The sequence below is a fragment of the Glycomyces xiaoerkulensis genome, assembly GCF_002798405.1.
GTDB lineage: Bacteria > Actinomycetota > Actinomycetes > Mycobacteriales > Micromonosporaceae > Glycomyces > Glycomyces xiaoerkulensis.
In genome coordinates this window covers 56324-169795 of record NZ_PGGV01000038.1, presented here as the reverse complement: position 1 = coordinate 169795, position 113472 = coordinate 56324, and the positions used below count along the sequence as shown (strand labels likewise).

Below are 113472 nucleotides of genomic sequence, written 5' to 3'. Positions count from 1 at the left end.
GGTCGCCATCATCAGCTCGGACCAGCCGAAGCGCTCGCGGATCCGGTCGGCGTCCCAGCCGACGGCCTTGAGCAGGACGGTGACGGCCTGCCGGCGCTTGCGGTCGACGCGGACGCCCACGGTCTCGCGCTTGTCGACGTCGAACTCGAGCCAGGCGCCCCGGCCGGGGATCACCTTGGCGCTGGTGAGGTCGCGGTCGGAGGTCTTGTCGGGCTGCTTGTCGAAGTAGACCCCGGGCGAGCGGACCAACTGGCTGACGACGACGCGCTCGGTCCCGTTGATGATGAAGGTGCCCTTGGGGGTCATCATCGGGAAGTCGCCCATGAAGACCGTCTGGCTCTTGATCTCGCCGGTGGTGTGGTTGATGAACTCCGCGGTGACGAACAGCGGAGCGCAGTAGGTGAGGTCCTTCTCGCGGCACTCTTCGATCGGGGCCTTGACCTCGTCGAAGCGCGGGTTGGAGAAGGACAGGCTCATGGTGCCCGAGAAGTCTTCGATCGGGCTGATCTCTTCGAGGATCTCGTCCAGACCGCACTTGGCGTCCTCACCGACACGGGCCCGGTGGGCGTCGTTGCCGATGAGCCAGTCGAAGGAATTCGTCTGGAGCGCCAGTAGGTTCGGGACTTCGAGTTTTTCTTCGATCCTGCCGAACGAAATGCGGCTGGGTGCGTGCTTGCTCTTGCTGGAGCTGGTCTTGCCAGTGCGGGAAGCTGCCAAGATTCGTCCTTCCGAGGACCTGAGTTTGCTGCGGCCGGCGCATGCCAAGGTCACGACAACGAAGCGGGATCGGCGCGAACAGCCGGGGCGGGCATCGGTCGCACGGTCACGTGCGGCGCGCGAGCGCTCAAGCGTCGATACCTGGATTCCCCACCGTCCACGACCCTCACCGCGTCAAAAAAGAGCGTGAAGGAGGCAGCGCAAATTAATAGCCTAGTGTAAGCTTCGGCAACTGTCAACTCCCCGCCGAGTCGGCGGGGTCAGTAGTGACGGCGATCTCCTGGGCTGCCGAAGCTCCTCCCAACTCTGGGTCGATCCTGCCTGGCCGTGGGGCCTCATTCGGTCGGCGCCGGGCGGGTCCCGCGCGGTGGTGCTTCTGGAGGGGCACCCGGAATTGCACGTTACCCGCGCCACGTTGCGGCGCCTGAGCCACCAGTTTGCAGGATCGAGTCACACTTCGTCAAGTCAAGCGTCGAATGCGTTGCGGTGCGTTCGTTCGCAGGACCGGACGAAGCACGACGCTGAAAGTCCCAGCGCTTGCGGGATCGGACTGGCGCCGAACGCATCCGGCTCCGTCCGCCCCGCACCGACCGGCGGACCGGACGGCGGGGCCGCGCCGTCGCCCTCAATCCGGCGCGGACCCCGTGCGCTGGGTCGTTCGGGGAGTATCCGCGCCGGTGCCGCCCAAACATCGTCGGCGTCCGGACGGCGGAGCGGCGGTCCGAGCCGTCCCCTCCGCGGCTCGGACCGCCGTCGTCCGATCGTGCTCGGCGCCGTTGCGTCGCCGCGGTCTCGGCACCGGCGCCGCGCTCCGGGCGGGCTCGGGACCCGCGTTCGGTCTCACGGGCCGACCGGTTCGCACCGCTCGGGGCGACGGCTTCACCGGTAGAACGAGTCCGGGCCCGGAAGGTGACGCGGACTCGGCCGACTTTTTCGCCGCCGGTCGCAGAGGAGCGCAGCGGCGCATGAGAAAGCGCCCGGGCCGCGCCCCATCAACGCGGCCCGGGCGTGTACCCCGAATCAGGTCGGTGTTCAGGCTTCGAGCATGTCCTGGGCCCGGTCTACGGCCTCGCGCGTCTCGATCAGCCGGGCCTCGTCGGCGGCCGGCTCGGCGTCCCCGCCGAGCACTCCGCGTCCGGCGGCCAGGGCGGGCGCCGCGGACGCGCCGATCGCCCGCACGGCCGGTGACGCCTTCGGCATCGTCGTCTCCTTGCGTCCGAGGGTGCTCTCCCGATATGACGCGGCGGGAGGTCGGATTCGTTGCCTCGGGCCGGACGCAAAGAAGGGCCGCACCGCCTGGCGGCGGTGCGGCCCCGGCCGTACGGGCCCGGGAGCCCGTTCCGGTGTCGCTGAACGCGTCTCGCCTACTTCAAGGAGACCTCGGCGCCGGCGCCCTCGAGGGCCTCCTTGGCCTTCTCGGCGTCCTCCTTGCCGGCGCCCTCCAGGACGGCCTTCGGGGCGCCCTCGACGAGCTCCTTGGCCTCCTTGAGGCCCAGGGAGGTGATGCCGCGGACTTCCTTGATGACCTTGATCTTGGAGTCGCCGGCGGAGTCGAGGACGACGTCGAAGGAGTCCTGCTCGGCCTCGGGCTCCTCGCCGCCGGCGGCGGCGCCACCGCCCGCGGCGACGGCCACGGGAGCGGCGGCGGTGACGTCGAACTCTTCCTCGAACGCCTTCACGAACTCCGAGATCTCCAGGAGGGTCATCTCCTTGAAGGTCTCGAGCAGCTCATCAGTGGACAGCTTGGCCATGGTGTTTCCTTTCTAAGTCTGCGGGCCGGGGGGCTATTCCCCGTCGGCCGATTTCTTGTCCTGCAGGGCCGCGGCCAGTCGCGCCATCTTGGTGACGGGCGCGTCGAGAACGGCGGCGGTCTGCTGCGCGTTGGCCTTGAGCGCGGCGGCGAGCTTCGACAGGAGCACCTCGCGGGATTCGAGCTCGGCGAGCCGGTTGATCTGATCGACGCTGAGGGTCTCGCCCTCCATCACGCCGCCCTTGATCACCAGGGCCTGGTGCTCCTTGGAGAACTCGCGCAGCCCCTTGGCGGCTTCCACCGGATCGCCGTCGATGAAGGTGATCGCGGTGGGACCGACGAACAGGTCGTCCAGTTCGGTCAGCCCCGCCCGGTTGGCGGCGCGCTTGGCGAGGGTGTTCTTGGCGACGCGGTAACGCGCCCCCTCGCCGAGGGAACGCCGGAGCTGCTGCAGTTCGTCCACGCTCAGCCCGCGGTACTCGGTGAGCACGGCGGCCGACGACTTGGAGAAACTGTCGCTCAGCTCGGCAATGGCGGCCTGCTTGTCCGCCGGGTATTCTTCCCTTTCAGCCATGTTTCCCTCCTTTCTCGGCTGATCAATCCTCAACCGTCACGGAGGCGACAAAAAAGGCGCCCTCGCGGACGCCTCGTGCGATTGACCCGTGGTCAACCAAAGGAATGGCCGACACCATGGTCGTTTCGAGTCGCCCTACGTTGGTCCCGGATGGTTTACAACCGCGCGAGGCGGTGACCGACGGTCTTCGGGTTGTGGAAAACGAATCCAGCCTAGCAGGCCGGATACGAAGAGCCCCGGCGCAGCGCACTGCACCGGGGCCAGGTCACATCCGCTCGCTAGGCGAGCTTGACCGCCTTCGGGTCCACCGGGATGCCCGGGCCCATGGTGGTGGTCAGCGTGGCCCTCCGCAGGTACACGCCCTTGGAGCTGGACGGCTTGAGCCGCTGCACCTCCTCGATGGCGGCGCGGTAGTTCTCGGTCAACTGGTCGACCGAGAAGCTGGTCTTGCCGATCAGCATGTGCAGGTTGGCGTGCTTGTCGACGCGGAAGGAGATCTTCCCGGCCTTGATGTCGGTCACGGCCTTGGCGACGTCGGGGGTCACCGTGCCGGTCTTCGGGTTCGGCATCAGACCGCGCGGGCCCAGGATCCGCGCGATCCGGCCGATCTTGGCCATCTGGTCGGGAGTGGCGACGGCGGCGTCGAACTCGAGCCAGCCCTCGGAGATCCGCTTGACGAGTTCGTCGCTGCCGACCTCGTCGGCGCCCGCGGTCATGGCGGCCTCGGCCTTGTCGCCCTCGGCGAAGGCGATGACGCGGACGGTCTTGCCGGTGCCGTTGGGGAGGGAGACCGTGCCGCGGACGAGCTGATCGGCCTGCCGCGGGTCGACTCCCAGGCGGAAGGCGACCTCGACGGTGGCGTCGAACTTCGCCGGGGAGGTCTCCTTGGCCAGCTCGGCGGCCTCGGCCGGCGAGTACAGACGGGTCCTGTCGACCTTCTTGGCGAGGTCGGTGTACTTCTTACTGCGCTTCATGTTCCATCCTTCGGATGTCGTGGTGAGGACGGCGCTCGCCCTGCCACAGTTCGGGTCTATTCGACGGTGATGCCCATGGAGCGGGCGGTGCCGGCGACGATCTTGGCCGCGGACTCGAGGTCGTTGGCGTTGAGGTCGGGCATCTTCTTCCCGGCGATCTCCCGGACCTGGTCCTGGGTCACCTTGCCGACCTTGCTGCGGTGCGGCTCGCCCGAGCCCTTGCCGGCGCCTGCGGCCTTGAGCAGCAGCTTCGCGGCCGGCGGGGTCTTGAGGTCGAACGTGAACGAACGGTCCTCGTACACCGTGATCTCGGCGGGGATGATCTCGCCGCGCTGGTTCTCGGTGGCCGCGTTGTAGGCCTTGCAGAACTCCATGATGTTGACGCCGTGCTGACCGAGGGCGGGACCCACCGGCGGAGCCGGAGTGGCCTGGCCACCCTCGAGTTCCAGCTTGAACGTCACAACGGCCTTCTTCTTGGGAGCCATCGTGTCCTTCTCTTTCCTGGGCTGTCCGGGGCCGATCGCCCCGTTCTCTACTCGGCGCGCCCGCCCTTGGCGAAGGCCGGGAGCAGGCACGCAACTTCTCCAGGGTACTCGCCCCGGAGTCCCGCCTCATCGGCGGAGTAAGTGAGCCGGATCAAGCCGCCGGCCGCATCGGCGCGGCGGGCGGTGCCCGGCTACAGCTTGGAGACCTGGTTGAAGTTGAGCTCCACCGGGGTCTCGCGCCCGAAGATCGAGACCAGGACCTTGAGCTTCTGCTGCTCGGCGTTGATCTCGGAGATCGTGGCCGGCATCGAGGCGAAGGCGCCGTCGACGACTGTGACCGACTCTCCGACGGTGAAGTCGACCTTGATCTCGGGCTCGGCCGAAGCGGCCTCCTCGGCGCTCTCGACCTCGGGCTTCTGCTCGGGCGGCAGCAGCCACTGGATGACCTCGTCGAGCGGCAGCGGGCTGGGCCGGTCGGTGCGGTCGACCACGCCCACGAAGCCGGTCACGCCCGGAGTGTTGCGCACCACCGAGTACGACTCGGGCGTCATCTCCATGCGGACCAGCACATAGCTCGGGAAGACCTTCGCCTCCACCTTCGACCGCTTGCCGTTCTTGATCTCGACTTCGGTGTGGGTGGGGACCTCGATCTGGTAGATGTAGTCCTCCATGTCGAAGGACTGGATCCGGTTCTCGAGGTTCGAGCGGACCCGGTTCTCGAAGCCGGCGTAGGAGTGCAGCACGTACCACTCGCCGGGCGCGAAGCGCAGCTTCGCACGGAGCGCCTCGGCGGGGTCGACTTCGGGCTCGGCGCTCTCGGCCTCTGCGGTCTCGGTCTCGTCGGTCTCGGCCTCGAGGTCGCCCTTCTCCTCGGCGTCCGTGTCCGTCGCCGCGGCGGCCTGCGCCTCGGCGTCGTTCTTCAAGGCTTCGTCGAACTCAGACACGCTTAGCTCTCATTCCGGCTCGTCCCCGCGCGACGGGGAACCACGTTGCTTTGCTTTCTCGAATCGCGGCGAACACCGCTCTTAACAGGCACGCGCCGACAGAGCCGGCGCGCGCTATACCCCTAGGGTAACCGCCGCGTCGCGGTTCCGGCCTCAGGCACCTGGGAACAGGCGCAGGTCACGTCCGGAAGGTCAGGAGTCGGCGCCGAAGGCGCGGCGGACCAGGTCGCCGAAGAGCAGGTCGAGGCCTCCGATGTAGGCCATGATGATGGCGACGAAGATGAGCACCACGATGCTGTAGACGATGAGCTGGCGGCGGGTCGGGTAGACGACCTTGCGGAGCTGCTCGATGACCTCCCGGATGAAGCGGCCGAGCAGCTTGAAGGGGTTGCGGTCGGCACTGCCGTCGCCGCGCTTGGGCGTGGGACGACCTTTGCCCGCGGTCGTGTCGGAGCGGCTGGTGTCGTCGGCCACGTCGGCTTCCTCCAGGTTTCGGTCGGTGCGTCGGCCCCGCATGTGCGGATCGCTCAGGACCGCAGCATACCGCACCGGAACGGACACGCCTCCGCGCAGGTTACGATCCCGGCCGCCCGGTCCGCTGCGCGCGGGATTCGCCGCGGTCGGAATCGGGGGCTGCGGACATCCGCTCGCGGTAGTCGTCCCACCGCTCGCGGATCTCGCTGAAGGCCTCGGACGCGAACTCGAAGAACATCGCGCTCTGGAACATCCGGTCGCGCCCGGCCCCCGGCGGGAGCACCTCGAGGCCCGAGAGCGCCAGGTCCCGGTAGCGCTTGAGCAGGGGCACGCGGTCGAGCATGATGCGGCCCCAGATGTCGTCGTCGAGGATCTCGTATACGTCGGCGCGGGTGTCGGGGCGGCGGCTCTTGATGATGAGCCCGCCGGTCACGAGGTCCCGGACGGCGTTCGAGACCGCGGCCAGGCTCACACCCATGCCCTCGGACAGCTCGGCGGCGGTGTAGCTGGAGGCGTCGTCGATGAGGATGTAGGAGAACACGCGCGCGGTCATCCGCTGCATCCCGGCCTCGATCAGCATGGTGGCGAAGCGCTCCACGTAGTTCATCACTTCGGTGCGGTCGACGTCGTCGCTCATCACGGCCTCCTCGTAGTTCGCTCCCGTCCCAGCAACGATCATACATTTTACAAATTTTTGAAATGTATGGTAATCTCAAAAACTATGACCGCTGTCATTCACACCGAGAGGCTCGTCAAGCGCTTCGGTCACGTCACCGCGCTCGACGGGCTCGACCTCGAGGTGTCCGAGGGCCAGACGCACGGCTTCCTCGGACCCAACGGGGCCGGCAAGTCCACCACCATCCGCATCCTGCTCGGGATGCTCCGCGCCGATGGCGGCGGCGCCGCTCTCTTCGGGTCCGACCCGTGGAGCGACGCCGCCGAACTGCACCGGCGACTGGCCTACGTACCGGGCGACGTCGCCCTCTGGCCCGGCCTGTCCGGCGGCGAGACGATCGACGTCCTCGGCCGCCTCCGCGGCGGGATCGACAAGCGAAAGCGCGATGAGCTGCTGGAGCGATTCGATCTCGACCCCCGCAAGAAGGGCCGCTCCTACTCCAAGGGCAACCGCCAGAAGGTCGCCCTCGTGGCCGCCTTCGCCTCCGACGTCGACCTGCTCCTGCTCGACGAGCCCACCTCCGGGCTCGACCCGCTCATGGCGGCCGTGTTCAACGAGGTAGTCCGCGAGGTCGCCGCCGAGGGCAAGACGGTGCTGCTGTCCAGCCACGTCATGAGCGAGGTCGAGGCCCTCTGCGACAAGGTCAGCATCATCCGCAAGGGCGTCGTGGTCGAGTCGGGAACGCTCGCCGACATGCGGCACCTCTCCCGTTCGGAAGTCCGCGCGACCCTCAAGAACCCGGTCCGGGGCCTCGGCGACCACGAAGGGGTCCACAACCTCAAGACCGACGGCCTGGACGTGCGCTTCCACGTCGACGGCACCGCGCTCGACGACGTGCTCACCCAGCTCGCTGTCGTCGGAATCACCAGCCTGACCTGCGAGCCGCCGTCGCTGGAGGAGATGTTCCTCCGCTACTACGGCGACGAACTGGCCGCCAAGGGCGTCGAGAACGGCGACGGTGACTGACATGGCCACCACCGCCGCCGCGCCCTCGGCGCTCCGGGAAGGCCGGCTCGGCACGCTCGCCGGAACCGGCAAACTGCTCCGATTCCAGCTCCGCCGCGCCCGCGTCTACCTGCTCGGCTGGTTCGCCGGCCTGGTCGGCTTCAACTGGTTGGTCGCCGCGGGTTTCCCGGAGCTGTACCCGACCGGAGCCGAACGGGCCGAGTTCGCAACCACCATCGATACTCCGGCGATGCGGTCGATGACCGGACCCGGCGAGTACCTCGACGTCTACGCCTCCAGCATCGGTGCGATGTTCGCCCACCAGATGGTCCTGTGGGTCGGTGCCGTCGTCGCCGTCATGTTCATCCTGCTGATCACGCGCCTGACCCGGGCGGACGAGGAGACCTCCAGGCTGGAGGTCATCCGCTCCGAGCCCATCGGTCGCCGCGCCGACCTGGCCGCCGCGATACTGCTGGCGATCGTCGCGGCGGTGGCCCTCGGGCTGCTGATGGCGCTGTCGGTCCGGGGCATGGAGGGCGCCGGCCTGGAAGGCTCGCTGCTGTACGGCCTGAACTACACGGCCATCGGCATCGTCTTCGCGGCCGTGACGGCCGCGGCCGCGCAACTGGGCAGCTACGCCTCGACCGCCAACGGCATGGGCTTCGGCGTGCTCGGGTTCGCCGTGCTGACAAGTGCCCTCGGCAACGCCCAGGAGAACGCCACGGTCTGGTTCTCGCCGATCGGCTGGGCCCAGGTGACCTTCGTGTTCACGCCCGAGCATCGCTGGTGGCCGTTGCTCTTCGCCGCCGCCGTCGCGGCAGTGCTGTTCTGGTGGGCCTTCGCGCTGGTCGCCCGGCGTGACTTCGGGCAGGGCCTCATGCCGGCCCGTGCGGGCCGCCCCGAGGCCAAGCCGGGTCTGCACTCGATCAGCGGCCTCACCTTCCGCCTGACCAGGGGACTCACCTGGGCCGCCGTGGTCACCATGGCACTGCTGGGAGCCGCCTACGGGTCGGTGATCGGCAGTGCCGCGGATATGCTCTCGGGCCTGTCTGAGGCGCAACAGGAGATCATCAACCAGGGCGGGGCGGACTACGCGGAGAACTTCGCCTCGACGATCTCCAAGATCGACGCCTTCTTCGCCACGATCTTCGGGCTGCTCGTCATCGGGCGGGCCCGGAAGGAGGAAACCGGGGGGCGCGGCGAGCTGCTCGCCGCCGCGCCCATCCGCCGGTCCGGATGGCCCGGCTCATACCTGCCCGCGGCGCTGTTCACCAGCGGTCTGGCCACGATCGTCGGCGGGATCTTCCTGGCGCTGACGGGCGCCGCGTCGATGAACGACGGTTCCTACTTCGGCAAGATCCTGCTGGCTTCGATGCTCTATCTCCCCGCCGTCTGGGTGATGGTGGCGCTCGCCTACGCCACGCTCGCCTGGCTGCCACGTGCGGGCTGGCTGCGCTGGCTGCCGTGGGTGTACGTCTTCATCGTGGGCTACTACGGGCGGGTGCTGGAACTGCCGGACGGCGCCGTGAACCTCTCGCCGTTCGAACACGTCTCGGCCTACCCGGCCCAGGACGTCGAAGTGCTGCCGGTGATCGTGCTGTTCGCGATCGCAGCGGCCTTCACGGCTCTGGGATACACGGGAGTGCGGCGCCGGGATCTCCAGTTCAGCTAGCCGGCGGACCATCGTTCCGCGAGGCCGGCGGCGGCGTTCGCCTCGCCGCCGCCGGCCCGGTCCGGGTCGGACTGTCGGACCCGCCTGCTTCGCTGTGGTTCCATGGGGACCGTGTCCGAGCTCAGGTATGAACTGACCGACCCGCCCGCTGCGCCGTTCGACTTCGAACTCGATGCGGCGCAGTGCGCGATCGTCGATCACGCCTCGGGCCCGCTCCTGGTCCGGGGCGGACCGGGCACCGGCAAGACCGAGGCGCTCATCCGGGCCGCGGCGGCCAAGGTCGAGGCGGGGGCCGACCCGGCGTCGATCCTGATGCTGGGCCTGCGCCGCCAGGACACCGCCTACCTCCGGGGGCGCCTCAACTCCCTGACCTCCCGGTTCTCGTCCACCGAGGCCGGTCTCTTCACCTTCCCCGCGTTCGCCTTCGCGGTCCTGCGGGCCGCCGCGGTCGCCGAGGGCCGCGGCGAGCCCCGCCTGCTGACCGCGCCCGAGGCGGACACGCTCATCCGCTCGATGCTCGGCACCGAGGACTTCGGCTGGCCCGAGGGGCTGACCGAGGCCCTCCGCACCTACGCCTTCACCCAGCAGCTCCGCGACCTGGTCCTCCGCTCGGGCGAGCGCGGGCTCGACGGCCGCAAGCTCGCCTCCCTGGGGCGCGAGCACGACCGGCCCGAATGGGTGGCCGCCGCCGCCTTCTACGACCGCTACGTGACCACTCTCGCGGTCCAGTCGACCTCCAGCGCCCTGTACGACTCGGCCGAGATCGTGCGCGCGGCGGCCGGGGAGCTGCGCCGCCGGCCCGACCTGGCCGGGCGTCCGTCCTGGGTGTTCGTCGACGACCTCCAGGACGCCACTCCCGCGCACGTCGAGCTGCTCGAACTGATCGCGGGCGGCGGGGCGAACCTGGTGGCGGCCGCCTGCCCCGACGAGGCCGTGTTCGGCTATCAGGGCGGGGATCCGGAGATCGTCCGGCACTTCCCCGACCGGTTCCCCACGATCACCGGCGACGAGGCGCCGACGGTGCGGCTGTCCGACACGCATTCGGTGGCGCTCGCGCCGCTGGAGGCCACGGTGGCGCTGTCGCGGCGGCTGCGGGGTCCGGACCGGGACCGCAGGCGCGGCACCGACTCCGAATCGGCTGGTTCGGCCGCGGTGTGCTTCGTGCCGTCGCCGACCCGCGAGGCCACGTTCATCGCCGACACCGCCCGCCGGGCGCATCTGCTCGACGGTGTCGCCTACGGCGACATGGCCGTGATGGTCAAGTCGGCCTCGTCGATCCCGCAGTTGCGCCGGGCGATGCAGCACGCGGGCGTGCCCACCAGGCAGGCCGCCGACGACCTGCCGCTGCCGGCGCATCCGACGGTGCGGGACCTGCTCCGCATCATCCTCATCGGACGCGACACGGACCGGCTCGACGAGTCGGCCGCCGCCGGGCTGCTCCATTCGGCGTTCGGCGGCGCCGATCCGTTCGCCGAGCGGCGGCTGCGCCAGGAGCTGCGGCGCATCGCCGTCGCCGCAGACGACTTCTCCCCCGCCTCCGACCTGCTGGTCGAGGCCCTCGGCGATCCCGGCGAGGTCGCCGCGCTGCCGGACGAGCCGTGGGCCGAGCCGGCCCGGCGGCTGTCGGCCCTGTTCGAGACCGCGCGCGGCTCGGGCGGGGTCACCGAGGTGCTGTGGGCGGTGTGGGAGGCCTCGGGGATGGGCGAGAGGCTGCGCCGCCGGGCCCTGTCGTCCGACCGGCGCGCCCAGCGGGCCGACGCCGAGCTCGACGCGGTCATCGCCCTGTTCGACCTCGCCTCCGACTACGAGCGCAAGCAGCCCGGCGCGGGCGTGGACGTCTTCTGCGAGCACGTGCTGCACCAGGAGCTGCCGGGCGACTCGCTCTCGGTCGGCGCCGACCTGGGCGATGCGGTCACGCTCACCACCGCCCACGCCGCCCACGGGCGGCAGTGGGACTTCGTGGTCGTGGCCGGGGCGCAGGAGGGTACGTGGCCGAACCTGCGGCCGCGCGGGTCGGTCGTGGGCGCCGAGGCCCTGGTCGACGTCCTCGACGGCCGGGCCGACGTCGACGCCGTCGCGCAGTTGCTCGACGAGGAGCGCCGACTGTTCTATGTGGCCTGCACGAGGGCGCGGGAGCGGCTGCTGGTGACCTCGGTCGATTCCGACGACCTGCAGCCCAGCCGGTTCTGCACGGAGCTGGGCCTCGAACCGGTTCCCCCGCCGCGCGGGGTCCGGCCGCTGAGCCTGGCATCCCTGGTCGCGCGTCTGCGGGAGGTCGTCGTCGACCAGGACGGCCCCGACCGCGAGGCGGCGGCCGCGGAGTTGCGGCGTCTCGCCGAGGCGGGGGTGCCGGGCGCGAACCCGGCGAGTTGGTGGGGCCTGGCCGAGCTGTCCGACGAGCGCGCCCTGGCCATGGCGGGCGAGACGATCCGGATCTCGCCGTCGCAGGTGGAGAAGACCCGGCAGTGCGGGCTGCGCTGGGTTCTGGAGTCGCACGGCGGCGACGACGGCGACCTGCTGCCGCGCCACATGGGGACGCTCCTGCACTCCGCGGCCGAGGCGGTGGTCGCCGCCCCGGAGGCCGACCCGGCCGAGGTGATGGACCGGGTCGTGACCGAGCACTTCGACCGGCTGCCGTTCGAGGCGCCGTGGCAGGCCGCCCAGGAGCGCCGCCGCGTCTCCGGGGCCGTGGACCGGTTCGCGAACTGGCTGCGCGCCAACAAGCGGGAGCTGCTCGGCGCCGAGCGGTCGTTCCGCGTCAAGCTCGAGCTCGGCCCCCCGGGGGTCGAGGTGGTGATGTCCGGCCAGGTCGACCGGCTCGAACGCGACGAGACCGGCCGGGTCTACGTCGTCGACCTCAAGACCGGCAAGCACACCCCGACCCGACGGGAGGTCGAGGAGAACCCGCAGATGGGCGCCTACCAGCTCGCCGTCGCCGAGGGCGCGTTCGAGGAGGGCTCGGAATCGGGCGGAGCCGAACTGGTCTACCCGAGCGTGGAGAACAAGCGGTCGGTCAAGTCGCTGCGGCAGGGCCCGCTGGGCGAGGCCGAGAACCCGGACTGGGCGCGGGAGGCGGTCGACGACACCGCCAGGCAGATGAGCGGGCCGAGCTTCGAGGCCCGGCACTCCTCGCAGTGCGCCACCTGCTCGGTCAAGAACTGCTGCCCCATCGCCGAACAGGGACGGCAGGTCACCGATGAGTAAGGACCACCCGTACAGCGCCGTGGGGCTGGCGAACCGGCTCGGCGAGCCGACCCCCACCCCGCAGCAGGAGGCGGTGATCGAGGCCGGCGGCGACCCGCTGCTGGTCGTGGCCGGCGCGGGCTCGGGCAAGACCACGACGATGGCCGACCGGGTGGTATGGCTGATCGCGAACCGGGTGGTGCGCCCCGAGCACATCCTGGGACTGACCTTCACCCGCAAGGCCGCCGCCGAACTGTCCTCGCGCATCCGCCAGAAGCTCCGCAGACTCGCCGAGGGCCTCCCCGAACTGTCCGAACTGCACGGCGAGCCGACCGTGTCGACCTACAACGCCTACGCGGCGAGCCTGGTCTCCGAGCACGGGATCCGGATCGGCGTGGAGCCGAACACGCGGGTGGTGACCGAGACCGGGCGCTGGCAACTGGCGCGGGACCTGGTAACGGCCTGGGACGGTGAGATGACCGAATTCGACGTCGGCATCGACAGAGTCACCGAACTGGTGCTACGCCTCTCCGGCGAGCTGTCCGAGCACCTGCGCGGCGGCGACGACCTGCGCAGGTTCGACCGGCGGCTCGCCGACGACCTCGAACAGCGCCGGGCCGCCCGCGACAACGAGGAGTTCCGGGCGCTGGTCTCGTTGCTGCGCAAGCACGACCAGCTCCTGCCGCTGGCGGAGTCCTGGCGGCGGCGCAAGCGCGAGCGGGGCGTCATGGACTTCGCCGACCAGCTCTCCCTGGCGGCCGAACTGGTCGCGCTCTCGCCCGAGATCGCCGCGACCGAGCGCGACCGCTGGCGGGCGGTGCTCCTCGACGAGTACCAGGACACCTCGCATTCGCAGGTGACGCTGCTGCGCGACCTGTTCGGAGGCGGCCACCCGGTGACGGCCGTGGGCGACCCGAACCAGTCGATCTACTCCTGGCGCGGGGCCTCGGCCGGGACCCTCCAGCGGTTCCGCACCGACTTCCCCGACCGCGCGGGCACCGAGGCCGTGCAGGTCGAACTGACCAAGTCGTGGCGCAACCGCTCGGCGATCCTCGAGGTCGCCAACACCGTCTCGGCGCCGCTGCGGGCCGGCACCGTGTCACCGCTGGTCGCCGGGATCGAGGGCGCCGGCCGGGTCGACGCGGCGATGCACCTGACCGCCGACGAGGAGGCCGCCTGGCTGGCTTCGCGGCTGGCCGAGGACTGGGATCCGGACGGGACCGAGACGGCCGCGGTCCTGGTGCGCAAGCGCCGCCAGCTCCCCGCGCTGCATCGGGCGCTGACGGCGGCCGGGCTGCCGGTGCAGGTGGTCGGCTCGCTGGGGCTGCTGTACTACCCGGAGGTGGCCGAGGTCGTGGCGATGCTGCGGGCCGCGGCGGACCCGTCCGACGGCCCGGCGCTGCTGCGGCTGCTGACCGGCGCCCGCTGGCGGATCGGGCCGCGCGACCTCGGCGCACTGTGGGGCCGGGCCCGGGAGCTGGCCCCGGACGTGCGGGGCTTCGAACCGGACGCGGGTGTGGAGGCCGAGGCGTCCCTGGCGGACGCGCTGGCCGACCCGGGCGGGGCGGAGCGCTACTCGGCGCTGGGCCGCCTGCGGTTCGGGCAGATCCACGAGGAGCTGACCTGGATCCGCGGCCGGCTGGGGCAGAGCCTGCCGGACGTGGTCGGCGACGTGGTCGCCAAGACGGGCCTGGACGTCGAGGTCATGCTGCACCGGGGCGACCTGTCGAACCTGGACGAGTTCACCGACATCGCGGCGTCCTACGAGAACGACACGAGCGCTGCGAGCGTCCCGGGGTTCCTGTCCTATCTGGAGTCGGCCACCGAACGCGAGCGCGGGCTGGTCGTCGAGGGGGCGAGCACCGCCGGCGGGGTCGTCCAACTGATGACCGTGCACGCCGCGAAGGGCCTGGAGTGGGACGTGGTCGCGGTGCCGGGCCTGTGCGAGGGCGTCCTCCCCGGCGGCGGTTCGGGTCCCACTTGGACGACCGACCCGTCCCGCCTGCCGTATCCGCTGCGGGGCGACGCGGACAACCTGCCGGTGCTGCGCCTGGCCGACGCCCGCGATCCCAAGGAGGTCAAGGAAGCGCTGAAGGCGTTCAAGGCCGCCGACCGGGAGGCGCGGCTGAACGAGGAGCGGCGGCTGGCGTACGTGGCGCTCACCAGAGCCAGGCGGCACCTGGTGGCGAGCGGGTACTGGTGGGACGCCGAGAGCGGTAAGCCGCACCGACCGGCCCCGTATCTGGAGGAGGCCCGGGCCGCGGGGGCGGCGGTGGCGGTCTGGGCCGAGCCGGGGGGATCGAACCCGCTGGAGGAGGAGGGCCTGACCGCGCAGTGGCCGCGTCAGGCGCCGCTGGGCTCGCGCCAGGAGGCGTTCGCGGCGGCGGCCGAACTGGTCTTGGCCTCCGGCGAGCCGAGTGGGACTCCGCAGGCCCGCGAGTGGGCCGAGGAGGCCGAGTTGCTGCTGGCCGAGCGCGACGAACGCGAGTCGGGCGTGATCCGGCTGCCGCGGCCGCAGCGCCTGTCGACCTCGCAATTGATGGCGATGCGCGCCGACGAGGCGGAGTTCGCCTCGGCCAGGCGCAGGCCGATGCCGCGGCCGCCGGGGCTCGGCACCCGGCGGGGCACGGAGTTCCACGCGTGGGTGGAGGAGTTCTACGGCGGCGGGGCGCTGTTCGACCCCGATGACCTGCCGGGCGCCGCCGACGAGGCGGTGAGCGACCGTGACCTGGAACGTCTCAGGGAGACGTTCCGGAACTCCGAGTGGGCCCGCCGGAGCGCGGTGGCTCAGGAGGTGCCGTTCGTGCTCGACTACGAGGGCACGGTGGTGCGCGGCCGCATCGACGCGGTGTTCGCCCGCGGCGACGGCGGATGGGACATCGTGGACTGGAAGACCGGGCGCCCGCCGGAGGGGGAGGCGGCCGACCGGGCGGCGCTCCAGCTCGAGGTGTACCGGAAGGCGTGGGCGAGACTCAAGGGCGTCCCGGAGGACCGGGTCCACACCGCGTTCTACTACGTGTCCGAGGACCGTACGTGGCGGCCGGACCCTTCTTAGCCGACGGTTCTCCCGCAAGGCACCGGCGGTTTGCGCGGCGGTGCTAGAGTCGCCGCGTCCCCGAGCGGTCGGCGGACCCGACGGCGATGCGCTCCGATTCGAGGGACTGCAACGATTCCCCTTACCGATCGATAGGAACCCATGAGCATTCACAGCAAGCTCGGCACCCGGCTCACCGCCGTGGTGGGCGGCGGCTTCGCCCTGACTCTCGCCCTCGCCGCCTGCGGCGGAGGCACCGACACGCCGGAGGGCGCGGTCGAGAACTTCTTCGACAACGGCGTGGAGGACTTCGCGACCTCCTTCTCCGAGGGCGACTTCGACGAGCTCACCTCGATCACCGAGGAGTACTTCTGCGAGCAGGATGTCTCGGACATTCAGGAGATGGCCGACATGGCCGCCGAAATGTCCGACGAAGAGCGCGAGATGGCGCTGGACAGTGCGGCCGACGAGTTCGAGATCCCCGAGGACTGGTCGTACGAGATCGGTGAGGTGACCGAGGACGGCGACTCCGCGACCGTCGAACTCGAGGTGACCGAGAACGGCGAGACCACCGATTCGACCGTCGACCTCGTCAAGGAAGAAGACGAGTGGAAGATCTGCGGCGGCCTCGGCGTGTAGGCCGCTCGGAACGGTTGCGGGTCCGGACGCCTCCGGCGTCCGGACCCGTTTTCGCGTTGCGAACCGATCGACCGTGACCGATCATGAAGGCCATGGTGATACTGGCCGTTGAGCTTGCCGACGACGTCGCCGAATGGTCGGCGGCGCAGGCCGCCGTACGCGGCTGATCTCGACAGGATCTCGTTCGGGAGTGCCTGCGCGATGCCTACGAGCGCTCGCGGGAGGTCGACACCGTCGCACGGCGAATCTGTGCGGAAAACGAGGAACCGCTCAGGCGCCTGGCCGAATGAGGTGGCCGGATAGAGGTCTCGGACCGTTGACTTCCTCCCCGGCCTGAAGGCCGAGGATTCCTACCACCCGCGAGGCTGCGGGTCTCGGTGGGTTCCCGCTTCGACCCGCTGCGCCCGGCCTCCCGGGTCTTACCAGCGGTCCACGGGCGTTTTACCTGTCCGCCTGCCCGGCGGCCAGGATGTTGTTCGCGGCGTTGATGTCGCGGTCATGGCACGCCCCGCAGGCGGTGCAGGTCCATTCGCGGACGCTGAGCGGCTTGGGTCCGTCCTTCGCCCCGCAGGCCGAGCACGTCTGACTCGATGGCAGCCACCGGTCGACCTTCGCGAAGGCGCGTCCGTACCGGGCGGCCTTGTACTCGAGCATATGCACGAACGCCGACCATCCGGCATCGTGCACGCTCTTGGCCAGCCGGGTCCGGGCCAGACCGCGCACCGCGAGGTCTTCGACGTACACCGCTTGGCTGTCGCGGATGAGCTGCGTCGAGACCTGGTGGTGCCAGTCGCGCCGGGTATCGGCGACCTTGGCGTGCTGCCGGGCCAGCGCCGCGCGGGCCTTGGCCCGATTCTTCGAGCCTTGCTGCTTGCGGGAGAGCGCCCGCTGGAGGCGTTTGAGTCGGCGTTCGGCGCGGCGCAGGAACCGCGGGTTGTCGATCCGCTTGCCCGAGCTGGTGACCGCGAACGCGGTCAGGCCCAGGTCGATACCGATCGGTTCACCGGCCTGCTGGTCGGTATCGGGCGGCGGCTCGGGGCCGGTCTGGACCACGAACGACAGGAAGTACCGCCCGGCCGCGTCCTTGATCACGGTCACGCTGGAGGGCGCGGCCGGGAGCTCGCGGGACCAGGCCACCTTGACCTCGCCGATCTTGGCCAGGTACACCCGGCCGCCCTGGCGGACGGCGAAGGCGTTGGTGTTGAGCCGGATCGACTGGCGGGCGTCCTTGCGGGACTTGCACCGCGGCGGCCCTACCTTGGGGCCCTTGCGTTTGCCATTGACCGAGCCGAAGAAGGCCTGGTAGGCGGCCTCCAGGTCCCGCAGGGACTGCTGAAGCACCACCGCGCTGACTTCGGCCAGCCAGGCCCGCTCCGGCGTCTGCTTGGCGGCGGTGAGGTAGGTCCTCGACAACTCCGCCGAGGACACGTACGCCTCCCCGGCCGCGTGCGCTTCCTTGCGGGCGCGCAGGCAGTCGTTCCACACTACGCGGGCGCACCCGAACGCACGGGCCAGCGCCGACCGCTGGCCCCCATCCGGGTAGGCTCGATAGTTGTAGCGCAACTGCATCAGCCACACCCTGCCACCGGCCAGCGGCCGAGGGCGGCAGGCACGGCCACCGCAGGCCTGTGATCCCGGCGATACCGACACCCCCCGGTCATCGAGACCGGGCACCGGCACGGAGGCCTTCGATCAGGCCCTACCCGACGACAGCGAACGCGCCATGCGCGGGTCGGCGAGGACCACGAGGCCGAGTCGGCCGAGTCCAACGGCGAGCGCGACCACGTCCACCTGCCGGTCGGCCACCCGCCGAAAGTGCCGGTCTCCACGCCGACGGGCTCGCTCAAGGGCGTCTCGGCGCGCCGACTCCGGTATGAGTTCACCGGCCGGGTCAACCGGGCGATCATGCACGGGCACTTCTGGTCCCCGTCGTACTTCGCCGCCTCCCGCGGTGGCGCGCCCCTATCGATCATCGGCCAGTACCTCGAGCAGCGGCAACGCCCCGCACAGCGGTAGAGCGCTTCATCCCCGCCCTGAAGGACAGGGCTTCCACACCAAAGCACGGTAAGCAGCGGGGCTACCGCTTGGCACGGTACACATCGCTGCGGTGACCGATGGCTATCACCAGGACGACCAGTCGATCATCCTCGATCTCGTAGACGACCCGCCGGTCGCCGACGCGGATGCGCCATCGGTTCTCACGAGCCTTCAGCTTCTTGGCTCCCGCCGGACGCGGATCCTCCTCGAGCCTGCCGATAGCGAGCATGACTCGTTTCTGCACCGGCTTGTCGAGCTTGCGAAGCTGCTTCTCAGCGTCGTCACTGACGACGATCCGATACCGCTCCTCGGTCACGCGACTTCTCCGCCGTCCTCGACGGCGAGTTCGGCGACCAGTTCGGCAAACGGCCGATGAGGCGTCGAGCTCTGTTTGGCCTCGTCCGCCAGACGATTCAGGTACTCGTCTTCGGCGGCCTCCAGCATCTCGGCCTCATCGAACGGGACGATCGCGGCGACCCGTTTCCCGGCCCGGGTGATGTAGGTGCGCGAGCCGGAATAAGCGGTCTCGTTCAGCACTTCAGCGAGATGAGCGCGAAACTCGCTCACCGACATCTCCCCGGTTGCCTCATCCATGATCAGATTGTACATCCCGTACATCTAGCACGCCACCGATCTGAAGACATGGCGACACGCCGAAGCCACCGGAGGTTCCGGCTCCCCTGCCGGGGAGCCGGTCACCCTCAGCGTTTCCGAACCGCGGCCTTGACCGTCTGGGCCTCGCCGGCCTCGCCGGCGGTGGCCTCGTCGGGGAGCTCGCCGAAGGCCAGCTCCACCGCCAGGGTCTCGCCCTCGACGAACGCCCGGTGGGCCTCCACGGCCGCCCGGACCTCCTCGGCCACGTCGAGAGTCACCGCCACCCGGTCGGAGACGTCCAGACCGGCGTCCTTGCGGGCCTGCTGGATCACCCGGACCACGTCGCGGGCCGTGCCCTCGGCGGCCAGCTCCGGCGTGACCTCGGTGTCCAGGACCAGGACCCCCGCGTTCCCAGGGAGGGCCTGCGTGCGCTCGGCCTCGACCGGCACGAGCGTCAGCTCGTACTCGCCGTCCTCCAGCTCCACGCCGCCGGCGGTGACCCTGCCGTCCTCGGACGACCAGTCGCCGCCCTTGACCGCCTTGATAACCCGCTGGACGTCCTTGCCCAGGCGCGGGCCGAGCACGCGCGGGACCAGCTTCAGATCCAGCTTGCAGTAGGCGTCGAGGTTCGAGTCGAACTCGACGGACTTCACGTTCAGCTCGTCCCGGAGCAGGTCGGCGAACGGCTCGAGCCGTTCGGCGTGCGCGGTGGCGACGGTCAGCCCGGCCAGCGGCAGCCGCACCCGCAGCTTGCGGGCCTTGCGCATGAACAGGCCCGTCGAGGCGACCTCGCGGACGGTGTCCATCGCCTCGACCAGCGCGTGGTCGTCGGGCAGGTCGGCGACGTCCGGCCAGTCGGCCAGGTGCACCGAGCGGCCGCCGGTAAGGCCCCGCCAGATGTCCTCGGTGACCATCGGCAGCAGCGGCGCGGCCACCTCGCAGGCGGTCTTCAGCGCCGTCGCGAGCGTCGCGAATCCGGCCTCGTCGCCCTCCCAGAAGCGGTCGCGGGAGCGCCGCACGTACCAATTGGTGAGGCTCTCCAGGTAGGAGCGGAACGCGGCGGTCGCGGCGGTCAGGTCGTAGTCGTCCATCGCCTCGGTCGCGGTCTCGACCAGCTCGCGGGTCTTGGCCAGCAGGTACCGGTCGAGCCGGTGGCCGCTGGCCAGCGCCGTCGCTCGGGCGGCCTCCGGGGCGGCCTCGTAGCCCGAGGCCCCGGCGTAGAGCGTGTAGAAGTACCACACGTTCCACAGCGGCAGCACCACCTGGCGGACCGCGTCGCGGAAGCCGGTGTCCGACACGGGCATGTCGCCGCCGCGCAGCACCGGGGAGGCGACCAGGAACCACCGCATGGCGTCGGAGCCGAACTGCTCGAACGACTTCCGGATGTCCGGGTAGTTGTTCAGCGACTTCGACATCTTGGCGCCGTCGGAGCCCAGCAGGGTCCCGTGCACCAGGGCGGTGCGGAACGCGGGCCGGTCGAACAGGGCCGTGGCGAGCACGTGCAGGGTGTAGAACCAGCCGCGAGTCTGCGCGGTGTACTCGACGATGAAGTCGCCCGGGTAGTGGTGCTCGAACCAGTCGGTGTTCTCGAACGGGTAGTGCACCTGGGCGAACGGCATCGAGCCCGATTCGAACCAGCAGTCGAGGACCTCGGGGACGCGGCGCATGGTGGACTTCCCGGTCGGGTCGTCCGGGTTGGGCCGGGTGAGCTCGTCGATGCCGGGCCGGTGCAGGTCGGTGACTCGGGCGCCGAAGTCGCGTTCGAGCTCGGCGAGGGAGCCGTACACGTCGACGCGGGGGTGGTCGGGGTCGTCGGAGACCCACACCGGGATCGGGGCGCCCCAGAAGCGGTTGCGGCTGATGTTCCAGTCGCGCGCGCCCTCCAGCCATTTGCCGAACTGGCCGTCTCTGACGTGCGAGGGGGTCCAGTCGATCCGGTCGTTGAGCTCGACCATGCGGTCGCGGAACTGCGTGACCTTGACGAACCACGCCGACACCGCCCGCTGGATCAGCGGCGATCCGCAGCGCCAGCAGTGCGGGTAGTTGTGGTTGTAGGTGTCGTGGCGCAGCAGCCGCTCGGTGGACTTGAGGTCCTTGATGATCTGCCGGTTCGCGTCGAACACGAGCATCCCCGCGTACGGGGGGACCTCCTCGGTGAAGCGGCCGGAGGAGTCGACCGGCACGACCGGTTCGATCCCGGCCGCGTCGGTGACGACCTTGTCCTCCTCACCGAAGGCGGGTGCGATGTGGACGACGCCGGTGCCGTCGTCGGTGGTGACGTAGTCGGCCGACAGCACCTGGTGGGCGTTGGTGCGGCCGGCGAAGAAGTCGAACGGCGGCCGGTAGGACAGCCCGATCAGTTCGGCGCCCCGGTGGCGGGAGACGACCGCGGGCTCGCCGCCGAGTTCGCGCTCGTAGGCGGCGACGCGGGATTCGGCGAGCAGGTAGCGGCGGCCCTCGACCTCGACCACGGCGTAGTCGACCTCGGGGTGGACGGCGGCGGCCAGGTTCGACGGCAGCGTCCAGGGGGTGGTGGTCCACACCAGCAGCTTCGATCCGGCCAGTGGCGTGTCGCCGGTGATCTCGAGGCCGACGGTGACGGCCGGGTCCTGGCGGGCCCGGTAGGTGTCGTCCATCTTGGTCTCAGTGGCCGCCAGCGGCGTCTCGCAGCGCCAGCAGTACCAGAGTACCCGGTAGCCCTCGTAGACCAGGCCCTTGTCGTAGAGGGTCTTGAAGGCCCACATGACGCTCTCCATGTAGTCCGTGTCGAGCGTCTTGTAGTCGTTGTGGAAGTCGACCCAGCGGGCCTGGCGGGTGACGTACTCCTCCCATTCGCCGGTGAACTGGAGGACCGAGGCCCTGGCGGCGGCGTTGAAGGCGCCGACGCCGTACTCCTCGATGTCGGCCTTGGACTTCAGGCCGAGCTCCTGCTCGGTGGTGACCTCGGCGGGCATCCCGTGGGTGTCCCAGCCGAAGCGGCGCTCCACGCGCCGTCCGCGCATGGTCTGGTAGCGGGGGACGATGTCCTTGACGTAGCCGGTGAGGAGGTGCCCGTAGTGGGGCAGGCCGTTGGCGAACGGCGGGCCGTCGTAGAAGACGAACTCGTTGGAGCCGTTCTCGCCGGCGGGGCGGGAGTCGATCGAGGCGTCGAAGGTGTCGTCCTTCGCCCAGAAGTCGAGCACGCGGCGCTCGACCTCGGGCAGATTCGGGCTCGCCGGTACGCCCCGTTCGGGGTCGTCGAGTGGATAGGCCATGGGCTCGGTGTCTCCGTCTCCTCATCACACCTTGCGGACTACTGGTGTGCGAGGACGAACCCTGCCGGGTCCGCGGTACCACCTCGCTTGGCGCGCCGAGGGCGCGCCCGCTCGATTCGGCGGCGATGACGGGCCGCTCCCGTCCGGTTCTACTGGGGCCTGGCGGCCGGTTCTTCCGGAAGCTCGCCGGTGATGGCCGGGTCTGCGCTGTTGGCCTCGAGTGTAGCGCTACCGGCCGCGGCGTCCGTACTGGATTTCCTCCCGCCCTTCGGACGTGTAAGATCGTCGGCGTGAGACTTTCCGCGCGCACCTGGTGGTGGCGTCGCTGAGGCGGCGCCACTGCTCCTGCGTGCAGCAAGCAAGCGACCGCCTCGATGGCGGTCGCTTCGTCGTATCCGGGGTCGGCCGCCGCGGGGCCCGAACGAGATCGAGGCCGAATGAGCACGTTTGAGACGCCCTGCGGGGTGACGATCCGCCGTACCGTCGACGACCTGGCCGACGGGGATCTGACCGAGGTCGTGGAGCGGGTGGAGACCCGCCGCGGCGGGGTCCTGTCCTCGGGCATGGAGTACCCGGGACGCTATTCGCGTTTCCACCTGGCCTACGCCGACCCGCCGGTCGAGGTCGTCGCCCGCGGCCGCACCGTCGAGGTGCGCTCGCTCAACGAGCGCGGCACGCTGCTGGTCGAGGCGCTCGGCCCGGCGCTGCGCGAGTCCGGGGCCGGGACCGTGACCGCCGACGGCGACCGCGTGCGGATCCGGGTGCCCGAGCCGTCCGGCCGGGTGCCGGAGGAGGAGCGGTCCAAGCAGCCCACCGCGTTCACCGCGCTGCGGGCGCTGGTCGGGGCGCTGTCCTGCGACGACCCGTACCTGGGATTCTGGGGCGCGTTCGGGTACGACCTGGCCTACCAGTTCGAGCCGATCGCGCTCGCCAAGGAGCGCCCGGCGGAGCAGCGGGACCTGGTGCTGCATCTGGCCGACGAGGTGTACGTGGTCGACCGCAAGCGCGAGACCGCGCAGGTCTACCGCTACGAGTTCGGATTCGGCGGCAGGACCACCGACGATCTGGGCCGGGAGACCGAGAAGCGGGACTACGTGGCGGCCGCCGAGGTGCCGGAGGGGCCGGTGCCCGGGGTCTACGCCGACACGGTGCGCCGGGCGAAGCACGAGTTCAAGGCCGGGAACCTGTTCGAGGTCGTGCCCGGCCACGAGATGTACGCGCGGTGCGATTCGCCGACGGCGTTCTACGAGCGGCTGCGCGAGGCCAACCCCGCGCCGTACGAGTTCATCTTCAACCTCGGCGACGGCGAATACCTGGTGGGCGCCTCGCCGGAGATGTTCGTGCGGGTCCGCGGCGACCGGGTGGAGACCTGTCCGATCTCGGGCACGATCGCGCGCGGTGACGACCCGCTGCACGACGCCTCCCAGATCGCGGAGCTGATCGGCTCCCCGAAGGAGGAGTCGGAGCTGACCATGTGCACCGACGTCGACCGCAACGACAAGGCGCGGGTGTGCGAGCCGGGGTCGGTGAAGGTGCTGGGGCGCCGGCAGATCGAGCTGTATTCGCGGCTGATCCACACCGTCGACCACGTCGAGGGGCGGCTGCGCGAGGAGATGGACGCGCTCGACGCGTTCCTGACGCACATGTGGTCGGTGACGGTGACCGGGGCGCCGAAGACGTGGGCGATGCGGTTCATCGAGGAGCAGGAGACGACGCCGCGGCGCTGGTACGGCGGGGCGGTCGGGTTCATCGGTCTCGACGGCTCCATGAACACCGGGCTGACGCTGCGGACGGCGCAGGTCCGCGACGGCGTGGCGTGCGTGCGGGCCGGGGCGACGCTGCTGTACGACTCGGAGCCGGACGCCGAGGAGGCCGAGACGCACCTGAAGGCGCGGGCGCTGCTGGAGACGGCGTCGGGCGGCATCGGGGCCGCGGCGGCGACGCCCGCGCCGATCGAGGTCGCCGGCGGGCGGGCCGGGACGGGCCGGAAGGTGCTGCTGGTCGACCACGAGGACTCCTTCGTGAACACCCTCGGCGACTACTTCCGGCAGCACGGCTGCGAGGTCACGACCCTGCGGTTCGGTTTCGATCCGGCCGCGACGCTCGACGAGCTGGACCCGGATCTGGTGGTCCTCTCCCCCGGGCCCGGGCGGCCGGAGGACTTCGGCACGGCGGGGCTGCTGGAGGCGATCGCCGAGCGCGGCCTGCCGGCCTTCGGCGTCTGCCTCGGGATGCAGGCGATGGTCGAGCACGCCGGCGGCGAGCTGTCGCTGCTGGCCGAGCCGAGCCACGGCAAGCCGGGGAGCGTGAAGGTCCTCGGCGGCGGTCTGTTCGACGGGCTCCCCGACGAGGTGACCGCCGCGCGCTACCACTCGCTGTACGCCACCGCCGACCAGGTCAAGGGCGATTTCACCCCCACGTCCGCGATCGACGACGTGGTGATGTCGATCGAGGCGCCGCGGCGGCGCTGGTTCGGGGTGCAGTTCCACCCCGAGTCGATCCTGACCGCCGCCGGGGCCCACGGCCACCGCATCATCGGCAACCTGCTGCGTCTGGCGTCCTGAACCGGACCGGTTCAGGGTGACCGAGGTGCTCCGACGGGTGGCTGGAGCGCACGATCGCTTTCCGGCGCTGGCGCGCCGACATACTTCCACGGTAGTGTGGAAGTATGTCGGCACAACCCGTAGAGCTCCCGTTCTCCGAGCTCCTGCATCATCCGGCGGCGACCGCAGCCCGCCTTGACACGCTGCGCACCATCACACTTCGCCGGAGAGGCGGTGATGACCTGTCATTGTCCCGGGCCGATCAGGCCGAACAGGATGCGACGGTCATCGACTTCACCTCCCGACTGCTGGCCGGTCTGGCCCGGCTAGGAGAAGTGCAAGCGCTCAAGCAGGTGCTTCCGGAGGCACTACCGTGGTCTGCGTTCCTCCCCGACGAGGACCGTGATCAGTTGCTCGACGAGATCATCGAGGTGGCCCAAGGATCGGCCTCGCTCCGGAACCTGACCCCGATGGCGGTCCTGCTGGAGCAGTGGCGCCATTCGGCCGAGATCTACGCGGACTCCGACCTGTACGCGCGTGTCGCAGCCGAGCCCGAAGGAGACCTGGGTCCGATTCCGGCCCCTGATTCGGCCGCATGAGTCCCAAACGAGGCGACCGCGTTGCGCCGCCGCCGACCGATCGAGAATTCGACCTGCGGTTCGCCGACTCGGCCGCCGTCAAAGGCTGGGAGGAGCTGGAACGTCAGGCCCCCGGAAACCTGCGCCGGGCTTGGGAAGAACTGCGCACCGATCACCGCTCACGCACCAATCCGACACGGCAGCACCGGCTCAAGGGCTCGCTGGGGCTGGGAACCTGGAAGGGCGGTGAATGCGAGCGCTGGCAGTACGAAGTTACCGGCGGCGGTCGGCTCTGGTACCTCATCGACGACGAGTCCTGGACCGTTTGGCTGACCTACGCCGGAACCGGGCACCCGAAAGCAACCGACTGACAGGCGGGAACCGCGGTTTCCCGCTCGGCGTGTCGGTGGGCCGTGGTTGGGTGTGGATCATGGCGAAAACGATCTACTACACCGCGACCAGCATCGACGGTTTCATCGCCGACTCGGACGGCTCCCTGGACTGGCTCTTCGGCGTCGAGGGCGGCCACCCTGACGACCCCGCGGCCGAAGAGGGCCCGCTGGAGGAGTTCGACCGCTTCATGGAGGGCGTCGGCGCCGTCTGCATGGGTGCGACCACCTACGAGTGGATCCTCGACTACGAGAAGCTGCTCGACCGGCCCGAGAAGTGGCCGTACCCGCAGCCCACGTGGGTGTTCACCCACCGCGACCTCCCGGCGGTGCCCGGCGCGGACCTCAGGTTCGCCTCCGGCGACGTCGCCGCCGTCCACGCCGAGATGGCCGAGGCCGCGGGCGAGAAGAACCGGTGGATCCTCGGCGGCGGCGACCTGGTGGGCCAGTTCCACGACGCCGGGCACCTCGACGAGATCCACATGAGCCTCGCCCCGGTCTACCTCGGCGGCGGCGCGCCGCTGCTGCCGCGGCGGATCCTGTCCGACCGGCTCGACCTGGTCGAGGCCAGGGCCGCCGGGGGGTTCGCGGTGCTCAAGTACCGGGTCAAGCCCGCCTGACGCGGCGGCGGCCGGCCGCGCACGGTTAGCATCGGTCTCATGAGCACCCCTTCGGGATCGCGGACCGACCGCCTCCAGTGGGACCGGCCGCCGACCGAGCCGGTCCCGGCCGAGCCTCCGCCGGATGCCGGCGGGCGCGGCGGCCTGGTGGCCATCGTGGTCGTGGCCGCGCTGGCGCTGGTCGCAGCCGGGTTGGCGGCGCTGTTCACCGGCGGCGGCGATTCGGGCGGCGAGGCCGCCGACGACTGCCGGGGCGCCGAGTGCGGAGCAGGCCCCAGCCAGGGCCTCGAACCGCAGGAGATGGAGATCCCCGACGACCGCCTGGGGGTGCGCTCGCTCGGGGCGCTCACACCGGTCCCCCCGGACGGTTGGACCCAGTACCGCGGACCCGGCGCCGACGAGCTGCTGGCCGAGGACGCCCACGCGCTGTCGGTGTCGCACACCGACACCTGGATCTCGTACATGATGGTCGGTCGGCTGGGCGAGTTCGCGCTCGAGGCCGATCCCGAGGACCTGCACGGCACCGCCACCGAGATCGTCGACACCTGGGTGTTCGACTACCCGTACAGCAGCGCCACCGGCGTAGCCAGGTCCGAGCCGGAGCTCACCGACACCGTCGTCGACTCCCACCCGGCGGTGCTGCTCGAAACCCGGGTCACCTGGGACTCGCTCGAGAACTCCCCCGACACCTACGAGGACGTGGCACTGCTGCTGGTCGACCCCGGCCAGGACGGGATCTTCCTCGGGGTCGCGGCGGTGCCCGAGTCGGGCACGCAGCGCTTCGAGCCGGCGGTCGAGGCACTGCTGGCCACGACCTTCCGGCACAACACGTTCCTGCCCTAGCGGCCGGGCGGTGCCCTCAGGAGACCCGCGCCCCCGGCGGCACATCGGCGTCCGGGGACAGGAGCACGACCTCGTCGGTGCCCGGCACGGGGACGCCGAGCACCAGCACCTCCGACATGAAGTCGGCGATCTGCCGGGGCGGGAAGTTCGTCACGGCCACGACCGTGCGGCCGACCAGCTCCTCGGCGGTGTACCGCGCGGTGACCTGGGCGCTGGATTTGCGCTCCCCCTGCTCGCCGAAATCGATCCACAGCTTGAAGGCGGGCTTGCGGGCCCCCGCGAAGACCTCGGCACGCGTGATGCGTCCGGCGCGGATGTCGGCGCGGAAGAAGTCGTCGACGCCGATCTGCGCGCCGGCGGGTTGCGGTGTGGATGCCATGCCGGACAAGGTACCGCCGCCCGGCCGCGGACCGCACGCGCATTTCGGCGCCGACCGCGGTGAGCGCGTGGGTCAGGCGCCGAACCAGAGGTCGATCTCGCGCTTGGCCGACTCCTCGGAGTCCGAGGCGTGGACGAGGTTCCGCTGGACCGACGCCGAGTAGTCACCGCGGATCGTGCCGGGAGCGGCCTTGCGGCCGTCGGTCGCGCCCGCCAGGTCGCGCACCACCGGGATCGCCTCGTCTCCGGCGACTATCAGGGCGACCAGGGTTCCGGAGGTCATGAATTCCTTGAGCCCGGGGTAGAACGGCTTCTCCACGTGCTCGCTGTAGTGGGCGTCGGCGAGGTCGGAGCCCATGGTGCGCAGTTCCATTCGCTCGATGCGCAGGCCCTTGCGCTCCAACCGGGCGAGGACCTCGCCGATGAGTCCGCGCTCGACGGCGTCGGGTTTGATCAACACGAGCGTGTGCTGTTCGGCCACGGTCGCTCCTTCGGATTACTGTCGGATTTCAGCGCGATGTGCGGCACCGCAGGCGGGGCCGCGGGTGCCATCCTAAGCGATGTTGTACCCCTCGCCCGAGGCACGTAGCATTCTCGTAGAAACCCGGTTTCCCAGGTGTGGATGAGGTGTCGCAGATGCCCCCGAGACAACCCCCGCGGCCGGCGCCCAAAGCGGCGGCGAAGGCTCCGAAGTCGGGCGGCAAGGGCGGCGCCGCCTCCAAAGGCGGGTCCAAGGGAGGCGCCCGGAAGGCGGCCCCGCCGCCGAAGGGCGCCAAGGGGAAGCAGTCGGCCGCCAAGGCGAACCAGGAGCAGCAGCGACAGCAGCGCATCCTGCTCGACCAGCAGCGCCGGCAGCGGGAGGCCCGCTGGTGGGCCGCCAACCGGGTGGCGATGAATCAGCTCCACTCCAACCAGCATCACGCCGCCGGCGGCGACGCGATCGGCACGATCCTCAACGGCGACCGGCGGCTGCGCTGGCGCACCTCGCACGCGGTCGGCGCGATCACTTTACTGATCCTCACGGCTTTCTTCACCTCGATGGCGCTCGGCGCTCAGCACGTCGGCATCGGCGTCCTGGCGTTCCTGTGCCTGGCGGGATTCATCGCGTTCGTCACCGTCGAATACTCGGCGCGCCGCTTCCCCGAGCCGGTGCCCGCGCCGCCGCTGATCGGCGAGCACCGCCTGGAGGACCTGATCGTCGAGGACGACCCGCCGCGGCCCGGGACCGGCGCGGAGGCGCCGCCGGAGACGGGGGCGCTGGACGACCTGTTCGAACCCGCCGACCCCGAGCCGCCGCCGGCCGCAGCGCCGCCCCGGCCCGAGCCGCCCCGGCAGGAACCCCCGAGACACGATCCCCCTGCCGCGCAAGCGGCCCCGCCGAACGAACCCGCAGAGCCCGAGCAGCCGCGGCCCGAGCCGCCTGCGGCCGAGGCCGCCGCGGCGCCGACCATTGTGGCCGAAGCACCTGAGCGTCCCGAGGCCGAGCCGGACGCCGAGGCGCCCGAGGCCCGCATTCCGGCCCCGCCCCGGCCCCGCCGGGCGCCCGAGCACCCGGCCGTCCCCGACGACCTTTCCGAGCTGCTGCTGTCCGAGACCGGGCTGGGCCACGCCGAGGTCACCGACGTGGCCGCGACCCTCATCGTCGCCGACCTCCAGCGGTCGGTGGCGTTCTACACCGACGCGCTCGGGCTGACCATCGCCGACCGCACCGACGAGGCCGCCGTCCTCGACGCCGGATTCGGCAAGGTCCTGCTGTGGGAGCGGCCCGACGCCCCGCCCGGCGAGACCGGCGTCATGCACCTGACCTTCGAGGTCGGCGACATCGACACGGCGTTCGCGAAGATGAACTCCGCGGGCGTGGAATTCATGCACCTGCCGCGCACCGCGCTGCTGGGTCGGAACTACGAGCTGCGCGCGGCGGCCTTCCAGGACCCCGACGGGCACGGCCTGGCCATCACCGAGCACCGCGAGAGGGAATGATGCTGGTCCTCGGCGAGATCCACACCGCGCTGCTGCCCCATTCGCGCCCGCTCACGTCCGAGGAGGCGGGAGCGGCCCTGGCGCTGGCGGTGGGCGAGGGCGTCACGCAGTGGTCGCGGCCGGTGCCGCACACCGCCTCGCCGACGTTGCTGCACGGCGTGGACTGCAAGCTGCCCCTGGGCCCGAAGCCGGGCAAGCGGCACACCGACGCCGACGGCGACAACGGTGCGGTGCGGGCGGTGGGCACGGTCTGCTCCCGCGCGGCCCTCACCGGGGGGCATCTGTTGCAGGGCTCGTCGTGGGCCGCGGTGGAGGCTCAGGACCGCCCGCGCCGGATGCCGTGGTCCTACTACCTGGCCCGGCCCGGCTCCGTGTTCCCGATCGGGAAGCTCGAGGCCCACCGCCTGGCCGAGGGATTCCTGCGGGCCGACACCCGCCGCGACCGGACGGCGTTCCTCGACACCGCCGCGGTCGCCCGGCATTCCATCCGCGACGTGCTCTCGGGGCGCCGTTTCGACATGCGCCCGCCGATCAAGACCGGTTCGACCCGGCTGCGCTGGGCCGCGATCGCCGATCCCGGTTCACGCAACGCCGTGGCGTTCCGGCTGGTCGGCACCGACCGGCGGCGGCTGAGCCTCGTCACCGGCGCGGTCGACCCCGAGCGGATCGCGGCGGCCTGCGAGGACCTGGCCGTACACGATTGGCTGCTCACGGCGGTGGCGGCCCGGATCGCCCTGGCCAAGATCGGCGAGGACTCCCGGCACACGCTGCGGATCCTGCGCCCGGTGGTGGACCATCTGCTGCACCTGTGGGCGCCGGGCGCGCGCTTCGCGCGGGACCTGCAGTTCGTGTGGGACTCCCTGGAGCACCGGCCCGGCCTCACCCGGCAGTGGACCACCATGGTCGAGCGGGTGCGATCGCAGGTCGACTACGGGGCGGCCGACCTGGCCGGCAGGATCTTCGAGCTGCTGGAGCAGCACCCGCAGTTGCTGCAGCGCGAGGACCACGGATACTGAGCGCCCCTACATCGGTCCTTGGAAGATGTAGGTCAGCCGGTCGACGAGCTCGTCCGGCAGGGTGACCCCTTCGCGCTGAGCGGCCTGCGCGATCGCCTCGACCGCGCCCGAATCGGGGCGGACCGACGAGCAGATGACCCGCACGGCGTGCTCGACCTCGATGAAGTCGTTCGCCAGCACCGAGACGGTGCGGTAGGCCGGGAACGGGAACGCGTCGGGGTTGAGCTGGAGGATCGGCGGCATGTCCCGCCACTGCTCGGGGAAGTTCGCTCCGGACGCGCCGCCCGGCTCGTGGCTGCGCACGGCCGGGACGACCTGCTCGGCCGGGCGCGGGACGCCGACGCGGCGGCCCCGGTCGCGCAGCACGCCGAGGCGAAGCAACTGCCAGACCGCCGCCAGCATCGGGCACGACCAGCGGCGGCCCTGCTCGGTGTCGTTCCACAGCTCGACGTCCAGGAAGACCGAGTGCTCCCGGGCCGAGTTCTGGCTCGGCGGGCTCCAAGCTCCGGGGCTGCCCATGGCCATGCCGCTCGGTGCGGGCGAGGGCACGCCGTTGCACAGCCAGCCCGACTCCGACACCGGCGGGCGCGAGCCGGTGGCGCCGGGGGGCGGTTCGACCACGATCCGGCCGGCGACCAGGCCGGCCAGGTCGAGGTCGCCCGCCGTGGCGCACGCGGACTCGCGCGCGAGGTAATCGATCCGCAGCCCGGCCTCGGCGGCGGCCTCGCCCATCGCGGTGATGAGCTTCTCCGGAGACGGCAGATCGTCGTGGAAGTAGTCGTCGACCAGGTAGCAGGTGCTCACGCGGGGCGTGCGCCCGGCGAGACGCCGGGACAGGGCCTCGGTGGTGCCGTGGACCCACGCGGCGGCGTCGGCCATCTCGGCGGCCAGCGCTTCGGGGCGGGCCGCCAGGTCGTCGGCGTGGAGGTGGCCGACCTCGACCGACAGGTGGGACATGCCGAACCGCTCGGTGCGCTGCCTGGCGCTGGACTCGCTGTAGCTCATGGCCGCCCTCTCATCCGCTCCCGTCGAAGCCGGGCATGAAGGACTCCTCGGAGGACTTCTTGGCCAGGTCGTTGAACGCGTCGACCGTGCGCTGGTCGGCGATGTCGAGGGTGGTGGTATCGGCGTCGGTGATGATCTGCTCGCGCCATTGCAGGACCGGGTCGAGCGGGATGGAGCCGAGCAGGTTCATGCGGCCGATCCGCAGGCCGGCGGCCATCTGGTGCAGGTCGGCGTCGATGCGGCGCAGCCAGCGGACCTGCGTGGACTTGAGGCCGGCCAGCTCCGGTCCGTCGGGATTGACCACCGCGGTCCGCACGAACCGGATCGACGCCATCAGCCGGGCGTGGTTGTGGTGCCGGGCCCGGCCGGTCTCGAGCAGTCCGCGTTCGCCGTGGACGAGGCTGTGGGCGGCGACGACGTGCTGCTTGGTCCAGCGGTGGAACACGATCCACCGCCACGGGACGGCCGACAGCTCGGGTCGGCCGGTGGCGGCCATCACGATCTCCGTGGCGTGGGAGCGTCCGGCGCTGAGGTCGACGATGACCAGGTCGAACTGGGAGGTGAGTTGGACGAACAGCTCGACGCAGCGGGCGACGGCGCCGCCGTCGCCGGGGAACTCGCCGCCGTCGGAGTCGTCGGGGTAGAGCACCAGATCGCCGGCGCCGTCGGGGCGGACGCCGAGCCGCTCGTGGTCGGAATCGGCCCAAGCCGAGTAGTCCTCTGGTTCGGAGGCATGGCCCTGGAGGTAGTCGTGAACGCCGCTGCCCCCGGTGCCGTGGGCGATCTCGTCGATGTTGAAGATGGCGCCGGCGGTGGGCGAACCGAGGTCGAAATCGACGTAGCAGACGTTGCCGCCCTGGAGGGCCCGGCGGTAGGCGAGATTGCAGGAGGTGACCGAGCGGCCGGTGCCGCCCTTGTCGGAGGTGGCGAACAGCAGCACGGGTCAGACCCCCGTCTCGGCGTCGCGGCCGGCCGAGACCAGCCGGTCGAGTTCGAGCAGGGCCCGGACCCCGAGCGAGTAGGCCGTGCCGGGGCGCTCGGCGACGATGTCCTTGGCGTGGCGGATGGTGATGCCCACCGCTTGGATCTCCTGGGAGAGCGACGGTCCGGCCGCGCCGGAGCCGCGGAACAGCTCCTGGTCGTAGATGTGCTCGGCCTCCAGGAGCAGTTCGTGGGCGAGCCGCTCCAACTCCCTGGAGCGGGCCGGGTCGGAGGCGGCGAACCGGGCGCCCAGCACCATCGCCTCCACCACGCGGATGGTGAAGAACCACGACGGATCGTTGAAGAAGTGCTCGATCTCCCCGTAGACCTGGTGCGGCTGGTCCCAGAGGTTGGCGGCGCCGCCGTCACGGAGTCTCCGGCGGGCCAAGTGGTCCCAGACCTGGTCGGCGACGTCGAGCAGTTCGGCTCGAGACCCGATCGTGGACAGCAGGCTGGCGGCGTGGATCAGGCGCTTGAGCAGCAGCGGGGCGAAGTCGACCATGTTCCAGCGCATCGGCGGGCCGCCGATCTTCTCGATGCCGGTCAACTCGGACGGCACGCCGGGGAAATGCATCTCGATGGCCGTCTCGCCCGCCAGCGCGCGGCGGGTGATGCGGCCGCGGTTGGCCAGTTCGATCAGGACCCGGCCGAGTCGGATGAGGTCGTCGTCGCCTCGGGCGGTGCCGAAGGCGTCGGTGGCGACCGCGCAGACCAGGAGGCTGTAGTAGTCGTATTCCAGGCCGTCGGTGGTGCGCCAGGGGACGTCCTCCAGCGGCCACTTGGAGCCGCCCCCGAAGGAGGCGACCGAGGCCCAGTAGCGGCGGGTGACGTCCAGGCGCAGTTGGAGGGCCTGGGCGAGTTGCTGTTCCTCGTCGTTGAGGAGGTTCCGGCGGATCACGCGGGGAGAGAACAGGCCCGCGACCGCTTCGATGGCGACGACGGTGAAGTAGAGGTAGGGGGCGTCCTGGGCGCGGCCGGGGCGCTGGACGTCCTGGTCGGAGACGAACCCGATCTCGGGGGCCTTCTCGACGACCGACCAGGACCATCCGATCTCGAACAGCTTCGTGGGTGCTTCGACGCCGGCGGTGCCGCCGGATCCGAGGGTGATGTCGCGCAGGGTGCCGATGATCTCGGAGGCGTTGTCGCGGAAGCGCCGGATGATCTTGCGGGGGGCCTGGCCGTCGACGTTGATCAGGTCGATCAGGCGGCGCCCCTCCTCGTCGGTCTCGTCGTAGGCGGCGACGGAGAAGGAGCGCAGCAGGCCGATGAGGGCGCCCAAGAGTCGCTTGTGGACCATTGCCTCGACTTCCTGCCGCTCCTCGATGAGGGGGCGGCGGCCGAGCCGTTCGGCGGTGGGGGCGAAGTCGGCCAGGAAGATCAGCGAGGCGATGGACAGCGGGATGGCCAGCGCGAAGCCCTCGGTGACGTCGACGGCGCGCTGCTCGGGGTCCGCCTCGCGGGAGCGGTCGACGCGGTGCATGTTCGACCCGCCGCTGTAGACGGGGACGCCGTCGTCGTCGGAGTGGCGGATCATGTAGTCCTTGATGATCCGCATGACCCGGATGGGGATCTCGACCGGGTCGCCGAGCGTTCCGAGGGCGTCGAGGACGGCCTCACCGGTGGCGTCGGGGTCGGCGTAGCTCAGTTCGGGCAGTTCCTGCGGCGGGTACAGCAGGCAGAGGAGTTGCTGGGCGTCGCCGACCGCGTCGGATTCGATGCGGCCGCCCCAGTGCCAGCGGCGGTGTCTGCGGCCGTCCTCTTCGACCACTTCGCGGAGGCAGTAGGCCATCGAGGCCTTCCAGATGTCGAGCAGTTGCTGTCGAGGCTGCATCTTCACAGGGACCACCGCCGGGGAGTTCCGTGCCGTCGGGACTTGTCCACTATTACACCAGGAAGTCAAGATCACAAGCCGCCCAAGGCATGTGGCAGAACGTGTTTTGTCGGCTACTTGACAGTCCGGCGGATCGCGGCGGCCGGAGTCCCGCTCCCGTTCAAGCCCGGAGCTCGTAGACCTTCACGGGGACCTCGAGGTCCGGCACGGTCGTCTCCCGTTCCAGGCTCATGCCGAGCTTCTCGGTCACGCGCACCGACGCGGTGTTGTCCCGGTGGACGCAGGAGACGAGCCGCTCCATGCCGAGCTCCTCGAAGGCGAACCGGATCACCGCGGCCGCCGCCTCCGGCGCATAGCCGCGCCCCCACCGGTTCCGCCCGATGCGCCAACCGACCTCGACCGCCGGCAGGATCTCCGGCAGGAAGCCGGGCACCGCCAGGATGGCGAGACCGATCGGCTCGCCGGTACCGGCGAGCCCGACGACGAAGGGCCCCCACCCTTGCTCGTCCCAGTGCCGCGTCATCTTCTCCACGGCCGTCCGGGTTTCGGCGAGCGTCCGCGGACTCCCGTTTCCGATGTACCGCATCACCTCGGTGTCGGCGTTGATCTCCACGAGCGGCTCGACGTCGGCGGTCGTGACCGGCCGCAGCACGAGGCGCTCGGTGCGCAGCACGGTCATCGCTTCGGGGGCCGGGCGAGTTGGTGCTTGACGTACCAGCAGTAGGCCCACACCAGGGCGAAGACCAGTCCGGCGGCTCCCAGGGACCAGTGGAAGGCCCAGCAGGCGATGAGGGCCGCTTGGACGGCGCCTCCGGCCGGCCAGATCCACGGGCGCCCGGCCGTGGCGGCCAGGAGGAGGCAGGCGGCGACGAGCACCAGGATCGCGGTGGTCGCGAGGGTCGCGTCGTCCAGGAGCATGCGCATCGGCACGATCGCCATGAGCAGCGCGAGCGCTTCGAAGACCATCGCGATCGCGGCCAGGCTCCGGGCGGCGCGGGCCGGGTTCCGCAGTCCGGAGCGGGATTCGGCGGGATCAGACACTGCGCTTCACCAGGAGCCTGCGGGCGTCGGCGACGGTGAACACCGATCCGGTGACCAGCACGCCCCCGCCGCTCTCGTAGACGTCCTCGGCCTCTTCGGCCAGTTCGATGCCGCGGGCGATCGCGTCGGCGAGGTGGGGCAGGACCGTCACCCGCTCCTCGCCGAGGGTCTCGCGGGCGATCTTGCCGAGCGTGGCCGCCGGCATGGCCCGGTCCGAGCTCGACTTCGTCACCACGACCTCGTCGACGACCGGGTCGAGCAGCTCGAGCATGTGGTCGACCTCCTTGTCGCCGAGCATGCCGATCACCGCCACGAGCTTGCGGAAGTTGAACTCCTCGTCCACGGCCGCCGTCATGGACTCCATGGCGGCCGGGTTGTGGGCGGCGTCGAGGATGACCGTCGGGGCGGTCCGGACCACTTCGAGCCGGCCCGGGGAGGTGAAGTCGGCGAACGCCTCGCCGACCACCTGCGAGTCGAGGGCCTTGGGTTCGCCGGCGCCGAGCAGGACCTCGGCGGCGGCGAGGGCCAGCGCGGCGTTGTGCGCCTGGTAGACGCCGTGGAGCGGCAGGAACAGGTCCTCGTAGCGGGCCGCCTTGGTGTCGATCGTGAGCAGTTGTCCGCCGACGGCGACTTCGCGGGCGGTCACTTCGAAGCCGCGGCCTTCGGCCACGAGGCTCGCTCCGACGGCCTTCGCGCGGCGCAGCAGCGGCGCCATCGCCGAGCGCTCCTGCTCGGCGGTCACCAGGGTGGCGCCGTCGTGGACGATGCCGGCCTTCATCGCGGCGATCTCCTCCAGGGTGTCGCCCAGCCATTTGGTGTGGTCGACCGCGATCGGGCTGACCACGGCGACCTCGGCGCCCAGGATGTTGGTGGAGTCGGTCTCGCCGCCGAGGCCGACTTCGATGACGCCGACGTCGATCGGGGTGTCGGCGAACGCGGCCATGGCGAGCGCGACGGTCATCTCGAAGTAGGTCAGCGGCTCCTCGGACCGGGCGTCGACGAGGTCGGCCAGCGGCGCGATCTCGTAGTAGGCGGCGGCGAGACGGTCGGCGGCGATCGGTTCGCCGTCGACGCAGATCCGCTCGGTCACGTCGTTCAGATGCGGCGAGGTGAACATGCCGGTGCGGAGGTCGTGGCCCCGGATCAGCCGCTCGATCATCCTCGTGGTCGAGGTCTTGCCGTTGGTGCCGGTGATGTGGATCGAGCGGAACGACCGCTGCGGGTCGCCCATCAGGTCCAGCAGCGCTTTGATGCGGTCGAGCGTGAAGTCCCAGCGGGAGAATCCGCGGGCCTCCAGCGCGGCCTCGACCTGCGCGAGTTCGGTGTTCAAGTTGTCGTCCCCCTTGCGGCGCACGGCCTCCCCGTCGGTGAGGCCGTGCGCGCCGTCGCTGTCAGCCTTCCAGGCGCTCGAGCTGCGCGTTGATGCGGGCGATGTCGGCCTCGGCCGCGGCCCGGCGGGTGCGGATCTTCTCGACCACCTCGTCGGGCGCCTTGGCGAGGAACGCCTCGTTGCCGAGCTTCTTGCCGGTGGTCTCGAGCTCCTTCTCGGCGGTGCCAAGCGCCTTGTGCAGGCGCGCCCGCTCGGCGGCCACGTCGATCGTCCCCGAGGTGTCGAGCGCGACCGTGACCCGGTCGGACACGGCCAGTTCGGCGGTGGGCGCGAAATCGTCGCCGGGCTCGTCGAGCCTGGCGAAGGCGCGCACGAGCGGTTCCTGGTCGGCCAGTCGGGCGTCGGCGAGTCCGGCGATGCGGGCGGCCACCGACTGGTTGGGTTTGACGCCCTGGTCGGAGCGGAATCGGCGCACCTCCACCACCAGGTGCTGGAGGTCGGCCACGAGCCGCTCGGCCTCCTCGTCGACCGCGCCGGCGGTGGGCCAGGCGGCCACCGTCAAGGACGGGGCCGGGCGGTCGGCCGGTGCCTGCTCGCGGGCCTCGCCGCCGGTCAGTTCCAGCCACAGCTCCTCGGTCACGAACGGGATGACCGGGTGCAGCAGCCGCAGCAGGTGGTCGAAGACGTGCCCGAGGACGCGGCGGGTGCCGTCGGCGGCGGGCCCTCCTTCGGCGAGGACCGGTTTGGTCAGTTCCAGGTACCAGTCGAAGAGGTCGTCCCACGCGAAGTGGTAGAGGGCGTCGATGGCCTTGGCGAACTCGTAGTCCTCGAGGTAGGCGTCGACGGTGGAGACGGTCTGGGCCAGCCGCGAGAGGATCCACCGGTCGATCAGCGTCGGCTCCGCGGGGAGGTCGCCCGCGACGGTGGCGCCGCTCATGAGCGCGAACCTGGTGCCGTTCCACAGCTTGTTGCAGAAGTTCCGGCTGATCTCGGCCAGCTCGATCGAGGCGGTGTTGTCGCTGCCGGGCTGGGCGTCCCGGGCGAGCATGAACCGCAGCGCGTCGGCCCCGTAGGTGTCGACCACCTCGAGCGGGTCGATGCCGTTGCCGGCCGACTTCGACATCTTCCTGCCGTCCTTGTCGCGGATGAGGCCGTGCAGGTAGACCTCTTTGAACGGGGCCTCGCCCATCGCGTAGGTCCCGAACATCATCATGCGCACCACCCAGAAGAAGATGATGTCCTGGCCGGTGATGAGCGACGCGGTCGGATAGAACTTCTCCAGGGCGGGCGTCCGGGCGGGCCAGCCGAGCGTCGAGAACGGCCACAGCGCCGAGGAGAACCACGTGTCGAGCACGTCGGGGTCCTGGACGTAGCCCTCGGGCGGGGTCTCGCCCGGTCCCACGCACACCTGGTCGCCGTCGGGGCCGTACCAGATCGGGATGCGGTGGCCCCACCACAACTGGCGCGAGATGCACCAGTCGAGCAGGTTGTCCACCCAGGAGAAGTAGCGCTTCTCCATCTCGGGCGGATGGATCCTGGTCCGCCCGTCCCGGACGGCGTCGGCCGAGAGCTTCGCGAGGTGCTCGACCTTGACGAACCACTGCTTCGACAGGCGGGGCTCCACCACGGTGTCGCAGCGGTCGCAGTGCCCGACCGCGTGCATGTACGGCCGCCGCTCGGAGACGATCCGGCCCTCGGACCGGAGCGCGGCGGCGATGGCGCTCCTCGCTTCGAAGCGGTCGAGCCCCTCGAACGGCCCGTGCGCGGTGATCACGCCGCGCTCGTCCATGATCAGCGGAGCGTCCAGCTCATGACGCTGCCCGATCGCGAAGTCGTTCGGGTCGTGCGCCGGGGTCACCTTGACCGCGCCGCTCCCGAACTCGGGGTCGACGTGCTCGTCGGCGACGACCGGGATGTGCCGCCCGGTGAACGGCAGCTCCACGGCCTTGCCGATCAGGTGCGCGTAGCGCTCGTCGTCGGGGTGCACGGCCACGGCGGTGTCGCCGAGCATCGTCTCCAACCGGGTCGTGGCGACCACGATGGAGTCCTCGCCCTCGCCGTACCGCATCGAGACCAGTTCGCCGGCGTCGTCCTGGTGCTCCACCTCGATCTCCGACAGCGCGGTCATGCACCTGGGGCACCAGTTGATGATGCGCTCGGCCCGGTAGATCATGCCGTCGTCGTAGAGGCGCTTGAAGATCGTCTGCACGGCCTCGGACAGGCCGTCGTCGAGGGTGAACCGCTCCCGGTCCCAGTCGACGCCGTCGCCGATCTTCTTCATCTGCGCGACGATGCGCTCGTGGTAGGTGGCCTTCCAATCCCACACCCGGTCCACGAACGGCTCGCGGCCCAGGTCGTGGCGGGACAGCCCGTCATGGTCGGCGAGCTGGCGCTCGACCACGTTCTGGGTGGAGATGCCGGCGTGGTCGGTGCCCGGCAGGAACAGGGCCTCCTTGCCGCGCATGCGCTCGCGGCGCACCATCGCATCGATGAGCGTGTGGTTGAGCGCGTGCCCCAAGTGGAGCTGGCCGGTCACGTTCGGCGGCGGGATCACGATGCAGTAGGGGTCGCGATCGGAGTCGTCGGCGGCGGCGAAGCGGCCGTCGGCTACCCACTCGGCGTAGCGGCGCGCCTCTACCTCGGCGGGCGCGTACGTCTTCGACAGGCGGGTCTCTCGGATCGGTGGCTGCTTCGCTGCTTCTTTCACGCCCTCCAGTGTAAGGAGGCCCCCGACCGGGAGTCGAAGTGGTTTAGGCGCCGTTCTCCAGGACGGTGCGGGCGGCCTCGGCCACATCGATCTCACCGGCTGCGACGTGCTCGGCCAGCTCGTCGGTGACCTCGTAGCGGCGCCGCAGCTCGGTCTCGACCACGGCGCGGATCTCGGCGGCGGCCCGGTCGCGGCGCCGGGCGGCCAGCCGGTCCGATCCCGCGAGCCATTCGCGGTGCTTGGCGATCCCGGCCACCAGCTCGTCGAGGCCCTCGCCTTGGTGGGCGACGGTCTTGACGATCGGCTGCCGCCATTCGCCGGGGCCGCGCCGGACCAGCGACATCATGGCCCGGATGTCGCGCACGGCGGCGTCGGCGCCGGGCCGGTCGGCCTTGTTGACCACGTAGAGGTCGGCGATCTCGACCACGCCGGCCTTGACCGCCTGGATGGCGTCGCCCATGCCGGGGGCGAGCAGCAGCAGCGTGGTGTCGGCGAGGCCGGCGATCTCGACCTCGGCCTGGCCGACGCCGACGGTCTCGACGATGACCGCGTCGAAGCCGAGCCCTTCGAGCAGCCGCACGGCGGCGCCGGTGCCGGCGGCGAGCCCGCCCAGGTGGCCGCGGGTGGCCACCGACCGGATGTAGACGTCCCGGTCGAGGGCGTGGTCGGCCATGCGGACGCGGTCGCCGAGCAGCGCACCGCCGCTGAAGGGACTCGAGGGGTCGACCGCGAGCACCGCGACCCGCCGCCCCTGCGCCCGCCAGGCGCCGATCAGCGCCGATACCAGGGTGGACTTGCCGACCCCGGGTGAGCCGGTGACGCCGACGATCACGGCGTCGCCGCCCTTGGTCGCGGCGGCGATCTCGGGGCCCTCGGGCGCGCGGTTCTCGACGGCGGTGAGGAGCCGGGCCACGGCCCGGCGGTCGCCCGCGCGGGCCGAGGCCACGGTGCCGGATACCTCCATCAGGCTCCCTTGAGGATCATCGCGTCGCCCTGGCCGCCGCCGCCGCACAGCCCGGCCGCACCGAGCTGTCCGGGGCCGAGCTGCCGGGCGAGGGACAGGGCGAGGCGGGCGCCGGAGGCGCCGATCGGGTGGCCCAGCGCGATCGCCCCGCCGTCGGGGTTGACCCGCTCCAAGTCGAGACCCAGCGTCGCCGCGGAGGACAGCACGACCGCGGCGAAGGCCTCGTTGATCTCGACCACCTCGAGGTCGGACACGGACGCTCCGGCCCTGTGCAGGGCCTGCGAGATGGCCCCGGCGGGCTGGTCGAGCAGGGAGTTGTCCGGTCCGGCGACGGTGCCCCAGCTCAGGATCTCGGCGTGGTAGGGCCAGCCGTTGGCCTCGGCGGTCGACCTTCGGGCCAGGACCAGCGCGGCGGCCCCGTCGGAGATCTGGGAGGCCGTCCCGGCGGTGATGGTGCCGTTCTCGGTGAACGCCGGCCGCAGTTGCCCGAGCGTCTCGGGAGTGGTCTCGGAGCGGACGCCCTCGTCGGCGTCGACCAGGCCGCGCCGGGTCTCCACGGAGGTGATCTCCTCGGCCAGCCGCTCGGCGGCCTTGGCCGCGCGCTGGTGGCTGGCGGCGGCGAACTCGTCCTGTTCGCCGCGCGTGAGGTGCTTGGCGTTGAGGTGGCGCTCGGTGGACTCGCCCATGGAGATGCCGTCGTAGGCGTCGGTGAGGCCGTCGTGGGCGAGGTGGTCGAGCAGCACGGTATCGCCGTACTTGAAGCCGCGGCGCGAGCCCGGCAGGAGGTGCGGGGCGCGGCTCATCGATTCCATGCCGCCGGCGACGACGACTTCGGCGGCGTCGCCGAGCAGCAGCCGGTCGGCCAGGCCGACCGCGGTCATGCCCGACAGGCACACCTTGTTGACCGACATCGAGGGCACCCGCATCGGCAGGCCGGCGGCCACGGCGGCCTGCCGGGCGGGGTTCTGGCCGCAGCCGGCGGACAGGACCTGGCCGAGCAGGACCTGGTCGACCCGGTCGGGGGCGAGGCCGGCGCGTTCGAGGGCGGCCCGGATGGCCGTGCCCGCCAGGTCGGTGGCGGGGACTTCGGCGAGCGAGCCGTTGAATCGCCCGACGGGTGTGCGGGCGGCGGAGAGGATGACGGTGCTGTCCTGCATCATTGACCTCCATTGGTCTGTCGATACCATCGATACTATGACGCTCGCGGATGGAATCGGATTGCGGCGCATCGACCACGTCGGCGTGGCGGTGCCCGACATCGACGAGGGCCTGGACTGGTACGTGGGCGCACTCGGGGGCGAGGCCGTGCACCGGGAGGTGAACGAGACCCAGGGCGTGGTCGAGGTGATGGTCTCCTGGCCCGGCGGCGGGCCGCAGGTGCAGCTTCTGGCGCCGCTGGACGGAGCGTCGCCGATAGCGAAGTTCCTCGAGAAGAAGGGGCCGGGCCTCCAGCAGTTGGCGTTCACCGTCGACGACGTCGAGGCCGCGGGCGCGGCGCTGCGGGATCGGGGCGCGCAGTTGCTGTACGACTCCGCCCGGCCCGGGACGGCCGGCAGCCGGATCAACTTCGTCCATCCGCGGGACGCCGGCGGGGTGCTGGTCGAACTGGTGGAGCCGGCCGCCGCTTAGCGGGCGCCGTCCGGTTCGGGCCCCACTCCGGAGTGCGACGATCCGGCCGCCGGCGGTGACGCGAGTCAACCTGCGGCGGCTTTTGCGGCGATTCGCACGATTCGGGAATGCGGCGGCAGATGATGAGCCCTCCGCAAACACCGACCTTGCTGTCGACACGCCGGGGTGTATCTGCAACTATTAGGCCATGTCGCAGCAGCCCTCCAACAGTACCTTTTTCGACAACGACCAATCGGTGCCGGAATTCCCCGTGCAGTTGCGGGGGTACGACAGGCACCAGGTGGATGACTTCATCCAGAAGAACCTGGCGAAGCTGACGCAGGTTGAGCAGCAGCGCACCGAGGCCGAGCAGCGGATGACCGACGCTCAGCGCCGGCTGCGCCAGGCCGAGCAGCGCATCCAGGGCCTCGAGCAGCGCATGGGCGAACAGACCAAGCAGCTCGAGGAGAACTCCCGTCCCACGCTGTCCGGGCTCGGAACCCGCGTCGAGCAGATCCTCCGGCTCGCCGAAGAGCAGGCCAACGAGCATCGCGCCGAAGCCAAGCGCGAGACCGAGGGCATCCTGTCGGCCGCCCGCCTCGAATCCCGCGAAATCACCGACGCCGCCCGCGCCGAGGCCCAGAACCTCAAGCAGAACGCCGAGCGCGAGGCGACCAACCTCCGCACGCAGGTGGAGCGCGAGGTCGCCGAGATGCGCACCAACGCCCGCCGCGAATGCGAGACCCTCCGCTCGGACGCCGAGCGCGAGACCAAGCAGTTGCGCACCGCCACCGGCCACGAGGTCGCCGAGCTGAAGGCCTCGGTCGAGCGGGAGGTCGCCACCATGCGAGCCACCGCCGACCGCGAGATCACCCAGCTCCGCGCCAAGGCCGCCCGCGAAGCCGAGGAGAAGCGCGCCGAGGCCGCGAAGCTGTTCGCCGAGGCCAAGGAGAAGCGGGACAAGGACCTCCAGGCCCTCGACCTCGAGCTCGCCGAACGCAAGGAGAAGGCCGAGCGCGAGGAGTCCGAGCGCCACGCCCGCGCGGTCTCGGAGACCCAGAAACTCGTCTCCGACGCCGAGGCCCGCGCTCAGGACGCCGAGGAGCGCGCCAAGTCCGCCGAGACCCGCGCCGAGGAGAAGCGCTCCGAGGCCGACAACTACGCCGAGGAGACCACCTCCAAGGCCAAGAAGGACGCCTCGAAGCTGGTCTCGGACGCCAAGGGCGAGTCCGAACGGCTGCTCTCGGACGCCAAATCGGACGCCGAGCGCGTCACCAAGGAGGCCGAGGACAAGGTCGCCGAGCTCACCGCCAAGCGCGACGAGGTCCAGGCGACACTGCGCAACATGACCCAGACCCTGTCGGGCATGATGGGCAATTTCCCCGGAGCCGACCTCGGCGATCAGGAAGAGGACAAGTAGTTCCGGCGATTCCGCGTTACCGTCGAAGTAGCGCAGTCGCACTGCAGTGCGTGCGGCGTAGGTCGACGGTGGAGGAACCACGGCTTCGGCCGCGTCCCGCCGCCCCGGTCTCCGATCCGGGGCGGCGGGACGCGGCACATGTGAGGATGAGGGTATGGCGCGTGACAAGAGACTGGGCGACGACAGCGACCTGCTGAGCGGCTTCGCCGAAGCCCAGGAGTTGGACAGCGGCTTCGAGACCGCGCTGCGCGGCTATGACAAGAAGCAGGTCGACCGGGAGATCGCCCGGCTCCAGTTGGAGCGGGACACTTACGCCGCCGAGAAGGCCGAGGCGATGGCGCAGGCCGAGCGCCTGGTCGTCCAGGTCCAGCAACTGCAGGCGCAGATCCAGGACATGCGGCGCCGCTCGGCGGCCGGCGACAAGGCGTCCTACCGGCACCTGGGCGTCAAGATCGAGCACATGCTGACGCTGGCCGAGGAGCAGGCCGCGGAGATCAAGTCGGGCGCCCGCGGCGAGACCGAGGAGCTGCACCGCCACGCCGAGAACAAGCTGCGGCAGGCCGAGGCGCAGATCGAGGAGGCCCGCAAGGACTTCGAGACCACGCTGAAGGCGCGGCGGGCCGCGGCCGAGAAGGCCGAGGCCGACCGGCGGGCGATCATCGACGCCGAGATGAACAAGCGGGCACGAGAGGCCCAAGCGCTGGTGGACCAGGCCAACGAGCGGGCCGCGGCCCTGGTGGCCGAGGCCGAGCAGGACGCCGAGAACAAGCGGGCCGCCGCCGACGAGCAGACCCGGCAACTGGTCGCTCACGTGGAGCGCCTGCGGACGGAGGCCCAGCAGCTCAAGGACGACGCCGCGGTCGAGGCCGAGCGGGAGATCGCCGAGGCGACCGAGAAGGCCGAACGGATCGCCGCCGAGGCCGAGGCCGAAGCCGAGCGCAGGCGAACCGAGCTCGAAGACGAGCTGCACGAGATGCGCACCGAGACGGTGGAGAACCTGGAGCGGTTCAAGCAGGAGACCGAGACGTTCGCCCAGACCGTCCGCACCGAGGCCGAGAACGAGGCCACGCGGGTCAGGGCGGAGGCCGCCGACCAGGCGACCCTCACTCGCACCGAGGCGGGCGACGAGGCCAAGCGGGTGCGTCAGGAGGCGCAGCGGCGGGTCGAGGAGGCCGCCGCCGAGGCCGAGACGGTGACCGCCGAAGCGGCCGAACGCGCCGAGAAGCTCACCTCCGAGGCCGACGAGCGGGCCCGGAAGGTCACCGAGGAGGCCGAGGCCGCCGCACGGCGGCTCTCGGAGGAGACCGAGCGGCAGGTCAAGCGGATCCGCGAGGAGGCGGCGGAGAAGAGCCGCGCCGAGCGCGAGCAGGCCGGCGCCGAGGCGCGCCGGCTCTCCGAGGAGACGCAGACCGAGGTGGAGCGGCTCCGCAAGGAGGCCGCGGCCGAGGCCGAGCAGATCACCACCGAGGCGACCGAAAAGGCCGATCGGCTGCGCACCGAGGCCGAGGAGGACCGCGAACGGGCCGAATCCGAGGCCGCCAAGGCCCACGAGGAGCTCGAGCGGATCGAGACCGAGCGCGAGCGGCTCATGGCCGAGGCCGAGGCCGAGGCCCGGAAGGTCCTGGAGCGGGCGAACAGCGAGGCCGAGGAGATCAAGTCCGAGCAGGAGAAGGTCGTCTCCGAGGCCGAGAAGCGCGTCGCCACCGCGAAGCGGCGGGCCGAGGAGCTCTCCAAGGAGGCGAAGGAGCGTGCCAGCCGGGACGCCGAGGGCATCCTGGCGACCGCACACAAGCAGGCCGAGAAGCTCAAGGCCCAGGCCAGGTCGGGCTCCGACGACGAGCCCGAGGAGAAGCCGAAGGCCGAGCAGTCGAAGAGCGAGCAGTCGAAGAGCGAGAAGGTCACCTCCTCGAAGTCCTGACCCGAAGGCACGCGAAAGGGCCCGCACCGTGATCGGTGCGGGCCCTTCGTGGCGCTCGGCCGGCTACTTGGCGGCGCCGACCGGGTCGGGGCGCTTCGGCTGGTCGCCGCTGGGGCCGGAGTCGTCCGGGCCCTTGCCGCGGCGCTTGGCCTCGCCGGAGCCGCCGGGGGTGGTGCCCACGATCGGCCCGGAGGAGCGCTTCTTGTTCCACACGTCGAAGAACACCGCCGCGAGCACGACCAGGCCGAGGATGACGCTCTGGAGGTCCTGGCCGACCGACAGGATCGACATGCCCTGGTTCATGACGCCCATGACCAGACCGCCGATGACCGCGCCGACGATCGTGCCGACGCCGCCGCTCATGGAGGCGCCGCCGATGAACGCCGAGGCGATGGCGTGCAGCTCGAACATCTCGCCGGCGTCGGGCGTGGCCGACTGGAGGCGGGCGGTGAAGACCACGCCGGCCAGGCCGGCCAGCGCGCCCATGTTGACGAAGACCCAGAAGCTGGTCTGCTTGGTCTTGACGCCCGAGAGCGAGGCCGCCTTCTCGTTGCCGCCGCCGGCGTAGATGTGGCGTCCGAAGACGGTCCGGTTGGCGACGAAGGTGTAGGCCATGACCAGCGCCACCAGGATGATGCCGATGACCGGCAGGCCCCGGTAGGCGGCCAGGACCATCGCGCCGCCGAAGGTGGCGGCGGCCAGCAGGACGGTCTTGACCGCCCAGGCGACCGGCGAGCCGGTGTCGATCCGGTTGCGGATGGCGTTGCGGCGGCCCGCGGACTGCATCCAGATGATGAACCCGGCCCCGACGGCGCCGATCAGGAGCGTCGGCAGGTGGTAGCCGGCCACCTGCGAGTCCTGGATCCAGTAGCCGGATCCGAGCATCCGGAATTCCTCGGAGCGGATGGAGATGGTCTGGGCCTCCAGGGCCCAGAGGGTCAGGCCGCGGAAGAGCAGCATGCCGGCGAGGGTCACGATGAACGCCGGTATTCGGACGTAGGCGATCCAGAACCCCTGCCATACGCCGATGAGGGCGCCGGTGCCGATGGCGGCGAGCACGGCGAGGTACCACGGCAGGCCCCAGTCGGACAGGGCGATGGCCGATACGGCGCCGGTGAAGGCCAGGACCGAGCCGACCGACAGGTCGATGTGGCCGTTGACGATGACCAGCATGACCCCGATCGCGAGGATCAGGATGAACGAGTTCTGGACGATCGCGTTGGTGATGTTGCGCGGGGTCAGGAAGTTCTGGTCGAGCTTCATGACCTCCAAGACCTGGAAGAGCAGCATGATGAACACCAGGGCGATGATCATGCCGTACTGGCGCAGGTTCGCCCCGCGCACGGCGTCGACGACGCCTCTGAGCATGCTCACAGTTCCACTCCTCCCTTGGCGGTCTCGAGTGTCATCAAGCGCATCAGTTCCTCCTGGGTGGCGGTCTCGCGGTCGACTTGGCCGGTGATGTGGCCGGCGCTCATGGCGTAGATCCGGTCGCACATGCCGAGCAGTTCGGGCAGCTCGGAGGAGATCATGAGGACCCCCTTGCCCTGGTCGACCAGTTCGTGGATCAGCTCGTAGATCTCGTATTTCGCGCCGACGTCGATGCCTCGGGTCGGCTCGTCGAGGATCAGCAGCTCGGGCTCGGTGAAGACCCACTTGCCGAGCACGACCTTCTGCTGGTTGCCTCCCGAGAGGTTGCCGGCGGGCTGGAACACCGAGGGGGTCTTGACCCCGAAGCTGGACCGGAGCCGCTCGGAGACCGAGGTGACCTGGTGCTGGTCGACCACGCCGGCCTTGGAGACCTGGCGGATGCCGGCGAGCGTGAAGTTCTGGCGCAGGTCGTAGTCGAGGTGGAGGCCGTACTGCTTCCGGTCCTCGGTGGCGTAGGCGAGGCCGGCGTCGATGGCGTCGGCGACGCTGTGGAGGCGCAGCTTCTTGCCGTCGAGGTGGATCTCGCCCTGGATGTGGCTGCCCCAGGCGCGGCCGAACACGCTCATGGCGAATTCGGTGCGCCCGGCGCCCATGAGCCCGGCCAGGCCCACGACCTCGCCGCGGGCGACCGACAGTTCGGCGCCGTGGACGACGATGCGTTCGCGGTGCTCCGGGTGGTGGACCGTCCAGTCCTTGACCTGGAAGAAGACCTCGCCGACCTCGGGCCGGTGCGGCGGGAAGCGGTGCTCGAGGTCGCGGCCGACCATGGACTTGATGAGCCGGTCCTCGTCGACCTCGTCGGTCTCGTTGTCGAGGGTCTCGATGGTCTTGCCGTCGCGCAGGACGGTGATCGACTCGGCCACCGAGAGCACCTCGCCGAGCTTGTGCGAGATGAGGATGCAGGTGACGCCCTCGTCCCGCAGCGCCCGGAGCAGGTTCAGCAGGTTCCGGGAGTCGGACTCGTTGAGGGCGGCGGTGGGCTCGTCGAGGATGAGGACTTTGACCTGCTTGGACAGGGCCTTGGCGATCTCGACGAGCTGCTGCTTGCCGACGCCGATGTTCTCGACCAGTTCGCGCGGGCTGTCGGAGAGCCCGACCTTGGCCATGAGCTCGACCGCGACGGAGTTGGTGCGGTTCCAGGAGATGACGCCGCGCTGGGCTTGTTCGTTGCCGAGGAAGATGTTCTCGGCGATGGACAGTTCGGGCACGAGGGCGAGTTCTTGGTGGATGATCGCGACGCCGGCGTTCTCGGAGTCCTGGATGCCGCGGAAGCGGGCGGGACGGCCCTCGAGTTCGATGTCGCCTTCGAATTCCCCGTGCGGGTAGACCCCGGAGAGGATCTTCATCAGCGTCGACTTGCCGGCTCCGTTCTCACCCACGAGCGCGTGGATGGTGGCCCGCTCGACCCGCATGTCGACGTCGTCGAGCGCGAGCACGCCCGGGAATCGCTTGGTGATCCCCCGCATCCGGAGGATGTCTTCAGACATGACTTGGTCCTATTTGCAATGAGGCTGCTCAGAAGAGAGGTTTCGGGGGCGCCCCGCCTGAGCGGGGCGCCCCTTCGAGGGGCTCGCGCCGGTCGCGGCGGTGGCTACTCGAGCTCGGAGGCGTCGATGTAGCCGGAGTCGACCAGCATTTCCTCGTAGTTCTCGACGGTCACAATGTGCGGGGTCAGCAGGTTGGACGGGACGACCTTCACACCGTTGTCGTAGGTCTCGGTGTCGGTGACCTCGGGCTCTTCGCCGTTGAGGACGTCGACGACCATCTCCACGGTGACCGAGGCCAGGTCGCGGGTGTCCTTGAAGATCGTGGCCGTCTGGCGGCCCTCGATGATCATCTGGACCGAGGCGACCTCGGCGTCCTGGCCGGAGACGACCGGCAGGTCGTCGGAGTCGTAGCCGTTGCTCTCCAGCGAGGCGATGATGCCGCGGCTGATGCCGTCGTAGGGCGACAGCACGGCGTCGACCTGCTCATCGGAGTAGTGCGTGCTCAGCAGGTTGTCCATGCGGCTCTGCGCGAGCTCGCCGTCCCAACGCTCGGTGGCGACGGTCTCGATGTCGGTCTCGCCGGACGTGACCACGAGCGTGCCGTCGTCGATCAGCGGCTGGAGGACCGACATGGCGCCGTCGAAGAAGAAGAAGGCGTTGTTGTCGTCGAGCGAGCCGGCGAACAGCTCGATGTTGAACGGGCCGTCTTCGTTCTCGACGTCCAGGCCGTCGAGGACCGACTGGGCCTGGAGCACGCCGACCTGGAAGTTGTCGAAGGTCGCGTAGTAGTCCACGTCCTCGGTCTCGCGGATCAGGCGGTCGTAGGCGATGACCGTGACGTCCTCGGCCTTCGCCTGGGCCAGCACGCCGTTGAGGGATTGGTTGTCGATAGCGGCGATGACCAGGACGTCTGCGCCCTGGGTGACCATGTTCTCGATCTGGTCGACCTGCGTACCGACGTCGTCACCGGCGAACTGGAGGTCGGTCTCGAAGCCGGCCTCCTCGAACTCGTCGACCAGGTTGTTGCCGTCGTCGATCCAGCGCTCCGAGGTCTGGGTGGGCATGGCGATGCCGACGCGGCCGCCGCCGTCGCCGCCTTCACCGTCGCCGCCGGAGTCGCCGTCGCCGGAGGCACAGGCGGTGGCACTGAGGGACAGCACCGCAGCACCGGCGAGGCCGACGAAGAGACGCCGTGGAATGACGTTCATGTAAATAGCACTCCTTCGTACCGGGCAATGTGATCGTTACCAGACCACGATTTCCCTGGGATCAAGACGTCATCGATGCTTCAACGTTTTTCCACAAGCGTCAACACCGGCCGGGTCTCGTGTCCGAATCGTTGCACTCGTCATTCGTTGAAAACCGACACTTGAATCCCCGCGGACACATCCGGCACCATACTCGCACGGCTTCTCACATGCGGTGGCAACGGCACCACCGGTTCGTGCCACATACCCACGGCCGACTACCGCTCGCCCGTTCAGATGGGATAGCCTCACATTTGGTGGCAAAGCACGCTACCCAGTCAGACAACCGCGCGAGGGAGGTGACCATGAAGAGCACGACGACCGTCGGCGCCGCCACCGTGGACCGTTTACTGCATCGCGACCCGGTTTGCAGCGTCTTCAGCGGGACCGTCTCCTCGGACCCCACCACCCTGCTGTGCGTGACCGTCGCCCACGAGCGCGTCGACGGATCCCGCCGCGAAGTCTTCCTCGAATGGGCCTCCAAGCTCACCGGCCTGGCCGCGCACCCCCATCTGTCCCCGTGCGGCGCGGTCGGACTCACCGAGAACGGACGACCTTACCTCGCCGTGGGCGCGACCCGTCGCACCCTCGCCGACCTGCTGGAGCAGGAGGGCGCGATGCCGCCCGGACAGGTCCGCGCGCTCGGGGTCTCCCTCAGCGACGCCGTCACCGTCTACCACCGGGCCGGCCTCATCCACGGCGCCATCCAGCCCGGGCACATCCTGGTCGGAACCGGCCGGATCCTCCAGCTCACCTCGTACGACGTGACCGCGCCGGTCCTGGCCGCGCCGCTGCCGCCCAGCCCGTACACCGCGCCCGAGCACCTCGACGCCGCGGTCGCCGGCGAGGTCGCCGCCAGCCCGGCCGGCGACGTGTACGCGCTGGCCACCGTCCTGTACGCCGCGCTCGGCGGCCGGCTGCCGTGGGTCCGCTCCGGCCGGGAGGACATCGCCGATCCGCTCCTGCGGGCCGCGCCCGTGCCGCACATCCCCGGGGTCGACACCGAGCTCACCGACGTCATCGGGGCCGCCCTGAGCCCCGATCCGCGGCGGCGCCCCACCGCCGACGGCCTGCGCGAGCAGCTCACCCGGCTCGACCTGGCCGGGCTGCGCGCCCCCGGCTACAAGTACTCCGGCGTCGCCACCGGGCTGCTGCGGCGGCGGGAGCTGCGACCGGTCACCGTCTCGATGTCGACCGAACTGGCCCCCTACCGGCCCCAGCGGTCCCGGCGGGGGCTGCGCCCGCGGCTGCGCAAGATCGCCACCGCTTCGGCGGGGGTGGCGCTGACGGGGGCGCTGCTGGGCGGGGCCGCGCTCGCGACCTACGCCGCCACCAATCCGGCCGCCGCCTCGGTCTGTTCCGACCCCGACACCCTGGACGGGCGCATCGACGAGCAGCTCGCCGAGGGCAGGGTGCTCGACAGTTGGTGCGCCGACGACGACTTCGTGGCCGCCACCGTCGACCGTCCGGGCGGTTCGGGCGGCGACGGCTCGGCGACGCAGCGGCTCGCCTGGCGCATCGAGGGCGACGAACTGGTGCAGGTCACCGACTGCGACGATGCGGCGCTGCCCGACAGCATCAGCGCCTTCCTCGACTGCGCCTAGCCTTCCTCCGGCTTCGGCAGGAACCCGCCGAAGGCGGCCACGGTCTTGTCGGCGTAGGCGGAGGTGTCGCCGCGTTCCATCGGGCCGTCCCACTCGCGCGGGAGCGGGGCGCGGTCGGGCAGGATGCGGCCGACGATCCGGTCGAGTGCCTCCTCGGCCTTGCCGACCCACAGGTGCCCGCAGCCGCCGATCTCGGCGACCTCGGCCTGCCCGACCGCGGCGAACCGCTCCCGGGCCTCGGGGTACCGGAGGTAGTCGTCGGTCTCGGGGATCAGGGCCAGGAGCGGACGGCCGTCGGCGTCCCAGCGCGCCAGGTCGCCGGCGGCGGCGTAGCGCAGCGGCGGCGACATGAGGATCGCGCCCTCCACGCCCGGTTCGAGCCCGTACTTCAAGGTGAGGTCGGTGCCGAAGGACCACCCGACCAGCCACGGGCGCGGCAACTCGGCGAACTCGGTGTACTCCACGGCGGCGGCGAGGTCGAAGCGCTCGCCCACGCCGTCGTCGAACCCGCCCTCGCTCCGGCCCTGCTGGGACTCGGTGCCGCGGGTGTTGAAGCGCAGCACCGCCATCTGGGCCAGCGCGGGCAGGCGCCAGGCGGCCTTCCGGAAGACGTGGGAGTCCATCATGCCGCCGTGGGTGGGCAGCGGATGGACGCAGATGATGGTCGCCCGCGGTTCGGTGTGCTCGGGGAGCGCCAGTTCGGCCACGAGGTTCAACCCGTCGGCGGTCTGGAGGGTGATCGGCTCCCGGCGGGCGGGGAGCATGCTAGCTGATCTGATTACGGCCACGGCGTGAATTATGGCTCAGCGAGCCGTCTAGCGGTAGTGCCCCGGCCTGCGCCGGTCCCGGGCGTTCCAGCAGCCGGTGTGCCAGTGGCGCCGGTCGTCGCCGCCGCCGTCGTCGGGCCAGGCCACCACGTGCGGGGTGCCGGGCCGGATCACGTGGTCGCAGCCGGGGCAGCGGTAGGTCTTCTCGGCTCCGGAGGCGGTGATGCGGCGGACCTGGTAGCGGCCGTCGGGGCCGTCGACCAGGTGCCGTTCCATCGGGGTGGAGCGCCGGCGGTCCGGTTCGCGCAGGCGGCGGTTCTTGCGGGGCATCGGTCCGGTTCCTAGGCTCGGTCGGGACCGGGGCCGCCCTCGCTCGGGCCCTCGGCGGGCTCCGCGTCGGCGTTGAGCGCGGCTTCGCGGTCGAGGCGCCGATTGAGCCGGCGGACGTGCTTGTTCATGCCGCGGACGAGCATGATCGTCACGACCACCAGCAGCAGGGTGATGAACAGCCCGAGCGGGCCGGCCATCGCCTGGTCGCGGTCCGGTCCGAATTCTTGTGCCAGGAACTCCACGCCTACCACGGTAACCGGGCGCCTCCGGCCTCCTGCAGGGCCGGGAGCCTCCAGTCGACGGGCTCACCCCCCTGCTCGACCAGGAGCCGGTTGGCGCGGCTGAAGGGCCGGGAGCCGAAGAAGCCGCGGCTCGCGCTCATCGGCGAGGGATGGGGCGACTCGATGCGGGGGACGGAACCGAGGAGCGGCGCCAGCTTGCGGGCGTCGGCGCCCCACAGGATCGCCACGCAGGGGCCGCCGCGTTCGGCGAGGGCCTTGACGGCCTGATCGGTCACGGTCTCCCAGCCCTTGCCGCGGTGCGAGGCGGGCTTGCCGGGCCGGACGCTCAGGGACCGGTTGAGCAGCAGCACGCCCCGCTCGGCCCACGGGGTGAGGTCGCCGTCGGCCGGCAGCGGGAGGTCGAGGTCGTCGCGGTACTCGTTGAAGATGTTGACCAGGCTCTTGGGCAGGGGCCGCACGTGCGGCGCGACCGCGAAGGAGAGCCCGACGGCGTGGCCGGGCGTGGGATAGGGGTCCTGGCCGACGATGATGACCTTGACCTCGTCGAACGGCTGCTGGAAGGCGCGCAGGATGTGTTCGGCGGCGGGCAGGTACCTGCGGCCGTCGGCGACCTCCTGTCGCAGGAACTCCCCCATCCTCGCCACCTCGTCCGCGACGGGGGCGAGGGCCTTGGCCCAGCCGGGTTCGACCAGTTCCTCGAGATTTTTCTGCATGGGTCAGATGCTAGAGCCGGCCACCGTCAAAAAGTAGTCGGCGTCGCGCAGGGCCGCAACGATTTCGGCGGCGTGTTCGGGGCCCCGGGTCTCGATCGAGAGGTCCACTGAGACTTCCCCGACCGACAGGCGCGGGTCGGAGCGCTGGTGGTAGACGTCGACGATGTTGCCGCCGCGGGTGCCCACGAGCTGGAGTACCGAGGCGAGCGTGCCGGGCCGGTCGCGGCAGCGGAGGTTGCAGCGCAGGAACCGGCCGGAGGCGGCCAGGCCGTGCTCGATCAGCCGCATCAGCAGCAGCGGGTCGATGTTGCCGCCCGAGAGCACCGCGACCGCGGGGGCGTCGAAGGCGATCGAGCAGTTGAGGAGGGCGGCGTAGGCGACCCCGCCGGCCGGTTCGACTACGAGTTTGTTGCGCTCCAGCAGGGAGAGCAGGGCGCGGCTGATGTCCTCTTCGGTCACGGTGGCGATCTCGTCGACCAGGTCGGCGACGTGGGCGAAGGGGACCTCGCCGGGCTTGCCGACCGCGATGCCGTCGGCGATGGTCTGCATCTTGTCCAGTCGCACCGGCCTGCCTGCCGCGAGCGAGTCGGGGTAGGCGGCGGCGCCCTCGGCCTGGACGCCGATGATCCGGACGTCGGGCCGGAGTTGCTTCGCGGCGGCGGCGACGCCGGCGGCCAGTCCCCCGCCCCCGACCGAGGCGACGATCGTGCCGGTCTCGGGCACCTGCTCGAGGATCTCCAGGGCGATCGTGCCCTGCCCGGCGACGATGTCGCGGTGGTCGAACGGGTGGATCAGGGTCGCACCGGTCTCCTCGGCGAAGCGGTGGGCGTCCCGGAGGGCCTCGTCGACGGTGTGGCCGCCGAGTACGACCTCGGCGCCGTAGCCCTTGGTGGCGGCGACCTTGGGCAGCGGGGCGCCGGCGGGCATGAAGACGGTGGCGCGGGCGCCGAGCGTGGAGGCGGCCAGGGCGACGCCTTGGGCGTGGTTGCCGGCGCTGGCGGCCACGACACCGCGCTCGCGCTGACGGGGGCTGAGGCGCGAGACCCGCATGTAGGCCCCGCGGATCTTGAACGAGCCCGCTCTCTGGAGGTTCTCGCACTTGAGGTGGACGCCCGCCAGCACCGGGTCGCGGGCGGGCTCCATGGGGGTGCGCCTGACTACGCCTTCGAGGGCGGCCGCGGCGGCGCGGATGTCGTCGAGTGAAACGAGCTCGGTCACGCCTCGATCGTAGGTCGCGGGCGACCCGGGCGGCCCGCGGCGCGGCGGCGGTTTCGGCATCGGGCTGCAATGGTCGCTGTTTTGATTGGGTTGCAGTGACATTGGGTGATTCGGTTATAGTCGACCACTTGGGCGCGCGTTTTCGTGGCCGATCGGGCGGCGAGTCGGGCCGATGGGAAACGAATTTCTCGCGCGGCCCTGCTCAAGGTGTGCATCGATCCTTGAAACCGGTTACGATACTCAGAATGACCGCCCGGTTACCACCGGGCGACCGCCCCGGAACGGTAACGCGGAAGGAGACACCTTCCGTGGCTCTCGGTTCACCCGCAGCGATAAGGGTGGCCCCTGACACTTACTGCGGTAGCAAGGCTTAAGCTACGCCTAGTAAACCTCGTCGATGAATCCGTTTCACTTGGCGAACACAAACCACCGGTCCCCTTTGAACCCCTGGAGTAAACGGTGACTGCTGTCACGCTGAAGAACGTCTCGAAGGTGTTCCCCGGCGATACCCTGGCCGTGGACTCTTTGAATCTGGAAGTCAACCACGGGGAGTTCCTGGTGCTTCTCGGTCCCTCGGGGTGCGGCAAGTCGACCGTGCTGCGAATGGTGGCCGGACTGGAGGCGCCGAGCGACGGTGACATCCTCCTCGACGGCGCGTACGCCAATGATCTGCCCCCGCGCGAGCGCAATGCAGCGATGATCTTCCAGACATTTGCGCTTTATCCCCATATGTCCGTGGGCGAAAACATCGGATTCCCTTTGAAACTCGGCAAAAGGAACGGTTCCCGACCCGTCACCGAAGCGGTCGGTGATATGGCGGGGGCATTGGGCATCAGCGATCTGCTCGAACGCAAACCCGGACAACTCTCCGGCGGTCAGCAGCAGCGCGTGGCAATGGGCCGGGCCCTGGTGCGGCGCCCGAAGCTGTTCCTCATGGACGAGCCGCTGTCGAACCTCGATATTGGACTCAGGGCCGAGCTGCGCACCGAGATCTCCTCCCTCGTGCGCCGCCACGACTCCACCACCCTCTACGTCACCCACGACCAGACCGAGGCCCTCACGATGGCCGACCGCGTGGCCGTCCTGCGCAAGGGCGTGCTCCAGGACGTGGGGACCCCCGACGAGGTCTACGAGCGGCCGGCGACCATGTACGTCGCCGCGTTCCTCGGCACCCCCCGCATGAACCTGCTCGAGGCCCGCGTCAACGTCTACCTCGACCGTTACGTCGCACTCGAATTCGGCGACCAGGAGCTGCGGCTGCCCTGGCACGATCTGCGCGGGCGGGCGGTCGCCCGCTACCACGGCGAGAACATCGTGGTGGGCTGCCGCGCCGAGGCCCTCGCGCCGGTCGCCGAGGGCCAGCCCGGCCAGTCGCTGCAGGGCCGGGTGCGGTTCTACGAGCACCACGGCCACGAGACCCTCGTGTTCCTCGACGTCGGCGCGACCGCGATCGTGCCCGACGGGATCGGCGACAAGCCCGACCTGGCCAAGAACGGCTCCAAGCCGCGCCGGCGGCTGACCGGCCTGTTCTCCGGCTTCGGCGCCCCCTCCAGCGAGCCCCGCCAAGAGGACACCGGCCCCATCCGCAAGCCTGCCGACCTGGTCTTCCGGCTGCCCCCGCACATCCCCATCTCGGCCGGCCAGCCGATCACCGCGGCGGTCCACATGGACGCGCTGCACTACTTCGACAAGTTCGGCAAGCGCATCGACGTCGGCTGGACCCAGCGGGCTTGAGAAAAGCGGCCGAGGGGCCTGCTGAGGGCACCTCGACCGCTTCGGGGATCGGCCGGCCGGCGCCCGCACTCCGGGCGCCGGAACCGGTCTAGGCTGCGAAGGATTCGGTGCCGATGATCTTCACCGACAGCTCCATCCCGCCCGGCGCCTGGTAGGAGACCGTGTCGCCCTCCTTGTGGCCCAGGATGGCCTCGCCCAGGGCCGAATCGGGGCTGTAGACGGTCAGGTCCGTCGTCGCGCCGATCTCGCGCGAGCCCAGGAGGAACTTCTCGGCGTCGTCGGGGTCGCCGTCGAAGGCGACGGTGACCACGGTGCCGATCTGGATCACGTCGCTGGCACCGGCCTCGCCCACCTTCGCGTTGCGCAGCAGGTCCTCGAGCTGGCGGATGCGCCCCTCCTGCTTGCCCTGCTCCTCCTTGGCGGCGTGGTAGCCGCCGTTCTCACGGAGGTCGCCCTCCTCCCGGCGGGCGTTGATCTCGGCGGCCATGACGGGGCGGTTCGCGATGAGCTCGTCCATCTCGCCCTTGAGCCGATCGTAGGCCTCCTGGGTCAGCCAGGTGCTCTGGTTGCTGTCAGTAGCCATATGTCCAAATCCTCCGAATGTTGCGATCCGTGCTCTGAAGCGATGCTGCGTAGCAGCCTGTGAGTAGCGAAAAGCCCGCCGACCGGGAACGGTGCGGCGGGCCGAAGCCAGATGATCAGTCCGCCTGCCGGCACCGCGGGACTTCGCCGGTGTTGGGATCCCCCGTCACCGCCAGGGTGTAGGCGGTCTCGACCCGGGTCCGTTCGTCGGCCGGGATCGGCACCTCCGCGCTGCCGATCTCGGCCCCGCTGAAGTCGCGGGATCTGACCAGGCAGACCGCGCCCTCACCGGCCGGCTTATAGACTTCGAAGCTGATCGTCACCTGCCCCGGGACCGAGGTGTCGTAGGCGAGCAGCCGCGGCGAGTAGTCGCCCCCGTAGAGATCGCCCAGGCGCAGGGCGGCGACCAGGCCGGCGGCGACCACCGCGACCGTCAACGCCGCGACCACGGCAGGGCGGCGTCGGCGCGGTTCACGGCGGCGACCGTAGCGACCGGGCGGGTAGGCCACGGCGCCCGTTTCGGGCGCAGACCCGTCCGTGGTCAAGGTCTCGTTCATCGGGCCGCTCTCTAGCCGTGACTCGTCGGTCGGTCGGGGAAGAATCAATTATCGAGTATCGTTGCACAGAATGCCAGAGCCGACAACCTGCATTCGGTACGCGTCGGCTGCGAGACCGCCACATCGCCGACGCGAGACACCCAACCTGTGAGGTCAGAACGCCGTGTCCCACCCGACCAGCAGCCTGCGCCTGATGTGCGTGCACGCCCACCCCGACGACGAATCGAGCAAAGGCGCCGCCACGATGGCCCGCTACTCCCGAGAAGGAATAGAAGTCCTGGTGGTCACCTGCACCGGCGGTGAGCGCGGGGACGTCCTCAACCCCAAGATGGACCGCCCCGAGGTGCAGGCGGACCTCCCGCGGATCCGGAACGAGGAGATGGCGCGGGCCCGCGAGATCCTCGGCGTCGAGCAGCACTGGCTCGGCTTCGTCGACTCCGGGCTCCCCGACGGCTGGCTGCCCGGCTCGGACATCCCGCTGCCCGAGGACGCCTTCTATCTGGTCCCGACCGAGAAGGCCGCCGCGCCGCTGGTCGAGATCATGCGCTCCTACCGCCCGCACGTGGTCACCACCTACGACGAGGAGGGCGGCTACCCGCACCCCGACCACGTCAAGTGCCACGAAGTCTCGATCGAGGCCTTCGGCGCCGCCGGCGACCCCGACCGCTACCCCGACCGCGGCGAGGCCTGGCAGCCACTCAAGCTGTACTACGGCCACTCGTTCGGCAAGGCCCGCATCGAGGCGATGCACTACGCCCTGCTCGAGGCCGGCCTCGAGTCGCCGTACGGCGCCTGGCTCGACGGCGACTGGGCCCGCGACAAGAGCGAGCGGGTCACCACGCGCGTCGAGTGCGCCGAGTACTTCCCGGTCCGCGACGCGGCGCTCAAGGCGCACGCCACCCAGGTCGACCCCGAGGGGTTCTGGTTCGCGGTGCCCGGCGAGATCCAGCAGCGGGCGTGGCCGACCGAGGACTACGAACTGGTCGATTCCCACGTGCCTTCGACCCTGCCCGAAGACGACCTGTTCGCGGGACTCCGCTGACTCTGCGTATCTCCTTGCCGCACGATCCGTTAGGGATAAACTGTCGGGCTCCTGACACCACGGTGTATTTCCTCGGAAAGTGCGGGAACGTTGTTGCAAGCACGCTGCCGCGAGATACCGTGCCAATTGGGCCTCGCGCGAGTCTCGGCAGCGGCCGCAGAACGGAGGTGGAGCCATGGTCAGTCGCGAAACTTCACCGGCGCGAACCAGATCGTTCGTCGGAAGTCTCCTCGTCGCCACGCCAACGCTGCAAGACCCCAATTTCGACCGGACCGTCGTCATCGGAGTCGGACACGAATCCGACGGGGTGCTGGGGGTGGTCCTCAACCGCGCCACCGAGATGCCGGTGGCCGACGTCCTCGGCGACTGGGGCGGGCTGGCGGGCGACCCCGCCGTACTGTTCGAAGGCGGTCCGGTGCAGCCGGAGGCCGCCATCGCGCTGGGCTGGAGCAAGGCCGAAGCCCCCGCGTCGGACGCGTTCCGGCCGGTGCTGGGCCGGCTCGGCACCCTCGACCTGTCGCGCGACCCCGAGGAGGTCGGCGACCTGCTGGAGGGCATGCGGGTCTTCGCCGGATACGCCGGCTGGGTCCCCGGGCAGTTGGAGTCCGAAATAGATGCGGGGGCCTGGATGGTCTTCGACGCACTCCCGACCGATCCCTTCTCGGAGAACCCCGAAGACCTGTGGTCGATGGTGTGGCGGCGCCAGGGCGGGCTGCTCGCGGCCGTCGCTCAGTACCCGTCCGACCCCAGCCTCAATTGATCCTCAAGGGCGCCAGGCCATCAGGATGATGACCACCGAGTAGAAGACCAGGTTCAGCCCCGCCAGCGCGAGCAGCCGGCCCCGATGCTGCTCCAGCACCTCGCCGTCGAGCACCCCGTCCGCGTCCTGGAGGTCCTTGCCGATCCGCGCGAGCGTGCTCGGGATCAGGGCCGCGCCGTTGACCACGGCTATGACGTAGAGGGTCGAGGCGATGATCAGCCACGGGTCGGAGAAGGCGTAGTCATCGCTTGTGGACGTCACCAGGATGCCGAGCACGGCGGCGAGCAGGGTGAGCGCGTTGAACAGCATGGTGCGGCGCCCGGCGGCGTGCACCGCCGCCCCGTCGCGGGCCCGGAGCGCGCGTTCGCCGAGCCACGGCGTCAGCATCGCCGGGCCGACGACCGCGACGACTACCAGGACGTGCAGGACCACCAGCAGCGTGTGCATGTAGTGATACTACGAACTGAATCGGCGTTCCATCTTGGAAACGCGGGAGTGCGGTGCCGGTGGCCGGAGATCGGTGCGGCCACCGGCACCGCGGGCCGTCGGGGTCCCTAAGCGGCGGTGCAGGTGACCGCGGGTTCGGTCGCCGGGCCACTGCCGATGAAGCCGAACACCTGCCGGGTCCGGCCGGAGGCGATGGTGCCGTTCCAGCCGACATCGGAGGCGGTCACCGACGCTTCGGATTCGCTGATCCGGGCGTTCCAGGAGCTGCTGATGCCCTGGTCTCCCGGCCAGGTCCAGCCCAGCGTCCACCCGTCGGCGGGCCCGGTGACCGACACGTCGGCCTGCCAGCCCGAACCCCAGTCGTTGACCACCTCGATCACCGCCGAGCAGCCGCCGCCGGGCGGCGGGCCGGTGGTCCGGGGCGGGGTGGTGGTCGCCTCGTCGGGCGGTTCGGTGTCGAGTCCGAGGAACCGCAGCGTTTCGGTCTCCTGGACCGGGAGGTTGTGGGGCGTGCCCTGCATGCTGATCGCCTCGACCGGGGCCTGTCCGCCGGTGCCGCCGTAGCGGGTGCGGGTCCAGTTCGACTGCGGGGCGTCGGTCCGGTCGGGGTTCTGGTCGGTGCCGTGGACGTCGGTCCACTGCTCGATCTGCTCGTTGAAGTTGGGGTACGCGAGCGTCTCGTCCTCGGTGCCGTGCCAGGTCTGCATGCGCGGCCAGGGGCCGTTGTAGCCGGGGTTGGCGTCGCGGACCTCGTCGCCCCACTGCTGCGGGGTGCGGTCGACCTCGCCGTCGGCGCATTCGGAGTTCCACTCCGAGCCGCCTCCGGTGGCGAAGCAGGTGTAGGGGACGCCGGCGTAGGCCGATCCGGCCGCGAAGACGGCGGGGTAGACCCCGAGCAGGACATTGGTCATCATCGCGCCGGAGGAGACGCCGGTGGCGTAGACGCGGTCGGGGTCGGCACCGTATTCGGCCAGGACGTGGTCGACCATCGACTTGATGCTGACGGAGTCGCCGCCGGTGCCGGACAGCGATTCGGGGGAGGCGACGTCGAAGCACTGGCTGCTGCGGGTGACCGACGGGTAGACGACGATGTATCCGTACTGTTCGGAGAGTTCGGCGTACCGGGTTCCGTCGTGGAAGGCCGGGCCGGTGCCGGTGCAGTAGTGCACCGCGACCAGGAGGCCGGGTTCGGGCGCGACGTTGTCGGGGACGTAGAGGTACATCTCGAGGTCGCCGGGGTTGTCGCCGAAGTCGCCGACCCGGGTCAGCTCCGCGGCTTCGGCCGGTTTCGACTGGAGGACGGCGACGAGTGCGGCGGCGACGACCAGCAGGGCCGTCACTGCTGCGACAGCGGTGCGCCGCAATCTGATCGTGGATGACATGGGTTTTTCCTCATCTCGGTCAGGGGCGGGTCCGCCGGCGGCGCCGGGGGTTCGAGGGCGGGGCGAGGGGGTGCCGCGCCCGCGGCGTCGCCGATCGGGGACCACTCAGGCTCGGGCTTTCGGTGGAAGCCGCGTGAGGGTCCCCATAGTTTATATCGATTGATATCTATAGGCAAGCGCTCCCATATTCCGTTCTCGCGCAGCGTGACCGGGAACGGGCCTCCAGTGAGGTCAGTGACCGAACTTGTCGGAGTCGGCCGCGGAGGCCTCCCCCTCGTCGAGCTCGGACAGCGACGCCACGTCCTCGGCCGACAGCGAGAAGTCGAACACCTCGAGGTTCCGGCGGAACCGCTCGGGACGGCTGGATTTGGGCACGGCGGTCAGACCGAGTTCGAGGTGCCAGCGCAGCACGATCTGGGCCGGAGTCCGCCCGTAGCGCTCGGCGAGCGCCTCGACCACCGGACGGCGCAGGACGTCGGCGCCCTGGCCGCCGATCGGGGACCACGACTGGGTGACGATGCCGTGCTCGGCGTGGTAATCGCGGGCCGCATCGCGCGTGGTGAGCGGGCTGAGCTGGATCTGGTTGACGTCGGGGGCCCGCCCGGCCTCGGCGATGACGCGGTCGAGGTGGGCGGGCTTGAAGTTCGAGGTGCCGATCGCCTTCACCGCGCCCTGCTCCAGCAGCCGGATCAGCCCCTGGAACGCCTCGACGTAGCGGTCCTGGTCGGGATTCGGCCAGTGGATGAGCAGCAGGTCGACGTAGTCGAGGCCGAGCCGGTCGAGGCTGCGCTCGCATGCCTCGGCGGCCGCTTCGACACCGTGCCAGCGCTTGTTGAACTTGGTGGTCACGAAGACCTCGTCGCGCGGGATGCCGGAGGCCTTGACCCCGCGGCCGACGCCGCGCTCGTTGCCGTAGTTCTCGGCGGTGTCGACCAGGCGGTAGCCGTCCTGGAAGGCGTCGGCCACCACGCGTTCGGCCTCGGCGTCGTCCATCGGCCAGGTGCCGAGGCCGATCCGCGGCATCGCCGCGCCGTGGAGCAGGGTGACGGTGGGTGCGGTCGTCGGTGCCATGGCGGAACCCGTCTGGTCGGAATCGGTGTACCGACCACCATCTTCCTACGACCTCCCCCGGCCGCGGGGCCGTAGTGCCTCAGATCACCGGGTTTCGGGGAGCGGCCCCGGCCGGATTCGCCCCGGAACGCGTGTGAGCGGCCATCCTGCGATGGCCGCTCACACGCGTTATGTCCGAATCAGTGGAGCTGCAGGGAATCGAACCCTGGTCCTCCGCTGCTTCTGTGAGACTTCTCCGGGCGCAGTCCGCTGTGCCTTTTATCGAGCCCCACCGATCACGCGGACGAGTCGGTGAGACGGGCTCTAGCCGCCGAAGATGTCGTGCGACGACCCAGCGGCCAAGTCGTCGACCCAGCGTCCTAGCTGATGCCGCGGGTCCGGAACGGACGCGCTTCCGGTGCGGCAACTTCACCGTCGCTTAGGCAGCGAGGGAGAAGTCAGTGCGCTTTGCGTTGGCACTTATTGGTTTCCAACGTTGGTTAACGAGACAGCGTTGGCTTCCTCGGCCCGCTTCCCTCACATCAACACACGGAGTCGAAACCGATCAGCCCCGGGTCGAGGTGGGAAACCTCTGTTCAGTTGTATGCGATGATTCTAGCCCAGTCCAACGGGCCGCGGACACCGGATATTCCCGCTAGCCGCCGCGCTTGGCGGCCCGGCCCAGCGCCCGCCGGATCTCGCGATCGGCCTCGCGCTTGGCGATGGCCTGGCGCTTGTCGTAGGCCTTGCGGCCCCGGGCCAGCCCCAGCTCCATCTTCGCCCAGCCGTTCTGGAAGTACACCGACAGCGGCACCAGGGTGAGGCCCGCCTCGCCGAGCTTGCCGCCGAGCTTGTCGATCTCGCGGCGGTGCAGCAGGAGCTTCCTGATGCGGCGGGGCGGGTGGTTCGTCCACGTCCCGTAGTCGTACTCCGGGATGTGGAGGTTGTGGACCCGGGCCTCGCCGTTGTAGACCTCGGCGTAGGCGTCGACTATGTTGCCCCGGCCCTGGCGCAGCGCCTTGACCTCGGTCCCGGACAGCACCAGGCCCGCCTCGTAGGTGTCCAGGATGTCGTAGTCGTACCTGGCCTTGCGGTTGGTGGTCACGACCGTGCGCTCGGGGCCGGAGTGCTCGGCCTTCGACTTCTTCTTCTTGGACACGCGGCAATATTAGTGATCGAACGCGCGTATGTCGACGCTGATTCGGCTCCGGGTGCTCTCACCGGCACAGGCAGGAGGGCAGATAGCCGAGCGGATCGACCCGCTCGCCGTTGATCCGGACCTCGAAGTGCAGGTGGGCGCCGGTGGAGGACCCGGTCGAGCCGACCGCGCCGATCCGCTGGCCGCGGCCCACCCGCTCCCCGGTCGCCACGTAGATGCTCGACTGGTGGGCGTAGCAGGTCGACGTGCCGCCGCCGTGGCCGACGCAGGTGAGCATCCCGTACCCGCCGTTCCAGCCCGAATAGACCACCGTCCCGGAGTCGGCGGCGTAGATCGCGGCCCCGTGGCCGGCGGCGAAGTCGGTCCCGCCGTGGAAGCGCGAGGTGCCGTAGATCGGGTGGGTCCGCCAGCCGAAGTCGGAGGACTTCCAGCCGTCGACCGGCTGGGCGAAGCCGGACCCCGAGCTCGAACCGCCGCCCGACGGCCCTCCGGAGGAGCCACCGGAGGACGAGCCCGCCGCGCGGAGCTCGGCGGCCAGCTCCTCCGACTGCTCCTCCAGTTCCTCGTACTGGGCGGCGACCTCGGATTCGGCGGACTCGGCGACGGCGAGCGCCTCGCTCTGTTCGGCGATGAGCCCTTCGACCTCCGCGCGGGCGGCCTCGGCCTCGGCGTAGCGGGTCTCGGCCTCGGCCAGCGCCTCCTCGGCCGCGGCTTCGGCCTCGGCTGCCTCGGCTTCGGCGGCCGCGGCGGTGTTCTCGGCGTTGGAGGCCTCTCGCCTTTTGAGGGTGACGTCCTCGACCGCGGTGTTCCTGCCCTCCATCATGAACTCGAGGTAGGTCATCCGGTCGAGGGCCTGCGAGGTGTCGTCGGAGGCGAGGATGGCGTCCACGGTGAGCAGCTCGGCGCCGCGGTAGGTGGCGGTGAAGGTCGACGCCCGGGCCTCGCGGGCCTCCTCGACCACCTCGGCGGCCTCGTCGTACGCCTCCTGGGCCTCTTCGAGCGCCTCTCGGGCGGCCTCGGCCTCGCGCTGGGCCTGCGCGGCCTCGACCTCGGCGGCGGCGACGCGGCCCTCGGCCCGGTCGACGGCGTCCTCGGCGCCGGGGAGCAGCGCCTCGGTCTCGGCCAGCACCTGACCGGCCTCGCGGACCTCTTCGGTCGCGTCCTCCAGCAGCGAAGCCATGCGGGCCTTCTCGCGTTCCACCTCGTCGAGCTCGTCCTGGGAGGGCTGCCCGGAGGCGGGGCCGCCCGCGGTCCCCGCCAGGAGCAGGGCCGCGAGCAGCACGCCGATCCGCTTCATGGCACCCGAATCTAGTCGATCGGCGACAGAGATTCGGGTATTTCGCGCTTTTATACGCCGTTCGGGTGAGTTAGACCCGGATGTTGAACCGGAGCGTGATCCAGGCGGTAACGGCGGAGATGACCGCCGCGATGGCCGCGAGGATCGGCAGCAGGAGCAGCACCGAGTTCCATTCGACCGGCGGCATGAGGCTGAACAGGTTCTGGAACTGGCCGTCGATGACGAAGATCTTGGCCGCCACCAGGGTGCCGAAGGCGAACAGCGCGCCGATGACGCCGGCGAAGACCGCCTCCATGACGAACGGGGCCTGCACGAACCAGTTGGGAGCGCCGACGAGCTTCATGATCGCGACCTCGCGGCGCCGCGAGTAGGCGGCGACCTGGATGGTGTTGGCGACCAGCATCAGCGCCGCCACACCCTGGACGAGGGCGATGATGAGGGTGAGCCGCTGGGCCCCGCCGAGGATGTCGAAGACCTGCTGGAGGATCTCCTTCTGGTTCGTGGCCTGGTAGACGCCCTCGCGGTCGGCGAACTCGCCGATCAGCTCCTCGGCGTCGTCGATGTCCTTCATCTTGATGCGGAACGCCGGCGGAAGCACCTCGGCGTCGACCGAGGCGACCAGGTCGGGCGACTCCTCGAACGTCTCCTGGAACCTCTCCCAGGCCTGGTCCTGCGACTCGAACTGGACCTGCTCGACCAGCGGATGCGACTTCAGCTCGGAGTCGATCTGCGTGGTCATCTCCTCGGAGACGTCGCGGTCCAGGTAGATGACGACCTCGAGGTTGGTCTGGTAGTACTCCTCGATCACGTCGACCTGGTTGTAGAGGAGCAGGGCCGCACCCAGCATGGTCAGCGACACCGCCATGGTGATGATCATGGCGACCGTCATGGAGATGTTGCGCCACAGTCCGAGGAAGACCTCGGACATCACGTATTTCGCGCGCATGTGCTCTGTTCTCCGCCTTCCGCTTAGCCGTAGACGCCGCGAGCCTGGTCGCGGACGATCTGGCCGTTCTCGATCTCGATGACCCGACGGCGCATCTGGTTCACGATGTTGGAGTCGTGCGTGACCATGACGATGGTCGTACCGGTCCGGCTGATGCGGTCGAGGAGCCGCATGATCTCGATGGACGTGTCCGGGTCGAGGTTACCGGTGGGCTCGTCGGCCAGCAGCATGAGCGGTCGGTTGACGAAGGCGCGCGCCACGGCCACGCGCTGCTGCTCGCCGCCGGAGAGCTCGTGCGGATAGCGGTGCTCCTTGCCGCCGAGACCCACCAGCTCGAGCACCTCGGGCACGACCCGGCGGGCCACCGACCGCGGCTTGCCGATGACCTCCAGCGCGAAGGCGACGTTCTCGGCGGCGGTGCGGTTCGGCAGCAGCCGGAAGTCCTGGAAGACGCAGCCGATCGTGCGCCGGTAGGCGGGGACCTTCCAGCGTCGCAGCTTCGCCACGTCCTTCTCGGCGACGCGGATCTTGCCCTTGTCGGGCACCTCCTCGCGCAGCAGCAGCTTGATGATCGTGGACTTCCCCGCGCCGGTCGGACCGATGAAGAAGACGAACTCCCCTTTGTCGATGTAGACGTTGATGTCCTCCACCGACGGACGGTTCGACCGGGGGTAGTGCTTGGTTACGCCCTCGAGCTGAATCACGAGCCGGAGTCTAGCCGCCTGGGGCCCCGCCCGCTCGAGCGGCTCCAGTACATGCGTGGCATACCGTGGCACTTACAGCCCATTTGTCCCGCCCGTGCGCGGGTCACGACGCGATTTCACCCGAACAGCCGAAGCCGGGGCGGTCAGGCGGTCCAACCGGAGTTCCGGTGAGGGCCGGACGCCTCGTGCGGAGGCCGGCGCTAGGCCGCCTTCTCCCCGCTCCGGCGCCAGCGGATGCCGGCTTCCAGGAAGGCGTCGATGTTGCCGTCGTAGACGCCCTGGACGTCACCGGTCTCGTGTCCGGTGCGCAGGTCCTTGACCATCTGGTACGGGTGCTGCACGTAGGACCGCATCTGGTCGCCCCAGGAGGCGGTGGCCGAGCCGCGGAGTTCGTCGAGCTTGGCGTTCTCCTCGTCGCGCTTGCGCTGGAGCAGCTTGGCCTTGAGCAGCTTCATGGCGGTGGCCTTGTTCTGGAGCTGGCTCTTCTCGTTCTGGCAGGTGACGATGACGCCGGTCGGGACGTGGGTGATGCGCACCGCCGAGTCGGTGGTGTTGACCGACTGCCCGCCCGGCCCGGAGGACCGGTAGACGTCGACGCGGATCTCCTCGTCGGGGACGTCGATCTCGTCGGTCTGCTCCAGGGCGGGCACGACCTCCACGGCCGCGAAGCCGGTCTGGCGGCGGCCCTGGTTGTCGTATTTGCTGATGCGGACGACCCGGTGGGTGCCCTGCTCGACCGAGAGGGTGCCGTAGGCGTACGGCCCGTTGACCGCGAACGTGGCCGAGCGGATGCCGGCCTCCTCGGCGTATGAGATGTCGTACACCTGGGTGGCGAAGTCGTGGGCCTCGGCCCAGCGCAGGTACATGCGCATGAGCTGCTCGGCGAAGTCGCAGGCGTCGGCCCCGCCGGCGCCGGAGCGGACCGACACGACCGCGTTGCGCTCGTCGTACTCGCCCGACAGCAGGGTGCGGACCTCGAGCTCGTCGACGGACTTGCGGATCGCCTCGAGCTCGGAGAGGGACTCGGTTCGGGCCGACGCGTCGCCCTCGGACTCGGACAGCTCGAACATGACTTCGACATCGTCCAGGCGCTCGTGCAGGTGAGCGAGCTTGTTGAGCTCGGCCTGGACGTAGGAGAGACGCGAGGTGGTCTTCTGGGCCTGCTCGGCGTCGTCCCACAGGCCGGGGTCGGCGGCGGCGGCCTCGAGCTCGTCCCTCTCCCGCCGCATTGCCGGCAGGTCGAGCACGGCTTCGACGCTCGCTAGCGTCGCCTTCAGGTCACGGAGATCGGCGGAAACATCGACACTGGTCACAACGGATCAGGATACGCCTGTATTCGTGCTCATACGAAACGGGACGCCGAACCGATGTGTGGCACGCGTCCCGTTTCGCGATCGTCTCGGAAAGTGCGGCGCACGGCCCCCAGTGCTTGAAGCTAGGAGACGCGCTTCTTGATCCAGTTGAGGGACGACCGGTGGTAGCCGACCGCGAATTCCATCGCGGCCGCGGCCCCCGGGTCCTCGCTGGCGTAGTCCTTGGCCGCGGCACGAGCCTCGGCCATGGCCTCCTGGTGCTGCTCGGTGGCGTCGGCGTACATGTCGTCGGCGGTGTCGGCCGCCATGTAGTCGATGAACGCCGTTCGCAGTGCCACCGGGTCGCGGAGCTGCCCGATGCGGGCCGGCTCGTTCAGCCAGCGGGTGAAGGCGCGCTTGCCGTTGGCGCTGATCGTGTACGGCACCGAAGCGCGCGGCCCGGGCTTGCCGACGCGGACCAGACCCGCTTCGGCGAGAGCCGGGAGTTCGCGATAGACCTGCGAGCGCGTCATGGTCCAGTACGGACCGAGGCGTCGAGTAGCCTCCGCCATGAGTTGGCCGCCGGTCATTGGACCTTCGTGTAGCAAGCCCAGCAATGCCGCCGAGGTTGCGTTCAGTTCTTTTCCTGCCATGACGGATAGGATGCCATGTGGAGACTGTCCTGACAAGTGGACGACTCCAATGTGTCGACTGGTCGTCACCTATACATCGCAGTAGGGCCCGTATCGGATTCGTTGCAAGGCTTCTGAAAGGGCTACAAGACGCGGCATGGATCCAACACCTGTTCAGAGAATTCCAGAGGTGTGATCCCGATCGCCCCATAGTTTCGCAAGACCCAGTGTCGCTCGTCGATTACGGAGCATTATCGACTGTCGCCATCGCATTCAGTTGCCCGGCAGTGGCGAACCGATGACGTCGGAACCGGGCATCTGGTCGACTGGGGCGCCCTCATTGGACTCGTCGGGCGCGTTCCCACCGCCCTCCGAATCAGACAAATCATCCGTTTCGGCCCCGGGAGTGCCACTATCCGTCCCGGGGCCTTCCGGACCGTCGGTCTCGGAGGGACCGCCGTCGGGCTCTTCGGAGGCCTCCGCGGTCGGCTTGTCCGGTTCGTCCGGCGACTCGGAGGCCTCGGCGGTCGGCGGATCGGCCACGTTCTCGCCCTCACCGCTCCCGCCGCCGGGCAGGGCGAAGAACACGAAGGCGACGGCGGCGGCCAGGCCGAGCGCCCCGGCGCCGACCGGCAGCAGGTGCCGGCGTCCGGGCCGGGCGCGCTCGCGGACGTCTTCGGCGCGCGGCCCGGGAGCCGGCGGGGTGACCGGTGAGTGGGCGACCGCCGAGGCCTCGTGGCGGTCGCGCAGCTCCGGCTCGATCGGGGCGGTGGCCCGGTCGGCCAGGCCCGGGGCCAGGCGGCGCAGTTCGGCGGCGATCCGGTCGAGGTCGCCGCGCCGCTCCGGGTCGAGCGAGAGGAGGGTCTCGACCACCGCCCACAGCTCGGGGTCCACGGCCGCGGGCTTGACCGGGATCCGGGTCAGATGCCGGTCGAGCACGTCGGTTATGGACCCGCCGCGGTAGGCGCTGCGGCCGGTGAGGGCCTCGTACAGCACCAGGCCGAGGGCGTAGTTGTCGATCCCGGGGCACGCCGAGGCGCCGGAGGCGACCTCTGGCGCGGTGTATTCGGGGGTGCCGTGCGAGGGCAGCGAGGTGGACTCGGCGGCGCGGGCGATGCCGAAGTCGATGAACTTGGCGCCGTCGTCGCCGTCGAGCATGAGGTTGCCGGGCTTGACGTCGCCGTGGAGGAAGCCCGCGCGGTGGACCGCGGCGAGGGTCTCGGCGGCCGAGGCGCAGCGCGCGGCGGCCTCGGCCGCCGGGAGCGGACCGTGGATCCGGAGGTGTTCGCGCAGGTCGAGACCGTCGATGAGTTCGAGCACGACGGCCAGCACCGAGTCAGTGTGGACGAAGTCCCGCACCTCGACCACCCCGGGGTGATCGATGGCGCCCAGGACTTCGGCCTCGGCGAAGAAACTCTCGACGACGGCCGGATCGCCGCGCAGCTCCTCGCGGAGGAACTTGACGGCGACCGACCGGCCGGTGACGCGGTCCGTACCGCGCCACACCACGCCCACGGCCCCGCGGGCGATCTCGCTCTCGAGGACGAAGCGGTCGGCCAGGGTGTTCATCGGCGTTCACTCCGGGTGCGGACGTTCATGGCGGCTCCTCACGGGCCGGCGCGGCCCTGTCCATCCCAATGTAAATGCGGTATCGAGGCAGGTCAGGCAGCGGAGCCGAGCGTGGCACGATCCCGGGATACACCGATCGCGGAGCCGCAGCGAGCGGTCCGGCGGGGCCGAAACCGCGCAAACGGCGGTGGCGGGCCGAAATCCACGCTCGCCTCTCGTGGTTGGCCAACCACTACACTTGCGCCCATGTCCCTCGAACGGCCATGCTTCAAACAGGATGCCGGAACCCGGTGCGACCTCAGTGGTGATCGCTTGTGACCGAACTACGCTGGCGCTACGGCGCCGCCACCGACGTGGGCAAGGTGCGCGACCTGAACGAGGACTCCCACCTCGCGTCGCGGCGCCTGCTCGCGGTGGCCGACGGCGTCGGCGGCGCGGCGGCCGGGGAAGTGGCCAGCGGGGTGACCATCGCCGAGGTGACTCGGCTGGCTCGCCGGCCCCCGGTGGAGCCCGAGGCCGAGCTCGGCGAGGTGGTGGAATCGGCCCGCGCCAGGATCCGCGCCGCGGTCGAGGAGAACCCCGAGTCCGAGGGCATGGCCACGACGCTGACCGGGCTGTGGCTCGGCGACGACTCGGTCGACATCGTCCACATCGGCGATTCCCGCGCCTACCAGCTCCGCGGCGAGGACTTCGTGCAGGTCACCGTCGACGACTCGTACGTCCAGCACCTGGTCGACGAGGGCGCCATCAGCCCCGACGAGGCACTGGACCACCCCTACAAGTCGGTGGTCACCCGGGTCCTCCAGGCCAATCCGGCGCCGGCGCACTTCGAGACGCGGCCGGCCGAGATCGGCGACCGGTACATGCTCTGCTCGGACGGGCTCAGCGACGTGGTCGACGACGCGGCCATCGAGTCGGCGCTGCGGGACTTCACCGCGCCGCAGGCGGCGGCCGACGAGCTCGTGCGGCTGGCCCTGGAGAACGGCGGTCCCGACAACGTGTCCGTGGTCGTCGGCGACGTGACCGAGCACCGGAGGTTCAAGCGGTGGCCGTGGATGGCGGCGACGGCGGCCGCCGTACTCGTCGTGGCCGCGATCGCCCTGGGCCTGGCGCTGCGGAACTGACCCGGCCCCTCACCAGAGCCGACCCCCTGAAGGAGCGATCGTGAACACCCACCCCACCCGCGCCGGCGCCGCCGGCATGGCCGTCGCCGGCGTCCTCTTCACCGTCTACGAAGCCGTCTCCCCGCGGGCCGACCAGACCACCCTCGAGGGCGCGGAGTCCTGGGCCTCGCCCGGCTGGTCGGTCGGCCATCTCGCCGCCATCGCCGGGCTCATCCTCATCCCGCTGGCCTGGGGATCCCTCCGCGGGCTCCTCGAAGGGACGCGGCAGGAGCGTACGGCGACGGCGGCGGCGGTCCTCGGCTACATCGGCTCGGGACTGACCATCTCCTACTACGGCGCCGAGGTATACGGCCTCAAGGCGATCGGCGAACGAGCCGTGGCCGACCGCGACGCGTCGCTGACCGAGGTCGCCGCGGCCTTCCGCATGGACCCCACCGCGCTGGCCGTGTTCGGTACCGGCCTGGCGCTCGTCGCGGCCGCCGCGGTCCTGGCCGCGGTCGCGGTGTGGCGCTCGGGTGCCGTGCGCCGCTGGAGCGCCGTGCCGATGGCGACCGCGATGGCCCTCTACCTGCCGCACTTCTTCCTGCCGCATCCGGCCAGGATCGCTTGGGGGGCGCTGGTCACCGTGAGCGCGCTGTGGATCGCCGCCGAACTGTGGCGGGCCGCGTCCTACAAGGCGCGCACGAAGACCCGCTCGTAGACCCCGTCGTCCCTGGTGTCGACGACGTTGATCGCATCGGCCGCGGGGTCGTACTCCAGTTCCCAGTCGAGCGTGGTCGGCGAGGCGCCGCCTGCGGTCGAGGTGAGCTCGAGCCGGTGGGCCTCGGCGTCGCCGAGCACGATGGTGCCCTCGAAGGGGCCGCCTTCGCCCATCATGACGACGTTGCCGTCGGCGTCGATGCTGAGCGAGCTCCCCAGCTTCTCGACGTCCTCGTCCCACTCCCCTTCGAACGCCTCCAGGCGGGGGTCGCTCTCGGGTTCGGCCGACTCGGTGGCCTCTGCGGTGGCGTCCTCAGTGGCTTCGGTCGTTCCGGTGTCGGCGGCCTCGGTGGTCGCGGTGGGCTCGTCCGGGTCGGCCGGCTCGTCGTCCCCGGAGCATGCGGCCAGGCCGAAGGCGAGCGCGCAGGCGCCCGCCGCGGCGGTGAGGCGCAGGGAGTGTCGCAACGTGTCCTCCTTGACGTGCGGTCGTCGTGAACGCTCGCGACCCTAGGAACCCCTTGCCACTCAAGCCGACAGCGTGATGCCGTCCAGGATGTCGTGTTCGCTGACGAGCACCGAGTTCAGTCCGCCGTCCTCCATGATGGTCCGCAGCACCAGCGCGCCGCCGACGATCACGTCGGCGCGGCCCGGATGCATCACCGGGATCGCCAGGCGCTCGGCGTGGTCGGCCGCCACCAGCTTCGCGGTGACATTGACCACCTGCTCGTAGTCCAGGCGGGTCCCGTCGATCGCGTCGGCGTCGTAGGCGGGCAGGTCGAGCCCGATGCCGGCGATCGTGGTGGCCGTGCCCGCCACCGCCACCAGCTCCTCGGCCTCCCGATCCGGATCGGCCGCCGCCAGACCCCGGTCCACGAACGACCGGATGTCGGCCACGGCCGCCTCGACCTCCCCGGGAGCCGGCGGGTCGGAACGCAGGTGGCGCTCGGTCATCCGCACGCAGCCGACGTCGGTCGAGACGGCGTCGAGGACCTCGGAGTCGACCCCGCGCACGAACTCGGTCGAGCCGCCGCCGATGTCGACCAGCAGCCGCTGGCCCTCCAGCTCCGGCAGGGTCGCCACCGCGCCGGTGAACGACAGCCGGGCCTCCTCGTCCCCGGATATCACCTCCGGGCTCGCGCCCAGGACCGACTCCACCATCGCGGTGAAGTCGCCGGCGTTCGCCGCGTCGCGGCTCGCCGAGGTCGCGACCATGCGCACCGCCTCGGCGCCGTGCTCGGTGATCTGGTCGGTGTAGTCGGCCAGCGCGGCGCGCGTGCGCTCGAGCGCGGCCTCCGAGAGACGGCCGGTGTCGTCGACGCCCTCGCCCAGCCGGACGACCTCCATGCGGCGCACCACGTCGTGCAGGCGGCCGGTCGCGTCGACGTCGGCGATGAGCAGACGGATCGAGTTGGTGCCGCAGTCGATGCCGGCCACGCGGCGGGGCTCGGCGGTCTCGGCGTTCACCGGTCGGCCTCCTGGTCGGTCGCGCAGTTGCCGTGCCGCCACCACTCGGGGAGGCGGTCGATGGTCTCGTCGCCGAACGGGTTGACGCCCGGGCCGGCCGCGAGCGCGTGCCCGGCGAGGGCGTGCAGGCATTTGACGCGGTCGGGCATGCCGCCGGCGGAGATCCCGTCGATCTCGGGCACGTCGCCGAGCCGGGCCCGTCGGCCGAGGTAGTCGTGGTGCGAGAGCCGGTAGTCGGTGGCGAGCTCCTCGTCTTCCTCCAGGCGCTCGTTCATCTCCCTCATCGCCCCGCCGCCTTCGAGCCGTCCGACGGCCGAGCAGGCCCGGGGGCAGGTGAGGTAGTAGGTGGTGGGGAACGGCGTGCCGTCGGGCAGGCGGGGCTCGGTCTCGATGACGGCGGGCCGGCCGCACGGGCAGCGCCACGCCACGGCCCGGGCTCCGCGGATCGGGCGCCCGATCTGGGCGGAGACGGCTTCGGCGTCGGCCTCTCCCACCGGCTCAGGTGTTTGGGGCCACGATTCGGGTTTCAATCCTCTGTTTCCTCGGTTTCGACTGGTTCGAGCTGGTCGGCGTCTTCAAAGGTAGCCGTCAGGTCGTCGTACCAGGGCAGGTCGGTCTCGGCCTCGTCGTCCTCGCCGGTCTGACGGGAGGGGTCCTCCTCGTCGAAAACGATGACCAGCTCCTTGCCGGGCTCGACCAGCAGCAGGCTGGAGCGGATCTGGGCCTTGACGTATTCGGGGTCGTCCCACATGATCCGCTCGGCCTCGAGGTCCTCGAGGCGTTCGCGCTGGTCTTCCTGGGCGGCTTCGAGGCGGTTGATCTCGATGCGCTGCTCGACGTAGGTGCGCAGGGGGTAGGCGTAGGCGAGCGCGAGCGCCGAGAGCACCAGGGCGATGACGGCCGCGCGGCGGGAGAGCTTGGTGCGGGCGCGGACCCGGACCCGCTTGACCCTGGGTCGGGCCGGGGTGCCGGGGGCGGGCCGACGGGCGGCGCGGGTGCGGCCGGGCCCGGTCGATCGTCCTCCGGGGCGGTTGGGTCGTCGGCTGGCGCTCACGCGCTCAGCCTAGTGGATGGGGAGGCGGATCAGGCTCCCGCGCCCGAGCGCGGGAGCCTGAGTGGACTTCGGCCGTCCTCACTTCTCCGCGGTGAACTTGGGGAACGCCCCCGCGCCGGCGTAGCGGGCGGCGTCGCCGAGGCTCTCCTCGATGCGGAGGAGCTGGTTGTACTTGGCGACGCGTTCGCTGCGGGCCGGGGCGCCGGTCTTGATCTGGCCGGTGCCCGTGGCGACCGCGAGGTCGGCGATGGTGGTGTCCTCGGTCTCGCCGGAGCGGTGGCTCATCATGCAGCCGAAGCCGGCGCGGTGGGCCATGTCGACCGCGTCGGCGGTCTCGGTGAGCGAGCCGATCTGGTTGACCTTGACCAGCAGGCCGTTGGCGGCGCGCTCCTCGATGCCGCGGCGCAGGCGCTCGGGGTTGGTGACGAACAGGTCGTCGCCGACGATCTGGACCCGGTCGCCGACGTTCGCGGTGAGGGTGGCCCAGCCGGCCCAGTCCTCCTCGGCGAGCGGATCTTCCATGGACACGATCGGGTAGGCGCTGAGGAGCTCGGCGTAGTAGGCGCTCATCTGCTCGGCGGTGCGCTTCTCGCCCTCGAAGACGTAGGCGCCCTCGTTGTAGAACTCGGTGGCGGCCGCGTCGATGGCGAAGGCGATGTCGGTGCCGAGCTCGTAGCCGGCCTTCCGCACGGCGGTGCCGATGAGGTCGAGGGCCTCGCGGTTGGAGCCGAGGTTGGGGGCGAAGCCGCCTTCGTCGCCGAGGCCGGTGTTGAGGCCCTTCTCCTTGAGGACTGCCTTGAGCGCGTGGTAGGTCTCGGCGCCCCAGCGGAGGGCCTCCTTGAAGGTGGGGGCGCCGATGGGGGCGATCATGAACTCCTGGATGTCGACGTTGGAGTCCGCGTGGGAGCCGCCGTTGAGGATGTTCAGGCACGGCACCGGCAGCAGGTGCGCGTTCGGGCCGCCGACGTAGCGGTAGAGGGGCAGCTCGGCGGATTCGGCGGCGGCCTTGGCGACCGCGAGGGAGACGCCGAGGACGGCGTTGGCGCCGAGGCCGGACTTGTCCGGGGTGCCGTCGACGTCGAGCAGGGCCTGGTCGATCCGGCGCTGCTCGGAGGCCTCGAGCCCGATCAGGGTCTCGCGGGCGCGGCCGTTGATGTTGCCGACGGCCTTCTCGACGCCTTTGCCGAGGTAGCGTCCGGTGTCCTTGTCACGCAGTTCGAGGGCCTCGAAGGCACCGGTCGAGGCGCCCGAGGGAACGGCGGCGCGCTGGGTGGTGTCGTCGTCGAGCCGGACCTCCACCTCGACGGTGGGGTTGCCCCGCGAGTCGAGGATCTCCCGTGCCCGGATGTCTTCAATTGCAGCCACTGTCACTCCTGAAATAGCCGAATCTGACGTACGGCCCGATGTCGCGGCCGTATCTCGAGGATTTCGGCCGACCCGACACTGCGCCGGCCACAGCTCCTTAGCGTACGCCTCGCCGATTCGACGGCGCGCTATATGGTGGAGGCCTACCTCAGATGAGACACCTGTGCTAGGTGCGCCCGTAGGCGCCGGAGGAACCACGGCGCCGCCGGACGCCCGCCGCGGCGAAGCCTGCGAGCCGCGCGTCGCCTAGCTCATCGGGAAATGGAGCCCCATGCCCATGCAGAACCCCGGAGGCGGCTGCGCCGCCCTCGGCGCGGCGGCCCTGCTCGCCCTGGCCGGATGCGCCGACGACGGCGGAGACGAGGTCGAGACGGTCGCCGAGGACCGGGCCGCCCTGGTGGAGTTGAGCGAACGCCTCGCCGACGGCGAGGACCACTCCTACACGGCCGAGTACCTGGTGGAGGCCACCGGCCGGTCGGTGACCGTGGCGGTCGACCCGGAAGCGGAGGAGGCGGTGGTCGTGGTCGACGATCGGCCCGAGTTCTGGGAGGGAGGCGACGACGGGTCGCTCTCGTCGTGGCTGACCGTCGAGCTCGCGGGTGTGCTGCCTTCGAACCAGGAGGTCGCGGACTGGCTCAGCGCGGTCTCCGAGGACTCCTCGGCCTCGACCGAGCTGTCGGACACGACCCTGGCCGGTGAGCTGGCCGACTGCGTGGACGTCTCCGGCGCCGCGAGCTCGCCGGTCGGCGCCTACCAGGTGTGCGTGACCACCGTCGGTGTGATTGCGCGCGTGACCGCCGAGGTCGGCGACGTCTCCTACACCGCCAAACTCGTCGACTACCACGACGGCGTCGACGGCGCCTGGCTGGACGACCTGGCGGGCCGCGGCGAGCACAGCGGCGGCTGAACCCGCCGTGCCGGGACGCGAGGCGGGTTAGAGTCGCTCGGCGGGCCGGGCCCGGCGCACGGGGGTTCGCCCGATCGAGGGCGGCAGCGCCGGCCCGGCCCGCCTTCGCGTATGCCGCGTCACATGCCCGATCCCGCTCGCGACTTTGCGAATCGGTCGGGTAAGCTTGTCGACGTCGCCGCGCCGCAGGGTGCGGAAGCACAGGTCGCGCTCCCGTCGTCTAGGGGCCTAGGACGCCGCCCTCTCAAGGCGGAAACGGCGGTTCGAATCCGCTCGGGAGTACAGGTAAATTCGCAGTTCGTAGCCTCGGCCGTGGTCGGGGCTACGACGCTCTCAGGGGCACATGAGGGCACTGAGAAGGCGGGATTCCTCGCCTCCCCGCCCCCGTCCGTTCCCGCCGGATCTCGGCGGCGGAAGGACGGTCGGTTCGGTGGACACCCTCCGTACCAGGCTGGCGAGGACCAGCGCCGTCACGGCGAGTCAGGCCGGCGGCCATGGTGAGTCGAACCTTGCCCCACAAGCGCCCCGACACGAACTGGCCTCTGCGGACCCTGGTCGCGATGGTGTACAACGAGGTCCCACAATGGTATCTTCCCAGGTGAAGAACCTACATAAGTCTACAAGGGCCGACCGCCTTCCCCGCCCTTGTGCCGCCCGTGGAGGCCGCCGCGATGCTGACAGCCTTCGGTTTCGACACCACCACAGAGCAGGTGTACATGACCATGCTGGGCGACCCGGGAGCACGCGTGTCCGACCTGGCCTCCGCCGCGGGGGTCGACGAAGACGCCGTCCGCGCCAGTCTGGACGCCCTCGCCGACGCCGCCCTCATCGAGGACCTCGAATCGCCCACTCCTCGCCCCGTATCGCCGGAAATCGGGCTCTCCGCGCTCTTGTCCGAACGGCAGACCGAAGTGTCCCGGATGCAGCAGGAGATCGACCGGAGCCGGTTGGCGATCGCCCGGATGCTGTCGCAGCGAGGGACGGCCGGCGGCGGGGAAACGTCTACGGAGCATGTGTTCGGTCTCGACGCCATCCGGTCGCGGATCGGCGAACTGGTCGCCGACTGCGCGGAGGAGGAGCTGATCTTCAACCCCGTCGGCAGGCTGACCGAGGACGCCGCGGCCTCGGCCCGACCCGTCGACGAGGAAGTCCTAAGGCGCGGCGTACAAGTCAGGACGGTCTTCCTGGACAGTGTCCGCAACGACGAGTTCACCCTCGAAAAGCTCCGCTGGGAGATCGAACTCGGGGCTCAGATCCGCACCGCGCCCACGCTCCCGACTCGCATGATCATCCTCGACCGGACGCAGGTGGTCGTTCCGATCAGCCTCACCCAGAGCCGGATCGGCGCACTGGTCCTCACCAACGAGGTCGTCGTCCACGCCCTGGTGTCGCTCTTCCACGAAGTCTGGGCCGACGCGGCGCCACTGACGAGGACACGGCCGCGTCGAGTGGGGGAGCTGAGCGCACAGGAGCGGCACGTGCTGCGGCTCTGGGCGCAGGGACACACCGACAACTCCGCCGCGAGACGCATGGAGGTGTCGGTCCGGACCGTCCGCCGGCTCTCGGACAACCTCACACGCCGGATCGGGGCGACGAGCCGATACCAGTTGGGCGCCAAGGCCATCGTGGAAGGCTGGATCGAACCCGACGACCTGTTCTGACCGGTGGTCAGATGACGGTGCGGACCGACTCCACGATCCAGGCACCGTGGTCGGCCATGCTCGCCAGCGTCCTCCTGACCAGTTGATCGCCCGAGCGGTCAGCGTGCTCGACTCCCCAGGCCCGCGTGTAGAAGCAGATGTTCCAGGTCGGTACGCCGGGCTTGAGGCTGATGTGCTCGACCGCGTCCGAGTCCGAGGTGTTGTTCCAGAGCTCCCGCTCCAGTTCGTCCCTGTCGAGGACGGCGTCGGAACCGACGGTGACGGTCACGATCGTCAGCCTCATGCGTTGCCGCCTTCCATCCTTTCCGGCCCCGGCGCAGTCGCCGGGATCGGACGGTGTCACTGCCAGTCGTTCGATTCCTGCGAGTCCCCGTCCCCTTGGACGGAATCGAATTCGGAACCGGGCGCGCTCGCCGGAGCGATGAAGAGCAGAGCCGAGATGAAAGCGGCGATGAGAGTAGCGGTGAACTTGCGCATTGCTGACTCCATTCGGACGTCATTCTGGCTTCGTTCTCAGTTCTACGCCCGGGCGGGCACGTTCGTAAGTTGTCACATTTGACACCGCGGACGGTGGCAGCTTCTCACCACCCGGCCGCGATGGTGGTCGGTTCTGACCACGGGTTCGACCTGGCGATTCCGACCACTGCACAGGCGCCGCAGAAGCGCACAGGGTGGATTGGGAAACAACCCGGAACCGGTGCATGGAAGTTCTTGCTACTCGAACTCCTTTCGACGGTGGTCTCGAGGTTCGCGACCGCCGCGACACCGGAGCATCCAATCCTCCGTAAGGAGAAGCCATGCAATTGATCAAGTCGAATCGACGGGGTGCAGTGGCCCTGGCCCTGGCGGTCCTGATGGGCGCCGCAGCCGCGCTCGCCGCGGTCTCACCCGCGCAGGCCGCGACGGCGCGCAACGGCATCTGCGAGTCCGGCGAGTTCTGCCTCTACTACAACAGCAACAACCAGGGATCGGTGAGCGACTTCGACGGGTCGATCACCAACTACGGCCCGTCGCAGCCGACCTGCTACGAGTACAGGGGATCGGGCAACGGGAAGGGGCAGTGCGTCAAGAACAACGCCGCCTCGGCCTGGAACCGGACCGGCAGGTACGTCACGGTCTTCTACAACAGCGGCTACAAGGGACCGATCGACAACTTCAGCCCCGGCGCGAAGGCCAATCTCCGCTCCTACCTGAAGAACGACAACGCGGGCCACCGCATCGGCGCCAGCGGGAATGCCGGCGACAACCTGGAATACCGCCTGTACCACTCGTCGTCGGCCAGGGTCACCTCGTACTTCGACGGCTACGTCAACACCTCGGGCCGCCACGAGGGCATCGACATCAAGCGGGGCGTCGGCTACAACGTGTACTCGCTGCTGTCGGGAACGGTGACCAACGTCCGCGAGGGGTCGAGGGGCTCAGGGGGTCTGTCCACCCTGGCGATCTACAACTCGAGTCTCAACCGGACCATCGTCTACCTGCACCTCAATCCGCTGAACGGCATTGATGCGGGCGACCACATCTCCAGTGGCCAGCGGATCGGCCTGGAGGACTGGCGGGGCATCAGCTCCTCCGGCGCCTCGCACACTCACTTCGAGATGCGTCCGGGTCGACAGACCCACGCGGCCAAGAGCGTCGGCGACTACACCCTGTCCAATCCGACTCCGACCAACTTCTGGATCGCCAGGGGCTACAACCCCTGCTGCCGGTTCAGCTGAGTCGACAACGGAACCGGACGGGCGGTCCGCATCGCTTCACGGTGAAGCGGTGCGGACCTTACCGCCTATTCGGACTTTTGATGTGGAGGAACATCATGAACGATCACCGGCCGTCGACGCATTCGCGGCGCCGACTGCTCACCACCGGTCTGGCCGCCGCAGGCGCGGCTACCCTGCCCCAGTTGTTCGCGGCGCCGGCGAGCGCCCAGAGTCCGGTCGACATGGAGCTGGCCCTCGTGGCGGCCATGGTCGACCCGCCCAAAGCCGGGCAGGGGACCACCCTGAACGCCGGACCGCATGTAGAGGTGGCCGAGACCGCGCTCAACGCCAAAGGCCACCTCAGTTCCGCCTATGTGGATGGCCATTACGGGACCGCGACCGTCGCCGCCTACGCCGCGTGGCAGCGGGCCCTCGGCTACAGCGGCATCGACGCCAACGGGGTGCCCGGACCGACCTCGCTGACCACGCTCGGCCAGGAGGAGGGATTCACGGTCGACCGCGTGGTCTACATCGGCTCCAGAAACGACTCGTACGGCGGCGAGCGGGTCAACACCCGGACCGGGAACATGCTGGCCGCCGCCGACGCCGAAGTGCCGTGGAACCTCACGCTGTCGCAGGGCTCCTACAACCCGGGAGGGGACCCCACCTCGGCCGGCACGCACGACGGCGGCGGCGTTGTCGACATCAGCGTCTCCGGCTTGAACACCACGCAGCGGTGGAGGACGGTGCAGGCGCTTCGCGAGGTCGGTTTCGCGGCCTGGCTGCGCACCCCGTCGCAGGGGAACTGGCCTTACCACATCCACGCGGTCGCGGTGGCGGACACCGACATGTCGGGCCCGGCCCAGCCGCAGGTGCACGACTACTTCTTCGGCAGGAACGGTCTGGCGAACCACGCCCCCGACAACACACCACCGGAATACCGGGTCGGCTTCACCTGGTGGGAGAGGCACGACCGTATGCGCCCCGGTACTAGATGAGTTTGGGCTGGTAATGGGGCTTGCGGCGCTTCGGTTCGGATTCGTGGCGCCGGTGGACCGCCGGGCTCAGTTCGGCCAGGAACGGCGAGCGGGCCGCGGCGGTCTCGACGCCCCGCCGGGACCGCTTGGCGGCGTGGGTCAGGCACAGGTGCCGCTGGGCGCGGGTCATGCCGACGAACAGCAGGCGCCGCTCCTCGGCGACGGCCTCGTCGTCGAGGTCCTCGCCGGGGTGGCGGAGCGGCAGCAGGCCGTCCTCGCAGCCGGCGATGAACACGACCGGGAACTCCAGGCCCTTCGAGGCGTGCAGGGTCAGCAGCGAGATCCGGTCGGCGCGGGGATCGAGCGTGTCCACTTCGAGGCCCAGCACGAGCTCGGTCCGGAAGCGCTCGAGGTCGTCGCCGCAGCGTTCGGCCGGAGGCTTGAGCAGCTCGGCGGCGGTGCGGATACCGGTCTCGGCTTCGGCGTCGCCGGTGCGGGACAGGACGGTCTCGGCCGCGCGGCGCAGGCGGTCGGCGACGGTGGGGCCGGCCGGGCCGTCGGCGGGAACGAGGGCGAGCTCGTCCAGCAGCTCCCGCACCCCGGGTCGGTCGGCGAGGCGGTCGTGCGAGCGTTTCTGGAACGGCAGTCCGGCGCGGTCGAGGGCGGCCATGATCGCCTGCGCCTGGCGGTCGGTGCGGTAGAGCACGGCGAAGTCGGACAGGCCGAGCCCGCCGGAGTCGTCGTCGAGCACCCGGCCGGAGTCGAACGAGTTCATCGAGGTGCCGCCTATCAACTGGTCGATGCGGCGGGCGATGAACGACGCCTCGTCGACCTCGCTCGCGGCCCGGTACGACTCGATGCGGTGCTCGCCGTGGCCGCCGAACGGGCGCAGTTCCCGGCCGGGGACGAGCGTGGTCGGCTCGACCACCTGGAGGGCACCGGCGACGATGCTCGCCCCCGAGCGGTAGTTGCGGGTCAGCTCGACGGTGCGGGCGGCCGGGAAGTCCCGCCGGAACCGCAGGAAGAATCCCACGTCGGCGCCGCGGAAGCGGTAGATGGCCTGGTCGGGGTCGCCGATGGCGGTGATGTCGCCGTCCGGGGGTGCCAGCGCGCGCAGCAGCCGGTACTGCTGCTCGTCGACGTCCTGGTACTCGTCCACGGCGATCCAGCGGTACCGGTCGCGGTAGTGCGCGGCCAGGTCCGGATCGGCCTCGAGCAGTCGCGGCGGGAGCGCCACGAGGTCGGCGAAGTCGACCAGGTCGAGCTCGCGCAGGCGGGCGGCGTAGCGCTCGAGCGCGGCGGCCAGGTCCGGTTCGGGCGCCTCGCCCGCGGGCCGGGACCGGTGGGCCAGGACCTTCGCGGCGAGCTTGCGGTCTCCGGCGGCCTCCTCGGCGATCCCGGCCGCGCGGTCGGCGGCCGCGATGCCGAAGTCGGCGGCGAGCCCGGCGGGCCGGTGCTGTTCGCGGAGTAGGCGGACGCCGAGGGAGTGGAAGGTGGCGACGGTCGGGCGTCCGGTGCGGTCGCTCATGAGCGCGTCCAGCCGCTCGGCCATCTCCTCGGCGGCGCGGCGGGTGAAGGTGATCGCCAGGCACCGGTCGGGGTCGGCCGCTCCGGTCGACACCGCGTGGGCGATGCGGTGGGTGAGGGTGCGGGTCTTGCCGGTACCGGGTCCGGCGACGATGAGCAGCGGACCGGACGGCGTCTCGGCGGCGGCGCGCTGGTCGGGGTCGAGCCCGTCCAATGGGGATCCGGTCGGTTCCGGGGCCGGGGCCCGCTGGGCCGGCACCGCCGGGGCGGGCGCGGCGGGAGCGGCTCTCGGTCGCGGTGCTGTCTTGGCTGCGGGCCGGGCCGGTTCGACGTCGAACAGGGCGGGGACGCTCACGGCGCCCAGCGTCGCGACCTCGCCGGGCTCGAACATCCGGACGGTGCCGTATTCGCCGTCGTAGCCGGCCTCGCGGATCACCTTGCCGTCGCGCAGGCGCGCGACCGCCTCGGCCAGCAGCGGCGAGTGCGACTTCACCTCGTCGACCGGCGCGTCCTCCAGGATCGACAGTTCCGGGCCGAGCCCGGCGGTGAGCCGGTCGATCTCGGTGCGGACCTTCTTGCTCTTCGGGCCGGTGCCTACGATCTCGCTGACGATCTCCGGCAGCGGCACCAGGCTCTTGAAGTCCGCCGCGCCGTCGGCGCGGGCGCCCTCGGGGCGGTCGGCGAGGTCCTCTACGCGGCTGAGCACGCCGACCGTGACCGGCTTGCCGCACTCGGGGCACCTGCCTCCGAGCCCGCGGGTCTCGTTCGGCTCCAAGCGCATCCCGCACTTGCGGTGGCCGTCGACGTGGTACTTGCCCTCCTCGGGGAAGAACTCCACCGAACCGGCGTGGCCGGCGCCGGTCTCCAGCGCGCGCCGGATCGCGTAGTAGTCCAGGTCGGTGTCGAACAGCGTCGTCTCCCGGCCCAGCATCGGCGGCGAGTGGGCGTCCGAATTGCTCACCAGCCGATACCGGTCGAGACCGGACACCCGCCAGTTCATCGCCGGGTCGCTCGACAGGCCGGTCTCCAGCGCGAAGATGTGGTCGGACAGGTCGCGGTAGCAGTCCTCGATCCGGTCGAACCCGGCCTTCGAACCGAGCACGGCGAACCAGGGCGTCCACACGTGCGCGGGGACCAGGTAGCCGCCTGCGCCGCTCTCGAGCGCGATCTCCAGCAGGTCCCGCGAGTCCAGGCCCAGGATGGGCCGGCCGTCGGAGGCGATGTTGCCGATCTTGGCGAGCCGGCGGTTGAACTCGGCCGCCGAGTCCAGATCGGGCATGTAGATCAGGTGGTGGATCTTCCGGGTGCGGTCGCCGTGCTTGTAGATGGTGGAGATCTCGACCGACAGCATGAACCGCACGGGACGCTCGGCCAGGTTCGGCGGGAGGCGGCGGACGATGTCGGCGTCGAGGTCCTCGCGCAGCCGGAACAGGCCGGGCTCGGCCGGCACGAGGCTCTCGCGCAGGTGGTCGTACCAGGCCGGGTGGGTGAAGTCGCCGGTGCCCACCAGGGTGATGCCCTTGCGCCGGGCCCACCACGCCAGATGTTCGAGGTCGCAGTCCTTGCTGCAGGCGCGGGAGTACTTGGAGTGGATATGCAGATCGGCATGGAATCGCACCTGTGCGATGGTCCCACAGCCGCCGCGTGCCGCTCATGGGGCCGTCGGCCGGGGCGGGCGTGCGGGCGAATACGATGTTCGCGTTGTCCGGAACCGGGAAAGGTTGGTGCGCATGATCGGTGTGATCGGTGAGGCCCTGATCGACCTCGAAGTGCCCGCCGCCGACCCCCGCCGCCCCGTCGCCCACCCCGGCGGCAGCCCGATGAACGTCGCGCTCACCTTGGGCCGCTTGGAATCCGACGTCGCCTTCCTGGGGAGGCTGTCGTCCGACGCGTTCGGGCGGCTGCTGAGGGAGCACTTGGCCGGCTCGGGCGTCGACTTGCACTGGGCCGTGACCGCCGCCGAACCGAGCAGCCTGGCCATCGTCTCGGTCGGACCCGAAGGCGGGGCCGAATACTCATTCCACGTGAACGGCACCGCCGACTGGCAGTGGACCGCCGGCGAACTGCCCGCGGCCCCCGAGCTCGAGGCCGTGCACGCCGGCTCGCTCGGCCTGGCGCTCGACCCGGGCGGACCGGTGGTCGAACACTGGCTCGACGGGCTGAGCGGTTCGACCACGGTGAGCCTGGACCCGAACGTGCGCTCCGCGCTCCTGGGGGACCGGGAGTCGTACCGGCTCCGCCTGACCCGCTGGCTCGACTTCAGCTCGATCGTGAAGGTCTCGGACGAGGACCTGGCGTGGATCTGGCCCGGCACCGACCCGGCCGAACTGGCGCGCGGCTGGATGCGGGCCGGACGGAAGCTGGTGGTCGTCACCCGCGGCGCCGAGGGCTCGCTCGTGTGGTGCGCCGACGAGGAGATCGCGGTACCGGCGCGTCCGGCCCGCATGGCCGACACCGTCGGGGCCGGCGACTCCTTCAGCGGCGCCCTGCTCGACTGGCTCGGCCGCGCCGGCCGGCTCGCCCCCGAGGGCCTGGACCGCCTCAGCGGCGCCGAGGCCGCGGCGGCGGTCGAGTTCGCCTCCGAGGTCGCCGCGATCACCTGCTCCCGCGCGGGGGCGAACCCGCCCCGGCGCTCGGAGCTGCGCTGACCGGCGGTCACAACTCGATCAGGCGCAGTCCCCGGGCCGTCCGCTCGATCTCGTCCATACCCCGGCGCTCGAACGGGTCGCGCACCTCCGCGGCCAGGCCGGGCTCGATGAGCAGCGCCACCTCGCGCGGGCCCGCGAAGCCGTCGTCGCCGAACGGCTCGCCCGACCAGTCGCCGTCCTTCTCGTGGTACTCGACCCAGAACCCGCGCAGCGCCTCCCGGTCGGCCAGCCGGTCCCCGCGCATCACCTGGACCTGCAGGTCGACCCGCCACACGCCCGGTTCGACCTCGGCCTCCCACACCCGCTGCATGAAGGCGACCCCGCCCCACTCGAACTCGAAATCCGACGCCGAGCCCAGCCCATCGGGCAGGTAGGTCAGCGCCAGCCCGTCGATCACGGCCGCTCGTTCCTCAGCTTCCATGCCGGCATCATACTTTCGGTCCAACTTAGAGGCATTTGTTCCGCGGAATCACGGACGTCCCCGGATCGCGGCGGCCCGACCGCCGCACCGCGCGCCCGCCTCAGAGCGTGAGCAGGGCGATCAGCAGCGCCAGCCCCGCCAGCACAGCCGCCACGATGCCGAGGATCAGGCCGGACGTGGCCACCCCCCGGCCCGAGATCCCGCCGCCGGCGGACCGGATCTGCCGCTTCGAGTACACCGCCAGCAGGATCGACCCGCCGCCGAGCAGCGCCGCGAGCGTGAAGAACGTCAAGCCCGCCCACGGGCTGAGGGCCGCGAACAGCAGACCCGGCAGCGCTCCCAGCGTCCCGCCGATGCCGGCCACCAGCGACCCGATCGCCGGACCCGACGGGATCGGCTTGAGCCGCGGCTGCGCCAGCGGGAAGCCGTCGATCGTGGGCGGGCCCTGGTGGAACGCCGCCTGCGGCCACTGGACCGAGTGCAGCGCGTACCCCGGTCCCGGAGGGAAGGGCTGCTGCTGCGGGTACGGCTGGGGGCCGCCGTAGGCGGGCTGAGGCGGCGGGGGCTGCATCTGGGGTCGGTAAGGGTCCTGAGCGGTCACCCCACCAGCCTAGCCGCTCAATGGAGACGGGGGCGGGGTCAACTGCGAAGCGAACGGGCGACTTCGGTGAAGTACTCGTCCACCTCCCCGGTGTCGTATCCGCGCAAGGTCATCTGGAAGCCGAGATTGTCGAGCGAGTCGGGGTGCGGGGGTGCGCCGACCTCCATAGCCTTGCGAATGCGAGCGACCGCTCGGTCGACTTGGCCTCGGTCGTATCCGCGCAACCGGACAGAGAAGAAGGGGTTCTCCATGCATCACAGTCTGCCAGGTCTTCAGCACCCAGACGTGTCGGGCCACATGTAACGTTACATTCCGTTGGCATTCCGGTCACTGGCGCGCAGTCGTCAAGTCAAGACCCTCTTCCACCGCCGCACCCGTGCTCTCACTCGCCTTTCGAACGACAGCGCGATCCCCGCGGCCGCCTCCGCGTCGTCCTCCCCCACCGACCCGGGCGCGAACGCCGCCCGGTTCACCAATGCCGGAAGCCCCGCGATGTCGGCCTCCAACGCCGCGACCCGATCGGCGGCCTCCTCGGCGTTGGCGCACGCCCCCACTTTGACCCCGGCACGGGCCGCGGCGTCGAGCACCTCGGCCCACGCCCCGGCCACCCGCTGCGCCGGCGTCCCCCTCCGCAGCCGCCGGCGCCGCCGCAGCCGCCGGCGCGCCTTGGACACCAACGGCACCGAGGCGAGGACCGAAGCCGCCAGCGCCCACCACGCCCACCACGGGATGCGGCCGTCCTCGAGGTCCGATTCGCCGTCGAAGTCGCCGTCGTCGTCCTCGAGCGCCGGGTCGTTGTAGTCTTCGGCGCCGTCGTCGCCGCCGCCGTCATCGGTCGGCTCCTCCGACTCCTCCAACTGCTCCAGGGTCTCCTGCGGCGGCACCGGCGTCGCGCCGTCGACCGGCATGGGGTCGAAGCGGACCCAGCCGACCCCGTCGAAGGAGACCTCGGGCCAGGCCAGGCCCTGGCCGGCGGTGACCGTCGACTCCCCACCGGGGACCTCGAAACCGATCACGACGCGGGTCGGCAGTCCGACCAGCCGGCCGATCATCGCGTACGCGGCGGCGAAGTGCTCGCTGGTGCCGCGCTGGCCGCCGGCCTCCAGCGGCGCCTCCAGGAAGTACTCGAGCGTCGGGTAGTCGTGGCCGGCTCCGGCCTCCGGATCGAAGGCGTAGTGCTCGGACAGGAAGGCGGCCAGTCCCTCGGCGCGCTCGTGCGGCGTGTCGTAGGTGGCGGTGATGTACTCGGCGATCATCGTCATGATCTCCGGCGTGTTCGGCGGTATCGCGACGCTGACCGGCTCGGACAGATCCGGGCGGGCGCCGGCGGCGGCCTCGGTGTCGACGGTGAGCGGGTCGGAGCCGACGCTGTAGCGGTCGCCGGTCGCCAGCCCGTCGGGGGTGAGCAGGCAGCGGGTGTGCAGGTTGATCGCGACCGGGAGGTCGGAGACGGTGGCGGGGTCGGCCACGGCCGGGACCAGCTTGCCGCCCAGTTCGATGATCTCCACCTCGGCGGTGAAATCGCCGTCGCCCGAGGCCGGCAGCACCGAGCCGGCGGTGCGGAAGTCGCCGCCGGCCTGCCAGGTGACGCCGTCGTACTCGGTGAGCACGGCCAGCCGCATCCAGGCGTCGCCGTCGAGCCGGGCGCGGAACAGCTCCTGGTCGGGCCGCTTGGCCCATTCGGCGATGCGCGAGAGCGGGTTGATGTCGATGTCGGTGAGCTGCGGCGGCTCGACCAGCTCACGCGGGTCGTCGGGGCTGGACTCGACCAGACCGAGCGCGAGCGGGGCGAGCGCGGCGACGGCGACCAGCAGGACCGCCGCCCCGACGATCGAGCCGAGGACGGTCGCCTTGGGCTTCGCCGGGCCGCCGTCGACCTCGGCGTCGCGGTCCGGGCGCTTGCTCGGCGGCGCCGAGGTGACCGCCAGCGCGGCCCCGGCCAGGAGGCAGTAGGCGACGGCGACCGCGATGACGGGGCCGGCGTTGGGGCCGACCAGGTACAGCCCGGCCGCGTACAGCAGCGTCGGCGGCAGGCACCCGAGGAGGGTGCGGCCGTACCGGATCGCGAATTCGCAGGCCAGACCCGCGGCGATCCAGGTCAGGAAGATCGGGACGCCGACCGTGTCGGGGGCGGGCTCGACGGGAATGAGCGCGGTCAGCGTGCGCGGGACGGCGTTGACGACCGAGTCGACGACCATCTGGGGCAGCGGCCGGGTTCCGTCGGCGGTGAGGACGAACGCGCCGACCAGGTAGGCGGCCAGGCCCCAGGTGGAGGCGGTCCCGGCGAGCCAGGTGGGCCGGTTGCGCAGCGCGAACCCGATCCCGAAGGCGGCCAGGGCGGCACCGGCGACGAGCGCGGTGAGGGTCGGGCCGTGGTAAACGCGGGCGGCGACGGACCCCGCCAGCGCGCTCAGCAGCGTCAGGCTGGCGGCGACGGCGGCGACGCGGATCCGGTAGCGGGTGGGTCTCATAGGGAGGCGCCACCGCCGTCCCAGGCCGAGGCGAACTGCTCGCCGTTCGCGGCGCGGAGGAAGGGCAGGCCGCCCTGGAGGGTGGCGGAGGAGTCCAGGTCGGGGGCGAGGTGGACGGCGACGACGACCGGATAGGCCCGTTTGAGGGCGGCCAGTCGGGCGGTCGGCGGTTCGACCCCCGTGATCCAGACGAGGGTGTCGCCGAAGCGGCCTCCCTGGAGACGCGCGATGAAGGCGTCGAGCGAGTCGGTCGCGTCGCACTCGAGCTCGGCCAACTGGTCGCCGTAGGCGTCGCGGCCCGCCCCGGAGATGGCGCTGCCGGAGGCGGTGACCAGGGCCGCGTGGTATTCGGCGCGGAAGCAGGCGGTCAGGACCGAGTAGGCGGCCTCGCAGGCGGTCTCGAAGGAATCGGGGTCGGGCCAGCCTTCGGGGCGGTCGTCGAGCGCGATCGCGACCGTCGGCACCGAGGTGTCGACGTGCTCTTTGACCATGAGCTGGCCGATGCGCGCCGAGGTCCGCCAATGGACGTGGCGCAGCTCGTCGCCGACGACGTACTCCCGCAGGGAGTGGAACGTCAGCGACCCCTGCTCGACCTTGTCGGCGGTGCCTTCTAGGGAGCGGGCGAGGCCGTCGGGGGTGCGGGCGAGGGTCCACAGCCGCGGGTGGACCCACAGCCGGGAGGCGGGGCCGAAGGATCCGGCGGTGGCGGCCAGGCCGAGGAGGTCGCGCTTGCCGATGCCGAGCGGGCCGACGTCGACGATGCCGCGCCGCTCGGTCGGGATCGGGTAGGAGGCGTTCGCCGTCCGGCCGGGGCGCAGGCGCGACAGCGGCACGGCGACCCGCCTGGCGGCGTGGGTGGGCCCGCCGTAGACGTCGACGGCGCGCGCGTTGACCGAGCGCCAGCGCCCGGTGTTGCGCACTTCCAGGGCGACCGTCGCCGAATCGCCGACCGAGACGCGGTCGGGCGCGAGGCCGCGGTCGACCTCCAGGCGCGGCTTGGCGGCGATGACCGAGACGGCGGCGACGCAGGCGGTCCCGGCCGCGGTGCCGAAGGCGACCAGTTCGGGGTAGCCCCAGCTCCAGCCGGCCGTTGCGAGGGCGACCGCGGCGGCGGCCAGCCCCACGCCCCGCCCGGTGATCGGCAGCGAGCGTAGGGAGTCCAGCCGGTTCATGCCGCCGAGGCGGGCAGCGGGACGGGGACCTGATCGAAGACGTCGGCCACGACCGCGGGGCCGCTGGCGCCGCGCATGGCCGCGTCGGGGGCGAGTTGGATGCGGTGTCCGAAGACCGGCTCGGCGAGGGCCTTGACGTCTTCGGGGATGATGTAGGTCCGGCCTTGGGAGAGGGCGTAGACCGAGGCCGCGCGGGTCAGGGCGATCAGTCCGCGCGGGCTGACGCCGACGGCGACCTGCGGGTGCTGCCGGGTGGCCTGCGCCAGTTGCACCAGGTAGGCGTAGAGCGGTTCGGCGATGTAGACGTACTTGGCGATCTCGGCCATCTGGGCGACGGTGTCGGTGTCGACCACGGCGGGGACGGCGTCGGCCGACCGCTGGTGGGTGCCGCGCAGGACCTCGATCTCGGCGGCCTCCACCGGATAGCCGACCGACAGTTTCACCAGGAACCGGTCGAGCTGGGCCTCGGGCAGGCGGTAGGTGCCGTCCATCTCGACCGGGTTCTGGGTGGCCACGACGACGAACGGGGAGGGCACCTGATGCGGCTGCCCGTCGACGGTGACACGGCCCTCCTCCATGACCTCGAGCAGCGCTGACTGGGTCTTCGGGCTGGCCCGGTTGATCTCGTCGGCGATGACGATGTTGGCGAAGACCGGCCCCGGGTGGAACTCGAAGCCGCCCGAGGACTGGTTGAAGATGGTGACGCCGGAGACGTCGGAGGGCAGGAGGTCGGGGGTGAACTGGATGCGGCGCCACTGGCCCGAGACCGCCGAGGCCATCGCGCGGGCCAGCGTCGTCTTCCCGGTGCCGGGCACGTCCTCCAGGAGGATGTGGCCCTCGGCGAACATGGCCGTCAGTGCCAGGCGCACGACTTCGGGCTTGCCGAGCACGACCGTGTCCACCGCGGCGGCGAGGCGCTCGAACGTGGCGGCGAACGCCTCGGCCTGCCCGGCGTTGAGCGTGACCTGCTGCTGCGCCTGCCGGGGCGCCTGCAGCGGATGGGTCTGCTCGGTGTCCTGCATTCTCGTCGCTTCCTACTTAACACTGGGGTACGTTCCCGACCGAGTTCTTGCCGACCCCGTCGATGTTGAACCAGGCGAACGGTATGTACAGGTCGTTGCCGAGCAGGATCTGCTTGTTGGTGGCGTTCTTGCCCTCGTGGTAGTCGACGTAGCCGTCCGACTCCTGGCCTCGGGGTTTGATCCTCGGTCCGGTGGTCCAGCATACGGCTCGGAAGCGGTCTCCGGTATTGACCGTTCGGGCGGGAGAGCCGTTCCTCTGGGCGTTGTCGTACAGGCCGACGCCGTCGACCGAGTCGCAGTAGTTGTTGTCCACGTCCACGTCGCACCCGAAGTAGACCTCACCCCGAATGTTGTTGGTGGAGAGGCCGAAGTTGTTCGTGCTCGAGCGCCCGGCGGCGTTCGCGATCCGGACCTTGTAGGTGTAGTCCGACGAGGCGCGCAGGCCGTTTTCGGTGAGGCTGTCGCATGAACCTTTGGCCACGTTCAGCTTGTTGCCGCGGATAAGCGTGCAGGTCACGTCGCCGCCGCCGTCGTCGTAGGTCATGTTGACCGTGATCGAGGTGGCCGTCGACGAGTTGCCCGAGACCTGGACGGTCGGCGGCTCCATGGTGTTCGAGGTGCCGGTGGCCGGCTCGGATTCGCCGGCCTCGTTCACGGCGACCACGCTGACCTGCACGTTCTGGCCGTCGGCGAAGCCGTCCATGCGGACCTCGGCCTGGTTCGAGACCTCCTTGGTCTGGCCGCCGGCGGTCACGATGTACTTCTCGATCGCGCGGCCGTTGCGCCTGGGCTGACTCCAGGTGACGTCGATCGATCCGGCCGCGTCCTGGGCGGTCTGGGCGAGCAGGTCGCCCGGGGCGTCCGGGACGTTGAACGGCGTCACCGGGTCCGACGGTTCCGACGGCTCGGCGGCGGCTTCGGCGGCGAGTGTCGTGACCGAGAAGGCGTATTGGGTGCCGTAGGTCAGCTCGCCGTCGGCGACGGTGAGGCTCGTGCCGTCGGCTTCGCCGACCACCGCGCGCTCTCCGTCGCCGTTGACGGCCTCGACCTGGTAGCCGGTCACGTCGTTGCCCTGGCCGTCGGCCTCGTCCCAGGTGACTTCGACCGTGCCGTCCGGGTTGGCGACGGCCTCGACGCTGCCGACCGGGTCGGGTACCTCGGCGGAGGGCGTTATCGACGGCGAGGTCGCCGTGTCGCCGGCGCCGTGGGCGTTGTGGGCGGTCACGGTGAAGGTGTAGGGCTCGCCGTTGTCGAGCTCGCCTATCTCGAGGATCCGCTGATTGGGGGCGATCTCCCAGGACTGGCCGGCGCCTTCGATGACGTACTTGGTCAGCGCGGAGCCGTTGTTCGGAGCCGCGTCCCACGACAGGTTGATCAGGCCGTCGCCGGCGGTGCCGGCGAGGTTGGCCACCGCGCCGGGCGGGCCTTCCTCCTGGCCGCCGTCGTCGCCCTCGTCTCCCTCTTCGCCTTCGCCGGAGTCCTCGTCCTCGTCGTCGGGCGGCGCGTTGCCGCCGAGGATGTCGTCGCGGTCCTTCTCGGCCATGCGGGCCTGCCCGTCGGCCGAGACCACCACGGCCTGATTCGTGTTCACCGCGTTGGCGAACAAGGTGTCACCCGAGTGGTACAGCTCGACCGGTCCCCCGCCCGAATCGATCTCGATCCGCTCCAACTCGGTGCCGTCCAGGTCGTAGACCCACACCAGGCCGTTCGTGCCGTCGGGCACGTACACCCGCTCGTGGAACTCCATCGCCGCCCCCAGCGTCGAGGACGGCGTCGCCCCGATATCGAACGACGTGGCCTGGTCGTCGTCGACGGTCACCACCGAGGGCGGATCGGTGACCGTCACCGCCGCCACCGTCCCCGGACTGGTCTCCGGCGTCTCCGACGGCCCCAGCAGCTCGATGTCGGCCTCATGGATCCGTCCGTCCGACCGCAGCGTCGTCATCCGATGCACGGTCTTGTTGAGCACCGCCACCCCGTCGCCCAGCACGGTCAACGACAGCTCCTGGCGCGGTTCGGCCACCGCCTTCGTCGCCAGGGTCCGGGCACCGGTTTCGCCCGGCTCGATCTCGACCACCGTGCCCTCGCCGGGCACTCCGACCCACAGCTTCCCCTCGGCATCGAAGGCACCGCCGGTCAGGCCCGCCGGGAACGACAGCGCCTCACCCACCGGCTCCAGCGTCGACGGATCGACCTGATTGACCTTGCCCTGCACCTGATCGACGATGAACGCGCCATCGTCGTGGAGCGCCAGGCGCACCCCCTCGCCGGGGGCGGTCTCGGCCGAGCCGGTCAGCGACAGCGTGGACAGGTCCACCGCCGACACCTCACCGGTGGCGATGTTGCGCAGCAGCAGGTGCGTGTCGGTCTGCTCGATCTGGACCGGGTTGCCCGCCGCGTCGGTGATCTCGAACCGGGCGTCGGTGGCCGCGGTCAGCCCGTTGACGCGGGCGATCTCACCGGCCGGCGTGGTCCACAGCCACATGCTGGCGTCCTCGCCCTGATTGTCACGGGAGAACGCCCCGGTACCGAGCAGCGTGGCGACCAACGCGCCGACCAACACCACGGGCAGGCCCACCGCAATCAGCAGACCCTTGACGTTGAGGCGCCGGGCGTCGGAGTTGATGGTGGTCATCGCAGACAGTTCCTCATATTGGGATGGTCAGGGCGCTAGAGCGCGGGGGTAGTCGCCTCCAGGGGGTTTGCGGGGGATCCTGGAGGATCGACACACGCCGTTGAGCCTAATCGGCTCGCGCAACCCGTACCAGGGTCGCAATGTCACAGAAAGATCTCGAACGTGGGTGACCCGAGAGTGGCTTAAGTCAGGTTACTTTGGAGTAATGCGCGGCGGCGGCCGGCGACCGCTCCCACGACGATCACGGCCGGGTGGTGGGCCTCGGCCGCACCGAGTTCGGCGAGGGAGCAGGAGCGGATCGTCTGGTTCTTGGTCGTGGCGTTCTCCACAATGCGCACCGGATCGCGCGGGTCGCGCCCGTTCGCGATGAGGGCCTCGGCGATGGCCGCGCGGTTCTTGACCGCCATCAGCATCACCAGGGTGCCGTGGGACTGGCCGAGCGCGGCCCAGTTGACGCGGCTCTTGGGGTCGTCCGGCGGCACGTGGCCGGTGACGACGGTGAAGTCGTGGACCACACCGCGCTCGGTGACGCTGATACCGGCCGCGGCGGGCCCGGCGATGGACGAGGAGACGCCCGGGACGATCTGGACCGGCACACCGGCCTCCAGGCAGGCGTCGAGCTCCTCGGCGCCCCGGCCGAACACGAAGCCGTCGCCTCCCTTGAGGCGCACCACGAACTTGCCGGCCAGCGCCCGCTCGACCATGACCTCGTTGATCTGCTCCTGGACGGTGTGGCGCCCGTACGGGAGCTTCGCGGCGTCGACGAGTTCGACCTCGTCGCTGAGCAGGTCGAGCAGCTCCTGCGGTGCGAGCCGGTCGGAGACGACCACCTCGGCCCGCCGGAGCAGTTCGAGCCCGCGCAAGGTGATCAGGTCGGCGTCGCCGGGACCGGCGCCGATGAGCGCGACGCCGACCGGCCGCCGCGACGAGCGGCCTCGGGGGACGTCGAGCTCGCCGCTGCGCAGCAGAGCCGCGATGGCGTCGCGGACGCCGGCCGCGCGGACCGGGTCGCCGGAGGCGGAGACGCCGACGCCGACACCGTCGAACTCGGTGGCAGCGAGCGTCCAGGCGTCGGAGGACCCGGCGTCGTCGGCGCGGACGCACCAGACGCGGCCGGCCTCGGCCTCGGCCGCGACGGCGGCGTTGACCTCGGGGTCGTCGGTGGCGGCCAGCACGAACCAAGCGTCGGCTCCGTCCCCGGGCCGCCAGCCGCGCCGCTCCCACCGGAGCTCGCCGGAGGCGGCCAGGTCGCCGAGCGTGGCGGTGGCTTCGGGGGCGACCAGCCTCACGCGCGCGCCGGCGTCGAGCAGCCGGGGGACGCGCCTGGCGGCGATGGTGCCGCCGCCGACGACCAGCACGGTCTTGCCGCGCAGTCGCAGCCCTACCTCGTAGACCGACACGTCCGCCTCCCTAGCGTGCTTCTCTCGGGACTGTGTGCAAGAGTAGGCACGGTTCGTCGCACACATCTAACCGGCGCATTGCGGGGCTGTTACGTATCGCCGTCGATGCGGGCGGTGCGGGAGTGATGACCCGTCCGTGTCCTTAAGCGCGCCTTAGACAACGCAATGCAGAATGCAGAGCGTTTTCCATTCTTCACGTCGCGCATGTGGCCTAGGCTATATATATGCGCAATCGACCCCGCCACCGACAGATGACCGGCGTCGGCTCCGTAGGCCCCGGCAATGCGAGCCGCTACGCCGACGGGGTCTCCGCCCTGCTACGCACCAGTCTGCTGTGCGGACTGGGGATAGCGGCGCTGGTGTTCCCCCTGGTGGCAATGGCCGGACTGAGCGCCAAGGCGGGCTTCGACAGGATCGACACGCTCTCGGAGGAGGTCGCCGACACCGATCCGCCGCTGACGTCGTACGTCTACGCCTCCGACGGCGAGACCCTCATCAGCATGTTCTACGACGAATTCCGGCGCCCGGTCACCCTCGACGAGGTCTCGCCGGTGATGCGGCAGGCGATGGTGGCCGCCGAGGACACCCGCTTCTACGACCACAACGGGATCGACTACCGCGGCATCGTGCGCGCGGCGGTCGCGAACCAGACCTCCGGCGAGGTCCGGCAGGGCGCTTCGACGATCACCATGCAGTACGTGCGCGGCGCGCTGCGCCTCAACGCCGACTCCATCGAGGAGGTCATCGACGCCACCGAGCAGACCGTCTCGCGCAAGCTCCGCGAGGCCCGGCTCGCGATGGCCCTGGAGGAGCAGCTCACCAAGGACGAGATCCTCGAGCGCTACCTCAACCAGGCCTACTTCGGGCACAACGCATACGGCATCTTCGCCGCCAGCCAGGTGTACTTCTCCAAGCACCCTTCGGAGCTGGAGCTCGATGAAGCGGCGCTGCTGGCCGGCCTGGTGCAGGCGCCCTCGTCGTACGACCCGGTCACCTCGGACCAGACGGCGGCGCTGGGCCGCCGCAACTGGGTGCTGGACCGCATGGTCCAGACCGACTACCTCTCGCGGGGCGACGCCTCGGAGGTCCGCGGCACGCCGATCGAGCTCGACGTGTACAACCCGCCGAACTCGTGCATCGTCATCGACGGCACCTCGACCGAGTTCGGGTTCTTCTGCGACATCTTCCGGCGCTGGTGGCGCGAGCAGGACGCCTTCGGCGAGACCCCGGGCGACCGGGAGCGCGAGCTTCGCCAGGGCGGTTACACGATCATCACCAGCCTCGACCCGGACATCCAGAAGATCGCCAACGGCACCGTCAACGACGCCAAGGACCAGAGCAACCCGCTGGCCCACGGCGCGGTGGTGATGGAGCCGGGCACCGGGCGCATCAAGGGCCTCGGCCTGAACCGGTCGTTCTCGTACGACCAGTCGGACAACGGACCCCATTCGAACCCGTCGATCGACGACCGCAAGGGCAACTACCCCAACACCGTCAACCCGGTGCTGGGCGGCGGCGACACCGGCGGCTACCAGGCCGGGTCGACGTTCAAGGTGTTCACCTTGCTCGCGGCTTTGGACGAGGGCTATCCGCTCGACTACGACATCGACTCCCCGCACCGGGTGACGACGAGCTTCGTGTCGGCGACCACCTCCTGCGGCGGGCGCTGGTGCCCGAAGAACGGATCGGCGTCGATGGCCGGGAACCGCAACATGTGGTCGGGCTTCGGCATGTCGGTCAACACTTACTTCGCACAGTTGATCGACCGGGTCGGCGCGGACAAGGCCGTCGAGATGGCCGAGCGGATGGGTCTGGAGTGGCGCAGCGAGGGCGACGCCTACTACGCCTCGGAGGAGCGCCGCGCCGGCTGGGGGCCGTTCACGCTCGGCGTCTCCGACGTGCAGCCGATCGAGATGACCAACGTGTTCAACACCCTCGCCGGCGAGGGGCAGTACTGCGAGCCGCTGCCGGTCACCAGGGTGATCGACGCGCACGGCCAGGAGCTGAACGTGACCGAGCCGCGCTGCCACCAGGAGATCGATGAGGACATCGCGCGTGCCGCGACCGACGCGGGCCGGTGCGTGACCGAGACGCAGCGCGAAGGCACCGACTGCGGCCCCTGGGGCACCTCGCGGAACGTCGGCGAGATCCTCGGGCGCCCGGTCGCCGGCAAGTCCGGGACCACCGACAACAACCGGACCTCGTGGTTCCTGGGCTACACGCCGCAGCTGACGGTGGGGGCGTTCATGGCCGACCCGGATTACATCCACAACGCGGTCGGCCGGGGGAACTCTTCGGTCTCGAAGGAGACGGTCGGGAACATCCTCAAGGACGCGTTGGAGGACGAACCGGTCGAAGACTTCAACGCGCCGTCGAATGCGATCCAGTTCGGCGATTGACGCCCCGCCCGACGGGGCCGTCGGGCTCGCCGCGCAGCTCGCGGCGGATCAGGACGACCCAGCCGAGCGGGACGAGCGCGGCGAACAGGGCCCACTGGACGGCGTAGGAGTAGTTCTGCCAGGCGCGGAACGACGGCGTCTCCAGCGCGGTGAACCCGTCGGCGGGCTCGGCCTCGCCGATCCAGGCCGCGCGCAGCTCGTAGTCGCCGAGGTGCTCGGCGAGCCGGTCGATGCTCAGGCGCCGGGCTCTGACGGCCCCGGCTTCGGCGTCGACCCGCCCGGCGGCCGGTTCGCTCTCGTAGAGGCGCCCGACCACGGTGACCTCACCGGACGGCGCGGGCGGGTGGTCGGGGGCCGAACCGGAGCCGTCGGAGGCGATGAAGCCGCGGACGACCAGCAGCGCGGTGCCGTCGCCGAGGACCAGTGGAGTGGCGAACTCGTAGCCGTTGACGCCGTCGTTGGTCCGGGCCCGCAGCACGATCTCGTGGTCGGTGTCGTAGGCGCCGGTGGCTTCGACGAGCGTCCAGCGGTCCTGGTCGTCGAGCGCCGACCCGGCCGGGAGGACCTCCTCCAGCGCGGCGGGGGCGCCGTCGGCGTCGATCCGGGCGTTGGCTTCGGCGCGCTCTTCGGCGCGGCCCCACTGCCACTGGGCCAGCAGCGTGCAGACCACCACCACGACGATCGCCGCGGCCGTCAACCCCAGCCAGCGCGCCGAGGTCAGGAACCCGAATCGTTGGAACACGGAGCGAGTGTAGACCGGGCCTATCATTGGCCTCCATGAGCGATGTGGTGAATGCGGTGCGCGACGCGATGCCGGGTGTGCGCGCGGACCTGGAGCGGCTGGTTCGGATCCCCGGGGTCGCCTTCGACGGTTTCGACCACGAGCCGGTCCGCCGGGGCGCCGACGCGGTGCAGCGGCTGCTGGAGGAGGCCGGTGCCGCCGAGGTCCGGCAGATCCGGCACGAGTCGGGCCAGCCGAGCGTGTTCGCCGACTTCCCGGCCCCGGCCGGGCGGCCGACGGTGCTGCTGTACGCCCACCAGGACGTGCAGCCGATCGGCGATCCGGCCCTGTGGAAGCAGGACGACCCGTTCGAACCGGTCGAGCGCGCCGGGCGCCTCTACGGCCGCGGCGCCGCCGACGACAAGGCCGGGGTGATGGCGCACGTGGCGGCGCTGCGCGCGTTCGACGGGAAGCCGTCGGTGGGTGTGAAGCTCCTCATCGAAGGCGAGGAGGAGTTCGGGTCTCCGACGCTGGAGGCGCTGCTCCGAGAGCACCGGGAGGCGCTGAGCGCCGACGTGGTGGTGATCGCCGACTCGATGAACTGGAAGACCGAGGTCCCGGCGTTCACGACTTCGCTGCGCGGGGTCCTGAACGCCTATGTGGAGGTCTCGCTGCTGGGCGGCGCGCTGCACTCGGGCCTGTACGGCGGCCCGGTGCCCGATGCGCTCACCGCCCTGTGCCGGCTGCTGGCGACGATGCACGACGAGCGCGGCGACGTGGCGGTCGAGGGTCTGGTCTCCGCCGAGGGGCCCGAGCTGGACTACGACGAGGCGGCGCTGCGGGACGAGGCCGGGATGCTTCCGGGCGCCGAGTTCATCGGGACCGGGCGGCTGACCGAGCGGATGTGGACCAAGCCGACCGCGACCGTCCTGGGTATCGATGCGCCGGGCGCGGCGGAGGCGGCGAACGCGCTGCAGCCGAGGGCGCGGGCGAAGGTGTCGTTCCGGCTCGCTCCGGGCGACGACGCCTCGAGAGCGCTCGAGGCGGTCGCGGCGCATTTCCGGCGGCGGGCGCCGTGGGGGGCCGAGGTCGCCGTCACGTCCGATTCGGGCGTCGGCGATCCGTGCGCCATCGACACGACCGGGCCTGCGTTCGACGCCGCGCGGGAGGCGTTCGCCGAGGCGTGGGGCGGGACCGCCCCGGTCGAGATCGGGGTCGGCGGCTCGATCCCGATGATCGCTACCTTCCAGGAGCTGTTCCCGGAGGCGGCGATCCTGGTGACCGGGGTGGAGGACCAGCATTCGAACCCGCACGGCCCCAACGAATCGCTCGATCTGGAAATGTTCGAGCGGGTCTGTGCGGCCGAGGCGCTGCTGCTGGAGCGGCTGGCCCGATGACCGCGTCTTTAGAAGCCGTCGCGCACCTTGCGCAGCAGCTTCGCCAGCGGGTCGCCCGAGGTTTCGAATACGTCTTTGTAGGATTTCGCGGCGGCCTTGGCCTCCTCGGAGATCGAGGCGCCTTCGTCGTCCTCGCGCCGCGGGTAGTCGCCGGCCAGGTAGTCGCGGTATTCGCCGTCGTCGACCCAGGCCTTGATCGAGGCGGCCCGGGCGACGGCGAAGTCGTGGCTGCGCTGTTCCAGCAGCGCCAGCTTGAGGAAACTCTCGCGCAGGTCGCCTCCGGACTCGTATTCCTTGGCCTGCTCCAGGAACGCCGCGGTATCCACGTCGGACAGGTCGCCGCCGCCGGCCATTTTGGCCATGAAGCGGACGGCCGCGGCCGGGTCCTGGACGGCCAGCAGACCGGCGCGGTCGGCCGAGAGCTCGGACTTGCGCTGCCACTCGTTGAGGGCGGCGGTGATGACGCGCAGACCGACCGCGCCGACCGGGATCCACGCGACCGAGGTGGTCAGGCGCAGGAGCACCATCAGCAGGGTCCGGTAGAGGCCGTGCCCGGAGAGGGCGTGACCGAGTTCATGGGCGAGCAGGAAGCGCAGTTCGCTCTCGTCGAGCATGTCGAGCGAGCCCGATCCGATCACGATGAGCGGATTGTCGATCCCGATGCACATCCCGAACAGGTCGGGGTTGCGGGCGACGTACAGGTCGGGGAGGTCGCTCTCGGCGACGTCGAGGACGGCTGCGACGTTCAGGTAGGCGTCGTAGACGCGCGAGTACTGGTGGCGGTCGACCTTGATGGCCGAGCCGAGGAACATCAGGCGAATGGCGCGCTCGGAGAGCATTCCGGATAGCTTGCGCATCACGACGTCGAAGCCGCGCAGTTCGCGCAGGGCGACCAGGGCGCCCCGGTCGGCGGGGTGTTCCCACGCACGGGTGGAAATGCCGCGCAGGACCGTGGGTTCCCGGGGCGTCTGCTGCGATTCGGCCGGTTGTTCCGGGGTGGGTGGCTGCTGGTCGGACATGGCCGCTCCTCACGGATCGTATGGGGCAAGTGTGACACAGCGGCACCGGGACGTGGCCGCGCGGCGCGGGGCGGCGGCGGTGCCCCCAACCGCTTGCACAGTGGAACGGCCGATGCGGTCTACCTCGAACAACGCCTGGCCCCAATGCATCTCGAGTACGTCATCGGCAACTCCCAACCCGGCCATTGGTAACAACTTGGCGACAACCCGCCACATGGTGCTTGACACTCAGGGCAAGGCGGACTACTGATTGAGTTGGGTCAGCAATTCCGGGGCGTCGCGAAGAATCGTTTGGGGTGTTCTTCCGACGCCCCGTACCCGTGTGTTCGCTCCCAGCGGGTATCCTTGCGCTGGCGCGGCGTCCGTTATGCGACCCCGCCGGGCGCCAGTAGCTCAGCTGGATAGAGCACCGGACTTCTAATCCGACGGTCGCAGGTTCGAATCCTGCCTGGCGCGCCGATGCCCTCCTCCGGCGCACCCTTTCCTTCGCGTGGGGCCGGTCTTCCCCGCTTCAGAGGTCCTCAAACGTGACGCCCACGATTCCGGAGGTCCGGGTGAGGTGGCTGGTGAGGTCGGCGACCGAACCGCGACCGTGGAGGGTGAGGGTGGTGCTGCGCTCGTGGTCCTCCCGGCCGCGCTCCGGACTGATCTCGGTGACGGTGAAGCCCTCCTCGGTGCACGTCGCCAGGGCCTGGGTCAGGGCGGTGGTCGAGCTGTAGACCAGATGGAGCCGCCCGATGTGGCGGGCGTGGCGGCCGATGGCCCGCTCGACCGGGTTCAGGCCGGCCACCACCAGCAGGTGCAGCGCGGTCACGGTGGCCGCCAGCCACGGCAGTCCGGCGGCGCAGGCCATCGCGATGGCGGTGGTCATCCAGATCGAGGCCGCCGTGGTCATCCCGTGGACGATGTTGCGGTGGAAGAAGATCACGCCGGCACCGAGGAAGCCGATGCCGGCCACCACCTGCGCGGCCACGCGGGCGGGGTCGACGCCCGGGGCCTCCACCGGGAGGTCGAACCCCCAGCGGCCGGCGGTGACGAACAGCGCCGCACCGGCCGCGATCAGGGCGTGCGTCCGCATCCCGGCGGCCTTGCCCTGGTATTCGCGCTCGGCCCCCACCAGGATGCCGAGGCCCAAGGCCAGCACCAGCAGCCCGAGCTGGGTCCAGTAATCCATCGCGTCGGTCCTCCTGCGGCCGCGCTGACGGCGGCCGGGCGTCATCTCCCGGGTCTTCATGATGCCGCGCCCGCCGTACGGGTGTCGGCGAAACGGACGCGGCGGCGGATACCCGCTGCCGGCCGGACCAATCCCGATCGCTCAGGCCAGCAGGTCGGTCTCCCATCGGTGGGGGCCCGAGCCGGGGCCGCGCTCGCCTTTGACCAGCCGGTAGTGCTCGGCGCCGAACGCCTCGGCCCCGAGCCGCTCGCCGAGCACGCTCAGCCAGTCGCCGGCGGCGATCTGGGTGCGGTGGGCGCGCATGGCCGCCAGCTTCCGCTCGGCGGCCTCCCTGTCGCCGGCGACGCAGGCGTCGACCTCCTCGTCGGGGACCCCGAAGGGCAGCTCCTCGACCGAGGCGACGCCTTCGAACGGGTTGTCGGTGGCGTGCTTGAACTCTTCGAAGTGTTCGGCGAGCACGCTTCCGGGGACGGTGGTCCAGTAGATCTTGCGGATGTCGTGGGCGGCCCCGAGATCGGGCCGCCAGGTGCCGTCGGCGGCGAGCTCGGCGCCGCGCATCGCCACCCGGTGGGCCTGGATGTGGTCGGGGTGGCCGTAGAAGCCGTCGGGGTCGTAGGTGACCAGGACTTCGGGGCGGCGGTCGCGGAGGACCTCGACCAGGAGCCCGGCGGCCTCGTCGACCTCGGCCCGCCAGAACGCCCGGGGGTGGTGGTTGGAGGGCGTGCCCATCATGCCGGAGTCGCGCCAGCGGCCGATGCCGCCGAGGAAGACGAGGTCGTCGACCCCGAGCGCCGCGGTGGCCTCGCGGCATTCCCAGTAGCGGAAGCCGCCGAGCTGGTCGGCCCGGTCGGCGGCGAGCATCGCCAGCTCGGGCACGCGGACCTCACCCTCTTCGCCGAGGGTGCAGGTGACGATGGTGACGCGAGCGTCGGGCCGGGCGGCGTAGTGGGCGACGGTGGCGCCGGTGCCGACGGTCTCGTCGTCGGGATGGGCGTGGACGAAGACGATGCCGCGTTCGCTCATGCGCCAAGGGTAACCGCGGCCGAATGCGGCACTCGCCGACTCTCGCCCCAGGGGAAACTCCGAACGCTACCGACCAGATCAGAGCATTGCTCGCGTTTGTGACCAACCCCATGGCCCGTGGTGCGGTCGATGGCGTTATCCTGCGCTGAGCGAGCGGCCACGCCCGCCTTGTCCGAGTTCTCGCGCGAAGGGGCGCAGATGACCACGACCGACGACACCGACGTCTCCTCTCCGCCGCGCGCGTCGATCAGCGCGCGCAACCTCCGGACCGACCGTTGGATGCGCGGGCCGGTGCTCACCGTCATCGGCATTACCGCCTGGGTCGCCTACGCGACCTTCCGCGTGTTCTACCAGGGCGACTACTGGGCGGCCGACTACCACTACCTGACGCCGTTCTACTCGCCGTGCATCTCCGACGGCTGCATCCCCGACTCGGCCCACTTCGGACGTATCCTGCCGGACCACCCGCTCATCCCCTACGCGGCGCTGAGTCTGCCGTTCCTGCTGGCGTTCCGGCTCACCTGCTACTACTACCGCAAGGCCTACTACCGGTCGTTCTGGCTCTCGCCGCCCGCCTGCGCCGTCCCCGACGGGCACGCCCGCTACACCGGCGAGACCCGCTTCCCGCTGATCCTGCAGAACTTCCACCGCTACTTCTTCTACGCGGCGTTCCTCATCTCGGTGATCAACACCTACGACGCGATCCTGGCCTTCCAGTCGCCGGCGGGCTTCGGGTTCGGCCTCGGCAACCTCGTGCTGGTGGCCAACGTCGTGCTGCTGTGGTGCTACACCCTCGGCTGCCACTCCTGCCGCCACGTGATGGGCGGGCGGCTGCGCCACTTCTCGAAGAACCCGATCCGCTACCGCCTGTGGTCGTTCGTGACCGTCCTCAACAACCGGCACATGATGTGGGCCTGGATCACACTGGCCTCCCTGGCGCTCACCGACTTCTACGTCATGGCCGTCGCGTCCGGGATGATCGCCGACCTCCGGTTCATCAATTAGCACCGCTTCAACTAAGGCAGACTCATGAGCGAAACCACTGTGGATGAAGTCGAGCGGCTCGCCTGCGACGTGCTCATCATCGGCGCCGGCGGGGCCGGACTCCGCGCCGCGGTCGAGGCCCGCCTCGCCGGAAAATCGGTCATCGTCGTCTCCAAGTCACTGTTCGGCAAGGCGCACACGGTGATGGCCGAGGGCGGCGCGGCCGCGGCGATGGGCAACGTCAACCCGGGCGACGGCTGGAAGGTCCACTTCCGCGACACCATGCGCGGCGGCAAGTTCCTCAACAACTACCGGATGGCCGAACTCCACGCCCAAGAGGCGCCCGACCGGATCTGGGAGCTGGAGACCTACGGGGCGCTGTTCGACCGCACCGCCGAGGGCAAGATCAGCCAGCGCAACTTCGGCGGGCACGAATATCCCCGCCTGGCGCACGTGGGCGACCGCACCGGCCTGGAGCTGATCCGCACGCTCCAGCAGAAGCTGGTCTCGATGCAGCAGGAGGACAAGGCCGAGTCCGGCCGGTACGAGTCCATGCTGAAGGTCATCGACGAGACGACCATGACCGAGCTGATCCTGGAGGACGGCGCGGTCAAGGGCGCCTTCGGCTACCGCCGCGACACCGGCGCGTTCCTGGCCGTCGAGGCGCCCTCGGTAGTGCTGGCCACCGGCGGCATCGGCCGGTCGTTCAAGGTCACCTCGAATTCCTGGGAGTACACCGGAGACGGGCACGCGCTGGCCCTCAAGGCCGGGGCGAGCCTGATCAACATGGAGTTCATCCAGTTCCACCCGACCGGCATGGTCTGGCCGGCGTCGGTCCGGGGCATCCTGGTCACCGAGTCGGTCCGCGGAGACGGCGGGGTGCTGAAGAACTCCGAGGGCCGACGGTTCATGTTCGAATACATCCCCGAGGTGTTCAAGGCCCAGTACGCCGACACCCCCGAAGAGGCCGACCGCTGGTACTCCGACCCCGACAACAACCGGCGCCCGCCCGAGCTGCTGCCGCGCGACGAGGTGGCGCGGGCGATCAATTCCGAGGTCAAGGCCGGTCGGGGCACCGAGAACGGCGGGGTCTACCTCGACATCGCCTCCCGGCGGAGCGCCGAATTCATCATGAAGAAGCTGCCGTCGATGTACCACCAGTTCAAGGAGCTGGCCGACGTCGACATCACCGCCGAGCCGATGGAGGTGGGTCCTACCTGCCACTACATCATGGGCGGGGTGGAGGTCGACGCCGAGACCACCGCCTCCAAGGTGGACGGCCTGTTCGCCGCCGGCGAGGTCTCCGGCGGCATGCACGGCTCGAACCGGTTGGGCGGCAACTCACTGTCGGACCTGCTGGTGTTCGGCAAGCGGGCCGGCGAGTTCGCCGCCGGGCACGCCTCCCGTGCCGGGGCGGTCAAGGTGACCGACGGTGAGATCGAGTCGGCGATGGCGGCCGCGCTGCGGCCGTTCGACAACGACGGCGAGAACCCCTATCAGCTCCAGGCCGCGCTCCAGGCGGTCAACGGCCGCCTGGTCGGGATCATCCGCCGCGCCGCCGAGCTCGAGGAGGCCCTCGGCGACCTCGAGGAGCTGCGCCCGCGGATCGACAACGTCACCGCGATCGGCGGCAGGGCCTACAACCCCGGCTGGCACCTGGCGCTGGATCTGCACAACATGTGGCTGTGCTCGGTGGCGACCGCCAGGGCCGCTCTCGAGCGCGACGAGTCGCGCGGCGGCCACACGCGAGAGGACGCTCCGGGCATGGACCCGCAGTGGCGCAAGCTCAATCTGGTCGAGGCCCTCGAGGACGGCGAGGTGCGGCTGCGGCGCCGCCCGGTGCCGGCGATGCCGGAGGAGCTGCTGGGCCTGTTCGAGCCCGGCGAGCTCGGCAAGTACATGACCCCCGATGAGTACCGGAGCGAGGCGGAGACCGCGTCGGGCGAGGAAGGAAAGGAGGAGGCCGAATGAGCACACGGACCTTCCGAGTATGGCGGGGCGACGCCGACGGCGGCGACTTCGCGGAGTTCGAGGTGGAGGTCAACGAGGGCGAGGTCATCCTCGACGTCATCCACCGCATCCAGGCCGAGCAGGCCCCCGACCTGGCGGTGCGTTGGAACTGCAAAGCCGGCAAGTGCGGTTCGTGCTCGGCCGAGGTGAACGGGATGCCGCGGCTGATGTGCATGACGCGGATGAACCTGTTCGACGAGGGTGAGGACGTGACCGTCACGCCGCTGCGGACGTTCCCGGTCGTGCGGGATCTGGTCTGCGACGTCTCGTTCAACTACGAGAAGGCGCGCGAGATGCCCGCGTTCAAGCCGCCCGCCGGGGTCAAGCCCGGCGACTACCGGATGCAGCAGGTCGACGTGGAGCGGAGCCAGGAGTTCCGCAAGTGCATCGAGTGCTTCCTGTGCCAGAACACCTGCCACGTGGTGCGGGACCACGAGGAGAACAAGCCCCCGTTCTCGGGGCCGCGGATGTTCATCCGGGCCGCCGAGCTCGACATGCACCCCCTGGACGCGCGGGACGACCGCCAGGACATGGCCCAGGACGAGCAGGGCCTCGGCTACTGCAACATCACCAAGTGCTGCACCGAGGTCTGCCCGGAGAACATCCATATCACCGACAACGCGATCATCCCGATGAAGGAGCGCGTGGCGGGCGACCGCTACGACCCGCTGGTGTGGCTGGGCCGCAAGATCTTCCGCAAGGGCAAGAAGGGCGAGCGGGCCTGAGCCTTCCGGAGCGCCCGCGCTCAACCGCGCAGTTCGCCGAGTCCGGCCGCGACGGCCCTGAAGGCCGCCTCCGGGTCGGCGGCGAGCTCGGGCGGGAAGTTCCCCGACACCAGCAGGCTGGACAGCCCGTGGACCAGCGACCAGGCCGCCAGCGCCCGCCGGTCGTAGAGCACGCCCTCCTCGGCGGGGGCCGAGCCGAGGTAGAGGATGCGCCGGGCCCGTTCCCGGCCGCGCACCAGGTCCGGGTCCTCCTCGTGGAGCAGCTCGGGCCGGAACATCGTCTCGAAGTAGGCGCGGTGGTCGATCGCGAAGCGCAGGTAGGCGGCGCCGACCTCGATGAAGTCGCCGGTCCGCCGCCAGGACCGCTCCAGGGTGTCGGCGAAGCGCTCGTAGCCTTGGACGGCGACGGCGGTGAGCAGGCCCGCCTTGTCCCCGAAGTGGTGGGCGGGGGCCGAGTGCGAGACGCCGGCGCGCTTCGCGGCCGCCCGCAGGCTCAGCGCGCTGGGGCCGGTCTCCGCGATCGCCTCGACCGCGGCGTCGATGAGGGCCCGGCGCAGGTCGCCGTGGTGGTAGGTGCTGCTCACCGGGGAACCATACCGCAAATCTTGACACTGTCAAGTTGACGCGCTATCTTGACAGTGTCAACCCGCGATCCGAAAGGCCCACCATGCTCGAACTCAGCGACTCCTCCCGCATCATCGCCGGGATCGTCCTGCTCACCGTCATCACCATCGAGATCGGCGGGACCTTCCTGCTGGCGATCGTGCGCGGCAAGGTGCCGATGACCGACTTCCAGAAGACCTTCGCCCGCGCCGGGCACGCGCACGCCGGGATGCTCGTCACGCTGGGGCTGGTGTGCCTGGTCCTGGCCGACGCCACGGGCCTGACCGGCTTCGCCGGATGGATCGCCCGCGCCGGGGTGCCGTTCGCGGCGATCTTCATGTCGGCCGGGTTCTTCCTGTCCTCGGCGGGTCGGGAGGTCGAGAAGCCCAACGGCCTGATCGGGCTGCTGTGGATCGGGGCCGCCGGGCTGGCGGCCGGAACCCTGACCCTCGGGGTCGGCCTGCTGACTGCCTGAGCCGGTTCGGGCGACGCGGCGTCGCCGGTCCGGGACCGCTGCGGCTAGGCTTGGTTCCCGTGAAACTCAGCATCGGCATCGTCGGATTGCCCAACGTCGGCAAGAGCACCCTGTTCAACGCCCTGACCCGTGCGGACATCCTGTCGGCGAACTACCCGTTCGCCACCATCGAGCCGAACGTCGGCGTGGTGGCCGTCCCGGACGACCGGCTGCCGAAGCTGGCCGAGATGTACGACTCCGAGAAGCTGATCCCGGCGACCGTCACGTTCCTCGACATCGCCGGCCTGGTCAAGGGCGCCTCCGAGGGTGCGGGCAAGGGCAACCAGTTCCTGTCGAACATCCGCGAATGCTCGGCGATCGCCCAGGTAGTCCGCGTCTTCGAGGACGACAACGTCACCCACGTCGACGGCACGATCTCCCCGCCCGACGACATCGAGACGGTCAACACCGAGCTGATCCTCGCCGACCTCCAGACCATCGACAAGGTCCTCACGCGCCTGGAGAAGGAGGCGCGGGTCGACAAGACCAAGCAGCCCAAGGTCAAGGCCGTCCAGGAGGCCCGCGACGTCCTCGACTCGGGCCGGACCGTCTTCTCCGCCGGGCTCGACACCGAGCTGCTGCAGGACCTGCACCTGCTCACCGCCAAGCCGTTCATCTACGTGTTCAACGTGGACGAGGACCAGGTGGGCGACGAGGAGCTGGCCGCGAAGCTCCGCGAGACGGTGGCCCCCGCCGAGGCGGTCATCCTCGACGCCAAGTTCGAGTCCGAGCTGGTGGACCTGGAGCCCGAGGAGTCCCGCGAGATGCTGGAGTCGACCGGCCAGACCGAGCCGGGCCTCGACCGGCTGGCCGGGGTCGGCTTCTCCACGCTCGGACTCCAGACCTACCTGACCGCCGGCCCCAAGGAGAGCCGGGCGTGGACGATCCGGAAGGGCGCCACCGCCCCCGAGGCGGCCGGGGAGATCCACACCGATTTCCAGCGCGGCTTCATCAAGGCCGAGATCGTCTCCTACGACGACCTGATGGAGGCCGGGACGCTCCAGGCGGCGAAGTCGGCCGGCAAGGTCCGCATGGAGGGCAAGGATTACGTTATGCGAGACGGCGACGTGGTCGAGTTCAGGTTCAACGTTTAGCGCCGTTGAGAAGCAGCGGGGCGACGGCGGTTTCCCACGCCCGGCCCGTCACCTTGCCCCGGGCGATGCGGCCAGCACTGCCGCGAGTCCTTCCCGCAGGTCCTTGACGAAGTGCTCGGGGACCTCCAGCGAGGGGAAGTGTCCACCGGCCTCGGGCGAGCTCCATCGGACGATCCGCCGGTACCGCTCCCGCGCCCAGGGGCGCGGGCACTTCGCGATGTCGCGGGGGTACACGGTGATCGCCGACGGGACGTCGACCCGGAGTTCGGGGTCCACAGAGTTGTGGCTCTCGTAGTAGATGCGGGCCGAGGATGCACCGGTGCGCGTCAGCCAGTACAGGGTGACATCGTCGAGGACGTCGTCCCTGGAGATCGTCTCGAACGGGCCGTCCTCGTTGTCGGTCCACTCGGCGAACTTGTCGAGGATCCAGGCCAGAAGCCCGACCGGTGAGTCGACCAGCGAGTAGCCGATGGTCTGCGGCCGGGTCGCCTGCTGCTTCGCGTACGCCGCGCGGTTGCGCCAGAAGTCGCGGGTCTCCTCGGTCCATTCGCGCTCGACCGTCGTCAGCCCCTCCGTCGTCAGCCCGGGCGGCGCCTCCGCGTACGTGGTGTGGATGCCCAGGACGTGCGAGGGGAACCGGCCGCCGAGCACCGTGGTGATCACACCTCCCCAGTCGCCGCCGTGGGCCGCGAACCTGGCGTAGCCGAGCCTTCCCATCAGCTCCACCCAGGCGGCGGCGATCTGTTCGATCCCCCACCCGGTGGCGGCCGGCTTGTCGCTGTAGCCGAAGCCCGGCAGCGATGGAACCACGACGTGGAACGCCGGAGCGTCCGCGTCCTTCGGATCCGCCAGCTCGTCCACTGCGGCGGTGAACTCGGAAATGCTGCCCGGCCAGCCGTGGGTGAGGATCAGCGGAGTGGCGTCTGCGCGCGCGGATCGGCGGTGCAGGAAGTGGATTCCCAGACCATCGATGGTCGTGCGGAACTGGCCGATGCGGTTGAGGCGCTCTTCGAACGATCGCCAATCGTACCCGGTGCGCCAGTAGTCCACGAGATCGACGAGGTCGGCGAGGGGGACGCCCTGCTCCCATCGGAGTGGGCCGGGCACGGCGCGATGGACCGTCTCGGCCTCCGGTAGCCGCGCCGCGGCCAATCGCGCGCGCAGGTCGTCGAGTTCGGCTTCGGTGGCGCGGGCTTCGAATGCCTCCACGCCGTCGGTGGGACGGGGCATGAGACCTCCTGGAGTATGGAACCGTCTTAGACGGTTCTAGCATGATCGGCCGCCGATATGCAACCTGCTAAGGTGGTTCCATGCCTGCCGCGTTCCCCGCCTTCCGCCTCGGCAACGTGCTGGCGACCAGCTTCACGGCGACGCTGACCGAGCGCTGCGGCAACGCCCTGGAGCGCATTCCCACGCCGCAGCGGCTCATCGACTGGCTGGAAGTGAACGGCCTGGCCGTGGACTCCTGCACCAGGGCCCAGCTCGACCTCGCTCGGGAACTGCGGGAATCGATCCACGCCGCCGCGACTGCGGCCGCGATCGGAGAGGACCTCCCCGAGTCCGCCGTCCGGATCATCAACGACCGCAGCGTTCAGGGCCGGGCCGCGGCCGTCCTGACGCCCGAGGGCGACCGGCGGTGGCGACTCGGCCCGGCCTCCCGTGTGGAAGACGCCCTGAGCGTCATCGCCGCGGACGCGATCGGCATCATCGCGGGCGAACGGGACGGCAGACTGGCCCTGTGCGCGTCGCCGACCTGCCGAGCCGCCTTCTTCGACACCAGTCAGAGCCGCACCCGCAAATGGTGCGACATGAACACGTGCGGGAACCGCCAGAAGAAGGCGCGCTTCAACGCCAACCGGCGAAAGAACGGGACCGCCGCACGGACGGGCATCGCCTGATCCGCCCTTCCCTGTGGGGGAAGGCCCGGCGCCTGGAGCGTCGGCGCCGTCGGCGGTCCGCGGCACAATTGCCGCGGAGGTGCACAGCGAATGGCCGAACCGACCGCAGCGGAGCTCGAGGCGCTCCGCGCCCCGCTCACGCGGTACTGCTACCGGCTGCTCGGGTCCGCCGCCGACACCGACGACGCGGTCCAGGAGACCCTCATCCGCGCCGCGGCCAGGGCCGACCGCTATGACCCGGCCCGGGGCAGGCTGACCACCTGGGTCCACCGGATCGCCACCAACATCTGCATAGACATGCTCCGGGGAGCCAAACGCCGCGCGCTGGCGATGGATCTCGTCCCGGCCTTCGACGGCGGCGAGCTCGGCCCACCGCTGCCCGCCGACCGCTGGGTAGAACCGATGCCGGACCGGCGCCTGTTCGACGCCGACGATCCCGGCGACGCCGCCGTCGAGCGCGAGACGATCCGGCTGGCCTTCATCGCGCTCCTCCAGCGCCTCGCGCCGCGCCAGCGCGCCGTCCTGGTGCTGCGGGACGTCCTCGCCTTCTCGGCGAAGGAGAGCGCGTGGATCCTCGATGCGACGGTGCCTTCGGTCAACAGCGCCCTCCAGCGCGCCCGCGCGGCCTTGCAGGCCGAGCGGCCCGAACCGACCGACATCCTCGAGCCCGAGGACCCGGAGCAGCGGAGGCTGCTGGGTCGGTATGTGGCCGCCTTCGAGTCACACGACCTGGCTGAGATGACCGCGGTCCTGCGCGAGGACGTGATCGCGTCGATGCCGCCGTTCCTGTGGTGGCTGCGGGGCGGTGAGCTCGTCGCCGACCTGACGACGAGCAGTGAGGCGTGCGCCGGGGACCGGCTGGTGCCGACCGCGATCAACGGCTCGCCCGGCTTCGGGCAGTACCGCCCGGACGAGGCCGGGTGCCTGCGACCGTTCGCGCTGGTCCTGGTCGAGCCGCGCGCGGGGCGCATAGCCCGGCTCACCACGTTCCTCGGCCGGGAGGACCGCTTCGCGGAATTCTCCCTTCCCGAGACGCTGGAGCGATGAGTTTCGTCCGTGCAGGTCGTATCAGTGGTGACGACCGACTTCGAAAGGACGGCACCACATGGGTACTCCCGATTCAGAACGCTTCGCCGCCGAGACCTTCGCCGAGCGCGAGCGGCTCGCCTCCCTTGCCGCAGACTTCGGACCCGATCAGTGGGCCACCCCTTCGCTCTGCGAGGGCTGGCGGGTCCGCGAGGTTCTCGCGCACATGACGATGCCGTTCCGGATCTCGGGGTTCGGCTTTCTCGGCGGGATGGTGCGGGCGCGGTTCTCCTTCGACCGGTTCGCCGATCGGGACGCCCGTACGACGACCCGGAAGCTGCGCGACGAGGAGCTGGCCGAGATCTACCGGAGCAATGTCCGGCACCCGTGGCGGCCGCCCGGCGGCGGGCCCGCCGGCGCTCTCAGCCACGAGGTGATCCACGGCCTCGACATGACCGAACCGCTGGAGCTGCCCGCACCGCCGGCCGACCGGATCGCCCTGGCACTGGGCTCGGCCGAGCCCCGGAACCTCGCCTACTTCGGCGTCGACCTGGGCGGCAGGCGACTGGTCGCCGACGACGCGGATCTGACCGTGGGCGAGGGCGAGGAGCACCGCCTGTCCGCCAAGGACGTGCTGCTGGTGGTGACCGGTCGGCGCGCGCTCGACGGCGTGCGGAGACGTTCGCGCTGACGGAGGTCCGGGGCGGACCTTCGGGAACGGCCCACCCGGACGTTACGGCCGGGTGTGGGAGCCGACGTTGACGACCCGTCCGGACGAGTCGCGGTAGAAGAACCGGGTGACGCCCCACGGTTCGGAGGTGAGGGGGTGCACGATCTCGGCGCCGGCCGAGACCGCCGCCTCGTGCGCCGCGCGGACGTCGTCGACGAAGACCGACACGTCGGGGTTCACCTCGGCCGTGGCGTCTGCGGTCATCAGGTTCAACTGCCGCCCCGCGCCGTCGGCGAGCGTGGCGATCCAGCCGTGGTCCATCACCACCTCGAGGCCGAGGATCTCGGTGTGCTCGCGGATCGCCTCCGGGAGGTCGGCGACGGTCAGGTCGGGAACGATGCGTTCGATGATCACTGCGCAAGTGGACCAGACCGTCGGTGCCGGAGAGCGGACGGGCCCGGAGGGCGAGGTTGGGCTCGGTTTCGACGCAGCCGCCAGGTGTCCACCTCGCACTGCCCATCGGCGTTGTCTCCGGCCGCCACGACGGTCCCGTCGGCGAGCAGCCCGAGTGAATGCGTCGCCCCTGCCGCGATCGCCGCGACGCCCGTCCACGCCCGCACCTCGCACTGCCCGTGCCGATTGTCGCCGGCGGCGCAGACCGTCCCGTCCTCGCGAAGAGCGATGGTGTGGCGGCTGCCGGAGGCCACCGCCGAGACCGATCGCCACGCTGCGACGTCGCATTCGCCCGACTCGTTCTCGCCGGTGGCGATGACCGTGCCGTCGTCCCGCAGTCCGACGGTGTGCAGGTACCCGGCGGCGATGCCGACCAGCTTGCGCCATCGGCCGATCTCGCACTGCCCGCGCCGATTGTTGCCGGCGGCGACCGCCGTTCCGTCGCCGCAGACCGCGACGGAGTGCCAGTCTCCGCAGGAGATCGCGACGACTTCTCTCCAAGCGTCCACATCGCACTGGCCTTCTGCGTCGCGCCCGGTGGCGGCCACGGTGCCGTCCGCCCGGAGGCCGAGCGTGGTTCTCCAGCCTGCTGCGACCGCCGTGACCTCGCTCCATGCCGAGACATCGGTCTGGCCGTCGCGGTCCCAGCCGGCGGCGAGGACGGATCCGTCGGCTCGAAGCCCGACCGTGTGCGATCGGCCGGTGTTGCGGGCAGGGTGCACGTTTCCGGCCGCGACGGCGACGACGTCGGACCAGGACCGCACGTCGCACTCACCGGCTCGGCCGTTGCCGCAGGCGATGACGGTGCCGTCGTCCCGGCATGCGACGGAATGCCGCCGGCCCGCGGCTATGACGGCCACTTCGTCTCCTTCCCTCGGCCCCTGCGGCGACACGTTACCTCCGTGCGCAGTTGCGGAATTTCGCGGTGCCTTGACATGCCGGGAGATATTGATATGTTTAACTACGAAATGAGCAATCGTTTACCAAAGGTCGCCCGTGCGCAGCGCGCGAGCCCTCGCCGGAGGAGCCGTATGACCATCCCGATGACCACACCCCTCCGGAGGAGCACCCGGCGCGCGGCCCGCGGCGTCGCCGCATCCGCGCTCTCCGGCCTCGTGGCGGTCGCCGCCCTGACCACCGCCCAACCAGCGGCCGCCCAGGAGGGCCTCCCGCCCACCGGGCAGACCTTCGAGCACTACACGCCGCTGAAGGACGCCTACCAGGACTACTTCTCCTTCGGCATCTTCGGGGCCGGCGAGATCGACGGCCTGATCTACAACTACGCGTCCTACACCCCGGGCAACGAGATGAAGCCCGAGAGCACGCAGGAGGTCAAGGGCGAGTTCACCTTCGACGCGGCGGACGCGGCAATGGCGAGGTATGCCGAGCGCAACCCCGACCTGAAGTTCTCGGGACACACCCTGGCATGGCACTCCCAGACGCCCACCTGGATGTGGGACGCACCCCCGGCCCGGTACGACCAGCCGGGCACGTTCGATCACGACGTGGCGCTCGACAACCTGAACTCCCACATCGAAGGCGTCCTGGGGCGCTACGGCGGCGAACTCGAGGCGATCGACGTGGTGAACGAGGCCGTGGGCACCGCCGACCCGGACGACTG

At 70.5% G+C, this 113472-nt stretch carries 105 protein-coding genes, 2 tRNA genes, 1 other RNA gene and 1 pseudogene (2 of these 109 only partly in view); 40 read left to right on the top strand and 69 right to left on the bottom strand.

Annotated features, from left to right (window positions below):
- The 9 genes from rpoB to CUT39_RS19395 all read right to left on the bottom strand — a co-directional run.
- On the bottom strand, nt 1–717 hold the beginning of the coding sequence (rpoB, locus tag CUT39_RS19430; protein WP_100449111.1) for a DNA-directed RNA polymerase subunit beta. The gene continues 2715 nt to the left of window position 1, outside the view; the window shows 717 of its 3432 coding nt (coding positions 1–717); its start codon is at nt 715–717; the stop codon falls past the left edge of the window.
- A 1032-nt stretch (nt 718–1749) separates the two neighbouring features.
- Nucleotides 1750–1917 (bottom strand): hypothetical protein, encoded by a 168-nt coding sequence (locus CUT39_RS20590; RefSeq protein ID WP_157930846.1) that lies wholly within the window; start codon nt 1915–1917, stop codon nt 1750–1752.
- 164 nt (nt 1918–2081) lie between these two features.
- Nucleotides 2082–2468 (bottom strand): 50S ribosomal protein L7/L12, encoded by a 387-nt coding sequence (rplL, locus tag CUT39_RS19425; protein ID WP_100449110.1) that lies wholly within the window; start codon nt 2466–2468, stop codon nt 2082–2084.
- 33 nt (nt 2469–2501) lie between these two features.
- Nucleotides 2502–3041, bottom strand: coding sequence for a 50S ribosomal protein L10 (gene rplJ / locus CUT39_RS19420; RefSeq protein ID WP_100449109.1), 540 nt, complete (start codon nt 3039–3041; stop codon nt 2502–2504).
- A gap of 278 nt (nt 3042–3319) precedes the next feature.
- Nucleotides 3320–4015, bottom strand: a complete 696-nt coding sequence (gene rplA / locus CUT39_RS19415; RefSeq protein ID WP_100449108.1) for a 50S ribosomal protein L1 — start codon at nt 4013–4015, stop codon at nt 3320–3322.
- Between the two features lie 56 nt (nt 4016–4071).
- Nucleotides 4072–4500 carry a 50S ribosomal protein L11 gene (gene rplK, locus CUT39_RS19410; RefSeq protein WP_100449107.1) on the bottom strand — a complete coding sequence of 143 codons (429 nt, stop codon included), beginning with the start codon at nt 4498–4500 and terminating at the stop codon, nt 4072–4074.
- Nucleotides 4501–4691: 191 nt separating this feature from the next.
- Nucleotides 4692–5444 (bottom strand): transcription termination/antitermination protein NusG, encoded by a 753-nt coding sequence (gene nusG / locus CUT39_RS19405; protein WP_232805831.1) that lies wholly within the window; start codon nt 5442–5444, stop codon nt 4692–4694.
- 192 nt (nt 5445–5636) lie between these two features.
- A complete protein-coding gene (secE, locus tag CUT39_RS19400) occupies nt 5637–6005 on the bottom strand; it encodes a preprotein translocase subunit SecE (protein ID WP_198587289.1) in 369 nt (122 codons plus the stop codon).
- A gap of 13 nt (nt 6006–6018) precedes the next feature.
- On the bottom strand, nt 6019–6555 hold the full coding sequence (locus tag CUT39_RS19395) for a GbsR/MarR family transcriptional regulator (RefSeq protein ID WP_100449105.1): 537 nt from the start codon (nt 6553–6555) through the stop codon (nt 6019–6021).
- An 84-nt stretch (nt 6556–6639) separates the two neighbouring features.
- On the opposite strand from CUT39_RS19395, the gene CUT39_RS19390 reads away from it, so the two are divergent.
- From CUT39_RS19390 to CUT39_RS19370, 5 genes are all read left to right on the top strand, one after another.
- Complete coding sequence (locus tag CUT39_RS19390; protein ID WP_100449104.1) at nt 6640–7560, top strand: ABC transporter ATP-binding protein; 921 nt, start codon at nt 6640–6642, stop codon at nt 7558–7560.
- Nucleotides 7553–9211, top strand: a complete 1659-nt coding sequence (locus CUT39_RS19385) for an ABC transporter permease (RefSeq protein WP_157930845.1) — start codon at nt 7553–7555, stop codon at nt 9209–9211. The genes CUT39_RS19390 and CUT39_RS19385 overlap by 8 nt, the downstream gene beginning before the upstream one ends.
- Before the next feature lie 111 nt (nt 9212–9322).
- The gene (locus tag CUT39_RS19380; protein ID WP_198587288.1) at nt 9323–12415 is read left to right on the top strand and encodes an ATP-dependent helicase; all 3093 of its coding nucleotides are present in this window, start codon (nt 9323–9325) and stop codon (nt 12413–12415) included.
- A complete protein-coding gene (locus CUT39_RS19375) occupies nt 12408–15449 on the top strand; it encodes an ATP-dependent DNA helicase (RefSeq protein WP_100449101.1) in 3042 nt (1013 codons plus the stop codon). The genes CUT39_RS19380 and CUT39_RS19375 overlap by 8 nt, the downstream gene beginning before the upstream one ends.
- A 141-nt stretch (nt 15450–15590) precedes the next feature.
- Nucleotides 15591–16067: an Rv0361 family membrane protein gene (locus CUT39_RS19370; protein WP_100449100.1), complete on the top strand. Its 477-nt coding sequence runs from the start codon at nt 15591–15593 to the stop codon at nt 16065–16067.
- A gap of 441 nt (nt 16068–16508) precedes the next feature.
- Here CUT39_RS19370 and CUT39_RS19365 read toward each other — a convergent pair whose 3' ends face one another.
- The gene (locus CUT39_RS19365) at nt 16509–17636 is read right to left on the bottom strand and encodes an RNA-guided endonuclease InsQ/TnpB family protein (RefSeq protein ID WP_100449099.1); all 1128 of its coding nucleotides are present in this window, start codon (nt 17634–17636) and stop codon (nt 16509–16511) included.
- 90 nt (nt 17637–17726) lie between these two features.
- On the opposite strand from CUT39_RS19365, the gene tnpA reads away from it, so the two are divergent.
- Nucleotides 17727–18083: an IS200/IS605 family transposase gene (gene tnpA / locus CUT39_RS19360; protein ID WP_232805837.1), complete on the top strand. Its 357-nt coding sequence runs from the start codon at nt 17727–17729 to the stop codon at nt 18081–18083.
- Nucleotides 18084–18144: 61 nt separating this feature from the next.
- Here the strand turns inward: tnpA and CUT39_RS19355 are convergent, their stop codons facing one another.
- From CUT39_RS19355 to ileS, 3 genes are all read right to left on the bottom strand, one after another.
- Nucleotides 18145–18420 (bottom strand): type II toxin-antitoxin system RelE family toxin, encoded by a 276-nt coding sequence (locus tag CUT39_RS19355; RefSeq protein WP_100449098.1) that lies wholly within the window; start codon nt 18418–18420, stop codon nt 18145–18147.
- Entirely contained in the window at nt 18417–18698 is a 282-nt protein-coding gene (locus CUT39_RS19350; RefSeq protein WP_157930844.1) for a type II toxin-antitoxin system Phd/YefM family antitoxin, read from the bottom strand. Before CUT39_RS19350 ends, CUT39_RS19355 begins: the two co-directional genes overlap by 4 nt.
- Before the next feature lie 107 nt (nt 18699–18805).
- On the bottom strand, nt 18806–21952 hold the full coding sequence (gene ileS / locus CUT39_RS19345; protein WP_100449096.1) for an isoleucine--tRNA ligase: 3147 nt from the start codon (nt 21950–21952) through the stop codon (nt 18806–18808).
- 437 nt (nt 21953–22389) lie between these two features.
- On the opposite strand from ileS, the gene CUT39_RS19335 reads away from it, so the two are divergent.
- The 5 genes from CUT39_RS19335 (at nt 22390) to CUT39_RS19315 (ending at nt 26925) form a co-directional block, all read left to right on the top strand.
- On the top strand, nt 22390–24516 hold the full coding sequence (locus CUT39_RS19335; RefSeq protein ID WP_100449094.1) for an anthranilate synthase component I: 2127 nt from the start codon (nt 22390–22392) through the stop codon (nt 24514–24516).
- A 104-nt stretch (nt 24517–24620) separates the two neighbouring features.
- Complete coding sequence (locus tag CUT39_RS19330; RefSeq protein ID WP_100449093.1) at nt 24621–25094, top strand: hypothetical protein; 474 nt, start codon at nt 24621–24623, stop codon at nt 25092–25094.
- Nucleotides 25091–25444, top strand: a complete 354-nt coding sequence (locus tag CUT39_RS19325; protein ID WP_100449092.1) for a hypothetical protein — start codon at nt 25091–25093, stop codon at nt 25442–25444. Before CUT39_RS19330 ends, CUT39_RS19325 begins: the two co-directional genes overlap by 4 nt.
- A gap of 59 nt (nt 25445–25503) precedes the next feature.
- Entirely contained in the window at nt 25504–26082 is a 579-nt protein-coding gene (locus CUT39_RS19320) for a dihydrofolate reductase family protein (protein WP_100449091.1), read from the top strand.
- Between the two features lie 39 nt (nt 26083–26121).
- Nucleotides 26122–26925: a hypothetical protein gene (locus CUT39_RS19315; protein WP_100449090.1), complete on the top strand. Its 804-nt coding sequence runs from the start codon at nt 26122–26124 to the stop codon at nt 26923–26925.
- Between the two features lie 16 nt (nt 26926–26941).
- On the opposite strand, the gene CUT39_RS19310 is transcribed toward CUT39_RS19315, so the two are convergent.
- Both CUT39_RS19310 and ndk read right to left on the bottom strand, forming a co-directional pair.
- A complete protein-coding gene (locus CUT39_RS19310; protein WP_100449151.1) occupies nt 26942–27304 on the bottom strand; it encodes a tRNA-binding protein in 363 nt (120 codons plus the stop codon).
- A 72-nt stretch (nt 27305–27376) separates the two neighbouring features.
- Nucleotides 27377–27784 carry a nucleoside-diphosphate kinase gene (ndk, locus tag CUT39_RS19305; RefSeq protein ID WP_100449089.1) on the bottom strand — a complete coding sequence of 136 codons (408 nt, stop codon included), beginning with the start codon at nt 27782–27784 and terminating at the stop codon, nt 27377–27379.
- A gap of 155 nt (nt 27785–27939) precedes the next feature.
- On the opposite strand from ndk, the gene CUT39_RS21540 reads away from it, so the two are divergent.
- Nucleotides 27940–29283 (top strand): VOC family protein, encoded by a 1344-nt coding sequence (locus tag CUT39_RS21540; RefSeq protein ID WP_157930843.1) that lies wholly within the window; start codon nt 27940–27942, stop codon nt 29281–29283.
- Nucleotides 29280–30299: an SCO2521 family protein gene (locus CUT39_RS19295; RefSeq protein WP_100449087.1), complete on the top strand. Its 1020-nt coding sequence runs from the start codon at nt 29280–29282 to the stop codon at nt 30297–30299. The genes CUT39_RS21540 and CUT39_RS19295 overlap by 4 nt, the downstream gene beginning before the upstream one ends.
- Nucleotides 30300–30305: 6 nt before the next feature.
- Here the strand turns inward: CUT39_RS19295 and CUT39_RS19290 are convergent, their stop codons facing one another.
- The 9 genes from CUT39_RS19290 to CUT39_RS19250 all read right to left on the bottom strand — a co-directional run bounded on the left by CUT39_RS19290 (nt 30306) and on the right by CUT39_RS19250 (nt 41318).
- Nucleotides 30306–31304, bottom strand: coding sequence for an SCO2522 family protein (locus tag CUT39_RS19290; protein ID WP_100449086.1), 999 nt, complete (start codon nt 31302–31304; stop codon nt 30306–30308).
- 10 nt (nt 31305–31314) lie between these two features.
- Nucleotides 31315–32244, bottom strand: coding sequence for an SCO2523 family variant P-loop protein (locus CUT39_RS19285; RefSeq protein WP_100449085.1), 930 nt, complete (start codon nt 32242–32244; stop codon nt 31315–31317).
- 3 nt (nt 32245–32247) lie between these two features.
- Nucleotides 32248–34116 carry an SCO2524 family protein gene (locus CUT39_RS19280; protein WP_232805835.1) on the bottom strand — a complete coding sequence of 623 codons (1869 nt, stop codon included), beginning with the start codon at nt 34114–34116 and terminating at the stop codon, nt 32248–32250.
- Between the two features lie 160 nt (nt 34117–34276).
- Nucleotides 34277–34795: a GNAT family N-acetyltransferase gene (locus tag CUT39_RS19275; protein WP_100449083.1), complete on the bottom strand. Its 519-nt coding sequence runs from the start codon at nt 34793–34795 to the stop codon at nt 34277–34279.
- The gene (locus CUT39_RS19270) at nt 34792–35157 is read right to left on the bottom strand and encodes a DUF4233 domain-containing protein (protein WP_100449082.1); all 366 of its coding nucleotides are present in this window, start codon (nt 35155–35157) and stop codon (nt 34792–34794) included. Before CUT39_RS19270 ends, CUT39_RS19275 begins: the two co-directional genes overlap by 4 nt.
- The gene (locus CUT39_RS19265) at nt 35150–36487 is read right to left on the bottom strand and encodes a bifunctional folylpolyglutamate synthase/dihydrofolate synthase (protein WP_100449150.1); all 1338 of its coding nucleotides are present in this window, start codon (nt 36485–36487) and stop codon (nt 35150–35152) included. The genes CUT39_RS19270 and CUT39_RS19265 overlap by 8 nt, the downstream gene beginning before the upstream one ends.
- A gap of 61 nt (nt 36488–36548) precedes the next feature.
- The gene (locus CUT39_RS19260; RefSeq protein WP_232805830.1) at nt 36549–39194 is read right to left on the bottom strand and encodes a valine--tRNA ligase; all 2646 of its coding nucleotides are present in this window, start codon (nt 39192–39194) and stop codon (nt 36549–36551) included.
- A 43-nt stretch (nt 39195–39237) separates the two neighbouring features.
- Nucleotides 39238–40158 (bottom strand): methylmalonyl Co-A mutase-associated GTPase MeaB, encoded by a 921-nt coding sequence (meaB, locus tag CUT39_RS19255; RefSeq protein WP_100449080.1) that lies wholly within the window; start codon nt 40156–40158, stop codon nt 39238–39240.
- Entirely contained in the window at nt 40158–41318 is a 1161-nt protein-coding gene (locus CUT39_RS19250; RefSeq protein ID WP_100449079.1) for an acetyl-CoA C-acyltransferase, read from the bottom strand. Before CUT39_RS19250 ends, meaB begins: the two co-directional genes overlap by 1 nt.
- Before the next feature lie 34 nt (nt 41319–41352).
- Here CUT39_RS19250 and mce point away from each other — a divergent pair, with 34 nt between their 5' ends.
- From mce to CUT39_RS19235, 3 genes are all read left to right on the top strand, one after another.
- On the top strand, nt 41353–41787 hold the full coding sequence (gene mce, locus CUT39_RS19245) for a methylmalonyl-CoA epimerase (protein ID WP_100449078.1): 435 nt from the start codon (nt 41353–41355) through the stop codon (nt 41785–41787).
- A 187-nt stretch (nt 41788–41974) separates the two neighbouring features.
- On the top strand, nt 41975–43186 hold the full coding sequence (locus CUT39_RS19240; RefSeq protein WP_100449077.1) for a coiled-coil domain-containing protein: 1212 nt from the start codon (nt 41975–41977) through the stop codon (nt 43184–43186).
- A 154-nt stretch (nt 43187–43340) separates the two neighbouring features.
- Entirely contained in the window at nt 43341–45104 is a 1764-nt protein-coding gene (locus tag CUT39_RS19235) for a hypothetical protein (RefSeq protein WP_100449076.1), read from the top strand.
- Between the two features lie 63 nt (nt 45105–45167).
- Here CUT39_RS19235 and mmsB read toward each other — a convergent pair whose 3' ends face one another.
- The 3 genes from mmsB to chvE all read right to left on the bottom strand — a co-directional run bounded on the left by mmsB (nt 45168) and on the right by chvE (nt 49230).
- Nucleotides 45168–46472: a multiple monosaccharide ABC transporter permease gene (mmsB, locus tag CUT39_RS19230; RefSeq protein WP_100449075.1), complete on the bottom strand. Its 1305-nt coding sequence runs from the start codon at nt 46470–46472 to the stop codon at nt 45168–45170.
- A gap of 2 nt (nt 46473–46474) precedes the next feature.
- Nucleotides 46475–48022, bottom strand: a complete 1548-nt coding sequence (mmsA, locus tag CUT39_RS19225) for a multiple monosaccharide ABC transporter ATP-binding protein (RefSeq protein WP_100449074.1) — start codon at nt 48020–48022, stop codon at nt 46475–46477.
- 104 nt (nt 48023–48126) lie between these two features.
- Nucleotides 48127–49230 (bottom strand): multiple monosaccharide ABC transporter substrate-binding protein, encoded by a 1104-nt coding sequence (chvE, locus tag CUT39_RS19220; protein ID WP_100449073.1) that lies wholly within the window; start codon nt 49228–49230, stop codon nt 48127–48129.
- 344 nt (nt 49231–49574) lie between these two features.
- On the opposite strand from chvE, the gene CUT39_RS19215 reads away from it, so the two are divergent.
- The gene (locus CUT39_RS19215; RefSeq protein ID WP_198587286.1) at nt 49575–50873 is read left to right on the top strand and encodes a serine/threonine protein kinase; all 1299 of its coding nucleotides are present in this window, start codon (nt 49575–49577) and stop codon (nt 50871–50873) included.
- Here the strand turns inward: CUT39_RS19215 and CUT39_RS19210 are convergent.
- From CUT39_RS19210 to ilvA, 5 genes are read right to left on the bottom strand one after another with little or no spacing between them, the layout of a single operon-like run.
- A complete protein-coding gene (locus tag CUT39_RS19210; RefSeq protein ID WP_100449071.1) occupies nt 50870–51637 on the bottom strand; it encodes an alpha/beta hydrolase in 768 nt (255 codons plus the stop codon). The two genes, CUT39_RS19215 and CUT39_RS19210, sit on opposite strands and share 4 nt — an antisense overlap.
- A 51-nt stretch (nt 51638–51688) precedes the next feature.
- Nucleotides 51689–51970 (bottom strand): hypothetical protein, encoded by a 282-nt coding sequence (locus CUT39_RS19205; protein WP_198587284.1) that lies wholly within the window; start codon nt 51968–51970, stop codon nt 51689–51691.
- 11 nt (nt 51971–51981) lie between these two features.
- Nucleotides 51982–52212, bottom strand: a complete 231-nt coding sequence (locus CUT39_RS19200; RefSeq protein WP_198587283.1) for a hypothetical protein — start codon at nt 52210–52212, stop codon at nt 51982–51984.
- 2 nt (nt 52213–52214) lie between these two features.
- The gene (locus CUT39_RS19195) at nt 52215–52925 is read right to left on the bottom strand and encodes a uracil-DNA glycosylase (RefSeq protein WP_100449069.1); all 711 of its coding nucleotides are present in this window, start codon (nt 52923–52925) and stop codon (nt 52215–52217) included.
- Between the two features lie 3 nt (nt 52926–52928).
- A complete protein-coding gene (gene ilvA / locus CUT39_RS19190; RefSeq protein WP_100449068.1) occupies nt 52929–54143 on the bottom strand; it encodes a threonine ammonia-lyase in 1215 nt (404 codons plus the stop codon).
- Between the two features lie 459 nt (nt 54144–54602).
- On the opposite strand from ilvA, the gene CUT39_RS19185 reads away from it, so the two are divergent.
- On the top strand, nt 54603–55877 hold the full coding sequence (locus tag CUT39_RS19185) for an ABC transporter ATP-binding protein (RefSeq protein ID WP_100449067.1): 1275 nt from the start codon (nt 54603–54605) through the stop codon (nt 55875–55877).
- 88 nt (nt 55878–55965) lie between these two features.
- Here CUT39_RS19185 and greA read toward each other — a convergent pair whose 3' ends face one another.
- Both greA and CUT39_RS19175 read right to left on the bottom strand, forming a co-directional pair.
- Entirely contained in the window at nt 55966–56460 is a 495-nt protein-coding gene (gene greA / locus CUT39_RS19180) for a transcription elongation factor GreA (protein WP_100449066.1), read from the bottom strand.
- 115 nt (nt 56461–56575) lie between these two features.
- The gene (locus CUT39_RS19175; RefSeq protein WP_100449065.1) at nt 56576–57016 is read right to left on the bottom strand and encodes a DUF4307 domain-containing protein; all 441 of its coding nucleotides are present in this window, start codon (nt 57014–57016) and stop codon (nt 56576–56578) included.
- A 193-nt stretch (nt 57017–57209) separates the two neighbouring features.
- Between CUT39_RS19175 and mca the strand changes: the two genes are divergently transcribed.
- Nucleotides 57210–58058 (top strand): mycothiol conjugate amidase Mca, encoded by an 849-nt coding sequence (gene mca / locus CUT39_RS19170; protein ID WP_100449148.1) that lies wholly within the window; start codon nt 57210–57212, stop codon nt 58056–58058.
- Between the two features lie 175 nt (nt 58059–58233).
- Nucleotides 58234–58818, top strand: a complete 585-nt coding sequence (locus tag CUT39_RS19165) for a YqgE/AlgH family protein (protein WP_100449064.1) — start codon at nt 58234–58236, stop codon at nt 58816–58818.
- Between the two features lie 3 nt (nt 58819–58821).
- Here the strand turns inward: CUT39_RS19165 and CUT39_RS19160 are convergent, their stop codons facing one another.
- From CUT39_RS19160 to CUT39_RS19110, 11 genes are all read right to left on the bottom strand, one after another.
- The gene (locus CUT39_RS19160) at nt 58822–59265 is read right to left on the bottom strand and encodes a DUF2269 family protein (protein WP_100449063.1); all 444 of its coding nucleotides are present in this window, start codon (nt 59263–59265) and stop codon (nt 58822–58824) included.
- Between the two features lie 107 nt (nt 59266–59372).
- Entirely contained in the window at nt 59373–60647 is a 1275-nt protein-coding gene (locus tag CUT39_RS19155) for an extracellular catalytic domain type 1 short-chain-length polyhydroxyalkanoate depolymerase (protein WP_100449062.1), read from the bottom strand.
- Between the two features lie 231 nt (nt 60648–60878).
- Nucleotides 60879–61718 (bottom strand): aldo/keto reductase, encoded by an 840-nt coding sequence (locus CUT39_RS19150; protein ID WP_100449061.1) that lies wholly within the window; start codon nt 61716–61718, stop codon nt 60879–60881.
- A 180-nt stretch (nt 61719–61898) separates the two neighbouring features.
- Nucleotides 61899–62270, bottom strand: a transfer-messenger RNA (tmRNA) gene (ssrA, locus tag CUT39_RS19145).
- An 82-nt stretch (nt 62271–62352) separates the two neighbouring features.
- Nucleotides 62353–62856, bottom strand: coding sequence for an SsrA-binding protein SmpB (smpB, locus tag CUT39_RS19140; protein WP_100449060.1), 504 nt, complete (start codon nt 62854–62856; stop codon nt 62353–62355).
- 58 nt (nt 62857–62914) lie between these two features.
- On the bottom strand, nt 62915–64153 hold the full coding sequence (locus CUT39_RS19135; protein ID WP_100449059.1) for a M23 family metallopeptidase: 1239 nt from the start codon (nt 64151–64153) through the stop codon (nt 62915–62917).
- A 70-nt stretch (nt 64154–64223) separates the two neighbouring features.
- The gene (gene ftsX, locus CUT39_RS19130; RefSeq protein ID WP_100449058.1) at nt 64224–65099 is read right to left on the bottom strand and encodes a permease-like cell division protein FtsX; all 876 of its coding nucleotides are present in this window, start codon (nt 65097–65099) and stop codon (nt 64224–64226) included.
- A 23-nt stretch (nt 65100–65122) separates the two neighbouring features.
- Nucleotides 65123–65803 (bottom strand): cell division ATP-binding protein FtsE, encoded by a 681-nt coding sequence (ftsE, locus tag CUT39_RS19125; RefSeq protein ID WP_100449057.1) that lies wholly within the window; start codon nt 65801–65803, stop codon nt 65123–65125.
- A gap of 200 nt (nt 65804–66003) precedes the next feature.
- Complete coding sequence (gene prfB / locus CUT39_RS19120; RefSeq protein ID WP_100449056.1) at nt 66004–67116, bottom strand: peptide chain release factor 2; 1113 nt, start codon at nt 67114–67116, stop codon at nt 66004–66006.
- A gap of 122 nt (nt 67117–67238) precedes the next feature.
- On the bottom strand, nt 67239–67748 hold the full coding sequence (locus CUT39_RS19115) for a PadR family transcriptional regulator (RefSeq protein ID WP_100449055.1): 510 nt from the start codon (nt 67746–67748) through the stop codon (nt 67239–67241).
- Nucleotides 67749–68000: 252 nt separating this feature from the next.
- Complete coding sequence (locus CUT39_RS19110; RefSeq protein WP_100449054.1) at nt 68001–69296, bottom strand: protein kinase domain-containing protein; 1296 nt, start codon at nt 69294–69296, stop codon at nt 68001–68003.
- Between the two features lie 314 nt (nt 69297–69610).
- On the opposite strand from CUT39_RS19110, the gene CUT39_RS19105 reads away from it, so the two are divergent.
- Nucleotides 69611–70420, top strand: a complete 810-nt coding sequence (locus CUT39_RS19105) for a PP2C family protein-serine/threonine phosphatase (RefSeq protein ID WP_100449053.1) — start codon at nt 69611–69613, stop codon at nt 70418–70420.
- Nucleotides 70421–70460: 40 nt separating this feature from the next.
- Nucleotides 70461–71120: a hypothetical protein gene (locus CUT39_RS19100; protein ID WP_100449052.1), complete on the top strand. Its 660-nt coding sequence runs from the start codon at nt 70461–70463 to the stop codon at nt 71118–71120.
- Here CUT39_RS19100 and CUT39_RS19095 read toward each other — a convergent pair.
- From CUT39_RS19095 to eno, 5 genes are all read right to left on the bottom strand, one after another.
- Entirely contained in the window at nt 71090–71584 is a 495-nt protein-coding gene (locus tag CUT39_RS19095; RefSeq protein ID WP_100449051.1) for a hypothetical protein, read from the bottom strand. The two genes, CUT39_RS19100 and CUT39_RS19095, sit on opposite strands and share 31 nt — an antisense overlap.
- A gap of 60 nt (nt 71585–71644) precedes the next feature.
- Nucleotides 71645–72583, bottom strand: coding sequence for a Ppx/GppA phosphatase family protein (locus tag CUT39_RS19090; protein ID WP_198587296.1), 939 nt, complete (start codon nt 72581–72583; stop codon nt 71645–71647).
- Entirely contained in the window at nt 72580–73077 is a 498-nt protein-coding gene (locus tag CUT39_RS19085; protein ID WP_198587281.1) for a DUF501 domain-containing protein, read from the bottom strand. Before CUT39_RS19085 ends, CUT39_RS19090 begins: the two co-directional genes overlap by 4 nt.
- Before the next feature lie 32 nt (nt 73078–73109).
- The gene (locus CUT39_RS19080; RefSeq protein WP_100449049.1) at nt 73110–73637 is read right to left on the bottom strand and encodes an FtsB family cell division protein; all 528 of its coding nucleotides are present in this window, start codon (nt 73635–73637) and stop codon (nt 73110–73112) included.
- Between the two features lie 78 nt (nt 73638–73715).
- Complete coding sequence (eno, locus tag CUT39_RS19075) at nt 73716–75002, bottom strand: phosphopyruvate hydratase (protein WP_100449048.1); 1287 nt, start codon at nt 75000–75002, stop codon at nt 73716–73718.
- A 271-nt stretch (nt 75003–75273) separates the two neighbouring features.
- Between eno and CUT39_RS19070 the strand changes: the two genes are divergently transcribed.
- The 3 genes from CUT39_RS19070 (at nt 75274) to CUT39_RS19060 (ending at nt 77570) form a co-directional block, all read left to right on the top strand.
- Entirely contained in the window at nt 75274–75909 is a 636-nt protein-coding gene (locus tag CUT39_RS19070) for a hypothetical protein (RefSeq protein ID WP_157930842.1), read from the top strand.
- 209 nt (nt 75910–76118) lie between these two features.
- A tRNA-Glu gene (locus CUT39_RS19065) sits at nt 76119–76191 on the top strand.
- A 389-nt stretch (nt 76192–76580) separates the two neighbouring features.
- Nucleotides 76581–77570 carry a LuxR C-terminal-related transcriptional regulator gene (locus CUT39_RS19060; protein WP_100449046.1) on the top strand — a complete coding sequence of 330 codons (990 nt, stop codon included), beginning with the start codon at nt 76581–76583 and terminating at the stop codon, nt 77568–77570.
- 7 nt (nt 77571–77577) lie between these two features.
- Here the strand turns inward: CUT39_RS19060 and CUT39_RS19055 are convergent, their stop codons facing one another.
- Both CUT39_RS19055 and CUT39_RS20585 read right to left on the bottom strand, forming a co-directional pair.
- Nucleotides 77578–77853, bottom strand: a complete 276-nt coding sequence (locus CUT39_RS19055; RefSeq protein WP_100449045.1) for a hypothetical protein — start codon at nt 77851–77853, stop codon at nt 77578–77580.
- A 56-nt stretch (nt 77854–77909) separates the two neighbouring features.
- Nucleotides 77910–78047 carry a hypothetical protein gene (locus CUT39_RS20585; protein WP_157930841.1) on the bottom strand — a complete coding sequence of 46 codons (138 nt, stop codon included), beginning with the start codon at nt 78045–78047 and terminating at the stop codon, nt 77910–77912.
- A 320-nt stretch (nt 78048–78367) separates the two neighbouring features.
- Here CUT39_RS20585 and CUT39_RS19050 point away from each other — a divergent pair, with 320 nt between their 5' ends.
- Both CUT39_RS19050 and CUT39_RS19045 read left to right on the top strand, forming a co-directional pair.
- Nucleotides 78368–79288, top strand: coding sequence for a peptidase inhibitor family I36 protein (locus CUT39_RS19050; RefSeq protein ID WP_100449044.1), 921 nt, complete (start codon nt 78368–78370; stop codon nt 79286–79288).
- 95 nt (nt 79289–79383) lie between these two features.
- On the top strand, nt 79384–80265 hold the full coding sequence (locus CUT39_RS19045) for a peptidoglycan-binding protein (protein ID WP_100449043.1): 882 nt from the start codon (nt 79384–79386) through the stop codon (nt 80263–80265).
- Here CUT39_RS19045 and CUT39_RS19040 read toward each other — a convergent pair.
- Nucleotides 80258–83389, bottom strand: a complete 3132-nt coding sequence (locus CUT39_RS19040) for a UvrD-helicase domain-containing protein (protein WP_100449042.1) — start codon at nt 83387–83389, stop codon at nt 80258–80260. The genes CUT39_RS19045 and CUT39_RS19040 overlap by 8 nt on opposite strands.
- A gap of 112 nt (nt 83390–83501) precedes the next feature.
- On the opposite strand from CUT39_RS19040, the gene CUT39_RS19035 reads away from it, so the two are divergent.
- The gene (locus tag CUT39_RS19035; RefSeq protein ID WP_157930840.1) at nt 83502–84419 is read left to right on the top strand and encodes a carbohydrate kinase family protein; all 918 of its coding nucleotides are present in this window, start codon (nt 83502–83504) and stop codon (nt 84417–84419) included.
- Nucleotides 84420–84426: 7 nt separating this feature from the next.
- On the opposite strand, the gene CUT39_RS19030 is transcribed toward CUT39_RS19035, so the two are convergent.
- The 8 genes from CUT39_RS19030 to cobA all read right to left on the bottom strand — a co-directional run bounded on the left by CUT39_RS19030 (nt 84427) and on the right by cobA (nt 94141).
- On the bottom strand, nt 84427–84840 hold the full coding sequence (locus CUT39_RS19030) for a hypothetical protein (RefSeq protein ID WP_100449041.1): 414 nt from the start codon (nt 84838–84840) through the stop codon (nt 84427–84429).
- A gap of 100 nt (nt 84841–84940) precedes the next feature.
- Entirely contained in the window at nt 84941–85441 is a 501-nt protein-coding gene (locus tag CUT39_RS19025; RefSeq protein WP_157930839.1) for a hypothetical protein, read from the bottom strand.
- 38 nt (nt 85442–85479) lie between these two features.
- Nucleotides 85480–85692: a DivIVA domain-containing protein gene (locus CUT39_RS19020; RefSeq protein WP_100449039.1), complete on the bottom strand. Its 213-nt coding sequence runs from the start codon at nt 85690–85692 to the stop codon at nt 85480–85482.
- 93 nt (nt 85693–85785) lie between these two features.
- Nucleotides 85786–87912 carry a DUF3488 and transglutaminase-like domain-containing protein gene (locus tag CUT39_RS19015; protein WP_100449038.1) on the bottom strand — a complete coding sequence of 709 codons (2127 nt, stop codon included), beginning with the start codon at nt 87910–87912 and terminating at the stop codon, nt 85786–85788.
- Complete coding sequence (locus tag CUT39_RS19010; RefSeq protein WP_198587280.1) at nt 87909–89084, bottom strand: DUF58 domain-containing protein; 1176 nt, start codon at nt 89082–89084, stop codon at nt 87909–87911. Before CUT39_RS19010 ends, CUT39_RS19015 begins: the two co-directional genes overlap by 4 nt.
- Entirely contained in the window at nt 89081–90106 is a 1026-nt protein-coding gene (locus tag CUT39_RS19005; protein ID WP_100449037.1) for an AAA family ATPase, read from the bottom strand. The genes CUT39_RS19010 and CUT39_RS19005 overlap by 4 nt, the downstream gene beginning before the upstream one ends.
- A 16-nt stretch (nt 90107–90122) precedes the next feature.
- Nucleotides 90123–92741, bottom strand: coding sequence for a fibronectin type III domain-containing protein (locus CUT39_RS19000; RefSeq protein WP_100449036.1), 2619 nt, complete (start codon nt 92739–92741; stop codon nt 90123–90125).
- A gap of 182 nt (nt 92742–92923) precedes the next feature.
- Entirely contained in the window at nt 92924–94141 is a 1218-nt protein-coding gene (cobA, locus tag CUT39_RS18995; protein ID WP_232805827.1) for a uroporphyrinogen-III C-methyltransferase, read from the bottom strand.
- A 224-nt stretch (nt 94142–94365) separates the two neighbouring features.
- On the opposite strand from cobA, the gene CUT39_RS18990 reads away from it, so the two are divergent.
- Nucleotides 94366–96540: a transglycosylase domain-containing protein gene (locus CUT39_RS18990; RefSeq protein ID WP_198587279.1), complete on the top strand. Its 2175-nt coding sequence runs from the start codon at nt 94366–94368 to the stop codon at nt 96538–96540.
- Here the strand turns inward: CUT39_RS18990 and CUT39_RS18985 are convergent.
- The gene (locus CUT39_RS18985) at nt 96503–97282 is read right to left on the bottom strand and encodes an SURF1 family cytochrome oxidase biogenesis protein (RefSeq protein ID WP_157930838.1); all 780 of its coding nucleotides are present in this window, start codon (nt 97280–97282) and stop codon (nt 96503–96505) included. The two genes, CUT39_RS18990 and CUT39_RS18985, sit on opposite strands and share 38 nt — an antisense overlap.
- Before the next feature lie 35 nt (nt 97283–97317).
- Here CUT39_RS18985 and CUT39_RS18980 point away from each other — a divergent pair, with 35 nt between their 5' ends.
- A complete protein-coding gene (locus CUT39_RS18980) occupies nt 97318–98658 on the top strand; it encodes a dipeptidase (protein ID WP_100449032.1) in 1341 nt (446 codons plus the stop codon).
- A gap of 8 nt (nt 98659–98666) precedes the next feature.
- Here the strand turns inward: CUT39_RS18980 and CUT39_RS18975 are convergent, their stop codons facing one another.
- Complete coding sequence (locus CUT39_RS18975; RefSeq protein WP_100449031.1) at nt 98667–99677, bottom strand: M48 family metallopeptidase; 1011 nt, start codon at nt 99675–99677, stop codon at nt 98667–98669.
- 382 nt (nt 99678–100059) lie between these two features.
- Between CUT39_RS18975 and CUT39_RS18970 the strand changes: the two genes are divergently transcribed.
- Nucleotides 100060–100133 (top strand) — tRNA-Arg (locus tag CUT39_RS18970).
- A gap of 55 nt (nt 100134–100188) precedes the next feature.
- On the opposite strand, the gene CUT39_RS18965 is transcribed toward CUT39_RS18970, so the two are convergent.
- Both CUT39_RS18965 and mshB read right to left on the bottom strand, forming a co-directional pair.
- Nucleotides 100189–100851, bottom strand: coding sequence for an MgtC/SapB family protein (locus CUT39_RS18965; RefSeq protein ID WP_157930837.1), 663 nt, complete (start codon nt 100849–100851; stop codon nt 100189–100191).
- Nucleotides 100852–100992: 141 nt separating this feature from the next.
- Complete coding sequence (mshB, locus tag CUT39_RS18960) at nt 100993–101874, bottom strand: N-acetyl-1-D-myo-inositol-2-amino-2-deoxy-alpha-D-glucopyranoside deacetylase (RefSeq protein ID WP_100449029.1); 882 nt, start codon at nt 101872–101874, stop codon at nt 100993–100995.
- Nucleotides 101875–102072: 198 nt separating this feature from the next.
- Between mshB and CUT39_RS18955 the strand changes: the two genes are divergently transcribed.
- The 3 genes and pseudogenes from CUT39_RS18955 to CUT39_RS18945 form a co-directional block, all read left to right on the top strand.
- Nucleotides 102073–102879, top strand: a complete 807-nt coding sequence (locus tag CUT39_RS18955) for a hypothetical protein (protein ID WP_100449145.1) — start codon at nt 102073–102075, stop codon at nt 102877–102879.
- A 24-nt stretch (nt 102880–102903) separates the two neighbouring features.
- A complete protein-coding gene (locus CUT39_RS18950; protein ID WP_100449028.1) occupies nt 102904–104829 on the top strand; it encodes a fumarate reductase/succinate dehydrogenase flavoprotein subunit in 1926 nt (641 codons plus the stop codon).
- Nucleotides 104826–105575, top strand: a pseudogene (locus CUT39_RS18945) (succinate dehydrogenase/fumarate reductase iron-sulfur subunit); the annotation flags it as partial. The gene CUT39_RS18950 and the pseudogene CUT39_RS18945, both read left to right, overlap by 4 nt.
- A gap of 38 nt (nt 105576–105613) precedes the next feature.
- Here CUT39_RS18945 and CUT39_RS18940 read toward each other — a convergent pair.
- On the bottom strand, nt 105614–106177 hold the full coding sequence (locus tag CUT39_RS18940) for a TetR/AcrR family transcriptional regulator (protein ID WP_100449026.1): 564 nt from the start codon (nt 106175–106177) through the stop codon (nt 105614–105616).
- 83 nt (nt 106178–106260) lie between these two features.
- Between CUT39_RS18940 and CUT39_RS18935 the strand changes: the two genes are divergently transcribed.
- A complete protein-coding gene (locus CUT39_RS18935) occupies nt 106261–106671 on the top strand; it encodes a hypothetical protein (protein ID WP_100449025.1) in 411 nt (136 codons plus the stop codon).
- A 59-nt stretch (nt 106672–106730) separates the two neighbouring features.
- On the top strand, nt 106731–107804 hold the full coding sequence (gene ychF, locus CUT39_RS18930; RefSeq protein WP_100449024.1) for a redox-regulated ATPase YchF: 1074 nt from the start codon (nt 106731–106733) through the stop codon (nt 107802–107804).
- 48 nt (nt 107805–107852) lie between these two features.
- On the opposite strand, the gene CUT39_RS18925 is transcribed toward ychF, so the two are convergent.
- Complete coding sequence (locus tag CUT39_RS18925) at nt 107853–109034, bottom strand: epoxide hydrolase family protein (RefSeq protein WP_100449023.1); 1182 nt, start codon at nt 109032–109034, stop codon at nt 107853–107855.
- A gap of 80 nt (nt 109035–109114) precedes the next feature.
- Between CUT39_RS18925 and CUT39_RS18920 the strand changes: the two genes are divergently transcribed.
- From CUT39_RS18920 to CUT39_RS18910, 3 genes are all read left to right on the top strand, one after another.
- Complete coding sequence (locus CUT39_RS18920; RefSeq protein ID WP_100449022.1) at nt 109115–109702, top strand: CGNR zinc finger domain-containing protein; 588 nt, start codon at nt 109115–109117, stop codon at nt 109700–109702.
- A 90-nt stretch (nt 109703–109792) separates the two neighbouring features.
- On the top strand, nt 109793–110749 hold the full coding sequence (locus CUT39_RS18915; protein ID WP_100449021.1) for an RNA polymerase subunit sigma-70: 957 nt from the start codon (nt 109793–109795) through the stop codon (nt 110747–110749).
- Nucleotides 110750–110807: 58 nt separating this feature from the next.
- Entirely contained in the window at nt 110808–111419 is a 612-nt protein-coding gene (locus CUT39_RS18910) for a maleylpyruvate isomerase family mycothiol-dependent enzyme (protein WP_100449020.1), read from the top strand.
- A gap of 42 nt (nt 111420–111461) precedes the next feature.
- Here the strand turns inward: CUT39_RS18910 and CUT39_RS18905 are convergent, their stop codons facing one another.
- Both CUT39_RS18905 and CUT39_RS18900 read right to left on the bottom strand, forming a co-directional pair.
- The gene (locus CUT39_RS18905; protein WP_100449019.1) at nt 111462–111812 is read right to left on the bottom strand and encodes a VOC family protein; all 351 of its coding nucleotides are present in this window, start codon (nt 111810–111812) and stop codon (nt 111462–111464) included.
- Complete coding sequence (locus tag CUT39_RS18900; protein WP_100449018.1) at nt 111809–112711, bottom strand: RCC1 domain-containing protein; 903 nt, start codon at nt 112709–112711, stop codon at nt 111809–111811. The genes CUT39_RS18905 and CUT39_RS18900 overlap by 4 nt, the downstream gene beginning before the upstream one ends.
- A 183-nt stretch (nt 112712–112894) precedes the next feature.
- On the opposite strand from CUT39_RS18900, the gene CUT39_RS18895 reads away from it, so the two are divergent.
- Nucleotides 112895–113472, top strand: the start of a protein-coding gene (locus CUT39_RS18895; protein ID WP_157930836.1) for an endo-1,4-beta-xylanase. Its footprint extends 1465 nt past the window's final position; 578 of the gene's 2043 nt are visible here — the first part of the coding sequence; the start codon lies at nt 112895–112897; its stop codon lies beyond the right edge, outside the window.

Bases quoted from the DNA above. Each gene is read 5' to 3' on its own strand.
- CUT39_RS20590 (WP_157930846.1), bottom strand. From the start codon at position 1,917: ATGCCGAAGGCGTCACCGGCCGTGCGGGCGATCGGCGCGTCCGCGGCG.
- rplL (WP_100449110.1), bottom strand. From the start codon at position 2,468: ATGGCCAAGCTGTCCACTGATGAGCTGCTCGAGACCTTCAAGGAGATG.
- rplJ (WP_100449109.1), bottom strand. From the start codon at position 3,041: ATGGCTGAAAGGGAAGAATACCCGGCGGACAAGCAGGCCGCCATTGCC.
- rplA (WP_100449108.1), bottom strand. From the start codon at position 4,015: ATGAAGCGCAGTAAGAAGTACACCGACCTCGCCAAGAAGGTCGACAGG.
- rplK (WP_100449107.1), bottom strand. From the start codon at position 4,500: ATGGCTCCCAAGAAGAAGGCCGTTGTGACGTTCAAGCTGGAACTCGAG.
- CUT39_RS19395 (WP_100449105.1), bottom strand. From the start codon at position 6,555: ATGAGCGACGACGTCGACCGCACCGAAGTGATGAACTACGTGGAGCGC.
- CUT39_RS19390 (WP_100449104.1), top strand. From the start codon at position 6,640: ATGACCGCTGTCATTCACACCGAGAGGCTCGTCAAGCGCTTCGGTCAC.
- CUT39_RS19375 (WP_100449101.1), top strand. From the start codon at position 12,408: ATGAGTAAGGACCACCCGTACAGCGCCGTGGGGCTGGCGAACCGGCTC.
- CUT39_RS19370 (WP_100449100.1), top strand. From the start codon at position 15,591: ATGAGCATTCACAGCAAGCTCGGCACCCGGCTCACCGCCGTGGTGGGC.
- CUT39_RS19365 (WP_100449099.1), bottom strand. From the start codon at position 17,636: ATGCAGTTGCGCTACAACTATCGAGCCTACCCGGATGGGGGCCAGCGG.
- CUT39_RS19350 (WP_157930844.1), bottom strand. From the start codon at position 18,698: ATGGATGAGGCAACCGGGGAGATGTCGGTGAGCGAGTTTCGCGCTCAT.
- ileS (WP_100449096.1), bottom strand. From the start codon at position 21,952: ATGGCCTATCCACTCGACGACCCCGAACGGGGCGTACCGGCGAGCCCG.
- CUT39_RS19335 (WP_100449094.1), top strand. From the start codon at position 22,390: ATGAGCACGTTTGAGACGCCCTGCGGGGTGACGATCCGCCGTACCGTC.
- CUT39_RS19330 (WP_100449093.1), top strand. From the start codon at position 24,621: ATGTCGGCACAACCCGTAGAGCTCCCGTTCTCCGAGCTCCTGCATCAT.
- CUT39_RS19325 (WP_100449092.1), top strand. From the start codon at position 25,091: ATGAGTCCCAAACGAGGCGACCGCGTTGCGCCGCCGCCGACCGATCGA.
- CUT39_RS19320 (WP_100449091.1), top strand. From the start codon at position 25,504: ATGGCGAAAACGATCTACTACACCGCGACCAGCATCGACGGTTTCATC.
- CUT39_RS19315 (WP_100449090.1), top strand. From the start codon at position 26,122: ATGAGCACCCCTTCGGGATCGCGGACCGACCGCCTCCAGTGGGACCGG.
- CUT39_RS19310 (WP_100449151.1), bottom strand. From the start codon at position 27,304: ATGGCATCCACACCGCAACCCGCCGGCGCGCAGATCGGCGTCGACGAC.
- CUT39_RS21540 (WP_157930843.1), top strand. From the start codon at position 27,940: ATGCCCCCGAGACAACCCCCGCGGCCGGCGCCCAAAGCGGCGGCGAAG.
- CUT39_RS19295 (WP_100449087.1), top strand. From the start codon at position 29,280: ATGATGCTGGTCCTCGGCGAGATCCACACCGCGCTGCTGCCCCATTCG.
- CUT39_RS19290 (WP_100449086.1), bottom strand. From the start codon at position 31,304: ATGAGCTACAGCGAGTCCAGCGCCAGGCAGCGCACCGAGCGGTTCGGC.
- CUT39_RS19280 (WP_232805835.1), bottom strand. From the start codon at position 34,116: ATGCAGCCTCGACAGCAACTGCTCGACATCTGGAAGGCCTCGATGGCC.
- CUT39_RS19275 (WP_100449083.1), bottom strand. From the start codon at position 34,795: ATGACCGTGCTGCGCACCGAGCGCCTCGTGCTGCGGCCGGTCACGACC.
- meaB (WP_100449080.1), bottom strand. From the start codon at position 40,158: ATGGAGGTATCCGGCACCGTGGCCTCGGCCCGCGCGGGCGACCGCCGG.
- CUT39_RS19250 (WP_100449079.1), bottom strand. From the start codon at position 41,318: ATGATGCAGGACAGCACCGTCATCCTCTCCGCCGCCCGCACACCCGTC.
- mce (WP_100449078.1), top strand. From the start codon at position 41,353: ATGACGCTCGCGGATGGAATCGGATTGCGGCGCATCGACCACGTCGGC.
- CUT39_RS19240 (WP_100449077.1), top strand. From the start codon at position 41,975: ATGTCGCAGCAGCCCTCCAACAGTACCTTTTTCGACAACGACCAATCG.
- CUT39_RS19235 (WP_100449076.1), top strand. From the start codon at position 43,341: ATGGCGCGTGACAAGAGACTGGGCGACGACAGCGACCTGCTGAGCGGC.
- mmsB (WP_100449075.1), bottom strand. From the start codon at position 46,472: ATGCTCAGAGGCGTCGTCGACGCCGTGCGCGGGGCGAACCTGCGCCAG.
- mmsA (WP_100449074.1), bottom strand. From the start codon at position 48,022: ATGTCTGAAGACATCCTCCGGATGCGGGGGATCACCAAGCGATTCCCG.
- chvE (WP_100449073.1), bottom strand. From the start codon at position 49,230: ATGAACGTCATTCCACGGCGTCTCTTCGTCGGCCTCGCCGGTGCTGCG.
- CUT39_RS19215 (WP_198587286.1), top strand. From the start codon at position 49,575: ATGAAGAGCACGACGACCGTCGGCGCCGCCACCGTGGACCGTTTACTG.
- CUT39_RS19210 (WP_100449071.1), bottom strand. From the start codon at position 51,637: ATGCTCCCCGCCCGCCGGGAGCCGATCACCCTCCAGACCGCCGACGGG.
- CUT39_RS19205 (WP_198587284.1), bottom strand. From the start codon at position 51,970: ATGCCCCGCAAGAACCGCCGCCTGCGCGAACCGGACCGCCGGCGCTCC.
- CUT39_RS19195 (WP_100449069.1), bottom strand. From the start codon at position 52,925: ATGCAGAAAAATCTCGAGGAACTGGTCGAACCCGGCTGGGCCAAGGCC.
- greA (WP_100449066.1), bottom strand. From the start codon at position 56,460: ATGGCTACTGACAGCAACCAGAGCACCTGGCTGACCCAGGAGGCCTAC.
- CUT39_RS19175 (WP_100449065.1), bottom strand. From the start codon at position 57,016: ATGAACGAGACCTTGACCACGGACGGGTCTGCGCCCGAAACGGGCGCC.
- mca (WP_100449148.1), top strand. From the start codon at position 57,210: ATGTGCGTGCACGCCCACCCCGACGACGAATCGAGCAAAGGCGCCGCC.
- CUT39_RS19165 (WP_100449064.1), top strand. From the start codon at position 58,234: ATGGTCAGTCGCGAAACTTCACCGGCGCGAACCAGATCGTTCGTCGGA.
- CUT39_RS19160 (WP_100449063.1), bottom strand. From the start codon at position 59,265: ATGCACACGCTGCTGGTGGTCCTGCACGTCCTGGTAGTCGTCGCGGTC.
- CUT39_RS19155 (WP_100449062.1), bottom strand. From the start codon at position 60,647: ATGTCATCCACGATCAGATTGCGGCGCACCGCTGTCGCAGCAGTGACG.
- CUT39_RS19150 (WP_100449061.1), bottom strand. From the start codon at position 61,718: ATGGCACCGACGACCGCACCCACCGTCACCCTGCTCCACGGCGCGGCG.
- CUT39_RS19135 (WP_100449059.1), bottom strand. From the start codon at position 64,153: ATGAAGCGGATCGGCGTGCTGCTCGCGGCCCTGCTCCTGGCGGGGACC.
- ftsX (WP_100449058.1), bottom strand. From the start codon at position 65,099: ATGCGCGCGAAATACGTGATGTCCGAGGTCTTCCTCGGACTGTGGCGC.
- CUT39_RS19115 (WP_100449055.1), bottom strand. From the start codon at position 67,748: ATGGCAGGAAAAGAACTGAACGCAACCTCGGCGGCATTGCTGGGCTTG.
- CUT39_RS19110 (WP_100449054.1), bottom strand. From the start codon at position 69,296: ATGAACACCCTGGCCGACCGCTTCGTCCTCGAGAGCGAGATCGCCCGC.
- CUT39_RS19070 (WP_157930842.1), top strand. From the start codon at position 75,274: ATGCCCATGCAGAACCCCGGAGGCGGCTGCGCCGCCCTCGGCGCGGCG.
- CUT39_RS19060 (WP_100449046.1), top strand. From the start codon at position 76,581: ATGCTGACAGCCTTCGGTTTCGACACCACCACAGAGCAGGTGTACATG.
- CUT39_RS19055 (WP_100449045.1), bottom strand. From the start codon at position 77,853: ATGAGGCTGACGATCGTGACCGTCACCGTCGGTTCCGACGCCGTCCTC.
- CUT39_RS20585 (WP_157930841.1), bottom strand. From the start codon at position 78,047: ATGCGCAAGTTCACCGCTACTCTCATCGCCGCTTTCATCTCGGCTCTG.
- CUT39_RS19050 (WP_100449044.1), top strand. From the start codon at position 78,368: ATGCAATTGATCAAGTCGAATCGACGGGGTGCAGTGGCCCTGGCCCTG.
- CUT39_RS19045 (WP_100449043.1), top strand. From the start codon at position 79,384: ATGAACGATCACCGGCCGTCGACGCATTCGCGGCGCCGACTGCTCACC.
- CUT39_RS19035 (WP_157930840.1), top strand. From the start codon at position 83,502: ATGATCGGTGTGATCGGTGAGGCCCTGATCGACCTCGAAGTGCCCGCC.
- CUT39_RS19030 (WP_100449041.1), bottom strand. From the start codon at position 84,840: ATGGAAGCTGAGGAACGAGCGGCCGTGATCGACGGGCTGGCGCTGACC.
- CUT39_RS19020 (WP_100449039.1), bottom strand. From the start codon at position 85,692: ATGGAGAACCCCTTCTTCTCTGTCCGGTTGCGCGGATACGACCGAGGC.
- CUT39_RS19015 (WP_100449038.1), bottom strand. From the start codon at position 87,912: ATGAGACCCACCCGCTACCGGATCCGCGTCGCCGCCGTCGCCGCCAGC.
- CUT39_RS19010 (WP_198587280.1), bottom strand. From the start codon at position 89,084: ATGAACCGGCTGGACTCCCTACGCTCGCTGCCGATCACCGGGCGGGGC.
- CUT39_RS19005 (WP_100449037.1), bottom strand. From the start codon at position 90,106: ATGCAGGACACCGAGCAGACCCATCCGCTGCAGGCGCCCCGGCAGGCG.
- CUT39_RS19000 (WP_100449036.1), bottom strand. From the start codon at position 92,741: ATGACCACCATCAACTCCGACGCCCGGCGCCTCAACGTCAAGGGTCTG.
- CUT39_RS18990 (WP_198587279.1), top strand. From the start codon at position 94,366: ATGCGCAATCGACCCCGCCACCGACAGATGACCGGCGTCGGCTCCGTA.
- CUT39_RS18980 (WP_100449032.1), top strand. From the start codon at position 97,318: ATGAGCGATGTGGTGAATGCGGTGCGCGACGCGATGCCGGGTGTGCGC.
- CUT39_RS18975 (WP_100449031.1), bottom strand. From the start codon at position 99,677: ATGTCCGACCAGCAGCCACCCACCCCGGAACAACCGGCCGAATCGCAG.
- CUT39_RS18965 (WP_157930837.1), bottom strand. From the start codon at position 100,851: ATGGATTACTGGACCCAGCTCGGGCTGCTGGTGCTGGCCTTGGGCCTC.
- mshB (WP_100449029.1), bottom strand. From the start codon at position 101,874: ATGAGCGAACGCGGCATCGTCTTCGTCCACGCCCATCCCGACGACGAG.
- CUT39_RS18955 (WP_100449145.1), top strand. From the start codon at position 102,073: ATGACCACGACCGACGACACCGACGTCTCCTCTCCGCCGCGCGCGTCG.
- CUT39_RS18950 (WP_100449028.1), top strand. From the start codon at position 102,904: ATGAGCGAAACCACTGTGGATGAAGTCGAGCGGCTCGCCTGCGACGTG.
- CUT39_RS18935 (WP_100449025.1), top strand. From the start codon at position 106,261: ATGCTCGAACTCAGCGACTCCTCCCGCATCATCGCCGGGATCGTCCTG.
- CUT39_RS18925 (WP_100449023.1), bottom strand. From the start codon at position 109,034: ATGCCCCGTCCCACCGACGGCGTGGAGGCATTCGAAGCCCGCGCCACC.
- CUT39_RS18920 (WP_100449022.1), top strand. From the start codon at position 109,115: ATGCCTGCCGCGTTCCCCGCCTTCCGCCTCGGCAACGTGCTGGCGACC.
- CUT39_RS18915 (WP_100449021.1), top strand. From the start codon at position 109,793: ATGGCCGAACCGACCGCAGCGGAGCTCGAGGCGCTCCGCGCCCCGCTC.
- CUT39_RS18910 (WP_100449020.1), top strand. From the start codon at position 110,808: ATGGGTACTCCCGATTCAGAACGCTTCGCCGCCGAGACCTTCGCCGAG.